This is a genomic window from Fulvivirga sp. AWR4_260 (assembly GCF_056158185.1).
On the sequence record NZ_JBSWSU010000015.1, the window covers coordinates 3,806,314 to 3,921,656 of the forward strand.

The 115,343-nt window shown below is 37.4% G+C and carries 105 protein-coding genes, 2 tRNA genes and 2 riboswitches (2 of these 109 only partly in view); of the genes, 58 read left to right on the top strand and 49 right to left on the bottom strand.

From position 1 onward, the window contains the following. From ACXACQ_RS21870 to ACXACQ_RS21880, 3 genes are all read left to right on the top strand, one after another. A protein-coding gene (locus ACXACQ_RS21870) for a family 43 glycosylhydrolase (protein WP_474978136.1) crosses the window boundary here: on the top strand, positions 1 to 1,789 show its 3' portion. Its footprint begins 311 nt before the window's first position; the window shows 1,789 of its 2,100 coding nt (coding positions 312-2,100); the start codon falls outside the window, past its left edge; its stop codon occupies positions 1,787 to 1,789. A gap of 132 nt (positions 1,790 to 1,921) precedes the next feature. Continuing rightward, positions 1,922 to 2,779, top strand: coding sequence for an AraC family transcriptional regulator (locus ACXACQ_RS21875; protein WP_474978137.1), 858 nt, complete (start codon positions 1,922 to 1,924; stop codon positions 2,777 to 2,779). 85 nt (positions 2,780 to 2,864) lie between these two features. Next, positions 2,865 to 3,629 carry a phosphatase PAP2 family protein gene (locus ACXACQ_RS21880; protein ID WP_474978138.1) on the top strand — a complete coding sequence of 255 codons (765 nt, stop codon included), beginning with the start codon at positions 2,865 to 2,867 and terminating at the stop codon, positions 3,627 to 3,629. An 18-nt stretch (positions 3,630 to 3,647) separates the two neighbouring features. Here ACXACQ_RS21880 and ACXACQ_RS21885 read toward each other — a convergent pair whose 3' ends face one another. Further along, positions 3,648 to 4,700, bottom strand: coding sequence for a phosphatase domain-containing protein (locus tag ACXACQ_RS21885; RefSeq protein WP_474978139.1), 1,053 nt, complete (start codon positions 4,698 to 4,700; stop codon positions 3,648 to 3,650). 117 nt (positions 4,701 to 4,817) lie between these two features. Here ACXACQ_RS21885 and ACXACQ_RS21890 point away from each other — a divergent pair, with 117 nt between their 5' ends. The 7 genes from ACXACQ_RS21890 to ACXACQ_RS21920 all read left to right on the top strand — a co-directional run bounded on the left by ACXACQ_RS21890 (position 4,818) and on the right by ACXACQ_RS21920 (position 10,467). Next, entirely contained in the window at positions 4,818 to 5,408 is a 591-nt protein-coding gene (locus ACXACQ_RS21890; protein WP_474978140.1) for a hypothetical protein, read from the top strand. Positions 5,409 to 5,869: 461 nt separating this feature from the next. Continuing rightward, positions 5,870 to 6,367 carry a hypothetical protein gene (locus ACXACQ_RS21895; RefSeq protein ID WP_474978141.1) on the top strand — a complete coding sequence of 166 codons (498 nt, stop codon included), beginning with the start codon at positions 5,870 to 5,872 and terminating at the stop codon, positions 6,365 to 6,367. A gap of 123 nt (positions 6,368 to 6,490) precedes the next feature. Next, complete coding sequence (locus ACXACQ_RS21900; RefSeq protein WP_474978142.1) at positions 6,491 to 6,898, top strand: VOC family protein; 408 nt, start codon at positions 6,491 to 6,493, stop codon at positions 6,896 to 6,898. 156 nt (positions 6,899 to 7,054) lie between these two features. Then, on the top strand, positions 7,055 to 7,735 hold the full coding sequence (locus ACXACQ_RS21905) for a GNAT family N-acetyltransferase (RefSeq protein ID WP_474978143.1): 681 nt from the start codon (positions 7,055 to 7,057) through the stop codon (positions 7,733 to 7,735). A gap of 371 nt (positions 7,736 to 8,106) precedes the next feature. Then, positions 8,107 to 8,955: an alpha/beta fold hydrolase gene (locus ACXACQ_RS21910; RefSeq protein ID WP_474978144.1), complete on the top strand. Its 849-nt coding sequence runs from the start codon at positions 8,107 to 8,109 to the stop codon at positions 8,953 to 8,955. Between the two features lie 303 nt (positions 8,956 to 9,258). Next, positions 9,259 to 9,714, top strand: a complete 456-nt coding sequence (locus tag ACXACQ_RS21915) for a hypothetical protein (protein ID WP_474978145.1) — start codon at positions 9,259 to 9,261, stop codon at positions 9,712 to 9,714. Positions 9,715 to 9,858: 144 nt separating this feature from the next. Then, positions 9,859 to 10,467, top strand: coding sequence for a hypothetical protein (locus ACXACQ_RS21920; protein ID WP_474978146.1), 609 nt, complete (start codon positions 9,859 to 9,861; stop codon positions 10,465 to 10,467). Between the two features lie 1,762 nt (positions 10,468 to 12,229). On the opposite strand, the gene ACXACQ_RS21925 is transcribed toward ACXACQ_RS21920, so the two are convergent. The 3 genes from ACXACQ_RS21925 to ACXACQ_RS21935 all read right to left on the bottom strand — a co-directional run bounded on the left by ACXACQ_RS21925 (position 12,230) and on the right by ACXACQ_RS21935 (position 14,654). Further along, complete coding sequence (locus tag ACXACQ_RS21925; RefSeq protein WP_474978147.1) at positions 12,230 to 13,027, bottom strand: SDR family oxidoreductase; 798 nt, start codon at positions 13,025 to 13,027, stop codon at positions 12,230 to 12,232. A gap of 102 nt (positions 13,028 to 13,129) precedes the next feature. Then, complete coding sequence (locus ACXACQ_RS21930) at positions 13,130 to 14,008, bottom strand: helix-turn-helix domain-containing protein (RefSeq protein WP_474978148.1); 879 nt, start codon at positions 14,006 to 14,008, stop codon at positions 13,130 to 13,132. Between the two features lie 46 nt (positions 14,009 to 14,054). Further along, positions 14,055 to 14,654, bottom strand: a complete 600-nt coding sequence (locus tag ACXACQ_RS21935) for a GNAT family N-acetyltransferase (RefSeq protein WP_474978149.1) — start codon at positions 14,652 to 14,654, stop codon at positions 14,055 to 14,057. Between the two features lie 144 nt (positions 14,655 to 14,798). Here ACXACQ_RS21935 and ACXACQ_RS21940 point away from each other — a divergent pair, with 144 nt between their 5' ends. The 7 genes from ACXACQ_RS21940 to ACXACQ_RS21970 all read left to right on the top strand — a co-directional run bounded on the left by ACXACQ_RS21940 (position 14,799) and on the right by ACXACQ_RS21970 (position 21,452). Then, entirely contained in the window at positions 14,799 to 15,377 is a 579-nt protein-coding gene (locus ACXACQ_RS21940; RefSeq protein WP_474978150.1) for a Crp/Fnr family transcriptional regulator, read from the top strand. A 67-nt stretch (positions 15,378 to 15,444) separates the two neighbouring features. Continuing rightward, positions 15,445 to 16,188, top strand: a complete 744-nt coding sequence (locus ACXACQ_RS21945; RefSeq protein ID WP_474978151.1) for a type 1 glutamine amidotransferase domain-containing protein — start codon at positions 15,445 to 15,447, stop codon at positions 16,186 to 16,188. A 367-nt stretch (positions 16,189 to 16,555) separates the two neighbouring features. After that, positions 16,556 to 17,527, top strand: a complete 972-nt coding sequence (locus tag ACXACQ_RS21950) for an NADP-dependent oxidoreductase (RefSeq protein WP_474978152.1) — start codon at positions 16,556 to 16,558, stop codon at positions 17,525 to 17,527. After that, positions 17,527 to 18,432 (top strand): helix-turn-helix domain-containing protein, encoded by a 906-nt coding sequence (locus ACXACQ_RS21955; RefSeq protein WP_474978153.1) that lies wholly within the window; start codon positions 17,527 to 17,529, stop codon positions 18,430 to 18,432. Before ACXACQ_RS21950 ends, ACXACQ_RS21955 begins: the two co-directional genes overlap by 1 nt. Before the next feature lie 67 nt (positions 18,433 to 18,499). After that, positions 18,500 to 19,366: a helix-turn-helix domain-containing protein gene (locus ACXACQ_RS21960; RefSeq protein WP_474978154.1), complete on the top strand. Its 867-nt coding sequence runs from the start codon at positions 18,500 to 18,502 to the stop codon at positions 19,364 to 19,366. Between the two features lie 69 nt (positions 19,367 to 19,435). Beyond that, complete coding sequence (locus ACXACQ_RS21965; protein ID WP_474978155.1) at positions 19,436 to 20,665, top strand: MFS transporter; 1,230 nt, start codon at positions 19,436 to 19,438, stop codon at positions 20,663 to 20,665. Then, positions 20,649 to 21,452 (top strand): siderophore-interacting protein, encoded by an 804-nt coding sequence (locus tag ACXACQ_RS21970; protein ID WP_474978156.1) that lies wholly within the window; start codon positions 20,649 to 20,651, stop codon positions 21,450 to 21,452. The genes ACXACQ_RS21965 and ACXACQ_RS21970 overlap by 17 nt, the downstream gene beginning before the upstream one ends. 41 nt (positions 21,453 to 21,493) lie before the next feature. Here ACXACQ_RS21970 and ACXACQ_RS21975 read toward each other — a convergent pair whose 3' ends face one another. Continuing rightward, positions 21,494 to 21,958 carry a pyridoxamine 5'-phosphate oxidase family protein gene (locus ACXACQ_RS21975; RefSeq protein ID WP_474978157.1) on the bottom strand — a complete coding sequence of 155 codons (465 nt, stop codon included), beginning with the start codon at positions 21,956 to 21,958 and terminating at the stop codon, positions 21,494 to 21,496. 114 nt (positions 21,959 to 22,072) lie between these two features. Here ACXACQ_RS21975 and ACXACQ_RS21980 point away from each other — a divergent pair, with 114 nt between their 5' ends. Next, entirely contained in the window at positions 22,073 to 22,675 is a 603-nt protein-coding gene (locus ACXACQ_RS21980) for a TetR/AcrR family transcriptional regulator (RefSeq protein WP_474978158.1), read from the top strand. Positions 22,676 to 22,964: 289 nt separating this feature from the next. Further along, positions 22,965 to 24,713 carry a serine hydrolase gene (locus tag ACXACQ_RS21985; protein ID WP_474978159.1) on the top strand — a complete coding sequence of 583 codons (1,749 nt, stop codon included), beginning with the start codon at positions 22,965 to 22,967 and terminating at the stop codon, positions 24,711 to 24,713. A gap of 106 nt (positions 24,714 to 24,819) precedes the next feature. Here the strand turns inward: ACXACQ_RS21985 and ACXACQ_RS21990 are convergent, their stop codons facing one another. Together ACXACQ_RS21990 and ACXACQ_RS21995 are read right to left on the bottom strand one after the other, a co-directional pair. Next, positions 24,820 to 25,587, bottom strand: coding sequence for a LytR/AlgR family response regulator transcription factor (locus tag ACXACQ_RS21990; RefSeq protein ID WP_474978160.1), 768 nt, complete (start codon positions 25,585 to 25,587; stop codon positions 24,820 to 24,822). Between the two features lie 4 nt (positions 25,588 to 25,591). Continuing rightward, positions 25,592 to 28,087 carry a tetratricopeptide repeat-containing sensor histidine kinase gene (locus tag ACXACQ_RS21995; RefSeq protein ID WP_474978161.1) on the bottom strand — a complete coding sequence of 832 codons (2,496 nt, stop codon included), beginning with the start codon at positions 28,085 to 28,087 and terminating at the stop codon, positions 25,592 to 25,594. Positions 28,088 to 28,325: 238 nt separating this feature from the next. Between ACXACQ_RS21995 and ACXACQ_RS22000 the strand changes: the two genes are divergently transcribed. The 3 genes from ACXACQ_RS22000 to ACXACQ_RS22010 all read left to right on the top strand — a co-directional run bounded on the left by ACXACQ_RS22000 (position 28,326) and on the right by ACXACQ_RS22010 (position 31,021). Beyond that, positions 28,326 to 29,180, top strand: coding sequence for a helix-turn-helix domain-containing protein (locus ACXACQ_RS22000; RefSeq protein WP_474978162.1), 855 nt, complete (start codon positions 28,326 to 28,328; stop codon positions 29,178 to 29,180). Positions 29,181 to 29,338: 158 nt separating this feature from the next. Next, positions 29,339 to 30,217 carry a helix-turn-helix domain-containing protein gene (locus ACXACQ_RS22005; protein WP_474978163.1) on the top strand — a complete coding sequence of 293 codons (879 nt, stop codon included), beginning with the start codon at positions 29,339 to 29,341 and terminating at the stop codon, positions 30,215 to 30,217. 66 nt (positions 30,218 to 30,283) lie between these two features. Beyond that, positions 30,284 to 31,021, top strand: a complete 738-nt coding sequence (locus ACXACQ_RS22010) for an SDR family oxidoreductase (RefSeq protein WP_474978164.1) — start codon at positions 30,284 to 30,286, stop codon at positions 31,019 to 31,021. Between the two features lie 72 nt (positions 31,022 to 31,093). Here the strand turns inward: ACXACQ_RS22010 and ACXACQ_RS22015 are convergent, their stop codons facing one another. Next, positions 31,094 to 31,681, bottom strand: coding sequence for a Crp/Fnr family transcriptional regulator (locus tag ACXACQ_RS22015; RefSeq protein ID WP_474978165.1), 588 nt, complete (start codon positions 31,679 to 31,681; stop codon positions 31,094 to 31,096). 217 nt (positions 31,682 to 31,898) lie between these two features. On the opposite strand from ACXACQ_RS22015, the gene ACXACQ_RS22020 reads away from it, so the two are divergent. The 5 genes from ACXACQ_RS22020 to ACXACQ_RS22040 all read left to right on the top strand — a co-directional run bounded on the left by ACXACQ_RS22020 (position 31,899) and on the right by ACXACQ_RS22040 (position 34,713). Next, positions 31,899 to 32,468, top strand: a complete 570-nt coding sequence (locus ACXACQ_RS22020; RefSeq protein WP_474978166.1) for a Crp/Fnr family transcriptional regulator — start codon at positions 31,899 to 31,901, stop codon at positions 32,466 to 32,468. Positions 32,469 to 32,545: 77 nt separating this feature from the next. Continuing rightward, complete coding sequence (gene yiaA, locus ACXACQ_RS22025) at positions 32,546 to 33,028, top strand: inner membrane protein YiaA (RefSeq protein ID WP_474978167.1); 483 nt, start codon at positions 32,546 to 32,548, stop codon at positions 33,026 to 33,028. Positions 33,029 to 33,190: 162 nt separating this feature from the next. Beyond that, on the top strand, positions 33,191 to 33,772 hold the full coding sequence (locus ACXACQ_RS22030) for a Crp/Fnr family transcriptional regulator (protein WP_474978168.1): 582 nt from the start codon (positions 33,191 to 33,193) through the stop codon (positions 33,770 to 33,772). A 70-nt stretch (positions 33,773 to 33,842) separates the two neighbouring features. Next, positions 33,843 to 34,196, top strand: coding sequence for a DUF4260 domain-containing protein (locus tag ACXACQ_RS22035; protein WP_474978169.1), 354 nt, complete (start codon positions 33,843 to 33,845; stop codon positions 34,194 to 34,196). A gap of 25 nt (positions 34,197 to 34,221) precedes the next feature. Beyond that, positions 34,222 to 34,713: a MepB family protein gene (locus tag ACXACQ_RS22040; protein WP_474978170.1), complete on the top strand. Its 492-nt coding sequence runs from the start codon at positions 34,222 to 34,224 to the stop codon at positions 34,711 to 34,713. On the opposite strand, the gene ACXACQ_RS22045 is transcribed toward ACXACQ_RS22040, so the two are convergent. Together ACXACQ_RS22045 and ACXACQ_RS22050 are read right to left on the bottom strand one after the other, a co-directional pair. Continuing rightward, positions 34,710 to 35,627, bottom strand: a complete 918-nt coding sequence (locus ACXACQ_RS22045) for a helix-turn-helix domain-containing protein (RefSeq protein ID WP_474978171.1) — start codon at positions 35,625 to 35,627, stop codon at positions 34,710 to 34,712. The two genes, ACXACQ_RS22040 and ACXACQ_RS22045, sit on opposite strands and share 4 nt — an antisense overlap. Before the next feature lie 16 nt (positions 35,628 to 35,643). Further along, positions 35,644 to 36,408: an alpha/beta hydrolase gene (locus ACXACQ_RS22050; protein WP_474978172.1), complete on the bottom strand. Its 765-nt coding sequence runs from the start codon at positions 36,406 to 36,408 to the stop codon at positions 35,644 to 35,646. A gap of 198 nt (positions 36,409 to 36,606) precedes the next feature. On the opposite strand from ACXACQ_RS22050, the gene ACXACQ_RS22055 reads away from it, so the two are divergent. Further along, entirely contained in the window at positions 36,607 to 37,569 is a 963-nt protein-coding gene (locus ACXACQ_RS22055) for a GlxA family transcriptional regulator (RefSeq protein ID WP_474978173.1), read from the top strand. A 74-nt stretch (positions 37,570 to 37,643) separates the two neighbouring features. Beyond that, the gene (locus ACXACQ_RS22060; protein WP_474978174.1) at positions 37,644 to 38,216 is read left to right on the top strand and encodes a cysteine hydrolase family protein; all 573 of its coding nucleotides are present in this window, start codon (positions 37,644 to 37,646) and stop codon (positions 38,214 to 38,216) included. A 43-nt stretch (positions 38,217 to 38,259) separates the two neighbouring features. On the opposite strand, the gene ACXACQ_RS22065 is transcribed toward ACXACQ_RS22060, so the two are convergent. The 4 genes from ACXACQ_RS22065 to ACXACQ_RS22080 all read right to left on the bottom strand — a co-directional run bounded on the left by ACXACQ_RS22065 (position 38,260) and on the right by ACXACQ_RS22080 (position 41,429). Next, positions 38,260 to 39,165, bottom strand: coding sequence for an NmrA family NAD(P)-binding protein (locus ACXACQ_RS22065; protein WP_474978175.1), 906 nt, complete (start codon positions 39,163 to 39,165; stop codon positions 38,260 to 38,262). 252 nt (positions 39,166 to 39,417) lie between these two features. After that, the gene (locus ACXACQ_RS22070; RefSeq protein WP_474978176.1) at positions 39,418 to 39,639 is read right to left on the bottom strand and encodes a hypothetical protein; all 222 of its coding nucleotides are present in this window, start codon (positions 39,637 to 39,639) and stop codon (positions 39,418 to 39,420) included. A 282-nt stretch (positions 39,640 to 39,921) separates the two neighbouring features. Beyond that, the gene (locus ACXACQ_RS22075; RefSeq protein ID WP_474978177.1) at positions 39,922 to 40,614 is read right to left on the bottom strand and encodes a LytR/AlgR family response regulator transcription factor; all 693 of its coding nucleotides are present in this window, start codon (positions 40,612 to 40,614) and stop codon (positions 39,922 to 39,924) included. Next, positions 40,611 to 41,429: a sensor histidine kinase gene (locus ACXACQ_RS22080; RefSeq protein ID WP_474978178.1), complete on the bottom strand. Its 819-nt coding sequence runs from the start codon at positions 41,427 to 41,429 to the stop codon at positions 40,611 to 40,613. The genes ACXACQ_RS22075 and ACXACQ_RS22080 overlap by 4 nt, the downstream gene beginning before the upstream one ends. Positions 41,430 to 41,648: 219 nt before the next feature. Here ACXACQ_RS22080 and ACXACQ_RS22085 point away from each other — a divergent pair, with 219 nt between their 5' ends. Continuing rightward, complete coding sequence (locus ACXACQ_RS22085) at positions 41,649 to 42,821, top strand: metallophosphoesterase (RefSeq protein ID WP_474978179.1); 1,173 nt, start codon at positions 41,649 to 41,651, stop codon at positions 42,819 to 42,821. A gap of 51 nt (positions 42,822 to 42,872) precedes the next feature. On the opposite strand, the gene ACXACQ_RS22090 is transcribed toward ACXACQ_RS22085, so the two are convergent. The 5 genes from ACXACQ_RS22090 to ACXACQ_RS22110 form a co-directional block, all read right to left on the bottom strand. Next, positions 42,873 to 43,532: an SDR family NAD(P)-dependent oxidoreductase gene (locus ACXACQ_RS22090; RefSeq protein WP_474978180.1), complete on the bottom strand. Its 660-nt coding sequence runs from the start codon at positions 43,530 to 43,532 to the stop codon at positions 42,873 to 42,875. Between the two features lie 119 nt (positions 43,533 to 43,651). Next, positions 43,652 to 44,539 carry a helix-turn-helix domain-containing protein gene (locus tag ACXACQ_RS22095; protein WP_474978181.1) on the bottom strand — a complete coding sequence of 296 codons (888 nt, stop codon included), beginning with the start codon at positions 44,537 to 44,539 and terminating at the stop codon, positions 43,652 to 43,654. A gap of 69 nt (positions 44,540 to 44,608) precedes the next feature. Further along, a complete protein-coding gene (locus ACXACQ_RS22100; RefSeq protein ID WP_474978182.1) occupies positions 44,609 to 46,105 on the bottom strand; it encodes an efflux transporter outer membrane subunit in 1,497 nt (498 codons plus the stop codon). Beyond that, the gene (locus ACXACQ_RS22105) at positions 46,105 to 49,260 is read right to left on the bottom strand and encodes an efflux RND transporter permease subunit (RefSeq protein ID WP_474978183.1); all 3,156 of its coding nucleotides are present in this window, start codon (positions 49,258 to 49,260) and stop codon (positions 46,105 to 46,107) included. The genes ACXACQ_RS22100 and ACXACQ_RS22105 overlap by 1 nt, the downstream gene beginning before the upstream one ends. 159 nt (positions 49,261 to 49,419) lie before the next feature. Next, positions 49,420 to 50,595 (bottom strand): efflux RND transporter periplasmic adaptor subunit, encoded by a 1,176-nt coding sequence (locus ACXACQ_RS22110; protein WP_474978184.1) that lies wholly within the window; start codon positions 50,593 to 50,595, stop codon positions 49,420 to 49,422. Positions 50,596 to 51,080: 485 nt separating this feature from the next. Between ACXACQ_RS22110 and ACXACQ_RS22115 the strand changes: the two genes are divergently transcribed. The 6 genes from ACXACQ_RS22115 to ACXACQ_RS22140 all read left to right on the top strand — a co-directional run bounded on the left by ACXACQ_RS22115 (position 51,081) and on the right by ACXACQ_RS22140 (position 60,024). Further along, positions 51,081 to 51,674: an RNA polymerase sigma factor gene (locus tag ACXACQ_RS22115; protein ID WP_474978185.1), complete on the top strand. Its 594-nt coding sequence runs from the start codon at positions 51,081 to 51,083 to the stop codon at positions 51,672 to 51,674. A 97-nt stretch (positions 51,675 to 51,771) separates the two neighbouring features. Then, positions 51,772 to 52,596: a FecR family protein gene (locus ACXACQ_RS22120; protein ID WP_474978186.1), complete on the top strand. Its 825-nt coding sequence runs from the start codon at positions 51,772 to 51,774 to the stop codon at positions 52,594 to 52,596. Between the two features lie 3 nt (positions 52,597 to 52,599). Next, positions 52,600 to 55,917: a SusC/RagA family TonB-linked outer membrane protein gene (locus tag ACXACQ_RS22125; RefSeq protein ID WP_474978187.1), complete on the top strand. Its 3,318-nt coding sequence runs from the start codon at positions 52,600 to 52,602 to the stop codon at positions 55,915 to 55,917. Positions 55,918 to 55,919: 2 nt separating this feature from the next. Further along, positions 55,920 to 57,332 (top strand): RagB/SusD family nutrient uptake outer membrane protein, encoded by a 1,413-nt coding sequence (locus tag ACXACQ_RS22130; RefSeq protein WP_474978188.1) that lies wholly within the window; start codon positions 55,920 to 55,922, stop codon positions 57,330 to 57,332. A 63-nt stretch (positions 57,333 to 57,395) separates the two neighbouring features. Beyond that, positions 57,396 to 58,805: a Calx-beta domain-containing protein gene (locus tag ACXACQ_RS22135; protein ID WP_474978189.1), complete on the top strand. Its 1,410-nt coding sequence runs from the start codon at positions 57,396 to 57,398 to the stop codon at positions 58,803 to 58,805. Positions 58,806 to 58,944: 139 nt separating this feature from the next. Further along, positions 58,945 to 60,024: a cytochrome-c peroxidase gene (locus ACXACQ_RS22140; RefSeq protein ID WP_474978190.1), complete on the top strand. Its 1,080-nt coding sequence runs from the start codon at positions 58,945 to 58,947 to the stop codon at positions 60,022 to 60,024. Positions 60,025 to 60,199: 175 nt separating this feature from the next. On the opposite strand, the gene ACXACQ_RS22145 is transcribed toward ACXACQ_RS22140, so the two are convergent. The 3 genes from ACXACQ_RS22145 to ACXACQ_RS22155 all read right to left on the bottom strand — a co-directional run bounded on the left by ACXACQ_RS22145 (position 60,200) and on the right by ACXACQ_RS22155 (position 62,976). Continuing rightward, a complete protein-coding gene (locus ACXACQ_RS22145; protein WP_474978191.1) occupies positions 60,200 to 61,063 on the bottom strand; it encodes an SDR family oxidoreductase in 864 nt (287 codons plus the stop codon). A 79-nt stretch (positions 61,064 to 61,142) separates the two neighbouring features. Next, positions 61,143 to 61,712 carry a Crp/Fnr family transcriptional regulator gene (locus tag ACXACQ_RS22150; RefSeq protein WP_474978192.1) on the bottom strand — a complete coding sequence of 190 codons (570 nt, stop codon included), beginning with the start codon at positions 61,710 to 61,712 and terminating at the stop codon, positions 61,143 to 61,145. A 511-nt stretch (positions 61,713 to 62,223) separates the two neighbouring features. Next, a complete protein-coding gene (locus tag ACXACQ_RS22155) occupies positions 62,224 to 62,976 on the bottom strand; it encodes an SDR family NAD(P)-dependent oxidoreductase (RefSeq protein ID WP_474978193.1) in 753 nt (250 codons plus the stop codon). 254 nt (positions 62,977 to 63,230) lie between these two features. Here ACXACQ_RS22155 and ACXACQ_RS22160 point away from each other — a divergent pair, with 254 nt between their 5' ends. Together ACXACQ_RS22160 and ACXACQ_RS22165 are read left to right on the top strand one after the other, a co-directional pair. Beyond that, positions 63,231 to 64,043, top strand: a complete 813-nt coding sequence (locus ACXACQ_RS22160; RefSeq protein WP_474978194.1) for an SDR family oxidoreductase — start codon at positions 63,231 to 63,233, stop codon at positions 64,041 to 64,043. Positions 64,044 to 64,066: 23 nt separating this feature from the next. Beyond that, on the top strand, positions 64,067 to 64,972 hold the full coding sequence (locus ACXACQ_RS22165; RefSeq protein ID WP_474978195.1) for a helix-turn-helix domain-containing protein: 906 nt from the start codon (positions 64,067 to 64,069) through the stop codon (positions 64,970 to 64,972). A 216-nt stretch (positions 64,973 to 65,188) separates the two neighbouring features. Here ACXACQ_RS22165 and ACXACQ_RS22170 read toward each other — a convergent pair whose 3' ends face one another. Together ACXACQ_RS22170 and ACXACQ_RS22175 are read right to left on the bottom strand one after the other, a co-directional pair. Then, positions 65,189 to 66,124, bottom strand: coding sequence for a tetratricopeptide repeat protein (locus ACXACQ_RS22170; RefSeq protein ID WP_474978196.1), 936 nt, complete (start codon positions 66,122 to 66,124; stop codon positions 65,189 to 65,191). 50 nt (positions 66,125 to 66,174) lie between these two features. Next, positions 66,175 to 66,969, bottom strand: a complete 795-nt coding sequence (locus ACXACQ_RS22175; protein WP_474978197.1) for a vWA domain-containing protein — start codon at positions 66,967 to 66,969, stop codon at positions 66,175 to 66,177. Positions 66,970 to 67,390: 421 nt separating this feature from the next. Here ACXACQ_RS22175 and ACXACQ_RS22180 point away from each other — a divergent pair. From ACXACQ_RS22180 to ACXACQ_RS22220, 9 genes are all read left to right on the top strand, one after another. Then, a tRNA-Ser gene (locus ACXACQ_RS22180) sits at positions 67,391 to 67,477 on the top strand. A 27-nt stretch (positions 67,478 to 67,504) separates the two neighbouring features. Next, a tRNA-Pro gene (locus ACXACQ_RS22185) sits at positions 67,505 to 67,579 on the top strand. Positions 67,580 to 67,943: 364 nt separating this feature from the next. Beyond that, positions 67,944 to 68,477, top strand: coding sequence for a hypothetical protein (locus tag ACXACQ_RS22190; RefSeq protein ID WP_474978198.1), 534 nt, complete (start codon positions 67,944 to 67,946; stop codon positions 68,475 to 68,477). Between the two features lie 668 nt (positions 68,478 to 69,145). After that, positions 69,146 to 69,307 carry a hypothetical protein gene (locus ACXACQ_RS22195; protein WP_474978199.1) on the top strand — a complete coding sequence of 54 codons (162 nt, stop codon included), beginning with the start codon at positions 69,146 to 69,148 and terminating at the stop codon, positions 69,305 to 69,307. A gap of 332 nt (positions 69,308 to 69,639) precedes the next feature. Beyond that, the gene (locus ACXACQ_RS22200; RefSeq protein WP_474978200.1) at positions 69,640 to 70,215 is read left to right on the top strand and encodes a Crp/Fnr family transcriptional regulator; all 576 of its coding nucleotides are present in this window, start codon (positions 69,640 to 69,642) and stop codon (positions 70,213 to 70,215) included. 72 nt (positions 70,216 to 70,287) lie between these two features. Further along, positions 70,288 to 70,701, top strand: coding sequence for a RidA family protein (locus tag ACXACQ_RS22205; RefSeq protein WP_474978201.1), 414 nt, complete (start codon positions 70,288 to 70,290; stop codon positions 70,699 to 70,701). Positions 70,702 to 71,039: 338 nt separating this feature from the next. Beyond that, positions 71,040 to 71,549, top strand: coding sequence for a hypothetical protein (locus ACXACQ_RS22210; RefSeq protein WP_474978202.1), 510 nt, complete (start codon positions 71,040 to 71,042; stop codon positions 71,547 to 71,549). 166 nt (positions 71,550 to 71,715) lie between these two features. Further along, positions 71,716 to 71,868, top strand: a complete 153-nt coding sequence (locus ACXACQ_RS22215; protein WP_474978203.1) for a hypothetical protein — start codon at positions 71,716 to 71,718, stop codon at positions 71,866 to 71,868. A 111-nt stretch (positions 71,869 to 71,979) separates the two neighbouring features. Further along, positions 71,980 to 73,464 (top strand): tetratricopeptide repeat protein, encoded by a 1,485-nt coding sequence (locus ACXACQ_RS22220; protein ID WP_474978204.1) that lies wholly within the window; start codon positions 71,980 to 71,982, stop codon positions 73,462 to 73,464. Positions 73,465 to 73,512: 48 nt separating this feature from the next. On the opposite strand, the gene ACXACQ_RS22225 is transcribed toward ACXACQ_RS22220, so the two are convergent. After that, positions 73,513 to 73,977: a helix-turn-helix domain-containing protein gene (locus ACXACQ_RS22225; RefSeq protein ID WP_474978205.1), complete on the bottom strand. Its 465-nt coding sequence runs from the start codon at positions 73,975 to 73,977 to the stop codon at positions 73,513 to 73,515. 305 nt (positions 73,978 to 74,282) lie between these two features. Here ACXACQ_RS22225 and ACXACQ_RS22230 point away from each other — a divergent pair, with 305 nt between their 5' ends. The 7 genes from ACXACQ_RS22230 to ACXACQ_RS22260 all read left to right on the top strand — a co-directional run bounded on the left by ACXACQ_RS22230 (position 74,283) and on the right by ACXACQ_RS22260 (position 80,085). Next, the gene (locus ACXACQ_RS22230) at positions 74,283 to 75,461 is read left to right on the top strand and encodes an acetyl-CoA C-acyltransferase (RefSeq protein WP_474978206.1); all 1,179 of its coding nucleotides are present in this window, start codon (positions 74,283 to 74,285) and stop codon (positions 75,459 to 75,461) included. An 82-nt stretch (positions 75,462 to 75,543) separates the two neighbouring features. Then, positions 75,544 to 75,810 (top strand): hypothetical protein, encoded by a 267-nt coding sequence (locus ACXACQ_RS22235; protein ID WP_474978207.1) that lies wholly within the window; start codon positions 75,544 to 75,546, stop codon positions 75,808 to 75,810. A 131-nt stretch (positions 75,811 to 75,941) separates the two neighbouring features. Then, entirely contained in the window at positions 75,942 to 76,874 is a 933-nt protein-coding gene (locus ACXACQ_RS22240; RefSeq protein ID WP_474978496.1) for a toxin-antitoxin system YwqK family antitoxin, read from the top strand. 76 nt (positions 76,875 to 76,950) lie between these two features. After that, positions 76,951 to 77,889: a phosphoribosylaminoimidazolesuccinocarboxamide synthase gene (locus ACXACQ_RS22245; RefSeq protein WP_474978208.1), complete on the top strand. Its 939-nt coding sequence runs from the start codon at positions 76,951 to 76,953 to the stop codon at positions 77,887 to 77,889. Between the two features lie 74 nt (positions 77,890 to 77,963). Continuing rightward, positions 77,964 to 78,350 (top strand): STAS domain-containing protein, encoded by a 387-nt coding sequence (locus tag ACXACQ_RS22250; RefSeq protein ID WP_474978209.1) that lies wholly within the window; start codon positions 77,964 to 77,966, stop codon positions 78,348 to 78,350. A gap of 14 nt (positions 78,351 to 78,364) precedes the next feature. Further along, entirely contained in the window at positions 78,365 to 79,285 is a 921-nt protein-coding gene (locus ACXACQ_RS22255) for a ribonuclease Z (RefSeq protein ID WP_474978210.1), read from the top strand. Continuing rightward, positions 79,282 to 80,085: a queuosine precursor transporter gene (locus tag ACXACQ_RS22260; protein ID WP_474978211.1), complete on the top strand. Its 804-nt coding sequence runs from the start codon at positions 79,282 to 79,284 to the stop codon at positions 80,083 to 80,085. Before ACXACQ_RS22255 ends, ACXACQ_RS22260 begins: the two co-directional genes overlap by 4 nt. Positions 80,086 to 80,090: 5 nt before the next feature. On the opposite strand, the gene ACXACQ_RS22265 is transcribed toward ACXACQ_RS22260, so the two are convergent. Further along, positions 80,091 to 81,545, bottom strand: coding sequence for a TonB-dependent receptor (locus ACXACQ_RS22265; protein ID WP_474978212.1), 1,455 nt, complete (start codon positions 81,543 to 81,545; stop codon positions 80,091 to 80,093). 351 nt (positions 81,546 to 81,896) lie between these two features. Here ACXACQ_RS22265 and ACXACQ_RS22270 point away from each other — a divergent pair, with 351 nt between their 5' ends. Continuing rightward, the gene (locus ACXACQ_RS22270) at positions 81,897 to 83,276 is read left to right on the top strand and encodes a sodium-dependent transporter (RefSeq protein ID WP_474978213.1); all 1,380 of its coding nucleotides are present in this window, start codon (positions 81,897 to 81,899) and stop codon (positions 83,274 to 83,276) included. 79 nt (positions 83,277 to 83,355) lie between these two features. On the opposite strand, the gene ACXACQ_RS22275 is transcribed toward ACXACQ_RS22270, so the two are convergent. The 17 genes from ACXACQ_RS22275 to ACXACQ_RS22355 all read right to left on the bottom strand — a co-directional run bounded on the left by ACXACQ_RS22275 (position 83,356) and on the right by ACXACQ_RS22355 (position 105,648). Continuing rightward, complete coding sequence (locus tag ACXACQ_RS22275) at positions 83,356 to 84,954, bottom strand: ArnT family glycosyltransferase (RefSeq protein WP_474978214.1); 1,599 nt, start codon at positions 84,952 to 84,954, stop codon at positions 83,356 to 83,358. Between the two features lie 125 nt (positions 84,955 to 85,079). Next, positions 85,080 to 86,759: an AMP-binding protein gene (locus tag ACXACQ_RS22280; protein WP_474978497.1), complete on the bottom strand. Its 1,680-nt coding sequence runs from the start codon at positions 86,757 to 86,759 to the stop codon at positions 85,080 to 85,082. A gap of 768 nt (positions 86,760 to 87,527) precedes the next feature. Beyond that, positions 87,528 to 88,058, bottom strand: a complete 531-nt coding sequence (cobC, locus tag ACXACQ_RS22285) for an alpha-ribazole phosphatase (RefSeq protein WP_474978215.1) — start codon at positions 88,056 to 88,058, stop codon at positions 87,528 to 87,530. Then, entirely contained in the window at positions 88,043 to 88,828 is a 786-nt protein-coding gene (locus tag ACXACQ_RS22290) for an adenosylcobinamide-GDP ribazoletransferase (protein WP_474978216.1), read from the bottom strand. The genes cobC and ACXACQ_RS22290 overlap by 16 nt, the downstream gene beginning before the upstream one ends. Then, positions 88,828 to 89,859, bottom strand: coding sequence for a nicotinate-nucleotide--dimethylbenzimidazole phosphoribosyltransferase (gene cobT, locus ACXACQ_RS22295; protein ID WP_474978217.1), 1,032 nt, complete (start codon positions 89,857 to 89,859; stop codon positions 88,828 to 88,830). The genes ACXACQ_RS22290 and cobT overlap by 1 nt, the downstream gene beginning before the upstream one ends. 21 nt (positions 89,860 to 89,880) lie before the next feature. Beyond that, complete coding sequence (gene cobN, locus ACXACQ_RS22300; protein ID WP_474978218.1) at positions 89,881 to 93,618, bottom strand: cobaltochelatase subunit CobN; 3,738 nt, start codon at positions 93,616 to 93,618, stop codon at positions 89,881 to 89,883. 84 nt (positions 93,619 to 93,702) lie between these two features. Further along, entirely contained in the window at positions 93,703 to 94,737 is a 1,035-nt protein-coding gene (gene cobW / locus ACXACQ_RS22305) for a cobalamin biosynthesis protein CobW (protein ID WP_474978219.1), read from the bottom strand. Between the two features lie 162 nt (positions 94,738 to 94,899). Further along, entirely contained in the window at positions 94,900 to 95,493 is a 594-nt protein-coding gene (locus tag ACXACQ_RS22310) for a cob(I)yrinic acid a,c-diamide adenosyltransferase (protein ID WP_474978220.1), read from the bottom strand. A gap of 50 nt (positions 95,494 to 95,543) precedes the next feature. Continuing rightward, positions 95,544 to 96,857, bottom strand: a complete 1,314-nt coding sequence (locus ACXACQ_RS22315; protein ID WP_474978221.1) for a cobyrinate a,c-diamide synthase — start codon at positions 96,855 to 96,857, stop codon at positions 95,544 to 95,546. A 5-nt stretch (positions 96,858 to 96,862) separates the two neighbouring features. After that, positions 96,863 to 97,366: a bifunctional adenosylcobinamide kinase/adenosylcobinamide-phosphate guanylyltransferase gene (locus tag ACXACQ_RS22320; RefSeq protein WP_474978222.1), complete on the bottom strand. Its 504-nt coding sequence runs from the start codon at positions 97,364 to 97,366 to the stop codon at positions 96,863 to 96,865. An 11-nt stretch (positions 97,367 to 97,377) separates the two neighbouring features. Further along, a complete protein-coding gene (locus ACXACQ_RS22325; RefSeq protein ID WP_474978223.1) occupies positions 97,378 to 98,055 on the bottom strand; it encodes a vWA domain-containing protein in 678 nt (225 codons plus the stop codon). A gap of 71 nt (positions 98,056 to 98,126) precedes the next feature. Continuing rightward, entirely contained in the window at positions 98,127 to 99,056 is a 930-nt protein-coding gene (locus ACXACQ_RS22330) for a magnesium chelatase ATPase subunit I (protein ID WP_474978224.1), read from the bottom strand. Positions 99,057 to 99,067: 11 nt separating this feature from the next. Beyond that, positions 99,068 to 101,248 (bottom strand): TonB-dependent receptor, encoded by a 2,181-nt coding sequence (locus ACXACQ_RS22335; protein WP_474978225.1) that lies wholly within the window; start codon positions 101,246 to 101,248, stop codon positions 99,068 to 99,070. A 124-nt stretch (positions 101,249 to 101,372) separates the two neighbouring features. Continuing rightward, positions 101,373 to 101,579, bottom strand: a riboswitch (cobalamin riboswitch). Positions 101,580 to 101,670: 91 nt separating this feature from the next. Next, complete coding sequence (locus ACXACQ_RS22340; RefSeq protein ID WP_474978226.1) at positions 101,671 to 102,483, bottom strand: (2Fe-2S) ferredoxin domain-containing protein; 813 nt, start codon at positions 102,481 to 102,483, stop codon at positions 101,671 to 101,673. Next, entirely contained in the window at positions 102,464 to 103,462 is a 999-nt protein-coding gene (locus tag ACXACQ_RS22345; RefSeq protein WP_474978227.1) for an ABC transporter ATP-binding protein, read from the bottom strand. Before ACXACQ_RS22345 ends, ACXACQ_RS22340 begins: the two co-directional genes overlap by 20 nt. A 2-nt stretch (positions 103,463 to 103,464) precedes the next feature. Beyond that, complete coding sequence (locus tag ACXACQ_RS22350; protein ID WP_474978228.1) at positions 103,465 to 104,496, bottom strand: FecCD family ABC transporter permease; 1,032 nt, start codon at positions 104,494 to 104,496, stop codon at positions 103,465 to 103,467. A 3-nt stretch (positions 104,497 to 104,499) separates the two neighbouring features. Next, complete coding sequence (locus ACXACQ_RS22355) at positions 104,500 to 105,648, bottom strand: ABC transporter substrate-binding protein (RefSeq protein WP_474978229.1); 1,149 nt, start codon at positions 105,646 to 105,648, stop codon at positions 104,500 to 104,502. Positions 105,649 to 105,725: 77 nt separating this feature from the next. Further along, positions 105,726 to 105,929: riboswitch (cobalamin riboswitch) on the bottom strand. A 156-nt stretch (positions 105,930 to 106,085) separates the two neighbouring features. Here ACXACQ_RS22355 and ACXACQ_RS22360 point away from each other — a divergent pair. The 3 genes from ACXACQ_RS22360 to ACXACQ_RS22370 are packed head-to-tail and all read left to right on the top strand — an operon-like array spanning position 106,086 to position 109,425. Beyond that, a complete protein-coding gene (locus ACXACQ_RS22360) occupies positions 106,086 to 108,179 on the top strand; it encodes a M48 family metallopeptidase (RefSeq protein WP_474978230.1) in 2,094 nt (697 codons plus the stop codon). After that, the gene (locus tag ACXACQ_RS22365) at positions 108,176 to 108,904 is read left to right on the top strand and encodes a hypothetical protein (protein ID WP_474978231.1); all 729 of its coding nucleotides are present in this window, start codon (positions 108,176 to 108,178) and stop codon (positions 108,902 to 108,904) included. Before ACXACQ_RS22360 ends, ACXACQ_RS22365 begins: the two co-directional genes overlap by 4 nt. Before the next feature lie 59 nt (positions 108,905 to 108,963). Further along, positions 108,964 to 109,425 carry a hypothetical protein gene (locus tag ACXACQ_RS22370; RefSeq protein WP_474978232.1) on the top strand — a complete coding sequence of 154 codons (462 nt, stop codon included), beginning with the start codon at positions 108,964 to 108,966 and terminating at the stop codon, positions 109,423 to 109,425. A 46-nt stretch (positions 109,426 to 109,471) separates the two neighbouring features. On the opposite strand, the gene ACXACQ_RS22375 is transcribed toward ACXACQ_RS22370, so the two are convergent. The 6 genes from ACXACQ_RS22375 to ACXACQ_RS22400 all read right to left on the bottom strand — a co-directional run. Next, the gene (locus ACXACQ_RS22375; RefSeq protein WP_474978233.1) at positions 109,472 to 110,587 is read right to left on the bottom strand and encodes an ABC transporter substrate-binding protein; all 1,116 of its coding nucleotides are present in this window, start codon (positions 110,585 to 110,587) and stop codon (positions 109,472 to 109,474) included. 126 nt (positions 110,588 to 110,713) lie between these two features. Then, the gene (locus ACXACQ_RS22380; protein ID WP_474978234.1) at positions 110,714 to 111,778 is read right to left on the bottom strand and encodes a hypothetical protein; all 1,065 of its coding nucleotides are present in this window, start codon (positions 111,776 to 111,778) and stop codon (positions 110,714 to 110,716) included. Between the two features lie 72 nt (positions 111,779 to 111,850). Then, positions 111,851 to 112,387 (bottom strand): AAA family ATPase, encoded by a 537-nt coding sequence (locus ACXACQ_RS22385; protein ID WP_474978235.1) that lies wholly within the window; start codon positions 112,385 to 112,387, stop codon positions 111,851 to 111,853. A 7-nt stretch (positions 112,388 to 112,394) separates the two neighbouring features. Beyond that, entirely contained in the window at positions 112,395 to 113,333 is a 939-nt protein-coding gene (gene cbiB, locus ACXACQ_RS22390) for an adenosylcobinamide-phosphate synthase CbiB (protein ID WP_474978236.1), read from the bottom strand. Further along, on the bottom strand, positions 113,312 to 114,340 hold the full coding sequence (locus tag ACXACQ_RS22395; RefSeq protein ID WP_474978237.1) for a pyridoxal phosphate-dependent aminotransferase: 1,029 nt from the start codon (positions 114,338 to 114,340) through the stop codon (positions 113,312 to 113,314). Before ACXACQ_RS22395 ends, cbiB begins: the two co-directional genes overlap by 22 nt. Then, a protein-coding gene (locus tag ACXACQ_RS22400) for a cobyric acid synthase (RefSeq protein ID WP_474978238.1) crosses the window boundary here: on the bottom strand, positions 114,340 to 115,343 show its 3' portion. 478 nt of this gene lie beyond the right edge of the window; 1,004 of the gene's 1,482 nt are visible here — the last part of the coding sequence; the start codon falls outside the window, past its right edge — the gene reads right to left on this strand; the stop codon is at positions 114,340 to 114,342. Before ACXACQ_RS22400 ends, ACXACQ_RS22395 begins: the two co-directional genes overlap by 1 nt.

Here is a 115,343-nt window from a genome sequence, read left to right on the forward strand (position 1 = left end):
TATCTATACTACAGGAAAAGTACCTGGCAGCGATGAAATGCGCGTAATTGTACTAGAAGGAGATAGTCCACAGAGCCAATTTAGGTATGTAGCCAACCTTGCAGGAGGTATTGACGCTACCATACTTAACCAAAATGGTAATTTGTACATGATCTGGATGCGTAATGATGGCGGTTCTTTAACCAACATCACCATCGCCCCTATGACTAGCCCCACTTCTTTAGGTCAAGGATGGACTCAAATTTCTGAGCCTAATATAAACCTATGGTACGACTGGGAAAAAAGTCACCAAAACTGTAATGAAGGGCCCCAACTCATTCACCGTAATGGTAGGTTCTTCCTTACTTATTCGGCTAATGCCAGCTGGACAGAGTTCTATTGCTTGGGTATGTTCACATGTGATGAAAATGCCAATGTAATGGATCGTAACAACTGGAGAAAGTCTCCCGTACCCATCTTCGAAAAATCTTATGAAAATGGAGTTGTAGGAGTTGGGCATGCATCTTTCACGACTTCTCCTGATGGAAAAGAAGATTGGATTCTATACCATGGTATGGATGACTCCAATGGAGATGGAATCATAGAGACAGGCTGGGAAAACCGTCATCCTTTTATCCAGCGTATCAGCTGGCATAATGATGGAACTCCTAATGTAGGTATTCCTGCGCCTAGAGGTATCCAAATGACTTGCGCTGGTGGCCCTGGAGAATTTGTAAAACTACAGTCTATCAACTTCCCTGATAGGTATATTCGTCACGCAGAATCTAGAGGTAGAATAGATGGAGGTGTTAATCCTCTGGGAGATTGCCAATTTAAAATGGTTCCTGGTTTAGCCGATCCTAATGCTGTGTCTTTAGAGTCCGTTAACTTCCCTGGCTATTTTTTACGCCATAGAAACGGTGAAATTTGGTTAGACCCTAATTTCGGTGATGGTTTATACAAAGCTGATGCTACTTGGTGGGCAAGACCAGGTCTGTCTGATGCTTCAGGCATTTCTTTTGAATCTTTCAACTTCCCTGGCAACTTCATTCGCCATAAACAATCTCAGTTATTCAGTGAAAACCCTGGTGATATGAGAGCGGATGCTACTTTCAAGAAAATAGCTACTTCTGTTAATGGCGGTTCTGTTATAGGTGACTCTAGGTTAATAGAAGCTGAAAGTTTCAGCTCTATGTCTGGTGTACAAGTAGAAGACTGCTCAGAAGGAGGACGTAACGTTGGCTACATCGAATCTGGTGACTGGATGGCTTACACCAACGTAAACTTCCCTAAAACCGGAGCTTACAACATCGAATACAGAGTAGCTAGCCCTAATAGCAGTGGTGTACTTTCTACCGATCTTAACGCAGGATCTACTGTATTAGGATCAATAAATATACCCTCTACCGGTGGATGGCAAAACTGGGCCACTGTCTCACAAACTGTACAGGTTAATGCAGGAACTTACGCTCTAGGCATATTTGCCTCTACAGGAGGATTTAACATCAATTGGATTAAAATTTCTCCTGCAGCTCAAGGGGCAGTTGTAGCTAAAAAGGCTATTGAAACTGAAGTAAGCATTGATGACGAAATAGCGTTATACCCTAACCCGGGACAAAATACGATTTTCGTAAACGCTAAAGAAGCTGCAACTGTATCTATTAAAGACATGCAAGGTAAAACTGTAGTACAACCTGCAGTATACAATGCTAATGGCTTAGATTTATCTCACTTAGCTAATGGTTTATATGTAGTAACTGTGAAAACAGCAACCACCACTACAGCTAAAAAGTTGGTTATTAAAAAATAACCAGTTTATAAATCAATAATATTAAAAACCCCAGCAGAGCTGAGCTCTGCCGGGGTTTTTAATTACATATTGTGTCCAAATATGCTCTTTATTGGGCTGTCATTCATAACTTTACATGACTTACCATCTATTATGCCTCTAAAATCTAACACTATACCAGTAATCCCCCTTTCTGAAGACGATCATGACATTGTTATTGCTAAATCTAATGAAATGGATTACGACATAGAGGAAATTGAAAAAGGAGAACTAGCTCACCGCCATAACCTTTATATTTTTGGACTTCAGGTATCTGGCACTGCTACATTTGAATTAGATTTTCAACAACACTCTTTCACGGGTAAGGCTGTCATGTTTGTGCATCCCAACCAGATTCACAGGCTGGTTGATTATGGCAAAAACACTTTTTACATGATAGCTATAGGCCCAGAAAACATTTATCACGATAACCTAAAGCTCTTAGAAGAACTCCACCCTGTCAGTCCTATTCCTATAAATGAAGAGGAGTTTAAGGTTATTTACGATATATCTGAACTGGCTTTAAAAATATCTGAACGTAAGAATGGCCCGAATCATAAAGTATTGGTCAAAAATATTGCGAATACTTTTATTTCAGAAATAATAGCTCTGTACGCAGGCAAATGTAAAATGATTAGTAAGCCTAGCAGGTTTGACATTACTACCAGACTGTTTAACAAAGTGCTAGAGCTACATTATAAAGACACCAAAAGGCCTGCAGCCTACGCTAAGTTATTGAATATATCACCTGCATACCTCAATGAGTGCGTAAGAAAAAGCACTGGCTCGCCTGTTTCGTTTCATATTCAGCAACGTATCATTTTGGAAGCTAAAAGGCTCCTTTACCACTCCAACATCAGTGTAAAAGAAATAGCCACAGAACTAGGGTATGATGATTACGCCTATTTTTCTAAGCTTTTCACTAAGGTTGCAGGCATATCTGCCATCAACTTTAGAAAACAAACCAAATAACAAATAGAAAATAATTTACGCCTGAGCATTTAATTCCCACTTTTCTACAAAATCGACAAATACTTTGTATCTAAAATTTAAGATTATGAAGTATTATTTTTTCACCTTATTGAGTATATTTTTTTATAGCTCTACCAGTGCTCAGGCTCCATTTAAACATCCTCGTACTGTTTTAAATGACAGCATCTATAACATTAAACCGCCTTTAACGACTCAACTGACAATACCGTTAATATTTATCAGTGCGGGAGTGCTTTCCATGCACAGTCATAGTATTATCAGCAGCGCTGAAATTGCCGAAGAGCGCAATGAGAACATACCTAATTTTCGGGTACATGTAGATGATTACTTACAATATGCTCCTATTTTGGCTGCATATGGATTTGACCTGATCAGCCATCAGGGCAAAAATGATCTATTAAATAAATCTCTTATTCTTTTAAAATCAGAACTTATGGTGGCAGCCATAGTACTACCTTCTAAAAACATTACGCACCGACTCAGACCCGATGGCAGTAGCTATAATTCGTTCCCCTCCGGGCACACTGCACAGGCTTTTGCTGCCGCTACTTTTCTACATAAAGAATTAGGACATAAAAGTATATGGTATAGCATTGGTGGCTACGCAGCAGCCTCCTCTGTAGGTGCCTTAAGAATACTCAACAACAGGCATTATTTATCTGATGTTTTAGCAGGTGCAGGGGTAGGTATATTAGCCACTAACTTGGCATACTACACCCACAGCTATAGGTGGGGCCACAAAAGAATGAACAATACAAAAAAGCCTCTTACTATTGCCCCAACATATCAAAACAATACTCTTGGCATTTATTTACAGTTGAAATTATAACAGAAAGCTGCCACTTGGTTACATCCAACCTTGGCCAATTGCATGCTCAATAGCTTCTGAAGAATCGTTCATCAATAGAAAAGGTATGTCTAAAACTTCTACTGCCTTTTCTATTTCTTGTTTCCTCATATCAGAATGTACGTGCCTAATATAAATAGCCATGACCCGACCAGGATACCTCTGATGAATATCTAGGTATATTTCAGGATCTTTCTCTCCACTATCACCTATAAATATAAAGTTGAGATGAGGGAAGACAGTCAATATCAACTCAATACTCTCCTTTTTATATTCAAGAGAATTTTGCTTGAGCCATTGTGTAGGTCCAAAGCCCAAATCTCGCATAATGAATGGCGCTTTAGGCACATTATGATGCTCACAAAAATCTGTAAGCATATCAAATAAATTATAAGAACTGCCAGTAACAAAGAGTAAAGGATTTTTGAAATTTTTAGATAGCCCTGCATATAATTCTTGCACTCCCTCAAACGGAACTCTATCTTTTGCATCTTTAAACAAAACATTAGATACCATTTTTAATGGTTTCAAAACATCACTTTGAATTATGGTATCGTCAATATCTGATATGATGCCGAAACTAGTATTTTGAGTTGATATCAATACCTCCCCTACAGCACTCTTCTCATACTCTATATCAAATGGCATATTTAAAATTTCAAGCGCCACTTGATGCCACTCATCAACGAGTAACGATGAGTCTATATTTTCAAATTTCAAGGTAAAATACCCTTCATCATCACTCTCAGCTTCAACCACAACATTATGAAGAGTGCCCCTTACTACAACTCCGGGTACCTCATCACTTTCATACCTTTTCCATACTTTTTTAAGGTTAGTCCACGTAGAATCTGGCAAGTGATCACTGGGGGCATGAATTATGTCTTCTTTCTCAAGTATTCTACCATGCAAATGCACCCATTTAGGAGTTCCAAATCCACGATATGGATATATAAATACAGGACTATTTAAATTGAGCTTATGCTTAATTTTAAACTTCAATATATCTAAACCTTCCTCTGTTTTGATGAAGATTTTCTTGAGATGATTCACTTTAAAACTTTTTAGTTAACCACTCAAATAAAAAGATTTATCCTTAAGTTGTACAACTTAATTGCACAAAAAGATAACACATCAACCAAAAGCCTAGTACAAAACCGGATCATAAACATGAAAAACATTTATTTAATAGCCTTTTTAATGATGCTAGTGACATGTAAAACCAAGCATAAACCTGAAGAAAAACCCTCTAAAGAAATCACTACCATAGAGAAAAGTAAAAAAATGGAAGTAGAAAATCATGTTGTAAGCAGTGAGAATCAACCGATAGAAAAAACTATAAGAGAAGAAACTCCTGAAAGCACTCCCATCATCGAAGAATCGAAAAAGTATATCGTTAATACTCCTACAGATACTTCCATGATCTTTTTTAACGACACTATTCAGGCTGTATTCATCATGCCCGACTCTACTGAAATAGCTGCTCTTTTAGAAAAGTACGATGAAGAAAGCTTCATAACCGTAGCTGACGATGAAAGTTACTATACTTATGAAGCTCGCGAATTTCTACGCGAAAAAAATATAAAAACGACTAACACCTTTAAAAGATATGTTCAGTTTGTGAGTACCAATGGCGACACTTTATATGTAGATACAAACAAATATGACACAGTGTGGGCATTAGTAGTATTTGATGGCACCAATGTAATGCTGACCGCCCCCATCGACATCGCAGTGCAATGGCATGAACTCGATTTTTGAATAATTTTTAATTTTAATAAGGAATCACATCTGCTCCGAGTTCATTATCATCACTATAACATCGGCACGAAGGTCCATTTCAGCAGCACAACATCTTGTACCACTCACGCAGCAGCATCAGAAATAGTACCTACCCACTGTGATTGTTAAAATCAGTAGCCGTGCAACATCAATAGCTTTATAAAAATTAGTTCTAACTCCTTTCCAATACCCGTACTGGTAGTGTGCATAGCATTTTGAGTCATTCCCCATGATATGCTGGCATTATTGATTAATAACGCCCTGCGCACCTATCTTTTTAGCTAAAATCTTATAAAAACAAAATATTGACTACCAGATACTTAATTTAAACATTGAATATAAATACTATTTTTTAACGCAATAATTATTTAATAACAATATATTAGCATCCTTTTTAAATTTTAAAAACAAAAAACACACATTACATCATCATCTGAATTATGAAATTAAAATTTACTCCTATTTTATTAGCTATTGCTTTTTTACTTACTACAAGCTGCGCTAGTATAGTCAGTAAAGCTCACTATCCTTTAATGATAAACAGCACACCTTCAACAGCTCAAATTTCTGTAGTTAATAAAAAAGGAAAAGAAGTTTATCGAGGGCATACTCCTGCAACCGTAGACCTCCCGGCAGGAAACGGTTTCTTTTCTAAAGCTCAATATACAGTAGAGTTCACTAAAGATGGGTACTCGCCTAAAATGGTTCCTGTATATTTTAAAGTTGACGGCTGGTATTTCGGAAACATAGTCTTGGGAGGCCTTATCGGAATGCTCATAGTTGATCCTGCCACAGGAGCCATGTATAAATTAAAAACAGAATTCTTACACGAACATTTGACGCACTTAAGGGCAGACGCAAGTAATAATCAACTTAATATTTATTCAATAAATGAAATCCCTAATGAATGGAAAGACCATTTATTGGTAATAGAATAATCTTAATTATGTGCAGGCCTAATTTGCCTGCACATTTATTCCAAAATTATTTCATCCCCCCTGACACACTGCTGTCACCCTCGCTTTTCATATTTGAGTTATTAAAAGCAATAACATTTAAATATGAATTTAGTATCGATTAGAGTGATTACAAAAAACGTAGACATTATGGTAAAATTCTACGAGCAATTAACTCAAACTAACGCCATTAGATATACTGAGGATTTCGCAGAAGTAAAATTCGCAAGCACCACTCTTGCTATTGGCAGTGTAAAAACACTAGCATTTTTTGGTGGAGATTCTGTAGCGGAAGCACAAAGTAATAAATCAGTAATTATAGAGTTTATAGTACCTGACTTAGAAGCAGAATTTGAAAGATTAAATCAATCATTAGAGTTAAACGTGGTGCAAAAGCCAACATTAATGCCTTGGGGCAATAAATCTCTCTTGCTTAGAGACCCTGATGGTAACTTAGTGAACCTTTTCACTCCTTCTTCAGCTGAAGCATTAGACCGATTCTCTAAAGACTAATTTACTAGGTGCCTTTTTACTAAGGCACTTAACCTTTTGTTTTTCAAGCACCCGACAGTTGGGTATATTTACCGCCAAGACCAATTATATAGATTGTTTGTGCAACATTATTACACATAAACGTATATCTATGTATATTTTAGACTGTAAAAATTCATGTCCCAACATATTCTTGACAACCCAATTTGGAATGCTCTAACCTCCGGAAATAAAAACTTGGCAAAAGGTAATGAAGAGGTTAAACACTATGACCATGAAGTAGCCATTTTTGCGGCCATACCTGCTATGGAAAATAAATACTTCATAAAGCTAAGCGAAGTGTATGAATCTGACCAAGGGCCTATATTATTCTCCACTGAAGATTTACCTGACATTACCCCTTGGAAACTTTCAAAACACACGCCTGGGCACCAAATGGTATACAAAGGAGACACTTTACCTAAAAAACCGGAGTCTACTATAGTACCCCTTGATAAACAGCACGTGCCTCAAATGCTAGCTTTAACAGAAAAAACAGCACCCGGTCCTTTTTTCAAAAACACCATAGCATTCGGTAATTATATAGGAATATTTGACAAAGAACAGCTGGTAGCCATGGCAGGCTTTCGTTTTCATACCGGAGATTATATTGAAATCAGTGCAGTTTGTACTGACCCTGACTACAGAGGAAAAGGATACGGAGCTCAGCTGATGAACCAATTGATAATAGACATCAAAGCCATGCAAAAAACACCTTACTTACATGTAGTAGACACTAATATAAATGCCATTGAACTTTATAAAAAGTTAGGTTTTTATATTAGGTCTCACATGAATTTTTACTCCATCAACCAATAATCATTTAAGCTTGGCATGTAACCGAATAGTATTAGCAAATCATTTCGATGAAGCCTAAAGGCAACGGTACATCACACACACCCCTAATGTAAATGTAGTGTATAAGGAAGTGGAATAACCTCAAATAATTACAGGCTCAAGCAGCACCACTGAGAAGTGAATATTATACACATAATATCCGTATAATATACCGCTAAATTAAATCACTCATTTAGAGCAAAATATGGTTTAATCAATTTAAAGTTGATTACTCTGCGTTATAAAATAATATTTTTACTTAACTTAATTTTATTATAGATGTATAAGGGACATAAATGTTCCCTTACACGCATGTTGTATGCCATTAAAAAACTAATATTTAGAATAAAATCTTGAAAAAAACAAATAAAATAAAATACAGGAAAAATCTAATTGATAAAATTGAAGGAATAGTCGAACAAAAAGAAATAACTATAGAATCCATTAAAACTGCTTATTTATCAGCAGGAAACGGTTATCCTGTAATTTTTCTTCACGGAGCCGGAGCCGGAGCGGTCACTTGGTATCCATCAATTGGTATTGTATCTAAAAAATTTCAAGTAATTGCACCAGATATTATTGGATATGGAGAATCTGACAAACCCAATGCTCATTATGACCGCCCATATTTTTCAAAGTGGTTAAAAAGTTTCTTGAAAGAATTGAAAATATCAAAAGCTCATATAGTTGGATTATCTCAAGGGGGAGCTATTGCTTTACAATTTACTATAGATAATCCAGAGATGGTAGAGAAGCTTATTTTAGTTGACTCCGCTGGCTTGGGAGCAAAGGTTTCTTTTTGGGCTTTAATAAGTACAATATGGATGAATAATTTTCCTTCATTACAAGCAAATCGTTTCAATTCTCCATTTATACTGCATAAACCTATAAAAAGAGACCCAAACCACAGTCTTTATTCTGTTGCTGTACTTAAAGGAAAAGGAGGCAAAAACGCCTTCAGACAAGGTAGAGGTTCTGCTGTATCTAAAATACCAACAGAATTATTAGAACAAGTAAAAAATGAAACGCTTATTATTTGGGGTAAAAATGATAAATTGTTTCCTGTTGAATATGGTGAAATGGCAAATAAAATTATTCCTAATTCAAAATTTCTTCCCATTCTAAATGCAGGACATTTACCTCTTATGGACCAACCTGAAATTTTTAATGAAGTTTTGATGGAATTTTTGAAAAATGATTAAAAAAAACGGCATACAATCGTGTAGACGGCCGTGAGCTTTAAGCCCACGGTGCGCCTCACACACCACGTAGCCTCAGTATCCAGTTCCTGTTCGTTGGAACCGGGATTTGCAGTCTCGCTTCCTTCAGTGCATACCTCTCGACAAACCACCTTGCGACTTGCTAATGCTTCGGAACAAGACTCCCGCGCATAAGGGACTTTCACCCTCTGGAATAATTTGGTATCTTAGATACCATATGCCCATGCTGGGCACACACAACACCTATACGCAACGCCCTGCGGGACACTGCGCATAGCCAGAGCGTTGGCGGTAATTTATAAAATGATAAGACTTCGGATATTTATATTGTTACTTGGTTTGACAGGTTGTGGACATAATAATCAGGCGTCCAACATTCCAGATGAAACCAATAATTCAGAGGTTCTTGAAAAGCGAATCCAAGATTCAACTTTGTGCACTAGAACAAAAGTTCTTTCTGAGAAAATTGACTTCAATAAAGTAAAGAATGTGAAGTTATCGAATATAAATGGACCTCATTATTTAGCAAATGAAAACTGGGAGAAACTAAAACCTAGACTTGAAAATGCAGAATGCGTAAATGGACTGATTTGTAAACCAAAATCTTTATCAATTATGTTTGAATTAGAGAACGGGAAAATAATTGATGGATACTTCTGTGGTCGCTTTTTGAACTTTGACAGAAAGGACATCACAGGGTCATTTGAGATCAAGGAAAAGATAAACCTGAACAATTATTAATAAAAAACTACCGCCAACAAAACCTAAGCTTCAGGCGGGTTGACTTGCAAACCGTTGCTTCCTTAGCCTTAGTTTGCTGGAGTGTCTACCTTAGATGGTACTAAAAAAGAGAGTTCGTAAATGATTATAAAAATGAATTCTCGAATGGTTATTGGAATAGGAATTATAATAGCAATATTCGCTTTGATATATTTCACAAAGTCGAATACAAAAACTGAACATTCGGAATTGACAAAAAAGGAATACAGAGCAACAGGAACAATATTTTATCACGAAGACGATTTCTGTCAAATAGAGATTGTACCAAAAGAAAATTTATCTGACTTGCTAAAACAAGCGGATAATATAGCTGACTTTTCTGCCGAAAACGGATATTCGGACATATATGTTAGGGAAGAAAATAAAGTCAGTTTAAAAAGTCGAGAAATAGATAAAACCGAATTGGAAAAACTATTGACTGAACTTGGAACAGAAAAACACACAGAAGTAATAACTGGATACGGAAGTGAATATCGAGTGAAAAGTGAAAATACTATTGGATTTGGAAAAGAATATTCAGCAGTTTATTTTGATTTTGAGAATGATAAAGTCAAGAATATTTGGATTACGAATCTATTCGGCCTGAATCACGAAAAAGTAGTTGAAGTGCTTTCCAAAATTGGAGAAAAATGGAATTTAGTTTTGATGGACTGGAATAGTTCGGAACTGATAGACTTGTCGAATAAAGAGATGATTAATAAGTATTTAAAATAACTGGCTGCAAACGTGTAGACAGCCGTGAGCTGTAAGCCCACGGTGCGCCTCACACACCACGTAGCGTACGGGTCTCGTACTACGCGGTTCATTGAATCTCAGGTTGGTTTTCCTTCCGTCTGCATAAGAAAAGGCTATAAAGGCTCAAAGAGCTGTATTCCTCATCGAATTACGACACAATTCAATGTTCAGTCCTTCATTATTTAGTGAGGCCTCCTTGTTTTTCAAGGCTCGTCACCAATAACTACTATGACCTCGGCAGATGTGCTACCTCATCCGACCTCATAGCCTCTGTATGCAATTCTTGTTCATCAGTACAGACACCGCAGTCTGGCTTACTTCAGCGCATGGGTCACCCCAAGCCACCTTGCCACTTGCTTGGCTTCCGGGCACGACCCCGGTGCTTACGGGACTTTCACCCTCTGGAATAATTTGGTATCTTAGATACCATATGCCCATGCTGGGCTCACACATCAGCTATGCGTCATAGTTAGGCAAGCGGACGGACAAGTCTGTCCTTTTTACTACATTTGCTCACGGACGTTCAGGTCTGCCCTTCGGTCGACCACCAAGTCCGCATAGCAAGAGCGTTAGAGCACATTGGGCGAATCGCATAAATACATGAACATACAGAAGCTCGTCTTAACTAACTTTCTACTTAGCCTTGCATTACTTGCAACTGCTCAAGAACCCATCTCAGTTTTTGACCTACGAACCAACTATCCATTCAAGGATTCCTTATCAACAATTGAACTAACTACCGATCAAATTTCAAAATTCAACACACTGGCGGAAGTTTACATTAAGCAGTTCAACAATCAACAAACTATAAGCTTCGGGTCAATAACTTCCCAAAAAGACGAAATGACTTTGAACGGACTCTTAATAAAACCGCTGAACGAATATCACCTTCAATATCTACCAAGGTTGAACCAAACTGTACAACTCGAAATTGAACTCCATTTTATACACAAATCGATTTCCGCAGATCCTCCAAATCGTGTAGTTGTAATTGCGGACGGACTGAGTTTCCAATACTTCAGGTTTACAGTAATTCCCAACGAACTATTAACGGATAATTAACTTGCTCTAATCGTGTAGACGGCCGTGAGCTTTAAGCCCACGGTGCGCCTCACGCACCACGTAGCGTACGGGTCTCGTACTACGCGGTTCATTGAATCTCGGGTTGAAGTTTGAGGTAATAATCCAGCATGCTTTTATAACCTTTCTTTCTTAGTCGTGATACGGTAATGGTAGTTCTAAGAATAGGACTTTGGGCTACTTGCCAAGTTTTTTGAAATAAGATACTTTCTCGATATTTACATATCTCCAGCCTACGGATTTTAGGTTTTCAAATTATATTTCTGACTTACTGGATATTTAGAGCATTCAAAAGACCTAAAACCGGAAAACATGTATCACTATTCCTGACTTTGGCTTTCTATATTGTTATTTATGTAACCATGGATTAGTGATTGAACTTTTAGCAAAAATGACGCTAGAACTTTATTATCAGAACATAATATCGTACTCCAAGACGACTTTAAGATATTGAAAAACGAAAGTGGTGGTTTTATGGACTACGCACATACTCTAAAAATTAAAATTTCGAATTCGGATAGAGTAAGGATTGTAAAGGAAATTAGGGGATAAAAAGGATTTTTGGAGTTTAAAGATTACCAAAAAGATTTGCAATCAGCGCACTATGAGACTTTAGAAAAATTGAAGCCACCAGTATAAATCACTGGTGCCCCCTGTGCTTTTAATGTGTAGTTGCCAATACTGCCAACCTTTCTTTAAGCGCATTACGCACATTTTCACTAGCCACTCTACCAATTGCTAACCTCAACGGAGGAGCATCACTATAAGCCGCTTCTATAATGGCATTAGCTACATCTGCAACATCATCAAGCTCACCAAAACCATCACTAATATATTTCCTCACATCATTTACAGGTGATTGCGCATATACTTCCAAAGCATCAGCCATTACTAAGCTGGCTGCAAAGTTAGTTCCTGTAGGTCCGGGCTGAGCTATTGTAAATTTAATATTAAAGTCAGCCAGGTCTTTCGCCATACTTTCTATAAAACCCTCTACGCCCCATTTTGAGGCATGATATAATCCAAAGCCCGGATAAGTATTCTGCCCTCCCTCTGATGATACCTGAATAATATGCCCGCTTTGCTGTTTTCTTAAGTAAGGCACCACAGCTTTCACTAGTCTTATGGAACCCAATAAATTCACATCTAGCTGCCGGGTTATTTCATTGTCAGACAACTCCTCCACAGCTCCAAAAACACCATAACCAGCATTGCTGACCACTACATCAACGCCCCCAAAATGACCGAATGCCTTTGCTATTACCTCTATAATTTCATCATTATCAGTAAGCTCTAGATGCGATATGGTCAATTGTTCAGGATATTGATCTTTTAACCTCTGAAGCGCATCCAACTTTCTCAACGTTGCAAAAACATGGTCACCTTTAGCCAATATGGATTGAACCATTTCGAGTCCTATGCCGCTTGAAGCACCAGTAATTAACCAATTCTTATTCATAATATTCGCCTTTAGTTATACTCGCAAAGTACCCTAAGAAATAGCGAGGCATTATGACTAAATTCAAACTAGAATAGGCAAAATTCAAACCTTTACGAATAATTACTGACTACGGTAGGCTGTAGGTGTTACCCCTTCCCTCTTTTTAAAAAAATTAGAAAAGTGAGTTACTTCTTTAAAATTTAATAGATAAGCTATTTCTGATATGCTTAAGGTAGAATGATGAAGCATTATTTTGGCCTCTCGCAATAATCGCTCTTGAATGATTTTTGAAGTTGAACTGCCTAGCGTTTGCTTCAACACTCTATTCAAATAGTTGACATGCAGTGATAACTCATCGGCATAATCAGCGGGTGAGGTCAACTTAATTTGCTCATCAGTATGCTCCATCTGAAACTGTTTTTCTAACAGTTCCATAAAATCATCTACAACCCTCTTAGCTGATGATTTATGCCATTTTATATCTGTAATTTCTGGAGTTACCCTTGTTCCAAAATGTACTAATTCAAAAACGATATTCCTTAAAAGATCGGACTTATGCTGATAGTTAGACTTCGACTCGTCCAGCATTCTATCAAACAGCATTTGCACTTCGGCACATTGTTCTTCATTAAGTTCAAAAACATGTGTTCCTTCTGGCTGAAAAACAGAATAGCTGTTGATATTTCCAAACTTATGAAAGAATTCAGGCGTAAAAATGCAATATACTCCACTATGCTCAGCTCCTGAAGGCAACCAGCTATAGGGTATTGAAGGGTTTGCAAACAATAAACCTTGCTTCTTAATGGAATAAGTCTTATCTGCATAATGCACCTTAAACTCGCCTCTAAGCAAATTTATCTTGTAAAATTTCCTTCTAATGTAAGGTATCGGCCTCAGTTTGGTAGACTTAAGATTCGTTATTGGAACTACATTAAAGTCTCCAATATCTTTTATCCACCCTATTTCACAACTCTGATTTTGCAAATTATCTGTTTCCATATTGCTTATCAGTTTAAACTGATTTGAAGCTTAAAGGTTAAGACGATTATTTACGAAGCATAATACTATAAGGTGCACCCGTAATAGGCTCATCATATGTAGCGATGGTTTCGTACCCTAGGCGCTCATAAAATTTCATATTTCTAGGAGTATAAGTTTCTAGGTAAGTTGGTATGGATAACTTATCGGTTTGCTCTAAAACAGGTAAAATCAAACTACCTCCAAGCCCTTTGCCCTGAAATGCAGGCTTTACCGCCACTATTGATAAATACCAAGCTTCAGCACTAATCAATTGCTCGGCCTTTTTATTCATAAAATCAGTGATAGATAAGTAAATATTAAGAGAATCCTCCCCTAGTTGATCTAATAAAAACTGTTTTTTGGCCTTTTTCTTTTCAATTGCTAACCGACTCTCAACAGGCTTAGTCCATATAGAAATACCATAACCGTCCGATTCTGGCATGTAGATTTCACCATACCTATGCTCCTCCACCATAGAATAATCAAAATACTTCATCATAGCCAATTTTTTCATAGCTTCATCACCATGAACACCATTCTTTAACGCTACATAAAATGGGTCAGGGACAAATGCCTCGTATAGGGTTTCGGCCAATTCAGGATATTGAAAGTGATAATCTTGCATGAAATAATATTTGTATCGCTAAATATCAAATCTAACAATTATCAATGCACTTAAACCATTACATTGAAACTTTTCGAGGTGCAAATGGCAACGACAAAAGTCTATAAATATCTAACTTTAAACTTTAGAAATTAGTGCATTGAAATGGCAACAACACCTACTAAAGAAATATACCCTAACCTATCATTTACTGAGCAAGAAGCCAGTCTAATAGATAATACTTTTGAGTTTTTAAATATAAAAAAAGGACAAACCGTATTAAGAAATGGAACTACTGTAAATGATCAATATTTCATTTATAAAGGGTGCTTACGGGCATATTTCATTGATAACTCAGGAAAAGAACACACACTACAATTTGCCATTAAAGACTGGTGGATCAGCGACTACACGGCCTATTTCAGTCATTCGAAAGCGCTAATGAATATTGAGTGCGTGCAAGAAGCTGAAGTTTTTAAAATATCGAGAGAAAATATGGAAATGCTTTTTAAATCGATACCTGCACTTGAAACCTTTTCTAGAAAAAAGATGGAAGGAGCATTCGCCAGTTTTCAAAAAAGAATATTGGGTAATTTATCTCAATCTGCCACCGAACGTTATACCGCTTTTTTACAGACCTACCCTGAAATAGAACAAAGTGTAAAAAACTATCACATAGCTTCATTTTTAGGCATTACCACCGAAAGCCTCAGCCGAATAAGAAAAGAAATGCTCAGCCATTAGTTTATTATCATAGATCAATTTTTAGGCAAATGGCAGCTCCTAGCTTTGAGGTATCAAACAATAAAACATGAAAATATTAATCATGCTAAGCCTTTGCTTAGCCATTGTACAACCTCAAAAAAAGGAGAAAAAAATGAAAATACTATTTGTACTTACCAGCCATGATGAACTAGGAAACACCGGTAAAAAAACAGGATTCTGGATAGAAGAATTCGCAGCACCTTACTACTACCTTACTGATAAAGGAGTAGAAGTAACTATTGCTTCACCTCAAGGTGGTCAGCCACCAATAGACCCTAAAAGTGCGCTTCCTGATTTCGAAACACCCGCAACAGTGCGTTTTAACGAAGATGAAGCCACACAGCAATTACTTGCTAAAACAATAAAACTCGCTGATGTAGACGAAAGCGATTATGATGCTGTATTTTACCCAGGCGGGCACGGTCCTTTGTGGGATTTGGCCGAAGACAAAAACTCTATACAACTGATAGAGGACTTTTATAATAACGGCAAACCAGTAGCAGTGGTATGTCATGCTCCTGGTGTATTAAAACATGTGCAAACTAAAGATGGCCAGCCATTAGTAAAAGGCAAAAAAGTAACTGGTTTTGCTAACACTGAAGAAGAGGCCGTAGAACTAACAAAAGTGGTTCCTTTTCTAGTAGAAGATATGCTGAAGGAAAAAGGAGGCATTTATTCTAAATCTGACGATTGGGCTCCATATGCACAGGTTGATGGGCTTTTAATTACGGGACAAAACCCTGCATCTTCCGAAACAGTAGCAGAATTGCTTTATGAAAAACTAAATTAATAATTAGTGAATGGCTTTAACATAAAAGGCAGAGTATTAAGCACTCTGCCTTTTATAGTTTATAAATACAAACAACTTACAAGCAAATCATTACCCCATTAAAACAGCCCCAAACCATCACTAATTCGGTGAAATAATCTGTTATAGTTAAAAGCATCAAATAAAGACCACGCCATTAGTTTAAAGTGGCTAGAAAACACATCTATTAGTCCTAATTCATGCTTCTCGGAAATTTATTGAAAATGTAGATTAGTATTTCAGCCCAAGATAAAAGTTTATAAAACTACCATTTGGATAAACCAAAGTGTATTTAGGCTAAAGCCCCCGAAAGTACATTACTGAACTTTGCTTCATAAATATTAAAATTATGAAAGCAATAAGAATAACTGAATTTGGTGGCCCTGAAGTTCTGAAGGTAGTAGAAACTGAAAAGCCAACTCCTAATGCCGATGAAATATTAATTAAGGTCTATGCCAGTGGAGTCAACCCCGCTGATTGGGCAATACGCGAAGGCGGAAATGAAATATTGAAGCCGCTATTGAACTTACCCTTAACCTTGGGTTGGGATGCAGCAGGCAAAGTGGTAGCAGTAGGCGATGAAGTTACAGATTTCAAAATTGGTGATGAAGTATACGGAGTACCCAACTTCCCTGGCGATGGCAGCTATGCGGAATACTGCGCAGCAAAGGCATCACAATTTGCGGCAAAGCCTAAAACACTATCTTTTAATGAAGCTTCGGGAGTACCTTTAACTGCGCTCACTGCCTGGACAGGCATATTTGAAAATGGAAACATAAAAGCAGGACAACGGCTACTTATCCATGGTGCTGCCGGAGCAGTGGGTAGCTTTGCCCTTCAATTTGCCAAATGGAAAGGAGCTTATGTAATAGCTACTGCATCGGCCAAAAATCTTGACTATTTAAAATCCATAGGAGCTGATGAAGTAATAGATTATAACGCTGAAGATTTCTCAAAAGTGGCTAGCAACGTAGATATCATTTTTGATGCTTCTCCACTTCGAGACAACCAACACAGATTAAAATCTGTTAATATATTAAACGAAGGAGGCACTTTTGTAAGTGTAAACGCAGATTTTCCTTTTAGCGATGAGATTAACGAGGCTCTCATTAACAAAAAAGCTGAAGGAAAAATAGTTTTTGCTCAATCTCGTAAAGAGTGGTTGGAAGAAACTGCTAGTCTCATAGATGCAGGCAAGGTGAAGCTACGTATACAAAAGATATATCCTTTGAGCCAAGCTGCTGCCGCACACGAAGCAAGCCAAACTTGGCATGCCGCAGGCAAACTTATACTTGAAATAGTAAAAGAAGAAATAAGGTAATGAAACACTTTAAAACCATTGGAGAATTTCATCAATTCAGAGGTATTGCTCAGCCCTTGCATCCTCTGTTTAGCGTGATAGATGTGAGCCAAACTATGCATCTGCACCCCGATGAACCAATGAATCTATCTTTTAACTTTTATAGTATAGCCATCAAAAGGGTAAATAACCTAAAGGCAAAATATGGTCAATTACCATTCGACCATAACAATGGCTTAATGTCCTTTATGGCTCCCAACCAAGTCATTAGCATTTCTAGGCAGCATGAAGGTGATATCGTTCTATCAGGCTGGGTGATTTACATCCACCCTGATTTTTTATGGAATACTGCCCTAGGCAGCCATATCCAGCAATACGATTTTTGGGACTATTCATTTAATGAAGCATTGTTTCTTTCAGAAAAAGAAGAAGAGATTATCAATAACATGATATCAAACATCTTACTCGAATATGAAAACAACATTGACAAATTCAGTAAGAAAATTATTTTATCACATATCGAAAGTTTGCTTAATTATTCTGAAAGATATTACAACAGACAGTTTATCACCCGTGAAAAGAACAACCATCAGGTATTGCAACGGCTAGAAGCTTTATTACAAAACTACTTTGATAGCGATGACTTGGTTACAAGAGGGCTGCCAACAGTAAAATATATTTCAGACAGGCTTAACCTCTCTCCCAAATACTTAAGTAGCCTTTTGAAAGTCCTCACGGGCTTAAATACGCAACAGCATATTCATGAAAAACTTATAGCCAAGGCAAAAGAAAAGCTTTCCACCACTAACCTTACTATCAGCGAAATTGCCTATGACTTAGGCTTTGAACATCTTCAATCTTTCAGCAAGTTATTTAAAACCAAAACTGATATGACGCCTTCAGATTTTAGACAGTTATTTAATTAGATTAAACATGAACAAAACATACCTTTCATTAAATCAGGTTATGTTTGTATAGCAAATTATACAGAGTTTGGGCAATAAGGATCACATAGAAGTACACAAGCAAAACCCTAAAGGCATAGGGGTAATGGTGAAGTATGTAGATTCCAAGGTCAATAACATCACCAAAAAAATCAAAAAGGCTCATAGGGACAATCACTATAGCTTTTTCATTCAGGAAAAGGGAGAAACCGACCTGATGATTGATTTCAAAACGCTACATGTACATGGACGATCTTTAATATTCATTGGCCCCGGACAAGTACACTATTACCTAAAACATGCAAATTCCATTGGCTACTTAGCTTTTATAGCGTCATCATCTATCCCCACAGCCTACCGTAAAATCTTAGACTACCACCAAAATCTTAGTCAGGTAATACCTCAAACCCACCCTGGCATGTTCAATACATTGCAACTTTTGAAGCTACAACTTGAAGATACTAACAATGATATAAGTAAGGATATTGCACTCTCGCTAACCAAGAGCTTAATAGGCATGGTCATTTACGATCTGCAAAAAATTGATACGCACATTTTAGAAACCTCTGGCCGAAGAGCTGATATCACGTTTAACTTTCGAAGCTTGATCAAAAAGCAATTCTTAGACCTAAAAAGACCAAAAGATTACGCAGAATTACTCCACATTTCTGTTCCTTACCTTAATGAGATCATAAAAGAGCAAACGGGTTTTGCAGCTAGCTATTGGATTCAGGAAGAAATCATTTTAGAAGCGAAAAGGTTACTTCATTACACTCAGCTAAACTCGAAAGAAATTGCTTTTTCACTTGGGTACGAAGATTATGCGTATTTCAATCGCCTATTCAAAAAGAATACAGGACAAACACCATTAGAATTCAGAAGAAGCCACCTCGATTTGTCCAATCATCACTCCTAATCCTCCATTTAAAAACAGTTCTCTTAGCCCTTCTTTTGCAGTCATTATTTATGTAATAAAGACTATTTTATGGGCATTCAAAACAACCCAACCTTAGCACTAGAGGATGAAAGTACAATTGACAACCGAAAACCACTAGGCTTCTATCGGGCAACCATTCCAATCATTATATCGGTTTTTGCGGTATATCTTACCATAGGAATGACCTTGGGAGTACTACCTGAATTTATTCAGTTTAAATTACAATATCCAAGTTGGGTAGTAGGGTTAGTTATCGGTATACAGTCCTTGGCATCATTAGCTACAAGAGCCTACTCAGGAAGAATAACCGACACTATGGGGGCAAAAGTCAGTAAAACAAGAGGTATAATCTTGGTCATTAGCACAGGTGTAGTATATGTATTATCTGCGGCCTTTCCTACTCTACCAATTTTATCATTAACCTTTGTTATAGCAGCCCGCATAGTACATGGAGTAGCTGAAAGTTTACTGGTTACTGGAGCACTTACATGGGGAATAGGGCTTGCAGGGCACCAAAACTCAGGCAGAGTTATGACATGGAATGGCATAGCCATGTATGCAGGCATAGCCATAGGCGCTCCACTTAGTATTTTCATAGCCCAACATGAAGGTGTTAGCATTGCTTTTTCATCAATTTTAATTCTTCCATTAATAAGTTGGTTAACCACAAGTAAACTGCCTACATTAAAGGTAGATGCTTCCCATGTACGTACTCCCTTTTACAAAGTAATTGGCCTTATTGCCAAACAGGGGCTCGGATTAGCCTTCTCATCCATGGCATTTGCCTGCATTGCTTCCTTTATAGCGTTATTTTTTACTGAAAAAAACTGGGGAACGGCATCACTAGCATTTATTATTTTTGGTACTAGTTATGTCCTTACCAGGGTATTTTTCGCATCATTACCCGATAGATACGGTGGTTATAAAGTAGCACTTGCCTCACTAGGGTTAGAAGCTGCAGGACAACTTTTAATCTGGTTTTCCGTCTCAAAAAGTATGGCCATTGTAGGATGCGCCCTTACAGGCATAGGCTTTTCATTGGTTTTCCCCGCTTTAGGAGTATTGGCAATTAAAAAAATAAAACCTCAAATGCGAGGTACTGCTTTAGGAGCATATGCCGCTTTTTTTGACCTCTCTTTAGGGTTAGGCGGTCCGGTAGCAGGTTTGATAGCCGGATGGATCAACTACCAAGCCATTTATTTGTATGGAGCGGTAAGCTGCCTTATTGCTATCCTTATTTTATCATTTAAATCTAATCAGCATGAAAAAAATAGCTAAATCAGTATTTACAGTTAAAGACAAAACATACCTCACCCCTCATTATATTAGGGTAACCTTCCATATGACTGAAGAACAAGCAAAAGACTTTAAAAACGTGACAGTGGGCAATAACAACAAAATATTTATTCCGCCTGCTGACACCAAAGTTATTTACTTTCCCGATACTGCTAAGGGGATAGATCCAGCTTATTTACCCATAATGAGAACATACACCACACGGAGCATCGATTTCACAAAAGGAGAATTATGCATTGATTTCATTGCTCATGGAGATAATGGCCCTGCTTCTGCTTGGGCCGAGCAGGCATTTCCCGGAGATGTACTAGGCATAGCCATGAAAGAAAGCAGCCGTGCTCTTTTTCCTGAAGCCGATGAATATGTTTTAATCGCAGATGCAACGGGCATTCCTGTAACCGCTACTATTTTGGAAAGATTGCCTGCTGCAGCCAAGGCAAGTGTAATAGTTGAAGTACATGGAGATGCAGATGAAATTGAATTCAAATCTAATGCGGATGTTAATATTCAATATATACATAATGAGCACCCAGAAAATGGAAGCAAATTAGCACAAATAGTAAAGCAGCTAAAATTACCTAACAACGACATTAAAAGGTATGCTCACGTGGTGGCTGAATATGATACGGTGAAAGCATTGAGACAGCATTTCAAATTTGAAAATGAATGGGCTGTTAATGAGTTTTCCGCCTCTGCCTATTGGAGAGCCGGAAAATCAGAAAATCAATCTGCTGAAGAAAGAAGAGAAGAAAGACATAGCGCAGCTTAAAGTTATTAAATGGGGAGGTACACCAGCACCTCCCCTATTTTTTAAATATTTCCGAACGGTGCCTGATCCCATCTTTGACCTCTATCTACTATGGGCCTTACATTTCTTATTTCACAAATGATGCTAGCCAATAGTTCCTCTGCCTTATCATCACCATACTTCTCTCTTATCACATTTCTTATCACCTCCACTTCTTCTCCTTCAGTTAATATCTGCATTACTTCGGCATGTATTCTGGCTCCACTATAATCTCTCGCTCTGGCTCCTGGCATATAAGCCATAAAAGTCACCTGCTTATTTTCTCTGATATTGTTATACGATATGGAATTAGGGTCACTTATCTCAAACTGAATTAGTCCATTCTCTAACAACCTGGGCGTACCCATAAGTGCAATATTTGGTACACCAGAACTGCTGGCTGTGCAAAGCAACTTATCGTGATGATGATTAAAAAAGTTAACTAACGCCATTAACTCTTCTCCTGCTGGCTGAAATTTATTTTCCATATTAGTGATTTAAATTAAAATAAGATACACATTGTATCTTATAACAAATATAATTTTTTAATTGCCATTAGAAACATATTGCACCTTATTTTTACGTGAGTTATATTTCAACAAATGGCGAATAAAAAAAATAACAGAAGAAGAGGCGATGATCTATTCGAAGAGCTTTTCGAAGCTACAATGGATTTAATGCAAAATACAAAGCCTACAAACATAACTTTTAAGCAAATAGCTGATGCTGCCAACACCAGCCGTACAGTTTTATATAGGCGCTGGCCTACCACTTTTGATCTACTTCAAGACATATATACTTACAAAGCAAAGAAGCTTTTTGAAGGAGATTTTTTTGATCACCTGCAAGATGCTGGTAGCTTACGCAGTGATTTTATTCAACTACTAACGGTATACCAGAGTACATACACTGAAATAGGCGCAGACATTCTTAACAACTATTATTACCTGCGCATGCAGGATAAAGAAGACTGCAAAGAACCTGAGATTCATACGCTGGCAGTAAAAAAGCACCTCAATGCAGTGAAATCAATCCTAGAAAGGGCTGAAAAACGTGGAGAAAAGATAAAAAAAGTAAGTGAAGTAACGTTAATGCTACCCTTTGACCAAATCAGGCTGGAGAATTTAATTAGACCCAATACTTTTGATTCAAAAAGAATAATTACAATGGTTGATGAAGTATTGCTACCTGTTTTCACTCAATAACAAGGTAGGCATCGCTTTATTATTATTAATCAAAAACACAATCATCCACTCTTTACACTACCGCTTCAATAGCCTCTGAAACACCACTTTCTCTTAGGTAATAAGTGCGCGTAAAATACTTTGCATTCAGCTGGATATACGTAGCAATATCATTAACTTGAATTTAACAATACATCTAAAACCTACATTATCATGCTTTTACAGCTAATGACAGGTACATGACATCTAAATGTCGTAACAATGGTAGCGGGCAATGAGCACATTTGCTTCATCACAAAATGAAAAAATTATGAACACTCAATCACTGGCCGAAAGATTAAAATACTACAGAAAATTAAACGGCTTATCTCAAGAAGAGCTATCAAACAGAACCAATGTTACTGTAAGAACTATTCAACGCATAGAAAAAGCGGAAGTGAACCCCCACCTTAATACCGTTAAATTGTTAGCTACGGCATTGGAAATAGAAGTTGATGATTTAATACCGCTAAAAAACCCGAAAGAAGAAACCATAAAGAAGAAATGGCTCTTACTCTTACATGCCACTCCTTTACTAGGACTATGCCTACCCTTATTAAATATATTACTTCCGCTATTCATATGGATACACAAAAGAGAAGACAACCCTACATACTACCGCCACGGGGTCAAAGTCATCAACTTTCATATTACAGCTTTCATATTAGTCGTTTTGTCATTTATAAGCCTAATAACTATTGAAAAGTGGGGCTTTTTTGTTTTTATCTCAACTATTCCTATCTGCATTTGCATTATCATTTTTAACATCATTTATGTATTAAAAAAAGATAAATGCTTCTATCCGCTATCCATTCCTTTTCTTAAGCAGGAAGAACACAAACCTATGAAAACATTAGGCTGGGCAATATTGGCACTCTTTGCCTTCAATTGTAAAAGCCCCAACCATGAAGTTCTAAAGTTAGATGGCACACCAATAGATACTGATTCAATCTCAATCAAAATAGATGCCCTAGCCAAGGCAGCAAAAATAGAAGGGCTGGCTGTTACCATTTTCAATAACTACAAACCAGTTTATCAACACATAACAGGACTAAAAGACATTTCAAACTCAGCCCCGCTAACAGACTCCACCAACATGTATGGAGCCTCGCTAAGCAAAGCTGTATTTAGCATCATCACTATGAAACTGGTGGAAGATAAGGTCATTGCCCTCGATACTCCTTTGGAAAGCTACCTCCCCAAAAAAATATACGAATACGAGCCAAAAACTAGATGGCATGATGACTACTCAGACCTAAAAGGTGACAGTTTGTATCATAATATCACTGCCAGAATGTGCCTTGCTCACACCACAGGCTTCGCTAACTGGCGATTTTTTGAGGAAGATAAAGTTTTAAAAGTACACGGAAAGCCAGGAGAAAATTACCATTACAGTGGCGAAGGCTTTGTATACTTACAAGTGGTGATAGAGAAAATAACAGGCAAAGGACTAGAACAACTAGCGCAAGAAATAGTTTTTTGCCCCCTAGACATGAGACACACCGCGTATAAATGGAAAAATGCCTTTGAAAAGGACTATGCCCTAGGTCACAATTCTGCTGGTAAAATCTACCCGAAAGACAAAGACAATGAACCTCGCTCTGCCAGTACTCTGGAAACCACCATCGGTGATTACAATAAGTTCTTAACTGCCGTGCTCAACAAAAAAATATTAACCCAACAAAGCTATGATGAGCTATTTAGTCCACAAATACAGATACACTCATTAACTCAATTTAACGAAGGTGCTAAAATAACCACAAACAAATACGATGACATTAAACTAAGCTATGGATTAGGGTGGGGATACATTAAAACACCTTATGGCAAAGGAGTTTTCAAAGGAGGTCATGGGAGTGGATTTCAGCACTATTCTCTCCTTTTTCCTGAATCAGGGAAAGGCATTTTGTTCATGAGCAACTCTGACAATGCTGAAAGCGCATTTAAAGAATTACTAGATTACATCATCACGGACAAGTATATTCCTTGGGAATGGCTCAACTATACTCCATACCACTAAGACTAAAATAAACAACGCGTTAACTATCAACGCATCAAAAGCATAGAAATTAGAATATGATTTAACGTAAAAGAGGCCTGCTAAAAACAACTAACCTCTTTTACTTTTAGGAATCAGCCCAATTTTTAAAGGCCGCAACTCTCTTTTTACTTAAGATCACTTTTTCATCCAGCTTATCGCAGGTAATAATCAACCTACCATTGAAGTAGTTTTCAATTTCTTTAATGGCTGACCTCGACACCAAATACTGCCTATTTATTCTAAAAAATTTATTAGGATCTAGCTGCTCTTCTAATTGCTCCAGTGCATAGTCAACCAAATATTCTTGCCCGGAGAGGGTAACTAAAAAAGCCGCCTTTTCTTTTACATGAAAACATGCTACTTCATCTACATTTACTAGCACCATTTTGTGCTTATAATTGACCAAAAAGCTAGATTTAAATGATTTAGGAGCAAAAGACCTCACCAGCATTTCAATAGTTTCTAAATCGACCTTAACGGGTTCAGGCCTCATCTTCAGAAAATTATCAACAGCTTTACTCAAATCTTCTAATGCTATGGGCTTTAATAGGTAATCAACACCATTAGATTTTATAGCCTTCAATGCATAATGGTCGTAAGAAGAAACAAAAATTATTGGCGCTTCTAATTTTACTTGCTTCAATATTTCGAAACTTTCTCCATCAGTGAGTTGAATATCCATAAACAACAGATCGATACCATGAGCCTCTTTCAAAAACGCCACCCCTTCCTTAATGGAACTTAACTCTTTCATGATAGTAAACTCAACATCAGCTAGCTCACTGAGTAACTTTTTAAGATGCTCTAATTCCTCCGTTTTATCTTCTATTATTACCGTTTTGATTTTAATCATAAAATCAGCTATTCTCAAATTTATTAAACCTCTTAAACTCGGTAACTACCACTGTGCCCACGCCCTCTACACTTTCAAAATGAAGCTTACCTTCGTTTATTTTCACAAACTCTTTTATCAACCTTAAACCAAGTCCCACGCCTTGTTCATTGCCTGTTCCTTTGGCGGGCTTTACTGCATCTCCTTCCAATTCCTGTGCTCTAGCATCACTCATTCCCACTCCCTGATCAGCCACTTTTATTATTACATCGCTTGCTTTTGCCCCTGCGGTCACTTCTACTTTGCCACCAGCATCAGTAAACTTAATAGCATTGTTGATGAGGTTTCTAAAAATGGTTTTCAAGCCATTTTCCTCTCCCAAAACAAATAACTCAGGTTCCGTTTCTAAGGTCAATTTTATCCCTTTATTATCAGCCAAAGTCATATATAATTCTACCACCTCCACCAAAAGTTGATTAATGTTCACCTCTTTCTTTTCTGCCGACAATTCATTTCTGTTAATCAGCGACCAGTGCAATAAATTATCTAACAGGTTGAGCGTACTCACAGATGATCGTTGCATGGTATTACCTAAGTCCGACACTTTATCATATCTATTCATCTTCACATATTCGGTTAAAATGGATGATATGCTGATAAATTCTAGAACAAACCCACGAAGATCGTGTGAAATAATGGAGAAGAAACGATTATTTAGAGCTAATGACTTATCAAGATCTTCCTTCTGTTGATTTAAAAGTGCATTTTTCTTTAGTTTATCATATACCAGATATGCTAAGAATAACGCCAGCACCAGTAAGACGAGCCCAATAACCACCATCCAAGATTTAGTTTTCTTTTCATACACTATTTTAGCCTCATAAGCCAGCTCCTGCTTTCGGTGCTCTAGTGCTAAAGCATCTTTCTCCTTTTGAAAATGATATTGAGCCTCCACTCTACTTACTTTTCGCATCACTTCCTGATTTTTAATACTGTCAGATAATGTTAAATAAGCATGTAGAGCCGTATAGGCTGCTGATTCGTTGCCTAAATATTTATAGACCTCTGCCAAAGCCTTAAAACAACTACTTTCTAATTCTTTAAGGTTATTTTCCTTGGCATAACTTAAGCCAGCAGATAACATATCCAATGCCTTGACATAAGCGCCTGTGGTTATATAATACTCACCAAGAGCATATTGTAAATTTGCCTTTAACGAATTTGAAACCTCAGCAGCAGAGAGAGCAAGCCCCTTATGGAGGTAATAGTATGATGAATCCAACTTATTAGTGGCCAAAAAAAGCTTCCCAATATTTAAATAAGTCTCTATTAATTTGGCTTTATGATCTGTTTTAAGAATCAATTCCAAGGCATTATAAAAAGCAACTTCGGCCTGGTCAAACCGTCCATCTTTCATGTACATCTCTCCTATAGCGTTACCTGTAGAGGCTTGCCCATCTTTATCACCTATCTTAGTCCTTATGCTCAAGGCATCATTATAATAATAGAGAGCCACCGAGTCATCGCCCCATTCCTTAAACAGCAGCCCTAGGTTATGATAGCTATTGCTAAGCCCTGATGAGTCTTTAATTTCTTTCCTAATGTCAGCGGATTTTAAATAATACTCAAGAGCCGATGGGTAATTGGCTTTTTCCATAGCCACTATGCCCATATTAGCATAGCAAAAGGCCATAGTTGATTTATTATTCATTTCTTGCGCCAGCGCCAAAGATTCTTCATAAGCTTTCATGGCTTTAGGGTAATCGCCTATCCGCCAGGCGGCAATACCTACATTATTTAATGCTGCGGCATAGTATGATAAATTATTAATAGCTTTAGAGATAATAGAAGCACGATTAAAGCTACTTAGTGCTTCATCGTATGTACCTTTATTATAAAATACACCACCCAAATTCACCAAACACCGAGCGATACCTAGAGAATCTGCCGCCTTATTTTTTTGCTCCAAGGCTATTTGATAATAGTAAATGGCCGAATCTAACTCTCCGATCCGGTAAAAAGTTACACCTATGCTATTGCTCACATCTCCTTGAGAAGTGGTATCCTTATCTGACAAAGCATGGCCATAAGCTTTTTTTAGTGTTTTTAGAGCTTCACTAAAACTCCCCCTTTTATTATAAATATCTCCAATACGATTAAGCGCCTTAATAACTCCTTTTGCATAGTCTTTCTGCTGAGAAACTTTTAATATATGATTGGCAATGGCATATGCGCTATCATAATTTCCCAACTTTTGATGGTTTAAAGCTGATAATAAACGAGACTGAACATAACCAGGCAAATAACTTGGTGATGAAACCTCGATAGCCTCCTTATTATATTTTTCAAACAACTGGGGATCACTACCAATATAAGCCTCCGCCAATTCATTTAAGACATTAATTCTATCTTCTAATTTGAGTTCCTTACTATCAAGTTGCTTAATTAATGCTTCTTCGCGGTTTTGAGCTTGCAGTAAAAAGGGTAAGGACAATATCAAGTGTAACAATAAAATTCTCACATTCTTGGCTAGGTTTAGTAATAGGGTAAAGGTAGAAATAATTAATCCAATTTTATTTTATAGCAAAACCTTAGTAAAGTAATATATCTACCCTTTTTTGGGGTCACCACACCAAACACTTCAATTACGATACAGGTCACTTCAGGTTCTAATTAGCACACTTGAGTAACATATACATTGATAACGGGCTTTAAAACGGCTTTTTTTGAATCAAGCCAATTTACCAAAATCAACGCGCATGTTACCTTCAAATATATACCTAACTGACGGTAGTTCTAAGCAACCAACCAACGCCACATACCAAACACACAGCTCACTTCAGCTTTTTACCGTATTAACAGCCATTATTGAAAATGATCAGGATATAGAAGTCAATATTAAGCATATCTTGGAACAATATGTTAGAACACACCATGGCTCCATAATATTCTACCACAAAGATAGTTTTACATGCCTATTTAGGTCGCTATCTAAAGCAGTACAAAGCTGCCACCAAATAATGGCAATGCTCAATAACTATAGCATTAATATCACCACAGGTATTTTTCTGAAGGAAGCTTCCATCACCAATCCTGCGGAAGTTATTAAAGCCTCAGAGAAATTCCTACAAAAAGCAGATAAGACCAATCATGTGAATAAGATTTTGGTTAATAGCAGCATCCCTCCTCACTTAATCAATCAATCAGTGCAGCCGCATAAAGGAGCTAAAATTACTCCTTCTGTAATTAGTGTAGATCATTTACAAAAGCCTCAAGAATCTCCAAAAATTCGAAAAACATTTATCGATCATGTATTTTCATTCATAGACAAATACCTGAACCACGAACAGCTCAATGTAGAAATGATTAGTAGAGAAATGTGCATGAGCGAAAGGCAGCTCCAAAGAAAAATTAAAGAACTAACTAATAAATCTCCCAATCAATTAATACAAGAGGCTCGTCTTAATCAAGCAAAACACCTTTTAATAAAGGACAAAGAGAGTATTTCAGAAATAGCTTATAGAACAGGTTTTTCCACTCCTTCTTACTTTTCTAAATGCTTTAAAAAAGAATTTGGAAAAACGCCATCCGAAATGCTTTTAGCTATTGCCTAATCACTAATTGAAAGAATGGGAAGTTATAACCAAACTCCCATTCATAATTGTTCTTAACCTGAAACCCCAGCATAGAAGTCTATTTCATTTCATCTATATTAATATATTTACGTATTGTAAGTTATAGGTCAATGCACTAATTAAATACTTATGTTGATATGATAGTTGAAGAAGGACTTTTAGACAAAATAAAGCACCACGAAAAGCTGGCCATCACCCTAAATGAAAATTGTAAAATTTCATTGCCTGACTACATTCTAGAAAAGCTTCTTCAGCCTCATAAATTAGACTATTACTATTTTGTATTTATAGACGAAGGCGCTGAGACTTACACTATTGACTTGGAAGATATTCATGTTTATAATAGTCAGTTGGTTTTTGGCCTTCCTAATCAAATCTTCAAAAACCCTCTAAAGCAGCAGCACAACAAAAATTACAAAATCGGGTTCGATCAAAGCACATTAGCATTGCTACCTCACAGCTATCCATTTTTGGTTAACCCCTTTAATACTAACCTTATCACCTTTAGTCCAGACGCCAAACTAAGGGTGAAAAATGCTTTTGCCATATTATTTCAACTGCTGCACAGCGCTGGCAAGCAAAAAAAAGTAGACATAATACTGGCCTATATACACACGCTACTTACCGAGTTTAATAATGCTTATTTTGCAGGCACCAACTATGAAAGTAATGCCAGCCCCAAATTATCTAAATACATAGCCTTTAAACTAGCTGTAGAAGATAACCTTACCGAACAGCACGATGTGCACACCATAGCAGAAAAGCTAGACATGACCACCAGTAGCCTTTATGCCATTGTAAAAGATTTTTCTGGCATTTCTCCAAAAGAATGGATTACCAGCAGGCTTATTTTGGAGGCACAGCGCAAACTACAATACTCATCTCCATCTGTGAAAGAACTGGCCTATGATTTGGGCTTTAATGATCCTAATTACTTTTCAAGGCTGTTTAAAAAGAATACAGGCAAAAGTGTAAGCGAATTTTTAGCAGGTTTGCACGATTTGTCTAGTCAATAAGCAGATTTGTCCATCAAGGGCAGCTACCCCACCGCTAGCTTTGCTATATCATTAAAATTTACAAAAATGAAAACAGCATTAGTAACCGGAGCCAACAAAGGAATAGGATTTGACATAGTAAAAAGACTAAACAAGCAGGGCTTTTTTGTATACCTGGCCAGCAGAAATGTAGAAAAGGGGCTAGAAGCTGTAAATCGGCTTAAAGCAGAAGGCGCAAACAACATAGAGCACGTAATAATAGATGTTACGGACTTAACCAGCATTGAAAACGCAGCATCTTCTATCGCTAACAATATTGATCACCTTGATGTATTAATAAACAATGCGGGAATTTCAGGTGAAATACCACAGTCTGCCTTAACCTCAAGTGCTGAAGAATTTCAAAAAGTACTTAACACCAACTTACTGGGCGTTATGAGAGTGACACAGGTGTTTTTAAGCTTACTTAAAAAGTCGGCAGCACCAAGAATTGTGAATGTTACCTCGGCCATGGCCTCATTGTCTCTGGCCGGTGACCTCCAAAACGAAAACTATCCGCAGAGGTATGCGCTGTATCAAACCTCAAAAGCGGCTTTAAATATGTATACTATCAATGTTGCTTATGAATTATTAAATACACCTTTCAAAGTGAATGCAGTTTGCCCTGGTTATACTAGAACAGACTTCACTAACCACGAAGGTACAAGCTCAGTAGAAGAGGCCAGCGCACGCATAGTAAAATACGCCCTCATTGACGAAAATGGGCCTACGGGTAAATTTTTTAGTGAAGAGTATTATTCTGATCCGGCAAGTTGCCCTTGGTAATAAAATATTGCTTACTGCACATAATGCGGTAAGCAATATTCAATGGCGTTTAGGCTTTTTGTGTTTTACAACTTATTTCTTTGCCTCCAACCTCTTCCTAATCCTACTCAACGATGGATTTTTAATTCCCAAGAAAGAAGAGATATGGTAAAGTGGAATTCTATTCAAAATATCAGGGTACTCTTTTAATAAGTTTAAATACCTCTGTTCTGGGTTAAGAAAAAGCAATGATTCCATCCGAGATTGAGCATATTCATAATATTTCTCCGCCAGCTTACGTCCCAGCCTTTCCCATGCAGGATATAAGGCATACAACTCATGTATGTGCTCATATCTTATAGAGATATATTCTGCATCGCTTAAAGCTTCAATATGGTATGCACAAGGAAACTGACGAATAAAACTTTGAAACGAAATCATAAATTGACCTTCTGTAAAAAAGAACACATTTTGCTCTTCATGCGAAACATCGTTATAGTAATAAATACGAAAAATCCCCTTAGTAATAAAACCTATCTCTTTACAGACAACCCCACTCGTATTGAAAAGCTCGCCTTTTTTTAAGGTTTTTCTTACCCAAAACTTTTCCGCCTCTTCAAATTCGTATGCAGTAAGCCCTGAGAGCTGATTTAGTGCGTTGTACAACTCTGATTTACCCATGTATTATTGCTAATTAATATCTCCTGACTTCTTATTAGTTACCAAGCGTGTGAGTGCACCAAAAGTAAGCGGTTAAAAGGTCTATAAATTTAACTTAAGTTAAAAATCAAAAATTAATCTTATTTAAAGATGATTTTAAAGTCAAATTTTGGAGTAATGCCAATATTTAATATGAATTAATTATGTTTGAGCATATTTAGTGGCTTATTTAAACCTTATGCAAACTTTTGAATCTTACCTCCATGATTTCGTTCAACTGCCAAAGCCTGCCATGCAAGCCTTGCTAGATCTTTTCACTCCATTATCGATGAGTAAGAACGATCATTTTGCCAAAGAAGGAGAATATTGCAAAAAGCTATCTTTTATTGAAGAAGGCATAATGCGGGCCTACTATCGTAACCCAAAAGGTGAAGAATTTAATAAATTATTTTTTGTTAATCCATCCATAATTGGAGGTTATTCATCTCTAATCACTGGTAACAAAAACATGATTAACATTCAGTGCCTCACCGAATGCAACTTACTACAGGCCAATTTTAAAGATATTTTGAACCTCTATGAGGAGTTCCCTAAAGTAGAAAGGCTCAATAGAGTAATAGCTGAAGACTTTTTTGTAAAAAAAGAAAGGCGTGAAATGACGCTTGTTATGAATGATGCTTCTGAGCGCTATGAAATCTTTAGAGAAGAATATCCCAACCTAGAAAATCAGATTGCTCAATATCATGTAGCCTCATACTTAGGAGTAACTCCTACCCAGCTAAGCAGGATTAGAGCTAAAAAGGCCTGATCTGTTTTCTTTACATATGTAAATGTTTTCGATTCTAGGAACCCCCATCTTTGTTTCATAATCAAATAATTAAAGATATGAATCAAAGCACATTCGCAACTCCGACAGAAGAAAATAATACTTCAACAAAGAAAGACACAAGAGAGGTGAACAATGCAAACATAAGCAAGCCTTCAAATGCATTTGTGGCGGTGTCTTGGTCAACACTAATTGTCGGTATGACGGCCTACTTTATTGGTCTTTATAATGCTGAAATGCTATTGAATGAAAAAGGATACTATTTCTCTATCATAATGTTTGGATTATTTTCGGTAGTATCTGTTCAAAAAAGTGTAAGAGATAGGCTTGAAGGCATTCCTGTTACAGATATTTATTATGGTATCAGCTGGTTTTCAGCATTGCTATCCGTTACGTTATTGGTTGTAGGGCTTTGGAATGCCGAGCTTACCCTAAGTGAAAAAGGGTTTTATGGCATGAGTTTCCTATTGAGCATGTTCTCGGCCATTGCAGTACAAAAAAATACACGTGACTTACAGGGTTACTCCAAATCAGAAAAATAACGGCTGAATAAATAAACTATAGCTACTTTATTATGTGTAAGAATGAATTTTATGCATAGTAAAGTAGCTTTTTTTTTGGTTTAATATGTTTTAACACTTTGCTTGTTCAACTAGCGTAAGTTGGTTATTATTAAATAAACAATAATCATAGGCAAAGCTACATTGAAGAACTTCAATCAATTAATCCAAACCTATTTTGGTAAACTCAGCGAAGAGGAACTAACTACTATTAAATCATTCTTTAGAGAAGAGCATTTAGCTAAGAATGAATATTTCACACGTGCCGGCAAAGTTTGTAACAAATTAAGCATAGTAAAATCTGGCATTTTAAGAATTTATGCCATTTCCGATGAAGGAAAAGATATTACTCAATGGATTACCACCGAAAACTACCTGATAACAGAAGCCATTGGTTTCTTTTTTAACGAGCCCAACAGATGGAACATTCAGACTTATACCGACACCGAATTATTAACCTTAAGTAAAAGTAGCTACTTAAAACTATGCGATGCCTTACCCAAATGGCATGAAATTGAAAAGCGTTTTATCATCAAGTGCTTTGCCATGCTAGAAGACAGGGTATTTTCTCACCTATCGATGAGTGCAGAAGAAAGGTATGAGCGGTATTACCAGCAAAACAAAGAGCTATTTAACCAAGTACCTCTCCATCACATAGCCTCTGTACTGGGTATGTCAGCAGAAACTTTCAGCCGAATTAGAAAAAAGCAAACACTAAAACCTTGATTTTTATCAAGATTTCATAGTTGCTAGTTGTTCAACTTTGTAAAAGTTCACCAACAAAAAGAATAAGACTATGAAAAACTTAATAAAACTTGAAAATGTAGGTCAGTTTTTGCTCGCTTTATACTTCTTCAATCAGCTAAATTACCCTTGGTGGGTATTCCCCGCTTGCCTTCTATTGCCTGACGTATCTATGGCTGGGTATTTGTTCAACCTCAGCACTGGTGCAATGTTATACAATATATTTCATCACAAGTTTTTGGCTATAACTGTACTTATAATGGGATTTATATTCAACAGCCCTCTCATTATCTTATGTGGCAGCATTTTATTTGCTCATGCCGCTATGGATCGTATATTTGGGTTTGGCCTTAAATACAACGATAGTTTTAAGCATACTCATCTTAGTAATATGGCCAAAAATTAAAATTACTTCTACTTCCAAGTCTGAAATGCATTTACACTTAACGCACCTTCAAACCTATATTTTCAATAAGCTAGGTATTTCCGTATCTCATTTTGAAAATGATGCGGAAAGTAGCGAATATGAAGCATGCAGATTTAGACTCAATCATAACCGATTTATATGTAGAACAGCTAAGCTAACCCCAAAGAAAGCCGGACAATTTGTTACCTTTTGGAAGCGCAGCGAGCATGGTCCTATAGCTCCTTTTCATGAACTTGACAGCTTTGATTTTTTTATGGTCATCATTATCAATGAAGATAATTTTGGCATTTTTGTAATACCTAAATCAATTTTGACACAAAAAGGAATTGTCAGTACCAATAAAAAGGAAGGCAAAAGAGCATTTAGAGTATATGCCCCTTGGGATAAGGTAACGAGCAAACAAGCTGAAAAATCTCAAAAATGGCAATCGGACTATTTTCATGAGCTGAAAGAGGGCTATAGTCCGGATAAAATAGCTGAACTGCTATCTATTTAATAAAAGGCCTTTCTAAATTCTAAAGGCGATTGACTGGTTTTAGCTTTGAACAGGCGGCTGAAAGATTGAGGGTATTCAAACCCTAGCTCATAGGCAATTTCGCTTACGCTAAGTGTAGTGGTTGAAAGTTTTGTTTTAGCGTAATCAATAATCTTATTTTGGATAAATTGTTGTGCGTTTTGGCCCGTCAGCACCTTAAGCAAACTACTTAAATAATTAGGTGAAATATTTAAGGTAGCTGCCAATTGTATAACGGTAATCATGCCTTCTGTGGCCAGCTTACCGCTATTAATGTAGCCATCTAGTAATTTCTCAGCCTCTTGCAATATAGAATGACTATTTACCTTTCTGGTGATAAACTGGCGTTGGTAAAACCTGTTAGTATAAGTCAAAAGCAACTCTAACTGAGCCATAATTACTGAATCACTGAATTTATCGATATTCGTTTCTAGTTCATGAGTTATTTGCTTTAAAATTTCTTCTATCACTCGCTCTTCCCTATCAGATAGAAATAATGCTTCATTAACCGAATAATCAAAAAACTCATATTGTTTTATGTTTTTTGCCAAAGCCGTATTCCACAAAAAATCAGGATGAATGAGTAACACCCATCCCGATCTGTTAATTATATTGTGGTCATCAGTTTCTACTTTAAAAACCTGGCCCGGAGCCATAGTAAACAAAACTCCTTCATCAAAATCAGACTGCTGCTGCCCATACTTCATTTTACCCTGGAAATTTCTATCTAGCACAATGGAGTAGAAGTTAAAGGCAAAGCTCATTTGAGTCTTGCAAGGTAGTGAAGCTTCTTCATTGCTTACAATACTAATAGATGGGTGCAACGGCTTTGACAAGCCCATCACCTTATGGTATTCACTAATGGTGCTGATCTGATGAATCACTTTGCTTTTCATAGAGTTCAGAATATAACTATTTACCTTCTTTTTCAATTATCATCTCTAGCTTCTTTACTAGATTTCCCGGCTGCTCACGCATAGAATAATGTCCTCCTTCAAATTTGTACACTTTCCATCCTTTTTGCTTCGCTCTATCAATTCCCATCTTATCGGTGGCACCATTACCCTTGCCATTGTGCACCATCTGAATAAAAGATGCAGGAATTTTTTTAACTAAAGGATTACTTAAAGATAAAGGTTCTGTGAAAGTTTTTAAAGGTTGAGGCACATCTGTAGGAGGCGTACTTTTTGGCGTTCCAAACGGATAATTCATATAACCATCTTTTATATGAGGCTCCATAAGTTGCTCCCACAAGTCTCCACACACGTCTTTAGCACTCTCTCCATCATTAGGCACCATAGCATCGAGATAAACAAGGTGACTGATACGCTCAGGCATTACTTCAGCCACACCTGATATCACCATTCCGCCATAGCTATGGCCTACAAGTATTACATCATGAAGGTTTTCAAACCTGATAACATTAACTATATCATTTATATAAGTGGTTAAATTGATATCAGTACTAGATAAATGCACCCTTTCGCCCAATCCTGTTAATGTAGGCCTGTACACCACATCGCCATGAGCTCTAAAAATAGAGTCTACCTGTGCGTAATCCCAACCTCCATCCCAAGCACCAGGAACAAATAAATAAATATGAGGTTTTGGCTTTGCTACTGAGGCTACTGCTTTTATGGAAACCGCCAATAGTAAAATTAGAAACAATTTTTTCATAACATTCGATTATCTATGTCTATTAATTATGAAGCAAATTTCTCTCTATTTACTCACTGAATATAAACCGTATTCATCATAGATATAACATTATTCACTATGGCTCACATTCAATATATGGTTAGCCAAACGATGAACTTTCCATTTTAACTTTATTGAGTTTATCTGTACATTTAAGCTCATTAATAGCATTCTAAAATGACTAAATCATATGCTGACGTATACTTTTACCTGCCTCTAAAATTCACGCTTATTGATTTGGCAGGGGCAGTACAAGTATTTCAAGAAGCTATTGATTTAGGGCACCATTACCATTTGCATTATCTCAGTAATGAAAGAGCAATAAATGATGCCTCGGGACTTTCTATTGCAAACCTAATAGACTTTAAAAATGCTAGGCCCCAAAAAAAAGACATCATTATTATTTGTGGTGTAGGCATGAGTCAACTCGAGCTACTAAAAGAGGATCAAACCTTTTTTGATTGGCTACAGGAAGCTCATCAGAAAGAGACTACCATTTGTAGTATATGTACTGGGGCGTTTTTATTGGCGAAATCTGGTTTACTCAATAATAGAAAATGCACCACACATTGGAAAGCCATCTCAACACTGAAAGCAAACTACCCTTCTGCTTTAGTTGAAGAAAATGTACTTTTCACCAAAGATGAAAACGTATATACTAGCGCAGGAGTGGCCACGGGCATAGACCTTACGCTGTTTTTAATAGAAGAAAGGCATGGCGTTTCCACTGCAAATACCATTGCAAAAGAGCTAGTGATATACAGACGAAGAGCTGGAGCTGATGCGCAAGAGAGTATATATCTTCAAAACAGAAATCACCATAACACACAGGTTCATATCGTGCAAGATTGGATTGTATCTCACTTAGAAAAACCCTCTACCATTGATTTTCTAGCTTCATTAACTAGCTGCAGCCCCAGAAGCCTAACGCGCATTTTCAAAAAACAAACAGGCCTTACCATAGCGGAATACCGCAATAAATTAAGAGTAGAAAAAGCTAAAAGCTTAATTATGCATACAGACTACAAGATAGAACATATAGCAGAACTCTGCGGCTTCAATACCTCTAAACAGCTAAGGGTTTTACTAGAAAAAGAATTAAATACGCTCCCTTCAAAACTGAAACAAACACTGGCCTAAAATGTCCATTTTTTGTCCTTTTTTGTCGTAGAGTTGCCTTATACTTTTGTAATTCATTCAAAACAAGAATAGCCATGTCGTTAAAAGGAAAAAATACCGCTTTAATCATTATTGATGTACAAAAGGCCTTTGTAGATGAAGAATATTGGGGAGGCAATAGAAACAACCCTACTGCAGAAGAAAATATAGTTGAAATTTTAAAAGCTTTTCGAAGTTTGGATCAACCTATTTTCCACGTTTTACATGCTTCACAAAACCCAAACTCACCTCTTCATTCATCTGCTGAAGGTTTTCAAATGATAGAAATGATACAACCGTTAAAGCACGAGCCTGTAATCATTAAAAATGTCAATAGCGCTTTTATTGGCACTGATTTAAAACAACAACTAGAAACGCTAAATATAACACGCCTGGTAATAGTAGGCTTAACCACCAACCACTGTGTTTCTACCACCACTAGAATGGCTGGAAATTACGGATTTGAGACCTATTTGATCGCTGATGCTACTGCTACTTTTGACAGAAAAGGCATTAACGGGCAGCATTTTGATGCTGAGACCGTCCATCAGGTTACACTTGCCAGCTTAAACGATGAATTTGCTAATGTAATGAATACTAATGATCTCATAAAAGCTTTAAACGCATAAATTGAAGCTCATGAATGATATCCTATCATTCATGAGCTTTTTCTTAATCATTTTGATAGGCTTTGGCAAAATCAGCAGCGAAATCTACCAGCTTCACCTTTCCTAATTTTGGTTGATGTTTGTAGTAATCTTCATATAAAACACCACTACCCTGCTTTTCTTGCATCTCTACAAAACCTTCAGCTATCTGTTGATTAAAGCCTATACTTAACCAGCCTTGTAACAAATCTTCACTGGAGACAACTTTCCACTTAAGATCCGGCTTTCCAATGGCCTTGCCTAGTGCCTGAGCAATTTCATTAGGCGACACTTCATCACTGGCAATGTATCTAATCATACGCCCCTCGAAGGGCTTATTCATCTCCTCCACTATTACCTCAGCAATATCTAATGGTGCTACCCAAGGCTCCTTTTTATCACCTCCGTAATTAGAAATAATCATTCCCTTTGATTTGATGGTAGGTATGAATGAATACATATTAGTATAAAACCCAACAGGACGCATAAACTTAATAGCTACATCATCAGGCAATTCATTTAATATATTTTCTGAGTTGGTGTGAAATTTCAAAATACCATTACCCTCCTGCATATGCGCACCAATGCTGCTTAAATGCACTATTTTCTTTACTGCTGCAGCTATTACGGCTTGCTTATAATTTTTGGCTATAGATTTAATATTACCGATAAAATCAAGGCTCTTGTCAAACATATCACCTACTGCATCATGGGTTTCCATAAGGTAAACTATATCTGCATTTTGAAATGTCTCCGTTAAGAAATACTCATCGTACATAGAACCAATAGCTGCCTGCGCGCCCAATGCCTCAATATCGGCAATACGTTCTTTTCTACTACTTATTACTGTAACCTCATGCTCTAGGTCAATTAATTCTTTCGTTAAGGGCTTGCCTATTTGGCTAATAGAGCCTGTTAAAACAATCTTCATATTTTTATTTCTTTTGTTTCAACAAAACTCCGAGTTACCATACTCAATGAATTAATCAAATCATTGCATCTCTTAATGAAATCTTCTTTTAAGATCAAATAGGCCTAAAATCAAGAATTAGCCCTGAATAATTTAGAAAAATGCCAAAAGAAATGTACTTGCACACATTTTGATGAAATACTGCCACAAAAAAATAGCAAGTTGTATACTACAACCTGCTATTGCCTTGTATAAGAAAAACTATTTAACTACTCAAACGGTGGGTTCTGTTACGGCCTCTGCAACTTCCCCATTAACGGCACGTTCAAATTCCGCCATTGAAATATAGGCATACACCTTATTTCCATCTATAAGATTAATTAAAATCTGGTAGTTATCAGGTTGGGAACTGATCTCACGAACTCTAACTATATTTTGAGTGAAAATCAATTGTTCTTCACCATTGGCACTTTGTAACTTGATATAATCTTGCATAACAGTAGGGTTTAACAATTAATAATGGAATACAAGTTAAAGACCTAGACAACTGAATATAAGTAAAATAAGAACCTGAAAACAGGTATTTCGATACTTTATCCTATTAAGTGCATAACACCTGAAAGCTTTCAACTCATATATTAAAGCCGCTTAGGAAACATCATAAACTTACAAGTTTGTGGTCCCGCTAGCACTGAAGGTAGTCATTTCTAAAAATGACATTTGTTAGGAATGATTTATTAGACAAACCAATAATTGCAATCTATTCTTATCTCTAAGCTATGGTTTTACAAAGTTATTGACTTGGTTTTTATAGAGTTGGCCAATAGGAATTAATTGATTAGCAAGTAAAATACGGTTTCCTTCTACACTCTTTACCTTATCTTTAGCTATCAGAAAGGACTTATGAACTTGCATAAATTTACCTGCTGGCAATTTGGCTAGTAAGTCTGAAATTTTAATTCTTACCATAACACTTTCTCCTGTCAGCACTACCTTACAGTAATTTCCTGCAGCTTCTACATAGCAGATTTCATTTACCTTTACCTGTACATGCTTTTTGCCTTCATAAAGAAAAATATGCTGTTCAGAGTTATCCACACTGTTCACAATCTGCGTTTTTTCCTCCGCAACGGCCCTATTAACCGCTTTCAAAAACCTTTCAAAGCTAAATGGCTTCAGCAAATAATCAGATATTTCCAACTCATATCCTTCTAAGGCATACTCCTGATAGGCCGTGGTAACTATAATTTTAGGAGCCCTAGGCAATGTTCTTAAAAAATCAAAGCCCTTAAGCTTGGGCATATTCAAATCCAAAAATATTAAATCCACACTATGCTTTCGGAGGTACTCTAAAGCCTCCAGAGCATCATAACACTGATATGCCAGGCTAAGCCCAGGAAGCAGATCACAGTAATCTTTAATTATTTCATGAGCCATATGCTCATCATCTACGATCATGTACTTGCTCATATTCTTATCATTAAATTAGCCTTAAATACTGCATTTTCTTTACTCAAATGCAAAGTGTGCCTTTGAGGGTATACCAACTCTAACCTTCTTTTGAGGTTTTTTAAACCAATACCATTGCCATTTTCATCGGCTTGTTCATCATAATTATTAACAGCTTCTAATTTAATCATTTGACGATCAACTGCTAAAACCACTTTTATATATGCATTAGCTCTAAGGCTTTCCACTCCATGTTTAAAAGCATTTTCTATTAAAATAATAAATAGAAGGGGTATTACAGGCACATTTTCATCCTTCAGCTGTAGGTCTAACGTCACATCAAATTGTTTGTGATATCGCATTTTTTGAAGCGCAACATAATTTTGTAAATAAGCAATTTCCTCCTTTATGGGCACCTCTATTTTCTCTGCCTCATAAATACTATAGCGCATCAACTCAGATAACTTCAGTACCACCTGCTTTGCTCCATCTGCATCTTTGCCTATCATTCCATACAAATTATTGAGCATATTAAAGAAAAAGTGCGGGTTCACCTGATTTTGTAGGTACAGCACTTCATTTCTTATCTTTTCATTTTTCAAATTTATGATGGACTTTAACTGCAGAGCAAGCCATATTAAGGCTACAACTAAAAGTAAACTATAGTACACCATTACCGCAATGCCCACCACAGAAGGAAATCCTCCGAGAAACATTACCGATTCTTTACCTAAAAAAATGATTTCGTAAGTGGTAATTCCTATTGGCAAGGCAATAGAAAATGCTACCAACACTTTTACAATCAGCCATAGATTATTCTTCAACCTGTAGATCATGCTGCAAGGTAAGGAGATAAAACATTTTCTGAGATTAATAGTGATAAACACCTACTTATCAGGGCTCAACCTCATCGAGAATGTGATAAAACCATTTACTCACGGGATAAAAGCTTTATAAGCCTATAATCAACCGATACATCACTTTAATTTATCTAACTTAATAATGCACTACATCTTCGTCTAAAAGCAATGTTGAACATTAAAACATAGAAGAAGATGAAGAAAACAATTTTGCAATACCTAAAACATGCTGGTATCACTATAGTATTGCTGCTAGCTGTTACTATAATTATTGGATTGTCTATAGGCGCCAGAGCAACTTTTAATCACAACTCCAAACGTTTAAATTTTGATGGTGAAGGCCCTTATGTTTTTTATAAAAATGACAGCTTATTGCATGTAAAGTATATCAAAGGCAATAAAGACGATGGTTTCTATATCAAAAACTCTAAACACACTACAGACAGCCCCTTTCAAACAACGGTTCATTTCCCTTTAGATTCTACATTTTTTAATGTAGAGATTAACCCTGTGGTCACTTCAACTCCGGTGATTTACAATGACCACAACAATATTCTGGCAATTTCTGATATTGAAAGTGGCTTTAATACATTTCGTGATTTTCTCATTCACAATCAGGTTATTGATCATAACCTCCATTGGACATTTGGCCACAATCATTTGGTATTGTTAGGCGACTTTGTAGATAGAGGCTTCTCCACTACACAAGTGCTTTGGTTAATATATAAAATGGAGCAAGAAGCTAAAAAAGCTGGAGGCCAAGTTCATTTTATCCTCGGAAATCATGAACTCAAAAACATGTATGGCGATCATCAGGCAGCAGCACTAAAATATACTTTTGTGGCAGCTATGCTTGGCACAAGCCAATCCAAGCTATACAATAAAAACTCTCTTATGGGCCGGTGGCTGGCAAGCAAAAATTGTATAGAATATATCAATGGAAATGTTTTTGTCCATGGAGGTCTACATCCTGACGTAGCAAAATTAGATATGGACATTTCAGAAATAAATAATTACTTAAAATCAACCTATGGATATGCTCCATATCCTAAACCAAATGCAGATGAAAAAGAGCTGTTAATATCATCTAAAAAAGGAATATGTTGGTACAGAGGGTATTTCAAAGAGAACCTTTCGGAGGACGAAGTAAACGCACCGTTAGAAAAGTTTGGTGCAAAAGCCGTTATTGTAGGGCATACGTTACAATCCAGAGTATCTAAATACTATAGAGGAAAGGTATTTGCAATAGATGTATATCACCCCAAAGACTATCATAAAAACTGGCCTAGTGGTGACTCCGAAGGTTTGCTAATAAACGAAAATGGTTACTACAGGGCTTTAGCTGATGGTAGCATTGTTAAGCTTTGAATACTAAACCACTTGATACATCAAGTGGTTTTTTAATTTACATTTCAAGTATCAGCTTATGATCTTCTCAAAATCAGTTTTAATCTCATTGCAAAAGTTCACTGAATTGTGCGTACAATTATTCATTACAATAGGATCAAAACAAAGGATATCAATTTTGGAAGGGATAAATTCTTTACACTGCAAGTGAGTGTACATATTGAGGGCAGCTTTTGAGGTAGCATAGGCGGTGAGGCAGTAGTTGGAGTAGCAAAAGGCCTCATCTTTCATCTTATTAATATCTCCCATAGCGCTGGTGATATTAACTATCTTAGGGTGCTCACTTTTCTCTAGCAACGGCTTCAGTAATTGAATAATTCTTATTACTGCAAAAAAGTTAATCTCATATACAGTTTTGATATCCGTTAGGTCTAGCTGGTCTATCTTTTGCCCAAAGCCATTGACGACCTCTGCATTGTTAATCAGCAAATCTAACTTACCGAAAGAAGATTTTAGGCTTTCAGATAAATGAGACAGACTTTCTACTGAGGTGAAATCTGTGTCTATCAATTGGTATCCTCTAACGGCCTCTCCTTCTTCTGCCAGCGAATGAAAACACTCTCCACATGCCGCCAATATCACCTCGTAATTATTTTCTAATAAAATATTAGCAAAGGTCTTTCCTAATCCATTCCCTGCTTCTGTAACTAATGCAACCCTATTCTCATTCATAACATTCCTAGTCTAATTTCATATAATCTATCAAATGTTGCTCCTCAAAAGGACAATTTTAATGTGTTTATACAATATGAATATCAATCTATAGCTCTATTTTGTTCAGTTTCAATCAACTATGTTTTTCTATATTGGTTGGGCGTAACCCCACTCAACTTTTTAAAAAACCTTGTAAAATGAGTTGGTTCATGAAAATTTAGCCTAAAGGCAATTTCCGCAATATCCAACCCTGAGTATTTAAGTAAACTTTTACTTTCTACTAGTAACCTTTCATTTATAATATCTTTAGCACTCTTCCCAGTTATCTTTTTCACTGTGGTGGTCAGATAGTTGGCCGTAATGTTCAACTCCTCTGCGTAGTCACTCACATTTTTAGTATCTACATATCGCTTATTGACCAAAGACTCAAATTTATTAAAAATAATATGAGATCTTGACAAATGATTTTCTGTGGTTTTATTTCTTTCAAAAATAGCCTTACAGAAATAAAGTAAAGAGCCCAGCATCCCTTCCAACATTTTCTCTTGGTATGGATGCGGATTTTTAAATACAGAATGCATCCGCTGCATATCAAAAAGCATGGAATTGTGCTCTTCTGTTGTTAACAGAAAGGAATTGTGCTCAGAAATCTTGAAGAATGGAAAATCATTTACCATGTTCAGAAAAGAATTTCCAAGAAACTCCTTCCTGAACATGATAAAATAGCCAGTCATGTTCTTATCCCTTAACCACGAAAATACCTGGCCGGGTACCACAAAAAACAAAGTGTACCCATTCAAACTTAGCATGTTGGTGTTCACGTTCAGCTCAGTATCTCCCAAATAGCTTAACACACCTATTTGATAGAAACCTTGCCTATATGGCGCCATGCACCTTCTGGATGAGGGTTCCATATCTTCAACAGCAAAAATATCAAAGTCAGGTATGTGACTACGATGTGGAAAATCAATAGCACCATACAACTCATCAAATGTTTCAAATACGGGTATATCTGCCCTCTCCATTCAGTTTTTTTACGAAATTTATAATTGTGATAAATGCATCAGCAAATCTGATTTTGCCTAGCAAAATTTTTAATTCAGCTTTTCACGGCCATCTGCTTTCATTGCATCTAACTTTTGCTCCAATTCATCTTCTGTTACAATTTCCCAGCCACCACCTAGCGCTTTATATATGGCTATGAGTGATGTAGCGGAAGAAATTTCACTTAAAGCCAGTGAATTCTCCACTTGAAGTAAGGCATTGTCAGCACTGAGGTAATCTATAAAGTTATCAAGGCCGGCATTGTACCTATCTCGGGCAAACTGTGCAGCCTCTGAACTGGCCCTGGAAGACGTTTTTAATACCTCTCTTCTTCTAAGCTCTTGCGTATAGTTGCTCAATGAAGTTTTTATTTCACTTAATCCTTCTAGCACTGTTTTTTCATATTGATTTAGCGCTGCAAGTGTCAATGCATCATCTCTTTTAATCTGCTGTCTCACCCTTCCTAAATTAAACGCGGCCCAGCTAATGCTAGGAAACACACTCCAGGTGAAGGACTCATTGGTTCCGAAATGAGAAAAATCCACTGCTGAAAACCCAATAGATCCGCCAAACTGGATATTAGGATAAAGATCTGCTACAGAAATATTGTACTGCGCTATTCTTTGCTGTAACACCGCCTCTGCCCTACGTACATCAGGCCTTCTTCTTAATAACTCCTGAACATTGCCTAGTGCTACTGATGAAGGCAGACTAGGTAACGGTTGTTTAGTTACGATGGAAGCATCCAAATTACCCGGAACCTCACCTACCAATACACTCAAACTATTTTTCAACGCCTCTATTCTCGCTTCTAATGGAGGTATACTGGCACGGGTAGTTTCTAACTGTGCTAACGCACGAGAAACATCAAGGTTGTTGCTAGTACCGGCCTCAGACAGTTTAACTGTTAAATCATAAGTATCTTGCTGACCTTTTAAGTTTCGCTGTGCAATATCCAATAGATATTGTGTGCCTCTTAAGGATATATAATCATTAGCTACTTCAGCAAAAATGCGGGTATAAACAGCCTGCATATCTGCTAGTGCTTGCTGAGAATTAGCATAAGCACCTTTTACTCTATTAGATACCCTTCCAAATAAATTGGTCTCCCAAAAAGCATCGAAACTAGCACTGTAAGTACTGTAAGTAGGGTGTGCTCCTGGCACAAAAACACTCTCCCCGAGACGGGTTCTTGTATAGCCGCCATTAGCAGTAACCGTTGGGTAGCGATCAAACTTAGTAGACTTTAGCAGTGCTCTGGAAGCTTCAAAATTAGCTACAGCACTGTTAATATCGAGGTTGTGCCCTCTAGCCCTTTGAATTAGAGTATCCAGCACCGGATCATTAAACTCAGACCACCATGCTGCCGATGTAGCTGTGGTATTAAAGAGAGAGTCTGAAATACCGTTTTCCAGATAATCATCTTCAACCGAGACGGGCATTTTGGAGGCATAATCTTTCTTTTTTATACCACACGAAACCGCTAACAATGTAAGGGCTAAAAAGAAGGCTGTCTTTTTAGCTCCATTTATATTTTTACTATTCATTATATGCTGATATTTTTTTCTTTATTGGGGTTAGAAGTCCATTTTCTTCCCAAATAATAGAAGACTGGAGTTAAGAATATTCCAAATATGGTCACCCCTAGCATGCCGCTGAATACTGCCATCCCTAGAGAAACACGTAACTCAGCACCTGCACCTGTAGCCAATGCCAACGGCACCACTCCTAGTATAAATGCCATGGCTGTCATCAAAATAGGTCTTAACCTAAGCTTAGATGCCTCAATCACAGCCTCTTTTAAGGCCATACCTCTCTCTTCCAGCTGCTTAGCAAATTCTACAATCAAAATGGCGTTTTTACTGGCCAAACCTACCAGCACTACCAAACCGATCTGCACCATAATATTATTGTCTAAACCAGCAAGATCAACACCGATCATGGCTGATAATAGCACCATTGGCACAATAAAGATCACCGCCAGAGGCAACACCAAACTTTCAAACTGTGCAGCAAGCAGTAAAAACACAAATACTACCGCCAAAAGGAAAGCTATGCCTGCCGTATTACCCGCCATTTTTTCTTGATAGGCAATTTCTGTCCATTGGAATGAGATACCCGCAGGCAACACCTCTGCTGCTAATTCCTCCATTCTATCTAAGGCTTCACCAGAGCTATAGCCCGGAGAAATATTACCATTTAATGATGCTGAAGGGTAAAGGTTAAACCTCGGAACTCTCGATGGCCCAGCGATGTCTTCTTGCTTAGCAATAGACCCCAAAGGCACCATACCGCCTTGATTATTACGTACCCTTATTTTTGATATATCTTCAGGAGTAAGCCTGTTTGGCGCATCTGCTTGCGCTGTAACCTGATAAGTTCTACCCAAATAATTGAATTCATTAACAAAGGCAGACCCCATGTATATTTCTAATGATTGAAAGATATTCTGAACGTCTATCCCCAATTTTTCAGCCTTTTCACGGTCTATATCCAAATACAACTGAGGTGTTTGGTTATTAAAGAATGTAAATACATTACTCAAAACAGGATCTTGATTGGCAGCCATTGCCAGTGCATTAGTAGCTTCAAGAAGTTGTGCCGTTCCCAAGTTGGCCCTATCTTGCACCATCATTTTAAAACCCCCAGCATTACCAATACCTCTTACCGATGGCGGTGGAATAACGATAACAATAGCATCATCGATCTGAGCTAATTGACCTTGAATTGCACCTAATAATGCTCCATACTCAAGCCCCTTTTCTTCTCTTTTCTCAAACTCCTCCAGCACCAAGAAAACAGCCGCAACATTGGAAGAATTGGTAGATGATGCTCCATCCAACCCTGCAAATGATACCGCAGTTTCTACACCATCAATTTCCAAAGCATTGTTCAATACTTTTTGCACCACTTTATCGGTTCTTGAAAGTGAAGACCCTGGAGGCAACTGTATAAGAGTAATGAAATACTGCTGATCCATTCCTGGAATAAATCCTTTGGCCACTCTATTGAACTCTAAACCAGTAATAGCGATAAGACCAAAATAGATAAAAAGCACTACTACCGAAGTTCTAACTAACTTCTGCACACCTTTACCATAACTGGTAGAAAGCTTATCCATAAAGCTATTGAATGCATTACCAACATACACAAAAGGCTTTAATAGGAAGAATACATCTTTGCTGCTTTTCTTCTCTTCATGTCTCATTAAAAGAGCCGCCATAGCCGGGCTTAATGTCAATGATACAAACACCGAAATGGCTGTAGCCACCGCAATGGTCATCCCAAATTGCTTATAAAACTGACCTGATATGCCATCAAGAAAAGCTGTTGGAATAAATACGGCAATAAGCACAAGACCAATAGCCACCAAAGCTCCTCCCACTTCGTCCATGGTTTTGAAAGCTGCCTGTTTAGGGGTGTTACCTTCTTCAAGATAACGCTCCATATTCTCTACCACCACAATGGCATCATCCACCACAATACCAATAGCCAATACCAACCCAAATAATGTTAAAGTATTCAACGAGAAGCCTATTCCTTGCATAACGGCAAATGTTCCAATCAATGAAACAGGTATGGCCAATATGGGAATAATAGCTGCTCTCCAAGATTGTAAAAAGAGCAAAATCACCAAAACCACGAGAATTACCGCCTCAAATATGGTGTGATATACTTCATCTACCGATTTTTGAATAAACTCTGTAGGGTTATAAGCAATTTCATATTTAAGGTCTTCAGGGAAATTAGCACTCAATTCCTCCATTTTTTGCTGAATGGCTGCTGCTGTTTCTAACGCGTTACCACCTGGCTGCTGAAATATAGGCATGGCAATAGCTGGGTTTTTACCCAAATAACCTCGAGTAGCATAGTTTTGAGCTCCAAGCTCGGCACGACCGATATCTTTTAGCTTTACAATTCTCCCGTTTTTACCTGACTTGATAATTACATTTTCAAATTGCTCAGTCGTAACCAACTTTCCTTGTGTTTGTATATTTACCTCAAAAGCAGTTTGACTACCTGAAGGCAAAGTATTTAAAGTACCGCTGGCAATCTGAACGTTTTGCGCTCTTAATGCAGCTACTACTTCACCTGCAGTAATATCTAGATTGGCAATTTTATCAGGGTCTAACCAGATACGCATAGCATATTCGGCCGCTCCAAAAATTTGAATATCTCCAATTCCCTTTATACGAGCAAGCTCATCTTTAAGCTGCAATACAGCGTAGTTACCCATATAAGTTTGATCATATGTACCGTTAGGAGAATACATATTCACTACCATAAGCATATCAGGAGATACCTTTTTAGTAGTAATACCCAAGCGCCTTACTGATTCAGGTAATCGTGGCTCTGCAATGGCCACTCTGTTTTGCACCTGTACCTGTGCTCTATCCAAGTCAGTACCTAAGTCAAAAGCTACTTGTAATGTTACTCGTCCATCAGCTGAAGATTGTGAAGTCATATAAATCATATCTTCTACTCCATTGATTTCCTTTTCTAAAGGTGCCGCAACATTTTCAGAGAGTGTCTGAGCATTGGCTCCTGGGTAGGTAGCTACAACTTCTATGGTAGGCGGAGCTACATCAGGAAACTGAGATACCGGCAACGATACGTAGGCCAATCCTCCAACGATGAGCACGAGCACGCTCAGCACCCCCGCGAAGATTGGTCTTTTTATAAAAATGTGACTAAATTTCATATTTGATTTATTTTGAAAAATGGGCAATAAAATCCCAGGCTTCGTACTGTCAATCAAAAAACTGACAGTAGAAACTACTTTGCTAAAACTTAACTATGCAGTTATTTTTATTGACCGATAAATGTGTAGGTTTTGGTGTTTGCTACAGCTTATGCTTAATTATTTAGCAGCAAGGTCAGTCTTCACAGGATCAACAACCACCCCTGGTCTAATCTTTTGAATATTGTTGATAATGATCTGATCATTTTTATCTAATCCTTCTCTTACAATTCTTAACCCATTACTATGCAAAGGCCCCAAGGTGACATTTTTAGCAACAACCTCATTGTTTTTACCCAAAACATATACATAACGTAACGACTGGTTAGTACCGATAGCTTCATCAGGAATCATCACAGCATCATGCTTGGCGCTTCCTAATATTCTGGCCTTGCCAAACATTCCAGGCTCTAATAAATTATCACTATTATCGAGTACTGCACGACTTTCTATGGTACCTGAGTTATCATCAATTTCATTATCCACAAAATCTAATGTAGCCTCATGTTTAAAATCATCTTCATCTGACAATTTGATTTGCACTGGTATTTCGCCCGATCTGGCCGCACCACGCTCACCATTGCGCGCCAAGCGTACATATTTAAGGTAATCAGACTCACTACCTGTAAAATAGAAATGAATAGGATGAGTAGCCACAATGGTGGTTAACAATGTAGAATTAGCACTTCCTCCATCAATAAGGTTGCCTTCATTAACTCTATCACGACTTACTAATCCCGAGATAGGAGCTCTTACTACGGTAAATTCTAAATTTAATTTAGCATTGTCCACTTTAGCCTGAGCCAGCTGAATACTAGCCTCTGCGTGTACCAAGGCTTGCTGTCTTTGGTCAAATTCTTCTGTAGATACAGCGCCTGTTTTACCTAGTGACTCTACCCTGTTAAAATTATCTTTGGCAATTTTTAAGGTAGATATAGCCTGTGCATAATTAGCCTTTGCCTGATCTAGCTCTATTTTGAAAGGACGCTGATCTAATACAAATAGCACCTGTCCTTTCTTTACTTGCTGACCTGCCGTAAACTTCACTTGTTCTAAAAATCCGCTTACCCTGGCACGAACTTCAACACGATTACTAGCCTCAAAACGACCACTGTATTCGTCCCACTCAACAATTTCGTTAAAAACAGGAGCTGCAGTTTCCACCTTTAGCAATGGCATAGCTGCTGGCTGAGCTTCTTCTTCAGCGTCATCATTTACAGTGAAAGCTAAAACAATAGATATAATTATTCCTAAAAAGACAAATACGCCTATCTTTTTAATACCTAAATTCTTCATTTTGTTTCCGTTAAATAGTTTCATGATGCAAACCTATCTCAAGACCAAGGCTTAGCTATAACCATTATTTCTTATAAAATGACCAAAATCTCAGAAAAGGGATTTTGGGTGAATTCAGGCAGGTTGATTTTATTAAATTTTGATTAAAAGTTATAAAATTAAATTTGCCTTCTTGCCTTTGTATATTTTGAGTGTTATCCTCAATATTCTTTTCTTACAGAAGCTCTACGACTAAAACCAAGTATTTTTTTTGTACCTGAGCCCAACCTATGAAAAGGCTGTTCACTATTTCACAGGCTTTAACTTTGTGTTTTCTAACTCTTTTTTTTGCAATCCAATTATAAATTCATAATCACCGATTAAATCGATTTAACTGATATTCAAAGGGTTACAACATCACAAAAAGACCATTATGTAAACAACAAAATACAAGTTAACATCATGACAGTATTGTTATTTAGAATGATTTTAAATAACTATGCAGTATGAACTCTGCTGACAGCCAAATAATTTCACTCATCCTTAAAGATGATATCCGTGGGTACGAGCTTTTATTTAAAAAATATTATCTCACATTAAAGAAAGAAGCGGAAATTATTCTTAAAGATAAAACGGACGCAGAAGACATTACACAACAGCTTTTTCTTGAAATATGCAAAAAACAGCTGATTACTAAACAGGTAGAAAACTTATCGGCCTACCTGATAAGGGCTATAAAAAACAAATCATTTAATTTACAGAGGCGTAATAAAAAGGAAGTTCATTTTCAGGAGTTTCCTGAAACTATAGATGGCTCATCCAATCCGGTACAGCAGCTTACCGCCAAAGAAATACAAGAAGCCCTTCATATTAACCTGGTCTTTTTACCCCCAAAGTGTAGGCAGGTTTTTGAATGGAAATACCTTCAAGGTTTTTCTAATAAAGAAATAAGTGAAAAGGCTAACATTTCCATCAATACCGTTGATAATCACCTTGCCAAAGCTATCAAATTACTGCGCCCTAAACTGTCAGCTCACTTTAATGAGGTCGATTATATCCTCTATTTGATAGCTGGAATGCACATTTCTCTCCTTATTTAAAAAAATTCTAGATAAGAGTAGTAGATTTTTGACACTTATGTGTCTGTGAGTAAAGCAGGTAAAAAAATACCAATATTATACTTACAGAAATCAACCAATGACCCAACACGAAGACGAAGTCTCAAGAAAGTGGCAAGAAATAGAGCCTCAAATACAGGAAATAATTGCTCGCAGAAAAAAGACAGCCAAAACAGTATGGTTTAACAGGCCATTATCTTATGCTGCCATTATTAGCCTGATAATAATAGCATCTTCCGTATTATATATTTCTAATTTAACAGTAACCACTACAACCAAGGCTGACCAGAGCTTGGTAATAGTCTTGCCAGATGAAAGTGTGGTAACTCTTAATGAAGGCTCTAAACTTACCTATCCTAAATATAATTTCTGGTTTAAGAGCAATCGTGATGTGATACTTGAAGGTGAGGCCTTTTTTCAGGTTCATAAAGATTCTCTAAAACCATTTCAAATACATTCACCACATCTTACCACCAAAGTGTTGGGTACTAGTTTTAATCTGCTCGACTTTAAAAATACGTCTCCCAGTCTTTTAGTAGTAGAAGGTAAAGTTAGATTGACTCACAATAATGAAAACATGATTGTTACTGGTGGCGAAGAAGCTCATTTTGCAGATTCTCACTTACATAAAATAATATCAGAAAATCATAATGCTTTGGCTTGGAAAACCGGCCTACTGGTATTCAAAAAAGAAAAAATTCTTACTGTAGTTAACACCTTACAAAAATACTACAAGAGAAAATTCATCATTAAAGACAAATCCATTTTAACCAGCCAGTTTAGTGGCACCTTTAAAGAACCTACCTTATCTCAATTTCTTGAAGCTTTTGAATACACCATGGGTGTTCAAGCTACCTATCAGGGTCAAGATATAATACTTACCAAAAAAGAAGCTAGTAATTAAATAATGAAGTACCTAAAAAGAAAAATAATCCTGACACAGGTGATTTTATACCTGTGTGGCGTTAGCTCTGTGGTGTTGGGACAGGAATCTCTTCTTCAAAAACACATTTCAATACAGCAGGCTGGAAGCATTCAAGAGATACTAAACACCCTTACCAATGCACATGGCATTGCGTTTAGTTATAGCGATGATAAAATACCATTAAACAAGCAGGTAAGTATAAAAAAATCAAACACCGCGGTAAAAGAGGTGCTAAAAGAGTTGTTTAAAGGCACCAACGTACGTTTTAAAGCCTCTTCAGGTATGGTATTACTAAAGGTAGTAGACCAAAAATCAGGTCAACAACTTATCGGAGAAGTAGTAGACTATGAAGGTAATGCCCTTCCCGGAGCTAGTATTATAGTAAAAGGCACTCACTTAGGGACTATAGCTAGTGCAAGTGGCAAGTTTGGCCTTCGCATGCCCGGTAATGGCTATGACACTCTCATTGTTTCTTTTATAGGTATGAAAACACAACACGTATATGTGGGCTCCAAAACCAAAGTACGCATTACCATGGTGGAAGACCTAAAAGAGCTGAACGAACTTGTAATAACGGGTTATAACATTGAAAAGCCAAAATCAGAAATAGTAGGTAGTATCTCTCAGGTAAATGCAGATGAGCTAAATGCGGATCGCCCCATTGAAAGCTTCGAAAAACTTTTAGAAGGTAAAATAGCAGGTGTGCAGGTAGAATACACCGGAGGTGGCGAAGCCGGCTTGCCAGTTTCGGTTCGGGTGCGTGGTCAGGGTGCTTTGCTGCCCAGAAGCAATCTCCAAAGAGCTACATCCAGCGAGCCTTTATATATTCTGGACGGGGTACCGCTGTATGATATTACAGTATCTTCTACTTATAGTGAAGCTACAGCTAATGAACAAAGGCTAAACCCACTGGCCGCCATTAATCCTGACGAAATAGAAAGTATAACCGTACTCAAAGATGCCGCAGCATCTGCTATATACGGTGCCAATGCAGCAAATGGTGTTATTCTCATCACTACTAAAAAAGGAAAAAGTAATGAGCTAAAGGTAGATTTCAACTATTCTCGAGGCATTTCCAAACCTATAAACGCTATGAAGTGGCTGAATAGCGAAGAATATGTGATGCTAAGTAAAGAAACCTATATGAATAGTGGCTATACAGAAGAAGAAGCCGAAATAGAAGCGGGATCTGCTGATATTTATACCAACTGGAATGACCTCATTATGAGAGATGGCATAATGCAATCGGCCAGCCTAAGCATAAGTGGTGGAAGCGATAAAGTAAAGAGCAGGTCTTCTCTGTTTTACAAGAAACAAGAAAGCATTTCAAAAGGCAATGACTTCGAGAACTTCGGTGCTAAAACTGGGGTTCAGGTTAGCTTTTCTGATAAACTAAAAATGGATTATAATATGCTTTTTAGCCTGCATAGGAAAAATGCGCTTAACGTATTTAGTTATGCCCAGGCTCCTCCTAACTTATCTCCTTATAATGATGATGGCTCGTATAACAACTCAAATTACTTCGCCAATCTGCCCAACCCTGTAGCTGTACTGGCACAAAATGAAAATTATCACAAAGGTCTTAGCAGCAATAACAGTATCAGATTTTCTTATTCCCCTATTAATAACCTCACTATTAGCGCTCTGGGAGGGATAGACTATTACAAAAACAGGCATACCATCTATAAATCATCCGATAATATAACTGCCAGCCGTCTCGGAGGCTCTTTAAACATAGTAGATCGGGAAAATTTACAGTGGATAACCAATTTTCAGGCTCGTTGGTCAGGCTTCATAAACGAGACACACCACTTCACCGCTATGGGCGGTATGGAACTGAGAGAACAAACCACCGATGTTTTAAGGGGTTACGGCTCTGACTTTATGTATGAAGACTTACACACCCTCACCAGTGCCTCTAACAACACTTCTGCTTCGCTGCAGGAAATAAACAGTGCTGTATCCTACTTTGGAGAGCTGAGCTATGACTATAAAATGAAATATATCATAGCGCTAAATGCGAGAAACGATGCCTCTTCCGTTTTCGGGGGTGATGTTAGAAACGCCAACTTCGCTTCTGTAGGTGTTTCATGGAATGTGAGTAAAGAACCCTTTCTGGAAGGTAATAAGCTTTTGACTTTGCTAAAACTACGCTCCTCTTACGGCTCCACCGGTAATTCAAAAATTGGGGTCTACGCAGCTAAAGGCACCTACCGAATAGATGCAAACTATGCTTATGGTGGCCAGATAGGAATTATTCCGGCCACGGCAGAAAATCCGGACCTCACCTGGGAGAAAAACCTAAAATATAACCTTGGTCTGGATATGCAGTTTCTCAACAGACTGGATTTCACTGTAGAGTATTACCAAAATAATGTGATGGATGCCATTACAACTATAGATGCACCCTATGAAAACGGCTTTAGCTATGTAGATGTTAACTATGCTAACCTAAGAAATACCGGGTGGGAATTTACTCTGGGTACTTCTATAATCAATAAAAAGCAATTTGAATGGAATGCCAGTGCTAACCTATCCTTTAATAAAAACATTATCACCAAGCTTAAGCTAGATCAGGAGTTAATTACTTTCACCTCCGGCACAGGGTACATAGTGGGAGAAGATACCCGCACCATTTATGGACTAAAATATGGTGGTGTAAACCCCGAAACAGGAACGAGAAGGTGGTACACTAAAAAAGGAGAACTTCTTACCGAACAAATAAACAGCAACGGAACTAATACCTACTACGATGAAGATGGGAATTTGATAGAGAACTTTATGAGTACCGATAATATGGTGCCTATTGGTACCGGCAGCCCTAAGCTCTATGGTGGCATTACTCAAAACATTCGTTACCGAAATTTCACACTGAGCATTTTAACTTCTTACTCGTATGGATCAGACATTGTGCTTAGCAATAAAAACTGGGAAAGCAATGGAGAAGCAATGGGCACATATAATCAAAGCGTTAATCAGCTTGACCGATGGCAGCAGCCGGGTGACGTCACAGATGTACCTATGCTCAGTAAGAACCACAGGCAATATGGCCCCATTACTTCTAACAGCGTTTTTGATAATGATTATCTCAAGCTTCAAAATGTATCACTTAGCTATAGACTGCCCTCCGCTATTGCTTCCAAGCTGCACTTAAACTCTTGTCAGGTTTACTTACAAGGTACCAATATTGGCTATCTCTACTTCGGAAAAAACAATCCTGACAGGAACGGTATAGCAGAGTATAAATACCTTTTCCCCGAGAACAGAACTATCACCACAGGCATTAATCTCAGTTTTTAATAATGAAGAGCTTAACAAGAACAACCATCATCTGGGCAGCATTTTCACTGCTATTATTTTCCAGCTGCGAAGATTTTCTGTATCAGGACCCTAAAGAGGAGATATCTAAAAACGATGCTCTATCTACCATTGATAATGTAAAGCTGTCATTAAATGGCACTTATAATATGTTATCATCATCCAATTACTGGGGCAGGTTTTATCCTATCTATGCCGAACTGATGGGGGGTAATGCCAAGCCTACTTCTAAGAACGAAAGTTATTATGAAGACATCTATAACATGAATATCGCTACCAGTGAAGATGATGTCAAGTATACCTATCGGGATACGTACGAGGTAATTCTGGCTGCCAATAATATAATAGAAGCCATGCCAGAACTGACAGATGGTACGGAGGAAGAAAAAAATCAGGTTCTGGGTGAAGCCTTAGCTATTCGGGCTCTGGTGCATTTTGATCTACTCAGATTATATGCGCAACCTTTTAATTACACAGATGATGCCAGCCATAAAGGCATTGTACTCAGAGGCAGCTATGCCGCTATTGACACAGAAACAGCAAGAAGCTCCGTAGCTAAAGGTTATGAATTGGTCGTAAATGACTTGCTTCAAGCCATTAGCCTGCTAGATAACTTCTCTACTTCCATATATTTTTCCAGGCAGTCTGCTCAGGCTTTACTGGCTAGGGTATACTTATACCAAAATGAATGGGCCAAAGCTGCTTCTATGGCCTCAGAAGTGATCAATGCACAAGTTGTAAACCTGGCTTCTTATGATGATTACCTTAGTATATGGCAAAACGGATATCGTGAAAATGAACACCTGCTCCGGCTGGATAATTCCAATATTACAATCACCACATTATCTACCGTATGGGGGATTAATAGTACTTCAGAGAACTATCTGCAAGCCTCAGAAGACCTGCTCTCGCTCTATGAGCCTGAAGATATAAGAGGGCTCAACCATGCTATAACTATAAATGATGATGATGATTATGCCACTCAAAAATACCCCTCAGGAGATGCTGCTAATACCGCTAATGATGTAACCCTACTAAGACTTTCTGAGGTGTATTTAATACGTGCAGAGGCCTATGCAGAGCTAAAGCGCAGTGCACTGGCACAAAATGACCTTAACCTGATACGGCAGAGAGCAAACCCTGATGCAGCTAACATTACTTTAACTAATGAAGCACTGGTGGAAGAAATACTGCTTGAAAGAAGACGAGAACTAGCCTTTGAAGGTCATTTACTATTCGACCTTACCCGAAAGAAAAAAGGAATCTCTAGGCAAGACTGTAATTCTAATATTTATAACTGCACCGCTGACTATCCGCAATACAGATTTGTGATGCCCATACCTCAGGATGCCCTAAACATTAACTCAAAGCTGGAAAAAAATGAGGGCTATGACTAAGAAAAATGAGCAATTACCGCAAAATATTCACAAAGAAAACCTTACATCAATTAACATATAAAAATGAATAATTTCCAATATTTAAAAAAACTGCTTTCAGTATGCTTATTACTCAGCTTATTGTTCTCCTGTAAAGACGATGATGATGACGTGTTAAAAGCTACCATCACTCTGGAATCTTCTACTTACACACTATCAGAAGGTGCTACAGAAGCGCTAAGCATCCCTGTTTTACTTTCTCAGGCATGGCCGGAAGACGTTACTATTAACTATAGCCTCAGTGGTAGTGCTATTGAAGGTACCGATTTTGAAAGCATTAGTAATAAATCTGTAACCATTGCTGCCGGAAGCACGCAGGCCACTATAGATATAAAACCTATAGATAATTATGCAGTAGAAGAAAATGATAGAAATATAATCTTAAAGTTGACTTCTCCTGGTATAGACAATGTAACACTGGGCAATATTACAAGCACAGAAATCAACCTTCAGGATAATGATGTGGAAGGTGCTTTGGTAGCTACTTTTGAGGCAGCCACCTATACTACTAATGAATATTTAGAAGAAACCGTTTCCGTAAAAGTAATATTAAATACCATTGCCCCTGAAGATCTGGAGATAAGCTTTACGCTATCAGGTACAGCTAATGCTGGCACTAACTATATCGCTCCTGAAGCACAAACCGTGATGATACCCGCAGGAGCTAACTCCGGAACTATAAACGTTACCATCGCTGACTCTAAAAGCTATGGCGCCTCTTCAACCTTAAATTTAAAACTAGAAAAAGGTGAAAATACAAATCTAACGCTGGGTAGTGAAAGCTCTACTACTATACAAATTATTAACCCCACAGTGGATATGAGTGTTTGGATTGATCAATCTGATTCCTTCCATAGACTATATACTTATAACACCTTTGATGATGTAGCAGTGCCAGCTACAGGCAGAAAAAATAGCGACCCGGCTGCAGGCATCATAATGGACGAGAGTTTCGCCTTCACCTATTATGGTTATGCATCTGACAATAGTGCCGATCCAAATATGTTTGGCTTCAGGCATTCATCATGGACAGAAGAAAACTACACCGCTACTACCAATGCCTTTAACATGCCTGATTTCTACAAAGACAATGACTATCCTAATACCATTGATATGAATACGTCTAGCAAAGCGGGTCTATACATTTTAGAAGCGATTAGGTTTGTACCCACTTCTAGCAATGTTACATCGGGTGTGGTAATTGTACCAAAACAAGCCGTAAGACTATATAAAGTAGATGAAACAGATGATGGTATTGATAACCCTGAGTATTTCGAAGTAGAGATAGAAGGCGAAGGCACCTACTCTTATGATGAAACAGATAAGTCTGGGGTTATAAAAATCAGCGTTACTTTTGATGAAACCAGCATTGGTAACGGCATCCAAGTGAGGCACTTTGAAATACCCACCGAGAGAAGAGCTTCTGCAGGGTAAATAACATTCAAAAAAAAAAATTAGATTATAACATTTTAGCCCAAAATAAAGCATTTGTACTTAACATGTACAAATGCTTTTGGTATTTGAATACATGAACAGAAAAACAATATTACTCCTCTCCGTCTTAGCTTTTTCTATGCTGAATTTTCAATACTTATACCACGCCAATAACAGCATTAACAATTTAAGAGAACTGTACTCACAGCCCCGTGACCAATGGCCATCCCCCACTGTAGATAAAAGTGCCGTATTCTCAGAGCTTGCCCCCTTACCCAGTATGATTTACCCGAGCTCCAATCCATATAGCAAAAAAAAGGCTCAATTAGGAAAAATGCTTTTCTTTGACCCTCGTCTATCCAAATCAGGCTCTATTGCCTGCGCCTCTTGTCACGACCCGGAACTAGGCTGGGCTGATGGCAAACCCCGCTCTTTTGGGCATGAGCGCAGAAGAGGCAAAAGAAATGCCATGTCAATCATAAATACGGGCTATTTTACTTCTTTTTTCTGGGATGGTAGAGCTCACACCTTGGAAGAACAACTGCTTTTCCCTATTCAGGATCACTTGGAAATGAATATGCAGCTTGATACACTAGTGGCACACTTGAATAAAATTGCGGGCTACAAGAAATTAGTAAAAGAAACATTTGGTGATACCAGCATCACTATCACCCATGTGCAGCAGTCACTGGCCACCTTTGAGCGCAGCATAGTAAGCAGGAAAAGCGCATTTGACCAGTTTTTAGAAGGAAAAACTGCAGCACTATCTGATCAGCAAATATTAGGCTTACACCTATTCAGAACCAAAGCCCGGTGCATCAACTGCCACAACGGCCCTCTTTTTACCGATAATCAGTTTCATAACAACGGGCAATCACACCTAGGCAGACCATCTGAAGACTTAGGCCTCTTTCTCATCAGTGGTGATACCGCAGATGTGGGGAAGTTTCGTACCCCTTCCTTAAGAGATGTTACCTTTACCGGCCCTTGGCTACACAGTGGACTACTATTTCAACTTAAAGAGGTAATAGGCATGTACAATGACGGCATGCCACAGGTTATACCCAAAAGTCAAAACGACTCTCCACTATATCCCGAAAAATCACCATTACTAAAGCCTTTAGGGCTTAATAATGAAGAAAAGGAAGCAATATTAGCCTTTCTGGAAAGCATCTCTACCAGACCTTACAGGGTTTCTGTACCCGAATTACCACAGTAGCACTTCATCGGTTTACCCTTGAAATAATTGATGTACTAAATATGAAAACGCCACATCTTACCCAAGAGAACCACAAAGTACCATCATGCGATGGTATTAGATACATAAAAAAATAGCGGTTGACCTAACAGTTCAACCGCTCAATTACCCTTTAAAAGACAAAAGAGTAATAAACCTACGCCAATAGGTCTTTCATCCCAAATGCGCTAATACCTTTTGCATATTCAACTTTGACAGCATCATTGGCAGCTTCCACAAACTTGCCGGTTGCCCTATCCACCACGGTTCTAAGCGGTCTTTGTCCCTTCGGCAGCTTAATCAACTCCACTACCGCATCTGCCACTTCCTGAGGGTTTGGTTTTATGGTGCTAAATATCTCGCCAATAGCCTCTCCCATCTTATTAGGATATTCAGCAATTGAGGCATAGGCTTCCATCACTGAAACATCAGAGCCAAAGTTATTCTTCTGCGACATTTCAGTAGGAAATGGCCCTGGCTGAACGAGCGCTACATCTACTCCAAGTGGCCTTACTTCATAATGCAAGCCTTCGCTCAAGCCTTCTATCCCAAATTTGGAAGCACTATACATAGCTGAAAAGGGGGCAGAAAATCGCCCAAATCCACTCGAAATATTCACTATCAAACCCTCTGACTGCTTACGCATGGCTGGCAACACTAATTTCATAAAACTCCAAGGCGCAAATACATTGATGTCAAACAATTCTTTTACTTCTGCCTCAGTAAAACTTTCCGCCACTCCCACTCTCGTAAAACCTGCATTGTTCACCAACACATCTATCGCTTTTTCCTTTTCAAGAATACTATCAACAGCATTTTTCACACTAGAAGAATCTGTAAGCGTAACATCCAGAACGGTGATGTTTTCATGGTCAGAAAGCGCTTTTGCCTTGTCTGCATTTTTCCCTTGAGTATCTCTCATAGTCGCATATACTTGATGCCCTAGGGCTGCTATACTCTTGGCCGTAAGCCACCCAAATCCACTATTGGTACCGGTTATTAAAACGATCTTTTTGCTCATTTTTTATCTATTTAAAATAATGAAGCAAAGGTTCACAACTTAAAATTGAGAGTGTTTACCATATGGTAAAAAGCATTTTCTAAGGAAGATTTCTTCTTATTCTGCTTAATGATTGCTGAGTAATACCCAGATAAGAGGCCACATAAGAAAGGGGAACACGGTTGGCTAATGTTGGAAATTTCTCGATAAATGATAAATACCTTGTAGTAGCATCTTCTGATACCAAAGGACTCCTCCTATCTATGACATTCATCAGACACTTTTGAAACACTTTGGACACGATTTTATCCCAATCTACAATGGTATGACAGATTTCGTCCCAATCTTTTTTAGAGAAAACCAGCAACTTGCTATCGGTAATTGCCTGCACATATTCTGATGTAACCAGCTGTGCGTCAAACTTCTGATAATCAGTAATGAAATTATACTCGTCTACAAAATAGTTGGTAATTTCCTCTCCATTGTTGTTATAGTAGCACGAACGAAAAACTCCCTCCAGAATAAAACCAACGTACTTAGGAGCCTTACCAGCTTCAACAAAGTATTGGTCCTTTCGAAGATTAAACTCCTTTGCTCTGCTTCGAATAAAATCGAGCTGCCGTTCATTCAGGTTACCAAACTGCAAAAGATAATTTATCAATTCTTCCATACACAAAGGTTAGTGATTGGCAAGATAGTTCATTTACCATTTGGTAAAAAATGAAGAACTGCTCCATGCCCAATAGTTAAATAGCTGCATTACATGTTATAAGTATTCACTCATAAGTCAGTTAAACCATTAGCCAAACTCCATGGGTTCTATCTTTGAAAAGTTGCTAAAGGACTCAAGCTCTTCAAAAAACCTGTTCGTAAACTAGTTCATTGCTTGTAAGTAGTGTTCTAGAAAGTTTCTTCTTGGCGCTTTCGATCAGTTTTTCGTGAAGATGAACTGGAGTGCGTATTTAGAGAGAAATAAGGAAAAGAAAAGTATATTTTCATTCTAGCGAGGTAAGTGCTACTTTTTATCGATTTGTACCAATAACTATAAAAAATAGAGGTAGTTACTTCATCGCTGAAGTAGCAAAATTACCCTACAGCTAAAGCACCTACTCCTAAAAACAACAAAACCCCACCGGCATTAAAACCAGATGAGGCTCATCTATTTTTTGTATACAAGTAACTTAGATAGCAGTATATCCACCATCCGCAATGAAATAAGAACCATTACAGAAACCTGCTTTGTCAGAACTAAGAAACAATACAAGTTCAGCAATCTCTTCTGGAGTACCCAACCTATTAGCCGGTGCTTTTGCTGCAATAGCTTGCTTTGCGGCATCGTCAAGATTTTGCTCTAAAAGTGGTGTTAGAATATACCCAGGGCCTACGGCATTACAACGAATGTTTTTCTGCGCATATTCAGCGGCTATATTTTTGGTAAGACCTACTACTCCATGCTTGGCAGTGGTATAAGCCACACTATTAGGCGCTGCCACTGTACCATGTACTGAGGCAATATTAACAATGCTACCACCTCCATTTTTCTCCATTTGCTCTAGCTGATACCTACATCCATAAAAAACACCACTAAGGTTAACAGCTATTACTTTATCAAACCCTGCTATATCATATTCTCCTGTAGGCTGAGCCGGGCCACCAATACCTGCATTATTACATGCAATATCCAACTGCCCGTATTTTTCAACAGTTTTAGCTACCAGATTTTTGTTATCCTCAGGGCTAGACGTATCAGCCTTTATAAAAAATGCTTCGCCTCCTGCTTTGGTGATTTCTGCAACCGTGCCATTACCATGGTCTTCATTTATGTCAGAAACAATAACTTTTGCTCCCTCAGTGGCATAAGCTTTAGCTATGGCTTTTCCAATACCCGAACCTGCTCCTGTAACTATGGCTACTTTATCTTTTAATGTTGTCATTTTAATATATGAATGGTTACTGCTATAACGAATTGATAGTGAAGAGAGTTGAGAAAAAGTGCATTGTTTATAGGGCTGGCAATATCTATGTTTAAACACCGTAATCACTTTTACTAACGGCAATTCTCTTTTTCATAAATCATTCATCATCAGTAGTATATGAAAAACCCGAAAATGTATAAGTAATAACCGGAAATGATCAAAGGTAAGCCTTATGGTATGAGGATTTTTGCTGCGTATTTAAATTTAAAATCATGCAAAAAACAGTATTGATTACCGGAGCTTCATCCGGTTTTGGAAAAGAAAGCTCTAAGATATTTCATGAAAAAGGATGGAATGTAATAGCCACCATGCGAAACCCTGAAAAGGAAGAAGAGCTCAATAGGCTAGATAACGTATTAGTAGTGAGGCTAGATGTGCAGGACTACTCTTCCATACAAACGGCCATTGCTGCAGGAATTGAAAAATTTGGAACTATAGATGCTTTGGTTAACAATGCAGGGTATGCCGTAATGGGTATTTTTGAATCTGCCACCGAAGAACAATTACTTAATCAGTATGAGGTAAATGTTTTTGGCATGATGAAAACCACTCAGGCTGTATTGCCTTACATGCGAAAGCAAAAAGATGGTGTTATAGTCAACATTTCTTCTGTGGCAGGTCGCGTGGGCTTCCCATTTGCAAGTATATATGAAAGCTCTAAATATGCTATCGAAGGATTTTCGGAAGCATTGTCTTTTGAGTTATTTAAGTTGGGCATTAAAGTAAAATTAATTGAACCAGGATCTTCTGTCACTAATTTTGGCCATGCAAAAAGCAGCACACCTCAAACTATTGAAGATTACAATATCACCATGGAAAGATTCTTTCGAAACTATCAAAAGAACACATCTGGTTTCAGAACAATAACACCACAAGAAGTAGCGTCTGCCATTTACGGATCTGTCACAGATGACAGTTATAAATTAAGGTATGTGCTTGGTGAAGATTGCACGCATTTTACAAACTATAAAGCCCGACATTCAGAATCAGAATTTATAAATTACATACAGAATTTCATGAACTAACACGCTAAAACCGAACATTTAAATTGGAAAACAACATTGTTGACATAAAATCAATCTCTGACCTGCACAGAGTTTATGACTATGGTAAGCCTAAGCATCCATTGGTTACTATCATAGACTTTGCTAAAAATCAGCCTTCAGAAAATAGAAGTGCAAGGCACTATCGCACACATTTGTATATAATTTTATGTAAACAAGCCAAGGGTGATATGAAATATGGTGCCGGCCATTACGATTTTGAAGAAGGCTCACTGTTATTCATGTCGCCCAATCAGGTTTTTAAAAATGAAACAGAAATTAAAGTAGCCGAAGGCTGGGGCGTATTCGTCCATCCAGATCTACTTTATGGCTCTTACTTGGGAGAAAAAATACACGACTATTCCTATTTCAATTACGATGTAAACGAGGCTTTACATGTATCTGTAGAGGAAAAAATGATTTTGCAAGACTGCAGAGACAAAATCATAAAGGAATACGAGCAAAATATAGATCAACATACACAAACACTAATTATCGATAATCTCCATTTATTGCTGAACTATTGCAAGCGCTTTTATGATAGGCAGTTTCACACCAGAGCAAAAATTAATAGTGATGTAGTGCAGAAGTTTGAACGGTATTTGCAAGATTACTTTAACCAAAACCAGTTAATAGAAACAGGACTGCCAAGTGTAAAACATTTTGCTGAAGCACTGCACCTGTCCCCTGACTATTTATCTGATTTATTAAAAAAATCGACAGGAAAAACAACAATGGAGCACATCCATTTACAAATAGTAGACAAAGCTAAAGGTGTACTCCTTGCAACAGAAAAGCCCATTAGTTCAATAGCCTTTGACCTTGGTTTTGAGCACCCCTCTCATTTCACAAAACTTTTTAAGTCTAAGACCAACTTATCTCCAAAAGAATACAGGCAAAACTATCGTTAACGCATAAAATGCTGTATAAAATCAATATTCAAGCCTGTTATCTTATCTCGCTCTTTTAATTTCAAAAAACACTTTAAAGCATAAAAACCAAAAGGGAGAAATAGAGTGCATTTTATGCTATTCTATTTCTCCCTTTTAAAATTAAAGTCTCATATACCTATTCGATTAGGGTTTTACTGGCCACTGCCGCGCCCTAATGAAACCGACAATCAATTTTTACCAATCAGGCTTGCTACTAGAGCTTTGCTTGGTGGCTTTATGCTTATTCTGCTGATAGTATTGTATTTCCTTATTCTTCAAGGCTTCAAGAATCATCTGCGCCTTTTCTTCAGAAATATTCATTTTCTCGAGCTTATCACTCACATTTTGCTGCTGTGCATCATTCTTTTCAGATTTTTCATTTTTATCAGTCTTATCTCCGGCCTTAGGTTGTTCTTCTTCTTTCTTTTCATCTCCCTTCTCTCCTTTTTTCTGCTGATCTTCAGACTTTTTATCTTGTTCTTTATCCGGATCTTGCTTGCCTTCTTCTCCGTCCTTGTTTTGCTTATCTTGCTCCCCTTTTTGTTCCTCCTCCTTCTTGTCTTTATCTCCGTCTTTCTTACCGTCCTTATTTTGCTGATCCTTATTTTGCTGATCCTGCTTCTTATCGTCCTTATTCTGTTGATCCTTATCCTGCTGATCTTGGTTATTCTGGTCTTGATCTTGATTGTTCTTTTGACGATCTAGAGCTTTTTTGACCATTTCATAATTATATCGGGCATCCGTATTTTTTGGGTTTGCCTTTAGTGCTTCTTTAAAATGATGTAATGCCTCTTCATATTTTTTAGTTCTATTGGCCATAATACCCAACTGCTGCTGAGCCACCGACCTAACCTCATTAAAACTACTGCTGGTTAACGAGGTGTAATTATTTAGTGCCTGCGCAGTATCTTTTTTATGAAAATATGCATTGGCAAGATTAAGCTGCACATAGTCATCTTCTACATTCATACTATCGAGCAAATAATTATACTTTTTTATTGCTGAGTCAAAGTTACCCTTAGTATAAGCCTCTTTCGCCTCCTTTTTCAAGGAGTTGATCTTAGCAATCCTGTCCAGATCACCAAATGAGGAACTAATGCTAAGTAATATAAATACAAATAGATACTTCATGGCTTGTATTCTAGTTCAACTTTAAAATTATCTATAAAATTGATATTTAATTAAATTTTAATAGTTCTAACACTAATTAAAACGTCAATAAGCAGTAAAATTATTGCAAGCCCAAGGAAATAATAATATCTATTGGCCGTAACATCCATTTGACGCGAATCCCTGAGTTCACCTTCAATGCCATTGATAGTGTTAATTAATCTAGAAACATCATTTTTAGAGGCATTGATTTCAAAATACTTCCCATCCGTTTCTTTAGCTAACCTACGAAGTGTTTTACTATCCAGCCTGGTGACCACATCATTGCCACTATTGTCTTTCTTAAAACCTCTTCCTGTGGGTATTTTACTCCCCTTGTTAGTGCCCACTCCTAAAGTAAAGAGTTTAATTCCCTGCTCTGAAATATCGTCAGCTATAGATTGCGTCTCCTCTCCAAAGTCTTCCCCATCACTAATCAGCACTATTACCTTTGATTTTTGTTGAGTAATTGGTGAGTCATCACTATTAAGCTTATCTAACGCCAAGCGTAGTGGTGGAGCAAAATCAGTTCCTGCATTTGGCACTAATGAAGTGTTTAACGTCTCTATAAATAGATTGAGGGCATTCTGGTCGTAAGTAAGAGGTGCCTGCATAAAAGCTTCTGAAGAGAAAATGATCACCCCTATTCTGTCTGAGCTGAATGCTTCTACAATATTTTTCAATTCAAATTTTATCTTCTCCAACCTTGAAGGTTGCACATCCATTGCATTCATAGATTGAGAAAGATCCACCAAAACGAAAATATCTTTACCTACTGACTTGACCTCTTTTTTAGATTCGCCAAAAGATGGTCCTAATAAGGCCATTATAAAAAGAGCAAAATAAATTGATCTTAAAATTATTTTAATAAAAACCTGTTGATATGGGGTATTGAGTCTGCGAGCAATTCTTATCACTCTAAATAAATAAAGAAAGTAGAATATTATAAACAGAAAAATAAAAGCTATTTCCAGTGTGCTAAACGAATAGAGCCAAGTCATAAATTCTTTTTGTTAATGTTAGCAAGTGGCAAATATAAAGAAGCACCCTTTGCACTCAAATTTTTTAAAAATTTTTAAAAATAAAAATCTGCATTTAGAACGCCTCAGAGGCATTAAATGTTGTTTTTATAAAAAAAATAAAAAAACTTTTAAGAACCGTTTGGAGAAGAGATAATTGTTCCATTATATTTGCACTCGCTTTTACAGAAACGGTTGACACAAAAAGTCAACTACTCGTAAAAGGCCCGGAGAGGTGGGTGAGTGGCTGAAACCAGCAGTTTGCTAAACTGCCGTACCTGTAAAGGTACCGGGGGTTCGAATCCCCCTCTCTCCGCTACTATAAGTAGTAAGGGCATAAGTTCGGGGCATAGCGCAGCCCGGTTAGCGCACCTGGTTTGGGACCAGGGGGTCGCAGGTTCGAATCCTGCTGCCCCGACATAAAAAACCGCTTAATCTTTCAGATTGAGCGGTTTTTTTATTTCCGGTGTAGTTTGTCGGTGTAGTATTCATTGTTTTATCCCTCCTTATTTACTCACTATAAAAGACAAGCCATTGAAACACCTTGAAAAAGAGGTATACAAAGCCCACTCTTACTCACATACTGCGACATAGTTTTACCACACATTTCTTCGTCAAATTCAAGTGCTTTCAGTACATCATTCTAGTAAAACGACAGAGATCTATACTCATGTAGCCAACACCTCTATGAAATTAATTAAAAATCCTTTAGCTTGATTACACAATAGAAATAAGGGAATGTTTGTGTCTCTTATATAATTGGTTGTGCTTAATCAGACCCTATGACAAGAATAATTTACATACTGATTTTTGGAATTCTATTTGGTTGTTCTGACAAACAGGAAAAATTAAATATTGACCGAATAAAAATTGAGATAGAGATGTATCTGGAATTTGAACCTGGTGGATATTTTATTTCTTGGAACGACACATTGTGCTCTGAATTTAAATCTGATTGGAATTATTTACAGAAAAGACCTTACGAACTTTACTGTCATATTTTTAACAAAGAAAGAGATACACTCGGATATTATAGAGGATTAAGTAGTCCAAGACAATTTACTTATTTTCAAACCAAACCAAATACGGACTCAATCATTGACTTGGAATTTTCAGTTGGAATTAATCACTTTTCGGAATTTCTCGCTGAACAATCAGAAGATTATATAAACAGTTTTAATGAAAATTTTGAGGAAAGAATCGAATTTAAGCCTGTAAGAATGGACTTGAAAACTGACTTGAAAAAGAAAATGGAAATTGAATTAATAAATAAAAAAACTAGAGACAATAGTGTAGACGGCTCTGACTCAAATTGAGCCAGAGTGAGCCTCACCCACCACGTAGCGTACGGGTCTGGTACTACACGATTCTTTGAATCTCCGTTTGCTTACTTCAGTGCATGCCTCACGACAAACCACCTCGCGCCTTACTAAGGGATCCTCAGAATTCCCACGCACAAGGGAATTGCACTCTCTGGAATATTTTTGATATATTCATCATTAAATGCCCATATGCAGACAGACTACAAATGAAATCATAGCGCTATAGCGGATGCTATACTTCATGCACTCAACGTTATCAGCAATCTACGCACCGAAAATCATGAAAATTAACAAACCTTTTAACTCTTTAACACGGAACGAATATCTACGATATATTTCGGAGTACAAGAAATATACTGACTTCAACACCCTTGGACTTTATCGATCCCTTCTTGAGAACGATAAGCTTTCGATTGAACATAAAATTGAGATAAGAGAAATTGCGCATCAGAACTTCCTCAAAACTTTTGAATTCCATCAATTAAAGGATCCAAAACATACCTGGAGGTCTCTACTCTCGGACAAGAATTGACTATTGCGGATGAACGCCAAGCGTGGGAGAATATCAGAAAAAATCAGGAGAGTTAATCAAGGATAAGAAATTGAATCATCGGAACTTTGGACAATACTCCAAGCACAATTGCGGGTATGAATCCTGCCCAATGAATGGAATAATGATCAAAGAAGGCTCATGGATGGCCGAATGGCACATGAGGTTTGATTCAGACAGCAACAAATACAACAAACAAGAAAAGTCTGAACAAAGAAAGAAAGATCGTAAAAACAAACAACAAATTGTCAAACAGAATCTCGAGCTAGATTAAAACCGATAAAAGGTGATATAACCAATAGTCAAACTATCAATTTGAAACTTCCGAGCAAACCTTCCATGAAGCAAGCCATTCTACCTCCTTCATACTTCTGCCGCTTTCCTTTTTTTACGAACTTTAAACTTGCAGCATACCGTGATTCTCCACAGGTACTTGTGCAAAGTTTCTTGTTATGTTTACAGGTGACAGCCTCAAGCTGGCGCCTCCTATCACATGCATTCCCAAAATAATGATTGTGACGTTCATCTAATTTCACTACTTTTCCTCACAGAAATTTACAATAGTCATCCCAAGCGTAACTGCTGCATGCAAGACAGAAAACAACTTTGAAAGATTTACATGAATATTTCAACTCCATCTCCCCCCTCCACAATACTACTTGGGATATAATTCAAAAGATTTTTAGCGAATTGTCTATAGAAAAAGGAGCATACTTCACAGAAGAAGGTAAAACATCAAAAAAGATAGGCTTTCTTAAAGAAGGAATCATGCGGGCGTTTTATCGTAACAGTGATGGCATTGAATACAATAAACACTTTTTCATAGAGCATAGCATGGTTGGAGGCTTCTCTTCCTTGGTTTCTCAATCACCCAACCTTATCAATCAACAAGCACTAACAGATTGTAAATTATTAGTAGCTGATTATCAAAAAATAACAAATCTATTCAACCAACACCAAGATTTAGAGCGATTTGCGAGAATTGTGGCTGAAAAATATTTTATTGAAAAGGAAAAGAGAGAAGTTGAATTAGTTGTATTAAATGCAGATAAAAGATATGATATTTTTCTAAAAGAATACCCCGGATTAGAACAACTTATCCCTCAATATCATATAGCATCATACTTGGGAATAACCCCAACCCAACTAAGCCGAATTAGGCGTAAAAACAGAAAATCATAAATTCATTTACATATGTAAATGTCTAACGAAATACATATCCATTCCTTTATGATTCATTAAAACGATAAAACCATGAATCATCAAAAGAATGAATTTATTAACCCAAAAGAATTATTTAACCCCACTAGAAATGGCTTTTCTCACATAGCCAAAGTTTGCTCAGCAAAGGAGCTCTTTTACTTTTCTGGGCAATGGGCTTCTGACACAAATGGAAAATTAGTCTCAGAAGATTTCGAAGAGCAGGTTACCCAGACGGTCTTAAATATTAAAACAGCACTAGAGTCCGTAGCACTTTCTATTGATAACGTAGTAAAACAAACCATTTTCATTGTGGATTTCACACCAGAAAAAAAACAAATACTAATTGACATCGCCTCTAAGGTTTGGAAGAGCCAAAACCTGCCTGCTAGCACCATAGTACCTCTACCACTCTTAGCCACTGCACCAAATTGCCTTATAGAAATTGAAATTATAGCTTCAAAATAAGAGTTATCTGCACAGAAATTTAAGCACAAAAAATAAAGTTTCTATACAAAACAAAACCGAATCCTTATATACTGATATTCAAAGCACTATAATTAAAGCTAATATCAATACCATAATTACTTCGTTTATATAATCTTTTTAGTTAAATTAATATAAAACCAGAGACAACAAAGAGCCCATTACTTTTACTACAACATCAAATTTGACAATAAACTTAAAACTTAGAGGAACATTTACAACTAGCCTTCTACAAAACGAAAGTCAACCTAACCTCAGAAATAACGCTTTTACAATCATCAACTTGAAATAAAATTTTGAGTTTGGAAATAAAGTAATGAATGAAAATAGTAAGCAATTACTCAGAAAACAAAGAAGGGCTCAGGCTACTTTTCAATAATGAAATTAAAATGTACAGCAGATTCCAAGTACAAACTAACATCTTGGAAGTTGAAGTTTTTTATGAAGATGCATTCGCCTATGCCTTTAAAGAAATTCACATTTTATTGAGCCATAAGCATTTACACAACAGACTGACTCACAAAGATATATTGCTGTTAAAAAAATTATACAACTCAAAAAACTCAGGGACCATTAAATTTGAAAATGAGCTTAACGCGTGTTGGTTAACCATATTACAACACCTTAATAAGCACTACAAAAACGTAAAAAATTGTGGAGATCATATTCTTTTAAATAGTTCGGATTACACTGCGATCAAAATATATCTTTGCAACTGGTATTTCAACATCACTTCTATACTAATGAATTTTGACGAGGCTTATAGAGGAGTGCAACGTTATAATGCTATTACAAAATCACGATCAGAAGTGATTTACCCACAGTACTAATGTTTTAACTGCCCCATGCATTAAAGCTAAAAACCACAACATTTCCCAGATTTAATACATGTAAAGCCTGGCCTTAATCTAATCATAATCGGTGTAAGGTTGAAGCACTAATAAGCTAGATAATCCGTTTATTAATGATTATTATTGTACATAAAACATTATCATTATGAATATCAGAAAAACAACACTATTCTTTGTTCTTAGCTTATTTATATTAAGTTTCACTTCATGTATGGACAATTCGGATGAAATACAACCGAAGAGAGATAATGAAGATTTGACAGTTGGGGGCAATGGAGAAGACGCTGGCGACAGATAATAATCTCATGAAATTTTATATTGCCATGTAAGGTTTTTGCAGTTATTAGTTTGGTCTATTTAAAGATAATTAGAGAATTTAGCAAATTCCTAATTAACCTAACTAAGTACTATGCCTAAATCAAACCTACTTTCCTATCTTAACAGAGTAGGAGCGCTTCTTTTTATCTCATTGGCTCTCTTTTCATGTAACCAATATGAAGAGGAAGCTGTAGAGTTATCTCAGTCAACTCCTGAGTTAATGTCCACATTAAAAAGCGACATAAGTGATAAATCAAAATTAGAGGTATATCACCAACTCTATAAAATCAATAAATATTCTAACCCCGAGGCTGCATATGCATTTTTGGAAGATGAATTGAAGTTGTCTGAAAAAACCTCCAACAAGCTACACTTAGCATTATCATTGCATGGATTAGGATATTTTCATAATGCTAACGGAGAATACGAAAAAGCTGTTAACAATTATTTAAATGCCTTTGACCTTTTCAATGATTTAGGTGATGAAGCTAGAGGTGCAGACGAGCTTTTAAATATTGGTTTTGTCTTTTTAAGAGCCGATGACTATAAAGATGCGCTTGCCTATTTTAAAAAGGCATCTTCTGTATACGAAAAAAACAATGACTTTGAATATCTAATAAAAAGTCAGTTAAATATAGCAACATGCCTCTCAAGCGAACAGTTACATGCGTTCAGTGAGGCCGAATCGCACTTTTCGAAAGCCATTTCGATCCAGAAAAGCTTTAACCCCTCAGATTACAACAGACTTGCCTACATAACCAATGAACTAGGACGAGTTATTTTTCTACAAGAAAAGTATGATGAGGCCATTAACACTTATAGCGAGGCCATCAAGTTTGCAGAAGACAACAATGTATTCAAAAGCAACATTTATTATAATATAGCCGAAGCCTATTTATATAATCAACAATATGATGAAGCATTGAATTGGGTTGAATTAGCGGAAGAATTACCAAATGCATCTACCAACAACAAAGTTGTAGCCATAGAAAGAGCCAACATAGCCATAGAAGTGCATCAGGCCCTAGGCAATTATAATGAAGCGGCTAAGCATATTACCTATATCATAAATAAATACAATGACAATACTATTAGCACAGCCTTTTCAAAAACACTAGACTTAGCCATAGATAATCACAAAGCACTAATTGCATCAAACCGTAATTTAAGCTACGACAAAATCTTCCATGTTTATGACCTGAAAGAGCATCAAGAAAAATTAATGGAAGAGTTTAATAAATTAGACAAAGAGCCATTATTAATAGCCCTAACCAAGGAAGTTAAAAACCACGAAATAGAAGTAAAGCAGGCTAGCCTATCTAATGAGAGGTGGTTAATCGCAAAATCTGTAGGGACGCTAGTACTTATTTTATTAGCAGCATTTACTATGGCCTACAGAGCTTACATTAAGAATAAAACTATTAGAGAAGATTTTCAACACAGAATGAAAGTCGGCATGGAAAATCTTAACAAACCCACAGAAGAGCTCTTAAAACTCATAACCCCGACAGATGATTTATTAACCATGAAAACTCAAATTGATGAGCTCGAATCTTATCAACAAAACAAGAGCTAAATCAATAAAACTTATAACAAAAAAGCCTGATTCTATCAGGCTTTTTTGTTATTCAGAAGGCTTCAAAAAACCAGTGACATAATTAAGCTTAATATTCATATCGTAAACTTCTTTAATCTTCGCCTCAAGCAGCATAGCCATATGTTCACTATATTCTAAAACCTGATTTAGATCTTCATCATCGGTTTCTTTATACCTATCTTGCACCTCTGACAATAGGGTTCTATAAGTCATAATTTCATCTGTAGTAAATATAAGGCTTTGTTTTGCTCCCTCCTCCCCTGCATGATTTTTAAGAGAAGACACCTTATCCTCCACTAACTCATTTATAGATACATTGAGAAATGCGGCTATCTTTTTTAGCATAAAAGCTCGCGGAGACCTTTTGCCTGTTTCAAAAAATGATAACGTAGATTTAGAAATACTCAGCGCATCGGCCATCTCGCTTTGCTTAATCCCCTTACGCTTTCTCAATTTGGAAATATTTTCGGCTAAAGTATTCGGATTATCCAAAATAAAATTAATAAAATTTACAATAAGAAATATCAAAACTACTCAAAGTAAAATTAATTACAATTAATAAATTTTTACTCTCCTGCCATCAAAAATCATTGGTTCTCTAGCTCAGCTATGCTCAGCAGCATACCCTTAAAACACACATACATCTAAGCCGGAATCAACGCTAAAAAAACCTTACTAATGAATGAGAAGACTCACCTCAGCCTCATTGAATAATATCCGCTTTGCGCCAACATTGTGCTGTCTATTAGTTATTTTTGTTTAACTGCAAAACAGTTTAACCCTCAAATTAAACTACTATGAAAGATGTATATATTGTAGCTGCCGTAAGAACTCCAATCGGAAGTTTCGGTGGTAGTTTATCTGGCTTTACAGCCACTCAATTAGGAAGTATAGCCATAAAAGGCGCTTTCAGCAAAATAAGCTTATCTCCCGATGAGGTAAACGAAGTATACCTAGGTAACGTAATATCTGCTGGCCTTGGCCAAGCCCCCGCAAGGCAAACAGCCCTTAGTGCAGGCATTGGACATAATGTACCGTGTACTACTGTAAACAAGGTATGTGCTTCAGGCATGAAGGCTGTAGCCTTAGGCGCACAGAGCATTATGCTAGGCATTAACGATGTAGTGGTTACTGGTGGCTTCGAAAGCATGTCTAATGTACCTTACTACGTCCCCAAGGCTCGCTACGGATACAAATATGGGCACGGCCAACTATTAGATGGATTAATGCATGATGGCTTATGGGAGGCATACAACAATTTCCCTATGGGCAACTGCGCAGACAATACTGCAAAGGAGATGAACATTACCAGAGAAATGCAAGACGAATACGCTATCAATTCTTATAAAAGATCTGCTGCCGCTTGGGAATCTGGCAAGTTTAAAAATGAAATAGTGCCTGTAGAAATTCCACAGCGCAAAGGTGACCCTAAAATATTTGACGAAGATGAAGAGTACAAAAATGTGTTTTTTGACAAAATACCGTCACTAAGACCTGTATTCGACAAAGAAGGAACGGTAACAGCGGCCAATGCATCTACAATTAATGACGGTGCATCCGCCATTATTCTTGTTAGCGAAGAGAAGCTGAAGGCCTTAGGTCTAACACCATTAGCAAAAATAAGAGGTTTTGCCGATGCAGCACAAGACCCTTTATGGTTCACTACCGCTCCTTCATTGGCTATACCCAAAGCTCTTAAACACGCAAACATCAGCCCTGAAGAGGTTGATTTTTACGAAATCAATGAAGCATTTTCTGCAGTGGCCATCGCCAACAATATGCAACTAAAATTAGACCCCGAAAAGGTAAATATAAACGGTGGTGCCGTAGCCTTAGGTCACCCTCTGGGTTGCAGCGGAGCCAGAATACTGACAACCCTGACCAACGTTTTACATCAAAATAATGCCAAAATAGGCGTTGCAGGTATTTGCAATGGTGGTGGCGGAGCTTCCGCATTAGTGATAGAAAAGCTGTAATACCACACACAATAATATTATATTAAGCCTTGCGTTATCTACGTAAGGCTTTCTATTTCAAATAAATAGACATTATCTGTATATGAATAAGTTAACCACTATTTTATTGGTATTTGCTCCGCTGGCACTCAACGCTCAGCATGAAGTTCACACTTACTATGATGATAATAATGAAAAAATCAAGGAAATATACGCCACCAACGATAATGATTCTACCATAAAAAATGGCAAATACACCAAGTACTATCACACTCCAAACACGGCAATAGAAGTAAACGGTATTTTCAAAGAAGGAAAAAAAGAAGGTCCGTTTGTTGAATATTACACCACAGGAACAAAAAAAGAGTAGTCAACTACCTAGGAGATAAGAAAGAAGGAGAAGTAATTGTTTATGCGCCTAATGGAGATATAGTACAAAAAGCTTACTACACTAACAATGAGCTTAGCGACAGCCTGAAGATATACCACAACAATGGACAGCTGAAAACGGAAAGCTCTTTTTACAACGGAAAACCTAATGGCTTACTGAAAGAGTACTACCCTACTGGCATTTTAAAGCAAGAAATAAATTATAAAAATGGCGAACAAACGGGAGTAACCAAACTCTATTACCCGGAAGGTAATTTAATGACAGAAGCCAATTATTTAAAAGGAATCCCTAACGGATACTACAATACTTACTTCCCTTCAGGCAAACTGCAGACTGAATCTTTCATGGAAGATGGCAAGAAAACAGGAACATTTAAAACATACAACGAAGCAGGCCAACTTTTGACCATAGGCCATTATAAAAATGGTGAATTGCACGGAGAAAACTTGGGCTACTACCCTAATGGCAATATAGAACACAAACTTCAGTATGCCAATGGCAAACTCACCGGCACTAATGAGTCTTATTACCTTAATGGTCAGGTAAAAACTAAAACTACCATTACCAAAAGCCAAGAAGAAAAGAAAATATCAGAGTATGATAGCATGGGGCAAATCACATTATACCACGAGTATTTTAAAGGAGAACCCCATGGCACATGGAAATATTTTTACCCCGATAAAACACTAAAAAAAGTGGAGCCATACACCAACGGCAAGCTCAATGGCACTGTGTACAGCTATCATAGTAATGGAAAAATGGCCAGCGAAGGAGAATACAAATTTGATGCAAGATTTGGAGTGTTTAAAACCTATTATGCCAATGGGCAACTGAAAAGCAACACTCCATATCATGCCAATAAGCAGCATGGAAACTATGAAGAATACCACGAAAATGGAGTACAAAAGGTAAAAGGAAAATATGCAGGAGGTAAAAAGGTGGAGTCATGGAAATACTTCAACGAAGATGGAGACCTCACAAAAACAGAGAATTATAAAAATGGGATGCTCACCAAAGTGAAAGAGCATAACAAGGAAAAATAATTACATTGCCTAACCAAAAGAATATTAAACATTTGCTTTTAAACTCTATACTAGGTAGCTAAATTTGTACGCTTCTATGAAAGCACTTAAAGAAACTCATTTCGCCTTTAGAAATCAGACGAATTTTTACAGAGGTAAAGTTCGTGATATCTATTATTTCGCAGATAAGATGGTAATGATTGCCACCGACCGCATTTCTGCTTTTGATGTTGTTTTACCTGAGCCTATTCCTTTTAAAGGGCAGGTCTTAAACGAAATAGCAAAAAAGAATCTTGAAGCTACCAGAGACATTTGCCCTAACTGGCTGGAAAGCAATCCGGACCCCAACATTTCCATTGGTGTTAAATGCGAACCATTCCCAGTTGAAATGGTTATTAGGGGCTATCTGGCAGGTCATGCGTGGAGAGAATACAGAGATGGTAAAAGAACACTCTGCGGAGTATCATTACCAGAAGGACTTAAGGAAAACGATAAGCTTCCTACGCCCATCATCACTCCTACCACAAAAGCACACGAAGGCCATGATGAAGACATTTCTAGAGAAGAGATACTGAAACAAGGCTTAGTATCAGAAGAAGATTACACAGTACTAGAAAACTACACTAAAAAACTATTTGCCAGAGGCACTGAACTTGCAGCCAAGCAAGGTCTTATATTGGTAGACACCAAGTATGAGTTTGGCAAACAGGGAGAGGAGATTTTCTTAATTGACGAAATACATACACCTGATTCATCACGTTATTTTTATGCTGAAGGCTACCAAGACAGACAAAATAAAGGAGAGGCTCAAAAACAGCTCTCGAAGGAATTTGTAAGGCAGTGGTTAATATCAGAAGGTTTTCAAGGTAAAGATGGCCAGCAAATACCAGAAATGACAACAGAAGTAGTGAACTCTATATCAGAAAGATACCTTGAACTTTACGAAAAAGTAACCGGAGAAAAGCTTAACCAGCAAGACTATAGCAACGTAGAAGAAAGAATAGAAGGAGTTATTAAGGCATATGCTGAACAATAATTTCTGAACATTACCGCATTATTAGAGTTTAAATGTATTAATGCTTTTAACAAAGCAGTAAAAGCAAACGAGACATGAAGTATACAATTGACAAACAAGATAAATACAGCTTATTAAAGCTACACGAAGAAAAATTAGATTCGAGCATTGCTCCTAATTTAAAATCGGAGTTAATTACCACGCACGCTGAAGGGGTTAAAAACATTATTCTTGACCTTTCGGATGTAAAATACACAGACTCTTCTGGCCTCAGCGCCTTATTAGTAGGCAACAGAGTGATAGAAGAAGATGGGGGTATATTTGTACTTGCTGGCTTATCTGAGCACACTGAAAAGCTAATTAAAATATCACAATTAGACAGTGTATTCAACATCTTGCCAACTGTAGACGAGGCTATTGATGCAGTTTTTATGAATGAACTGGAAAATGACCTCAGAAGTGGTGATGACGATGATAACTAAGAACTAGCACTAATTTGACATTTCAATTAAAAATACTTGGATCAAATTCAGCTACGCCTGCCTATGGCAGGCACCACACTGCTCAACTTTTACAGATAAGGAACCACCACTTCCTTATCGATTGTGGTGAGGCAACTCAAATTCAACTTACACGATACAAATGTAAGACACTTAGAATCAACCACATTTTTATAAGCCACCTCCATGGCGATCATTATTTAGGCTTAATGGGCCTTATATTCACCATGCACTTGCTTCAGCGCTCTGCTGATTTATATATTTATGGCCAAAAAGGGCTTAGAGAAATCATCACTACACAATTAAAGTACTCTGACACATCTCTAAACTATAAAATTGTATTTCATGAGTTGGACCACACCGCTTCAGAAGTACTTTTTGAAGATAAGTACGTTACGGTAAGAAGCTTCCCTCTCAACCATAGAATTCCTTGCACAGGCTTTACTTTTGAAGAAAAGCCTAAACCAATCCGCATCAATAAAGACAAACTACCTATTAATTTTTCGCTAGCAAACATTGGCGAATTAAAGAAAGGCAATGACATATTCGATGAAGAGGGACAATTATTATTTAAAAATGAAGAGCTAACGTTGCCTCCAAAAAAATCAAGGAAATACGCATACTGTTCCGATACAAAATACGAACCAAGTGTTATTCCTCATATAGAAAATGCTGACCTGCTATATCATGAAGCCACCTTCTTAAATGAGAAGGCTTTTTGGGCAGAGCAAACATTCCATTCTACTACTGCTCAGGCTGCTCAAATAGCCATAGCTGCAAAGGTAAAACAGTTGGCCATAGGGCATTACTCAGCCAGATACAAAGACCTGACCCCATTCCTAGAAGAAACACAAGCCGTTTTTCCTCACACAGTATTAGCTACAGAAGGTGAAACTATCCTTGTTCCTGACTTATGACAAAAACACTTGACAAAAGAACCAACCTATTTATAGTATTAAGTGGCATATTTCTAACCAATGCATTACTGGCAGAGTTAGTAGGCACAAAAATCTTTTCACTAGAGTCTACTTTTGGTTTTGAACCAGCCCAAATCCCCATGTTTGGAGACTGGGTACTAGACTTTAACTTAACTGCTGGCGTAGTACTTTGGCCAGTGGTGTTCATTTCTACTGATATTATCAATGAGTATTTTGGTAAATCGGGCGTAAAAAAAATAAGTTACTTAACCGTAATTCTTATTGCTTATTCGTTCATTATAATTTCAGTAGTAAGCCATTTAGACCCAGCTTCATTTTGGCTAGATGTAAATAGCACAGATGCTGATGGCAACAGCTTCAATATCAGCTACGCCTTTAACAAGGTTTTTCTCCAAGGTTCAAGAATAATTATAGGCTCGTTGGCTGCATTTTTAATTGGCCAACTGCTCGATGTATACGTTTTTCACCAGCTTAGACATGTTACAGGCAGTAAGCATCTATGGATCAGAGCTACAGGCTCTACGCTAGTATCTCAGCTAGTAGATAGCTTTGTAGTACTTTTTGTAGCCTTTTACCTTCTGGCTCCGGAAAACTCCAAGTGGCCATTATTACAAGTAGCCTCTGTAGGCATCATTAATTACATATACAAGTTTGTGATAGCCATAATAATGACACCACTCCTTTATGTAACTCACTACCTAATAGACAATTACTTAGGAAAAGATAAAGCAGAAGAAATGATAGAAAATGCCGCATCAAAGAGCGGCAAATTCTTCTAAATATATTAAGTCTTGGCTGCCTTTTCGGCTTCCTCTAACTTTTTCAATTGATCTACATCACAAGGGTAGTCGAACAGGCACTTTTCTTTTACAGCACTTACCACCTTACGGGGTACCAGAGCCTCCCATCCATCTTGCCCCGTTTTGATTAGAGACAAGACATTATCTGAGATAATATGAAGGTTTTCCACATTAGCACCTTTAATATTCTCAAGTTTATTATTATCCATCAAATAGCTGTAAAGGCCTTTAAGGTTATCAGGTAACTCAAAGTTATTTAAGGTATAGAGCATATCCTCCTCCCCTATTTTCTTCGCAGGGTATACATAGAACTTAACATTATTACCAAACAAAGTTCCAAATGCCTCTAATACACCACCCCTCAGATCCATATAGTACTTTTCTTCAAATACACGCTGCAAATTATAAATACCAAGTATGATACCTATTTTACGGCCTTTAGTAATTTCAGACAGATAACTTACCAACTTATAGTATTCGGGGTAATTAGAGATCATCACATTTTGACCCAAAGAGCAGATGATATCAACCCTATTTAAGAAATCCTTCTCATCGATTTCACCTTCCATTCGCAAGTCACTAAGCGTTAACTCAGTAAGCACTACTATTTTCTCCTTATCTACATCAGGTTCTTTCTTAAAATGCCTTCGGGCAGTAAGTAGCATATCTACATTCACATGAGTAACAGGCCTGAACCGCCCCCTCAGCACTAATACATTTTTCTTATACAATGCTTCAGAAGGCTGCATAGTATTTCCATCAGGCCCAAACATAGCTGCATGAGTATAACCATTTTTCACAAGCCTCAAGCTCATCAATCTGTTGTCTACATGCTTATAGTCTGGTCCATTTATTCTGAACATATCTATCTCCAACCGCTCTCTGGTTAAACCATCCATTAAGGAGTCTACCAGTTCCTCTGGGTCATGAATATTGAAACATCCGAAAATAAGATTTACACCAATTATACCTAAGGCTTGCTGCTGTAATAATGCATCATTATCTTTCATTTTCACATGAAGCACACATTCATTATACTCGCCACCAGGCTCAAACTGAAACCTTAACCCTATCCACCCATGTGGTTGATTACTCCTTTTATAGTTAAGCGCTTCTACTGTATTAGCAAAAGCAAAAAACTTGGTATTACTAGCTCTATGAGGCAGACGTTCTATCAATAAGTCATATTCATGCTCAAGCATCTTCATAAGCCTAGGCTCACAAACATATCGCTCGCACAATCCGTATATTGCATCACTAAAAGACATATCATACGCTGACATGGTTTTAGCTATAGTACCCGATGCTCCCCCAGCTTTAAAAAAGTTGGCTGCCACCTCTTGCCCTGCACCTATCTCTGCAAATGAGCCATAAACATCTTTATTTAAATTTACCTGAAGTGCCTTTTCCTTGGTTGTAAGTTTTCTTAAAGAATCCATGTGTTTTCTTATCCTGCCCAGAAATATAAATATTCAATTATAAAAGATAATTCAATGCCTTTTATATAGTCACAAAAGTAATACTATTGTCTTAACTATTGGGCATGTTCTTTTACTAAAAATCTTAACTCTTAATATTTGTTTTTCGTTCATATTTCACTCTGATTTCTAGCGGTTGACGAAGCCCTCATATCTACTTATTTATAACAAAATAGAGCATTTGGTTACCACCTAAAGAAGAATAAATATAATTTTCATCATGAAAGAGGTCTTATTAGACGGTAGACTGAAGTTTTCTTTTGATAAATCATAAAATGTCCATATTTTCGGCGCTTTAAAACAATTTGAAATATGGCTAATAGAGGTGGATTCAGCAGTAAGTTAGGTTTTATTTTCGCTGCTGCTGGTTCAGCAGTAGGTTTAGGGAATATATGGAAATTTCCTTATGAAGCGGGCCTTAACGGGGGCGCAGTTTTTTTAGTAATTTATTTAGTCCTCACAGTAGTAGTATGTTATCCTATTATGATAGGAGAAATAGCTATTGGTAGAAGAGCTCAATCTGATGCTTATGGCTCCTACAAAAAATTAGGAGGTTCTAAATGGGGATTAATTGGACTATTTGGTATTATCTGTGGTATAATGATATTATCATTTTACAATGTAGTAGCTGGATGGGCCTTTGGTTATTTCTTGGAAATTTCATTCGGCAGCTTACTTAAAAACGGTAATTACGCCTCGTTCTTTTCAGAATACACTGCTGACATTTCTGACAATTTCATATTCTCTCTATGCTTTATGATCATTACTGCCTTTATAGTAGTAAAAGGTGTACAAGGAGGTATTGAGAAAGCTTCTAAAATTTTAATGCCTGTATTATTCGTTATTTTGATAGGCTTAATTATATATTCTTTAACGCTACCTAATGCCATGGAAGGTGTTAAATATTATTTACTTCCTGACTTTTCTCAGTTCAAAGCAGAAGCTCTTTATTCTGCCTTAGGACAAGCGTTCTTTTCACTGTCTTTAGGTATGGGGGCTCTCATCACCTACGGATCGTACATCAGTAAAGACGACAACATCATTTCTTCAGCCACTTTGATTACGATAATGGATGCGTCTGTAGCGTTTTTAGCAGGTTTATTAATATTTCCTTTGATATTCTCTCAAAATCAAGAGCCTACAGCTGGCCCTGGATTAGTATTTGTGGTATTACCTGGAGTATTTGAAGCCATGGGCCCATTAGTAGGGCGAATAATAGGAGGTGGATTTTTCCTTCTGCTATGTTTTGCCGCTCTTACTTCTACAATTAGTTTATTAGAAGTACCTGTAGCTTATTTAGTAGACGAGAAAAAATGGCCAAGAAAAAGGGTTGTATGGATATTGGCCGCTTTAGTATTTTTAGTAGGTATCCCAAGTATGCTATCTCAAGGAGCTGTTGAGCTGTTCTCAAAACTACCTTTCTATAGTGATAAAGACACTCTTACCTTCGTATCTGAATTATTTAGTGATGTAAGTTTACCTCTTGGGGGCTGTTTAATGTCAATATTTATTGCTGTTAAATGGAAAAAGGAAAACTTTAGTGAAGAAATTAGCCATGGTAACCCAGGTTATAAAGGTTCATTCTTTGAGAAGTTTATCAATTTCATGATCACTATTATATCTCCAGTGGTACTTGCATTTTTATTCTTAACCACAGTTTTAGATAAGTTTTTCCACATCTCTTTAATATAAAAGTTAAAACAGAGAAAAATATTCAATAAAAAAGGAGCTAAATTAGCTCCTTTTTTATTGAATATTTTAAAGTCACACCCTATTCTACTTTATAAATTCTGGCTACGTTGTTCCTATGTATTTTAGGATTTAAAAAGTGTAGCAACTTATCAAAGTTAGATGGCGTAATTTCCTTATCGAAAGCAAGCGATTTACCTGGAAATAGATTCTTTGCTCTAGCCAGTCTGGTTTCAAAATCTTTATCTCCTTTAAACACTATATAATTAGGGTGTTTCTTCAGCTTCTCAAATCGTGATTTCACTACTTCCACCGATTCGGCTGCTCCTAGTGTATAAACAATTACGTACGAAGAGTCTAAATAAGCCTTAGATTTATATACTGTTTCTACTAAGCCTGATGTAGTACTAAATAGCTGGCCATAATCAATGCATTTGGTACCATAATAGTATGCAGGCACTTGCTTTACGGAATTCCTCTCGCTTTCTACCACAATTGATGTTACATCTCCTTTTGTAGAAAGATAATGCAAAGGAGCCACTCTATCCTTCTTAGTAAAAGTCAAGGCCATAGCAAATGCAACCACCACGTTGATACCCCAGAAGAACTTCCAAAACCCATGTAGTAATTTTGTATGCTTTGCCCAATATTGCGATTGCTCAACAAAAGCATTCCATCCCATTATACCTAAAATAATGAGCATAGGGTACATTGGCAATACAAACCTCTCTTGCTTATTAGGAAAAGCTGAGTGAACAAGAAAAAAGATAACCACTCCAACGAACATCATTGGTTCTACCTTTTTAGCTTTCCATGCTCCAAAAACCAGAAATAGACTTATTGGTGGCACTAAAAAGCCTATGGTAGTAAAAACGAATTTAAATGGAGACCCTGTAATATAGTTATATGCATTTTCAGAATTATAGGCGAAATAATTTACTACAGACTCGAAAGGATATTTAAAAAAGATTATATCCGGAATACCGATGATAATAAAAGCAACTATCAAAAACATAACAGAGAACAAAACACTCTCTAACCATTGCTTTCTAAATAACATCACTATCCCCATACCTCCAGCAAATAAAACGGTATGCAGCCTTATAGAAAATGCAACTGCAAACAAAGCACCTGATATTACCCAAACACTCCATTTTTTACTTGCATGATTTTCACTTTTTATAATCAAATAATAGGCCGCAAGCATAGGAGGCACACACACTAACTCAGCCAAAAACTTTACGCTTAGGTATGGCATAAACCATAAAAAGGCAAGCATCCACCCTACATAAACAGCATTTTTTCGATTTGAAAGCAGCTCTGTGATTTTATATGCAAAGTATATGGTGAGTAAACTATAAAATGAATGAATTATACGCAAAATATCTGTTTTTACGTACGAGTCGGTTATACCAACACCATCAATCAACCATATAAATACGGCATTAACACCTGCATAAAGCATGCTATGCTTGGGCGGCAAAGTATCGTTTATCCAATAAGGAATGCCATGAGCCCAGCTTTCGGCTATTCTTATAACATCGAAATGATCATCATGAAAGGCATACCCCTCAGAAAAAAATGAGGCAAGCAACCTAATAAATAAAGCAACTAATAAGATAATATTGAGAGGATTTTTCTCCCAATGATTGGAAAGGTTTTCTTTGTAAGTCTGTGCCAATTCTTTAAAATTTAATGCACAAAACTAATCTATTAATACAGGCCAATCAAGCTATATTTTTATTATGCTCAATTGACAAGCCTCATAAAAAAGGCTCCGTTTTTAAAGGAGCCTCTATATATTAGTTAAACTGACTTTTTCTCTTCTTCCTCTCTTAACTCTCGCCTCAATATCTTACCAACATTAGATTTTGGCAATTCTTTTCTAAATTCTATTACTTTAGGGCGTTTATAGCCTGTTAGATTCTCTTTACAATAAGCCTTCAACTCTTCTTCAGTAAGCGAATCATCTTCTTTTACGATAAAGACTTTCACTATCTCAGTAGACTTCTCATCAGGCACACCCACTGCTGCTACTTCTGCTACCTTCGGGTGGCTGGCTATAACATTTTCCACTTCATTAGGATACACATTAAAGCCTGAAACATTAATCATATCCTTTTTCCTATCTACAATTTTGAAAAAGCCATCATTATCCATCATCCCCATGTCGCCCGTTTTAAACCAGCCTCCTTCAAAAAAGACTCCTTTATTGTCTTTATTAAGATAACCTGACATAACCTGAGGTCCACGTGCACAAATTTCTCCAACCTCTCCTAAAGACAACTGATTGCCGTTTTCATCGAATATAGCCATCTCTGTACTTGGGGTAGGTATGCCTATGCAGCCCACACGATGCTTACCATCTAATGGGTTTACAGCCAATACTGGCGATGTTTCACTTAGTCCATAACCTTCTATGAGATCACATCCAGTTACTTCTTTCCACTTTTGAGCTACGTAATCCTGCACCGCCATTCCTCCTCCAATACTTACTTTCAATTTACTGAAGTCAACATTTTTAAATTCGGATTGGTGCAACAAACCATTAAACAAGGTATTTACACCTGTCATTATAGTGAATTTATATTTTTTCAGGTCTTTTATAAATGCCTTCATGTCACGAGGATTAGTAATGAGCACATTCTTGGCTCCAATTCTAATCATAAACATTCCGTTTACTGACAATGCAAAGATGTGATACAGCGGAATTGCAGTAATTGCAGTCTCTGTTTTACCAATATCCAATAGCGGTGAAAACCAATGGTTGACTTGCTGAGTGTGAGCTACAATATTACCATGAGAGAGTTTGGCTCCTTTAGATACCCCGGTAGTACCTCCCGTATATTGTAAAAAGGCTAAATCATCTTTGGTCAAATCTGGCCTATCGTACTTTAAGGAAGCCCCTTCTTTCAAAACCTGTTTAAATGGCACTGCATCTGGAAGGTGATAAGCAGGAACCATCTTCTTCACATTTTTGATAACGAAGTTAACCAGACCTCCTTTTAAAGTACCTAGTAAATCTCCTATCTGTGTAACTATAACCGTTTTAATTGAGGTATTAGCCAAAACCTTTTCAAGGTTATGAGCAAAATTAGCCACTACAACTACAGCCTGAACTTCAGAGTCTTTAAACTGATGTTCCATTTCACGTGGTGTGTACAGTGGGTTGGTATTTACCACTACTAGTCCGGCACGTAATGCTCCAAGTAAAGCAATAGGGTATTGAAGAGTATTTGGCATTTGAATAGCAATGCGATCACCTTTCACCAATCCACATTTTTTTTGCAAATAAGCCGCAAAATGTGATGAATACTCATCCAACTCTTTATAAGTAATGGATTTACCAAAATTTACAAAAGATACCTGACTACTATATTTGAGAAATGACTCTTCGAACATCTCCAGCAAAGAATTATATTCTAAGTCCCCGATTGTAGCTGGTATACCTTTGGGGTAGTTTTTTACCCATGGAAAATCACTCATATTGGTATTTACATTAAATTCAAACGATTCCGAACTATTCAAAGATTAAAAAAAAATCTGAAGAATATTAGAAATTAGCAATTTAAAATAAAAGAAGATGCTAAACATTAATTTCAGTGAAATAATATAGATAAGATTTTAGGAGGAAAGTGACTTTAAACCAAATCAATAGAGAAAAGGTACATGGAGTTAGAAATGAAAAGTAATTATTATAAATTCTACTAAACAAACAAAACAACCATGAAAAAACCTATTTTCTTATTTCCATTAACTTTAGTTTTGGTTCTAACAGCTTTTTTGTTCTTATCAAGTAGCAAAAAACAGCACGCAGAAATAAAAGTGGAAGAAGCAACGGCTAGCTTACCTTGTCAAGAGTCATGTGCAACTGAAAGAACTACCTGTTTGGCTGGTTGCACAGACATGCAATGTAGAGATTATTGTAAATTTCAATATCTTGACTGTTTACAAACTTGCAATTAAGCATAAAAAAGGTGTTGTTGAGGATCAACAGCACCTTTTTTATGTTTTATTAAATCTTTAAAAAAGATTTTAAATTGCTTACAAAATATAATTCGAAGCCTGAAATACCCCTATTTCACTAACACTATGATTGTCTTGCATCAGCAACTTGGCTCCATATTTCTAGTAGAATAAAATAGATAATAAGCTCAGCATACTAAGACTAAAGAAGTATAGCAGATGCAGAAAACACACGAAATTATGACCAAGAATAGCATTAGGCCTACACAATAGAATTGTTTCAATTAGTTATTGAACGCATATTCTTTCCACCCCACCCCAGGGCACATTTTTTATTCTAGCGAAGGATTGAGATAAAGGAATATTTTTTAGGTGGGCGAGTAAGCACCTGATCACGCCTCCGTGAGTAACAACTGCAATGCTTCTATAAGGCTGTATTTTAAGCTCATGATAAAACTCCACTACTCTAGTATAAAGCTCCTGATATGACTCTCCATTCAAACAGGGAGTGTTAACATAATCATCGTACCATGGCTGTATATCTTGCGGAGGTATGTCATTCCATTTTTGCATTTCCCATTCACCAAAATCTAATTCTTTGAGTCGAGAATCAATGATATAATCCTTATTGACATGAGAGGCAAGCGTGGAGCAGCGTTGTAATGGACTTGAATAAACTTTATCTATAGCTGAAGGGAGCTGAGATAAAACATCCTGAATTTCCAATTTATAGTTTGCCACTAGAGGTATATCAGTATGACCATAGCAAATACCTTTTTCTATGTCGGGAGTGGTATGACGGATCAAGTAAATTTCCATATCAGTAAAATTGATAAACCTAAAAACACTTCGGTAATTTGCTGAGTGGCTCCAAGGCTGTCTCCTGTATATCCACCTATTTTATAATTAAAATATTTCCCTAAAAGAAGTTTTAATCCCACACAAGGCAAAATCATTAATAACAACCAATAGTTGGAGGTTAAATACATTAATCCACAGAGAGGAATTAATGCAAATAGTGCTCCTGTGATGAGAATTTTAAAACCTATTTTCTGTGCTACTGGCTTTGACTTACTATCGTCCGTTGCACGTGCATAAGTATGAGAATAAATAAACGTACTGGCTGTAAATCGGCTAATCGAATGAATAGCAATAGTATTTAATAGAATAATTACCAAGCTTTTGCTTTGATAAAGATCTTGAAAAAGAGCTACTTTCAACAACATCAACATTACCAAGCCAAGGACTCCATACGTACCTAGCCTGCTGTCCTTCATGATTTTCAAAACCTGATCTTTATCCCAGCCTCCACCAAAAGCATCACAGCTGTCAGCAAAACCATCTTCATGAAAAGCTCCTGTTAACAAAATGGATACTATTAATGCAATAATTACAGACAACACAGGTGAAAACATTTGTACTGCTCCATGATAAGCTAGTGCCATGATTGCGCCCACGAGCCAACCGATTAAAGGCAAGTATTTAGTACTGATATTTAAATATGCCTCATCGTACTTCAGCCACTTGTATGCAGGCAGCCGAGTGTAGAACATTACAGCCGTTAAAAATATATGCCACTCTCTCTTCACTATTCTTTATTGCTTACTCCGGCAGTTTCAAAGCTGGCCATATCGTTTAAAAATGTAACTGCAGATTGTATAATGGGGTAAGCCAATGCACATCCAGTTCCTTCCCCCAAACGTAAATTCATTTTCAAAATTGGATCAGCTCCTAAGTATGCTAATAATTTCTTATGTCCCTGCTCTTCTGACTGGTGACAGAATATTGCGTAATCTTTAATATGATTATCCATTGCAGAAGCAATAGCAAATGCCGCGGTCGCGATAAATCCATCAACCATTACTAACATTCCCAATGACGCGGCTTTCAACATCGCTCCCACCATTTGAGCCACTTCAAACCCACCATATGTCATCAGAATATCCTTTGGATCGCTAAGCGTTCCATGATGTACCAGAGCCTGCTCTAAAACAGTCAACTTCTTCTGAAGTGCTTCTCCAGCTACACCTGTTCCACTACCCACACATTCTGAAAGTGAATAGCTCGTTAAAGCCTGCATAATCATGGCTGCACTACTAGTATTAGCAATACCCATCTCTCCAAATCCAATAATATTACACCCTTTATTGTGAATATCATTCACCACTGAAGCACCACTTTCCAAAGCTTGCTCCAGCTGCTCCGCAGTCATGGCTTTGGCATTTAAAAAACTCTTAGTACCATATCCCACTTTTGCACTAATCAAATCAGTATCTGCAGGAAAATCATAATTAACACCGGCATCTACAATACTTAACCCGATGGCATTTTGCTTACAAAACACATTAATAGCAGCTCCTCCACCCAAGAAATTCATCACCATCTGAAAAGTCACCTCTTGCGGGTAAGCACTAACACCTTCATTAGCGATGCCATGGTCACCAGCAAAAACCACAATATGCGGGTTTTTAAGTGAAGGTGTAAGGCTTTGCTGTACTTGACCGATTTGGAGTGCTAACTTCTCCAATTGCCCTAAAGCTCCAGTAGGCTTAGTCTTAAGGTCTATTTTATGCTGTAAATCGGCATTTATATTTTGATCTATTGCTGGTATTGTATTCACCTTGTAATTATTTAAATACTATTATTCTAATTCACCTTCTGCCTCCAAATATAAAGACTTTAGCGCTTCAATTAACTCGTTATCAGGGTTCTTCCACATTTTACGTTGGATAGCCTCAAGCATTCTCTCCGACATATCTTTCAAAGCCCACGGGTTATGTTTTTCGAGAAAAGCCTTATTCGTTTCATCCATGAGATAAGCCTCCGTAATGCCTTCATACATAAAATCTTCTACCATATCAGTAGTAGCATCATATGCAAAAAGGTAATCCATAGTAGCGGCCATTTCAAATGCCCCTTTATAGCCATGGTCTTGCATGCCTTTGATCCATTTAGGGTTCACCACCCGCGACCTGTACACTTTATGCAGCTCTTGTTTCAATGTCTTCACCCTCGGGTTTTCAGGTCTGGAATGGTCTCCAAAATAAACTTCAGAAGACTCCCCTTTCTCTGTTTTAACCGCCACAGCCATTCCTCCTTGGAATTGATAATAATCATCAGAGTCCAAAATATCATGTTCTCTATTGTCTTGGTTTTGCATCACCACATCAATAGTTGAAAGCCTTTGCTTAAACACCTCGTGCGCTGATCTACCACTATTTTGCTTTCCATAATAAGCATAACCGCTCCAGTTGATATATACCTTCGCCAGGTCCTCAGCAGTAGTCCAATTTTGACCATCAATTACTCCTTGCAGACCTGCCCCGTATGCTCCCGGCTTAGAGCCAAACACACGATATAAAGAACGCTCTTCTGCCATTAGTGGATCAAGACCTTTCTCTAAATGCTTCTCCTTTTCTTCCAAAACACGCCTTCTGACTGGGTTTTGATCTAATGGCTCGTCTTGCTCTGCCACACGCTTTACCGCTGCGTTAAATAGAGAAATAATATCAGGAAATGCATCTCTAAAAAAGCCGGAAATCCTGAGCATAACATCTACTCTAGGTCTTTTCAACTGCATCAAAGGTATGACCTTAAAATCTTTAACTCTTCTATTTTTTCCTTCCCAAATGGGCTCTACACCTAAAAGCGCAAGTGCTTGTGCGATATCATCACCTCCAGTACGCATTGTGGATGTACCCCAAACAGAAAGCCCTACGGTATGAGGATATTCTCCATTTTCTTGCAAATACCGCTGAATGATTAAATCAGCACTTTTCTTGCCCAGTTCATATGCCGCTTGTGTAGGCACCGTACGCACGTCTACAGAATAGAAGTTTCTGCCTGTAGGCAAAATATCTAAACGACCTCGCGTTGGAGCACCCGATCCTCCGGAAGGTACATATCTACCATTGAGTCCATGAATCAAATTTCCTATTTCATTTTCAGTGCCCTGAAGCTTTGCAAGGGTGTGAGATTGTATATACTGAAGCACCTGATGTATGGCAGTTCCCTCTGTGGCTACATTTTCGTTTGAATCTAAAAGGTGCTCTACGTAATGCTTAGCTTTCTGCTCTAGCAGTTCGATCACTTTACCTTTTGTTCTATAAGTAGCTCCTTCTATTTCTCCTTCAAATGGAGTTTCATAATCTACCGCCAAAGGATCAAACCCGAGTTCATAATCCTGAGCTAGCGCCTGAGTAATTCCTTGCACTCCGGCATATGGCAACCTGTGTAGCGCCACAATTAAATCAGGTAATTTCTCTGACACAGGTAAATTGCCAAATATGTGCAATCCTCCTCTAATCTGTGCTTCTTTAAGCTCACATAAATAACCATCGATGGCTTCCAACAGTAGTTCGATGTCATTGGTATCAGTGCCTAAATCAGACTTTAATTGAGTAGATTCTACTAACTCGGATATTTTTTTCTTTAATAGTGCAGAACGCTTGGCATCTACCAAAGCAGCTTCGTAATATTCATCTATCAACTGTTCGAGCTGAATAAGGTCTCCATAACTTTCCGCACGGGTAAGTGGTGGCACCAAGTGATCTAAAATTACCGCCTGATTTCTTCTTTTGGCTTGTGTCCCTTCACCAGGATCATTAATAATGAAAGGATAAAAATGAGGTATTGGCCCCAATACTGCAGCAGGAAAACATGATTCCCGGCTTAATGCAACACTCTTCCCCGGCAGCCATTCTAAATTACCATGTTTGCCTACATGAATTAGTGCATCTGCATTAAACTCATATTGTAACCAAAAATAAAAAGCTAAGTACTCATAAGTAGGAGGTAAATCAGGGCTATGGTAAGAAGCTTGTACATCTACATTGTAGCCTCGGCTAGGCTGTATACTTACAAACACATTGCCCAATGTAAATCCTGGCACCATAAATTGGCCATTACGGTGCATCGGAGAGTTTAATGGATGCCCCCATTGTTCTTCTATTTTACTTCTGAGCTCTTCCGAAATGGCATTGTAATACTTAAAGAAGTCAGCCGCACCAATGCTTATAGCGGCATCTTTCAACACTAAACTATCTAAGTCATTGGTTACATAACTGGTAATTTGGGCAATCAGCGCTTCACTATCCTCAGGTATGTCCGATCCTAAATCATAACCTTGACCTTTAAGTGCAGCTATGATTTTCACTGTACTTGCCGGTGTATCTAACCCTACTCCATTTGCCAAGCGACTGTCCTTATTAGGATAATTAGGCATAATCAAAGCCACTCTTTTATCTTCGTTATGCTTTTGCTGCAGACTACACCAATTGGCCGCAAACTGCGTTACGAAATCAATTCCTTCCTGATGGGGCACATATTCGATCACCTCAGCATCAGTAAGTTCATCTTTACCCTGAGATTCTTTAAATGATATTACAGATGCTATTATTTTGCCATCTACCTCGGGCAGCGCTACATTCATTGCTATATTAGTAGGCGGCAGTCCGAACGTATTTGCTTGCCACACCTCTTTATTAGAACTGGCAAAAATGGCTTGGATGACAGGCGCATTGATTCTATCAAATATACCCGTTTCATTATCGCCCAATGTTTTGAGAGCAAACCCCGTAGTATTGATAATAACTGATGGTGCTTGTAGCAATTGACCTATCAACTCCTCCACTTCTTGCTCGCTACCAGCATCTCTAAAACTCAGCGCCATAAGCACTACAGGATACATACCTTTGGCTTCCAAACTAGCACAAATGGCATCTATTGGTTTTAGATTACTCGCCAGATAGTGTGCTCTATAAGTAAATATTAAGGCAACAGGTTTATCTTGTGGCTCTACCCCGTTAAGTATACCATCAGTGGCATTATAAAAAAATAAATGAGGGATATGCTCAATTGGTGCTAATTCATACCTTTTACTAAAATTTTGATTCAGTAAAAGCTGAATGGCTGTTTTTGTATTTTGAACTCCCCCTGCCACTAAATATTTCCATAGCTTATCTACCACACCAAAAGGAGCTGTACTCATCTGCATCAGCTCAAGATCAGGCTGGTCGTACCCCGGCAAAAATATAATGGGGATGTCGTTATCCTCAGCTATTTCTAATATTGCCTCACAGAGATAACTATAATAAGCCTTTCCTCCAAGTAACCGCAGCACAATGAGTTTAGCCTGAGAAGCTACCTCATCCAAGTAGGTGTCAATGGTAAGCTCCTGCTTCATATATACCAAGTTCGTGGTTCTCAGACTTGGTATTTTCGGCTCAGTAGAATGTAAGTTGGAGTAAGCCTCTTTTACAGTATTGAGTTCTGTATCACTCGCAGAGAGAAATAAAATATCTCCGGGCTTTTGGTCAATGTAGAAAACCCCTTCTTCATTTGGGTTCCAACCTCCGGGAATAGTAGCTATTAAATGCAAAACAGTTGGGAATTAGGTACTATCAATAAATTGAATTAAAAAAAGTCTGCCTTTCTCTTAATGCAGAAAAAGGCAGACTTTTGTTTAGTTAGACACAGCTTCAGAAAGCTTCACATCTATATCTTTTATATTTCTTCCTATGATTACAAGTCTGGTTCTACGCTCTTCACTTTCACTCCAAGGCCTGTCAAAATAAGTATCAAACCTATCACCCACACCTTGTAAAATCATACGCATAGGCTTGTCTGGAACGTTCACAAATCCTTTGATACGATAAATTTCATTAGACTTCACTAATGCTGTAAGATCTTTAGTCAATTGCTTAACATCTGTTATAGCTTCTAATTCTACGATCTTAGTATCGATATCATCGTCATGTTCATGATCATGCCCGTGCTCATGGTGATGCTCATGTAAAGATGGTCTGCTCTCCAAATCATCTTCTGCACTAGCCCCAATACCAAGCAATACATCATTATCGATTTCTCCTTTAGAGATAGGAATAATCTTGGTATTAGGTCGAGCCTTTTTCTCTATAACGGCTTTAATCTCTTCATACTTTTCCTCATCTACCAAGTCTCTCTTGCTCATTAAAATAAGGTCTGCGCAAGTCAGCTGATCTAAGAAAAGCTCTTCAATAGGGGTTTCGTGGTCTAGTGAATCATCCGCCAAACGCTGTGCCTGCACCCTTTCTCTATCACAAATTTCACCTGTAGCCATACCTACCGCATCTACCACGGTTACTACCGCATTAATGGTAATGTGTGGCTTTAACTCCGGCCAGTTTACAGCTCTTACCAAAGGCTTAGGCATAGCCAAACCTGATGTTTCTATTACAATATGATCGATATTGTCTTTATTTTCTATAAGCTTGGTCATAGCTGGCAAAAACTCCTCTTGCACAGTACAACAGATACAACCATTGGCTAACTCAACCAAGTCACATTCTGGATCTCCGCAGCTTTCTTTAATGATTTCTCCATCTACGCCTACTTCTCCAAATTCATTTACTAAAACAGCTATTTTTTTGCCATTGGCATTGCGAAGCATATTATGTAATAAGGTAGTTTTTCCTACCCCTAAAAATCCTGTAATAACGGTAATAGGTATTTTTCTCATGGTGTTGCTATTAATTTGTTTGATATAGGTTTCTTTAAAATCTAAATTCTCGCTTTTATATAAAATTGATGCTCCATCTTCTTCACAATGTTTTACCGAATGCGGAGCGAGACCTCGTGATCCAATATTTTACATGGAGCATCAAAGAACCTTAAAAGTGTATTACTTTTCTGGCTGCGCTGGCTTTTTCCTTTTATAAAGAAAAAGATTCCACTTTTCTTCTTCCATACCGCTGGTGTCCATCTCTGCGCGAGCAAGCGTAAAAAACAGATCTGACAATCGGTTAATATAGGCTGCAATATACTCCTCCACACATTCAGGATCTTCTTGCATCAAAGTAACAAGTCTACGCTCTCCTCTTCTGATTTGGGTACGAATAACATGGCACAAAGCAGATATTTCCGTTCCGCCTGGCAATAAGAAGTAATCTGAAGGTGAAGACATAGCCGCTTCAAGCTCATCAATCCACTGCTCACAGAATTCGGCTCCATCCGTTGGCTTTGGGTTAGGATTTGCCTTAGTAGAAGCTGATGGCCTGGCCAAATGTGACATCATATCCATCAAATCTTTTTGAATGCGATGTAAATTAGGCTGCCAAGCATGGTCTTTTCCCAACTTAGACCTCATTAAACCAATGGTACTATTGGCCTCATCTAATACGCCATTACATTCAATTCTCGGTGAATCTTTATATTCTCTTTTCCCTCCGAAAACGCCTGTTTTTCCGGCATCTCCCTTTCTGGTATATATTTTCATGTGTATAGTATTTATCTTCAATCGTCACATGGAATTTTCAATTTCATGTGCTATTCTATTTCTATTATTTTCAATAAGTTTTCAAACGATACTTCATCACCAAAATAAAGGTGTGTATAGGTAGCAAAGGTGTTTTTATAGCGAAACATTTTAGTATTGGCCTTACTTTCCCGTGCAGTAGCGAAACTGCCAAAATCAGCAACATCACCTTCTTTTATAATATTAGAATAATGAAACTCATGACCTTTCAAGCTCAAATCGCCATGAGTAAAAGTACGATACCCTAGCGTCAACTTCATCTGCTGCATTGAAGTAGTAAAATCAAGCAACGAGGCTGTACTTTGCTCTACTCCTTCTTTATTAGCAATTGAGTTTCCTAAATACATCATTCCACCACATTCCGCGAGAATATGCCCCCCTTGCTCTCCGTAATTTTTTAACGCATCACACATCTCCTTATTCTCTGCAAGCTGATCAACAAAACATTCAGGATAACCGCCAGGGAGATACACCAAGTCCGCATCAGGCAGCTTTGTGTCTTTCAAAGGACTGAAAAAAGTCACTTCCCCCCAATGGGAAAGTGTTTCTATATTTTGAGGATAGCAGAAATTAAACGCCTCATCTCTAGCAATCGCAACTTTTCTATTTGTTATACTCCTTTTAGGCTGCGCTTCATAAACTTCAGGCGCTGCACAATTGCAAACCTTCAACAGTTGATCAATATCTACCGTTTCTTCCAACTGCTTAGCAATTCTTTCTATTCCATCATCATATTGCTCTATCGCAGCCAAGGAAAGTCCCAAGTGCCTAGAAGGAACTTCAGCTTCTTTTACTACCGGCAGGTACCCGAAAGCATACAACCCCACATCATCACATGCTTCTTTCAAAAACTGATAATGGCTTGCCGTATTCACTCTATTGAATATTACTCCTACTATATTTACATTCTCATCAAAATGCTTGAATCCATACATTAAAGGCGCTACAGAATAGGCTACAGACTTAGCATCTATCACCAGCACTACCGGCAAGGCCAGCTTTTTAGCCAATTCGGCCGTACTTCCTGCATCCTTCTTCATGCCATCAAAAAGCCCCATCACTCCTTCTACACATGCTGAACCTGCCTCTTGAAGGTATTGAGCATACAAATTCTTTATATGTGGTTCTGGCATCATAAATAAATCCAGATTAATGCCATGTCTGCCACATGCTACCTCATGAAACTTCGGATCGATATAATCTGGCCCTGATTTGAAAGCTTGAGGTAATAAGCCGCGTTTCTGCATTACTCGAAGTAAACCCGTTGTCAACGTAGTTTTGCCCGAGTTGCTGGTAGGTGCGGCAATTACAAACTGTGGCTTCATATCCATTATTTTACTTTTAAAGGAATACCCGACACCATCATAGTCACATGATCTGCGGTACTTGCTATGTATTGATTTGTCCAACCTTGTAAATCAACAAATCTCCTACTGGCTACATTATCAGGTATTACACCCATGCCAATTTCGTTACTCACTACTATCCAATCACAAGCACTCAAAATAGCTTTATCCCACTCCTGCTTAGCCAATGCTAAGGCTTTATCTACATCATACTCTGCCACATCGAACCAATTGGTAAGCCAGAGCGTAACACAATCTAACAATACCACTTTACCCTTAAAATCGTGGTTGGACAAGTACAATTCCTCTTCCACCGTTTCGAAAGCTTCTGACCTGTCCTTTTTATGCCGGTTGATCCTTTGCTTATGCTCTTCATCCCATATTTTGGAAGTGGCCAAGTAAACCGGGTTATCCGCCAAGGACAACGCCAATTGCTCCGCATGCCTGCTCTTTCCTGACCTTTGCCCTCCTGTTATGAAATGTATCATCAGTTTTTAGTTCAAAATTCTATTATTGATCTTACTGGCACTTGTGCTCTATTGGCCCACTGTTTCGCTTTACCCAACTTCACTATTCCTTTTTCTGTATCAATAACCTGGGCATTTACTTTACCAGCCAAAAGCTGGCGGTAAACTTGAATAGACTCATCAAAAGGGTGTTCTCCACTTCCTTTATTCACTCGTCCATCAGTAAGTATATATAAATTCACCATTTCTGAAGCACCATCGGCATTGAGCAATCCGTACACTTTTTGCAACGCAGCAGAAAGATTGGTTTTACCTCCTGTTTTCATCTGCACAATGGAGTTAATTACAACTTCAGCATTATCTACCCAAGGGCAAATCACTTGTGCATCGCTTTCAAGCAGCCCCACTACAGCATATTTCACTTTTTGCTTTCGATTGCCTTCAATTGTTTTTTGAAGCAACCCTTTTACTTCAGCTATAATTTGATTTCGTGCCATTGAAGCACTGCTATCAATTAAAAAGATGGTTTTCAACTCTGCTTTGGCAGTCACCTGCTTATGCTTTAGCTCAAACCTGCCAGAAGCCAAATAATGTTTTACACTACCGAAAACATCGCGTTGGGGAAGATGTCCTTTCTGTAAAGTTCTTCCAGCACTAATTCCTTTTGGTAATTCTACTCCCTTTGATTCACTTTTAGTTATGGCCTGCATTTTCATGCCTTTTTGCTTATCTACAGGCTGAAACCATTGATCTATATCCTGCCCACTGCCCTCTTCACCATTTAAATCGCCTTGAACTTTTTTTCTTGCTCACCCTCCTGCGGTGAGCTATCGTTCTTTTGATGGTTATTATCAGGATTTTTACTTCTATGCCTCAGTACAAGCATAGCCACCTCATCAACATGAGACGGCTCTACTTCTTTATCTCCTAAGAAAGCTGCATATGCGCGTGCTGCCTTTATTATTAAAATATCGGCCCGCATCCCTTCTACCTGATGAGCCACGGTTAATGCGGCTACTGTTTCAAGAATACTTTCAGCAACATGCACATCTTTAAATGAGCTTCTTGCCTTAGTCAAACGTTGTCTCAATTTCGCTTCATCAGCAGCACATTTATCGATAAAACCTTCAGCATCGGTATCAAACGCTAAGCGTTTAGCCGTAATATTGGCCCTTATTTTAATATCAACAGGAGTAGTAATATCTACGCTAAGCCCAAAACGGTCTTTAAGCTGCGGCCTAAGATCACCTTCTTCAGGGTTCATAGTACCAATGAGGCAAAACCTGCTGTCTAGATTCAGTGAAATGCCCTCCCTCTCTAAATGATAGCTACCCGTAGCTGCTGCATCTAGCAATACATCCATCAGGTAGTCATTGAGCAAATTCACTTCATCGATATACAAAATTCCTTGATGAGCCTGAGCCAAAAGCCCTGCTTGTACTACTTGCCGTTTATTATTGATCAATTGTTCTATATCTACACTTCCTAGCAGCCTATCTTCAGCCACACCAATGGGTAAATTCACAAAAGGGAAACTATGTGCTTCATCTTTCATCAGGTGCGCTAAAGACCGCACAAGTGTAGTTTTACCTGTCCCTTTATCGCCCATGGCTAAAACTCCGCCCAAAGTTGGGTCTATTATACAAAGCTGCAGTGCAAGTTTGAACTCATCATGCCCAACAATAGCTGTAAAAGGAAACTGGTGCACCATTAGTTATAATCTTAAAAATTAAGAGTGAGTTTCATATGCATATTTCTACCCGCCAAGGTGTAGCCACGCTTTTCATAGTAGTTCTCATCGGTCAGGTTTTTAACAATAAACATTAAAGCTACCTGCTCAGATAGTTTAAAACCTGTAGTAAGATCAACCACCATAAAAGGAGCATATTCTATTTCAGGGCGTTTAGCATAATCTGTCCAGTCAGTATCAAACCTATGCCCTACATACCTACCTGCGAGCCTCAAGTTGAAAGTCTCACCAGAGTAATCAATACCATAATTATAAGATAAATCAGCCACGTTTTGAATATTAGACTTATAGCTATCTTCACCCTCAAACCTATCTTCAGTGGTAAAGTATTTAGTAGCATTTGCAAAAAGCTTTAATGAATAAGCATAATTAGCGTAAGCGCCCAAATCCCAAGAAGCAGCTAGCTCAATCCCACTCATCCTTGCTTTGTCAGCGTTAACATAAGTGGTTCTAGAAACAATGGTATCGCCTTCGCTGGTAAACTCCAGCCCATTAACTTCTACATTTTTTGTAGTAATTCTATCCCTTACAAAAGTGGTGAAATATGTAGCATCCAGTGCTAATCCATTTTTTACATTGTTATAACCAATACCTCCGTCAATAGTAATTCCTGATTCTGGATCAAGATCAGGATTACCTTCAGATACGTTAACAGCACCGGTTCCACTTACAGAGTACCCTGCAACATAGTAAGCCACTGGTGTTACAAAAGCTCTACCAGCACTTCCGTGAATGTTAAAATGATCATCTATATCATATTTCAGGCCTGCACTAGGATTAAATACGTTATAAGATTCTTTTCCTTTTGTATAACTATCTAAAAATTCAGTGTCCTTCACATCAAATGTAATATGATCTAGTCTCACTCCTAAGGTGGCATGCAAACGATCTTCTAAGAAAGAAAAATTACCCTGACCAAATAATGCAGTAGAATAAATACCATAATTGGGGTTATAAGGCGCTGTTTCATCACCTGTAGTCGCAGAGAAGCTCTGACTTTCTGAATTAGCTCTGCTATAATCTACTCCAAAAGCAATCACGTGATTTCCCCAGTTGAAATTATCCTGCAACTGAAAGCCTTTCCAGCTGTTGGTGTATTTACTGGTGACGAAATCAGCCAATTCTCCATTGCTCACGCTTCGGTAGTCATAATACTCCAAACTTGAATACGCCTTAGCTTTTAAGGTATGATTTTCGGTGAGCGCTCCGGTTACCGTCACATCAGCACCATAGCGATATGGGTTTTTAATGCTCTGGCTTGAATTTCCATAGGCAAAATCACCAGGAGACTGTACATCATGAGCCGAAAACATTGAACCTGAAACATCAGCTCTCCAATCGTCATTAATATCTACTCCAAACCTGATATCTCCAGAGAAATATTTGTATTTAGTAAAATCACGCTCTTCTCCATCGGCAAAAGCATCATTACCTGTTAAAACAGAATCAACACCGTGCTCAGCGTTATAGTAGGTACGTTCTACTTCATTCCAACCATACCTCTCTCTAAAGAAATTATCGCTACCGTATGTATAGTTATCAACTTGGTTAAAGTAATTCAAGTTAACATCAAAGTCTGTTTTATCATCAATAGAACCGCCAGCATTGAAACCTACTTCTATGGTATTGTAGCTGCCGTAAGATCCTGTAATTGTCTTTTTAATTTCGCCTTGAGATTTTTTAGTGATAAGGTTAACCACACCTCCCATGGCTTGCGAACCATAAAGTGACGAAGCTGCACCCTTTATCACTTCTATTCTTTCAATATTATCTAAGTTAATAGTAGCCAAGTTAGAGGCTCCTGCCGGGCGGCCATCTATCAACACCAAAGACCTTTGGTTAAGCCCTGAAAACTGTGGTCTATAACCTCTAATTCCAATGCCTGATGATAAGCCAGGGTACTCTATTACATCAACACCCGCCATTTTCTTTAAGGCATCGGTAAGGTCTTTTGGGTCTGCTTGTTTTATATCTTCTTGAGATATGACTACTATTTTTTGCGGTAAATCTTCAACCTTAGCATTCACTCTGGATGAAGAAATAGTTATTTCCTGCAGTAATGTATCTTTTAATGCAGGTATTTGCTGAGCGGAAGCAGTATAACTTCTTCCTAAAAAAACAGCTCCGACAAAAAGTAAATATTTAATTTTCAATACTATAGATTTATTAATTACACATAATAAAGCATAGCAATAGGAAGGAAAAAATGAGATAACGTACGCCATCAAATAGAATATATCAATGGAGTACTCCCCCATTAGCCTTTTCATCCGAAAGCTATGGACTACACTTAAGGCAGGTCTTCTGACTCATCCCAGCTAAAATCACCTTCCCATTCAACAGAACAGTGGCTTTAAAGACCTTAGCTCTCAAACTCTCGTTTCAGGATATACAGCTACGGAGATAGTTCCGGACTCACACCGGATTCCCTTTTAATTTCAGTAGCAATTACTACCACTGAAAACCTAAAGATATGCAAGTATAAGCATTAGTATTGAGTAATTTACCATTGTATACCAATACCTTTATTTGCTCAAATCAATGTATTATGAGAGGCTGCTAATTTTATCACACCCTATTTAATCGCCTCTATTTGCGGTCGTTCTAAATATATGTTAACAAAGTGATTCCACACCTTATGATCAGTGGTTTTATCTTTCGCTATTAACTTTACCGTACCATCCTGACTCTTCAGGCGCAGCACATGACACCGTCCATCTAATGTTTTAAAAATCTCAACGTGCCTTATTCGTGCATCTTTATAGGCTTTAGGAGCATCTTTAGAAGGCACACCAATAGCAAATTCTGCATTAAACTTATATTTTGATATAGACACCCATTTATCTTCATAATTGAAATCAACAGGTATGTTAAATTCAAAATATTCTGCCCCTAATTCAGGAATCCTTATTTTTAAATCAAGTAGGAATTTCTGAAATACATCCTTCAATAAAGGGTAAAGATTTTGCTCCTTAGGGTTGGCCTTGGCCATTATTACTTCTCCAAATTCTTCGTCAAAAACTTCACTAAACTCATCAGGAGCTGTAGGCTTTAAAGGATTATCAGAGGCAACATAATCCATCCCTTCTTCATACAAAGTATATTTCTTAACTGGCTTCCCTTGTTTGATATGTTTACCTACGATCTCAATGGCCTTAGCTACCGTCAAATTTTTATACCATGTATTTTCTGGCATTACTATCATGGTAGGTGCATCTTCACACCTACCATTGCACATGGTTTTAACGGTATGCACAGAAGAATACAGTCCTTCTGATTTCATATAAGCACGAATTTCGTCCGTAATATGCTCCGCTCCCTTGCGCTTACATGAACCTCCATTACAAAACAACATGCAATGAGATACTTTACTTAGGTCTTTCCCCATATTTTAAGGCTTTTTTTAAAGCTTCAATACTGTTTATATGATTTATTTTATGGTTTGCTTTTATCATCCATCTACCTTCCTCTTCATCACTAATCACTACTTCTAAATCTGCATTACTCACTATTTCATATCCCTCTTTCTCCATGGCATGGCAAGTCCATTTATACAAGAAGCCTTCACCTTTCACCGCAATTTTCTGCTGGTAATTATGGTTAATTTTGAAAGCACCTGTTTGTCTATCGAACTTCACATAATCGTCTTTAAAAGCAGAACTAAATTTATTTTCTATAATAAGGTCTTCCGGTGTACCCGTAAAGAGTTGCCCATCTTGTCCTATTAGCCAAACCATATCCGCTAGTTGTATAGCAACTTCCAACTCATGAGTAGATAATAAAATGGCCTTATTAGTTTCAATAGCAAGTTTTCTTAAAAGTGAAAGCAATGCCACTCTATTGCTTACATCTAGGTGTGCCGTGGGCTCATCTAAAATTAATAGAGGAGTATCCTGAGCCAAAGCCTTAGCAATCATTACACGCTGCTTTTCCCCATCACTCAACTCATGAATATGTACATCTGCAAAGCCATCAACCTGCACCAGCTCCATAGACCTCTGAATAATATCCTTGTCTTCCTTAGTAAGTTTACCTAACCAATTAGTATAAGGCGTGCGTCCTACTGACACCACATCAAATACGGTAAGGTTCACTGGAGTTACTTTTTCTGATAGCACTACACTAATCAACCTTGATAAATCGTATCGGGGTAATGTCAAAACATCTTTACCATCGATATATACCTTACCCTTAAGCGGAATGTGCAGCCCTGTAATGGTGTGAAGTAAAGTAGACTTACCTACTCCATTAGATCCTAATAAGCAGGTTAAGCCTCCCGTTTCAATAGAAAGATTCAAATTTTGAAGCAATGGCTTATTTCTATACCCTACCGCAAGGCTTTCAGTATGTAAAATCAAATTATCCATGGCTATATCGAAGATTTCATTTTACGTGAGCGAATTACCACCCATATCACCACCGGAGATCCAATAATAGCTGTAACAGCATTGATCGGTAACGTATTATTATTACCTGGCAGCTGGGCTATTAGGTCGCAACCTAACAACAAAGACGCTCCAATAAGTATAACTGCAGGTATTAGATAAATATGATTGGATGTTTGCAACACGGCTCTGGCAATGTGCGGCACTGCAAGACCAATAAATGCAATAGGCCCGCAAAATGCAGTAACACTACCTGAAAGCAAACAAGTAGCAACGATAATCACTATTCTATATTTCTTAATAGACACGCCTAATGCTCTGGCGTATGATTCTCCTAAAAGAAATGCATTGAGTTGTTTCTGAGCTATTATGCTAAGTAAAATACCTAATAAAACCAATGGAATTAGGATATAGAGTTGGGTCCAAGTGGTACCGGCCAGACTACCAAAGGTCCATATTAAGTAAGCTTGTATTACTTCTGCGTCATTAAAGAATTGTAAGATACTTACTACTGCTCCTGTTACGCTGCCCACCATCATACCAATAATTAGCAATGAAACATTATCTCGCAACCGGAATGATATTACTAATACAATAGCCAATACACTAGAAGAACCAATTACAGCAGCCATTACAGTTGCCCAATTTCCCAGTGCATGCAAACCTCCAAAAATGGCACCTCCACTCATCACAAGTAGTGCTACGCCTAAGCTGGCTCCATTACTAATCCCCAGCACAAATGGACCTGCCAAAGGATTACGAAATAGTGTTTGCATCAATAAACCAGAAATAGCCAAGCCTGCTCCTGCCGTTACTGCCGTAATGGCCTTTGGCATTCGGAACTCATGAATAATAAAGTCCCAACTTTCCTTTTCTATTGGCTTACCTATAATACTTTTTAATATTTCTCTTAGAGGAATACTTACTGTACCATAACGTATATCTAGCATGAATAGTAAAGCCAAAACCCCCAGCAAAATGGTATAAAAAGTGATATATTTAGTTCCCTTCCCCATGCATCAATGAAGTTTCGTATAGAAATAAAGAGAGTATTGAGGGTAAATATCAGGGTGAAAAATTTTCACTAAGTCATGAAGTATAATATCTGGCCTTACAACACCTTGCTCCCAATAATCGTTGACTCCTTCTTTATTAACTCTGGCAGTGTAATTATATATCTCCCCGGTTTTGTAAGGTTTAAACTGTGCATAACGCTCATCAGAATCTAACACCTCTTCTCGAGTATTTACATATCCGGGGTTAATCCAAAATTCACTATTCATTTGATTTTCAAGTACCGCTTCAAAGCTTAAAGCAAGACTTCCTTTGGTACTATCGCCCGCCCAATAATAATCCGCACCTGCATCTTTTAAAAACTTTGCCATATAGCTATCCCCGCCTGGCATGTACCATGTACCCTTATATACAGAGCCCACCATTACTGTTGGTCGCATTTTCAGTTTACTGGCCTCTTTTACTATACTGAGATAGTTATGTTCTACTACATTAAATATGCTATCAGCTTTGGCTTCTTCTCCTAAAAACAACCCTACAAATTTCAACCACTCGGCTCGTGCCAATGGCGAAGCTTCCATCCATTCTAAGTTGAAAGCCACAGGTACACCTGACTTTTTTACCAATGTGAGGTTTTCATGATCGGGCTGGTAACCAGAAGTCATTAGCAAACCGGGCGATAAACTCACTAGCTTCTCTACTCCCAAATTCTGAACTTCGCCTATTTCCGTTACGCCTCCTTCATTTATCCGTTTCCGCAACTCAGGGTTATAAACATAATCAAACTGCCCATGGGCAATAATCTTATCTGTGGCCTCTAATGCCGACAACATGCCTATATGAGTGGCCGATAAAGTAGCAATGTTTTTTATGGGCACTGTAATCGCCCCTGACATAGCATCTTCTCCATTTGACGTTTTCAGAAGATAAGTAGCCATAATTTTTAGGGTATCCTGAGGGGATTTCACTACTACTTTTGTCAGTGCAGCTGATTTATATACCTCAAATAATTTGGCGTATTTTAACTTTTTAGGAATAAAAACTATTGAATCAGAAGCATTTTGCTCCTGTTGCTCAGGTTGTTGGTTTCCACAGCCACAAAGTGACAAAATGCTCACTACCCACAACGCCACCTTCAACAATAAGTGTTTCATAAAATGAGAATCTCTTCTAGATATCAAGTGCATAAAACTTTAGACACTTGGAATTTTCACCTTTCTCCCGAAAGCAAAAATCCAGCTTTACCATGGCAGGTCTTCTGGCTCATCCCGACAAGTAAAAACCTTCCCGCTCATGAGCAGTGGTGTGAGATTTTACCTGCACTGACTGGTTGGATCACCAGCCGGAACTTACAGCTGCGGGGACAGCCCTCGAATTTCACAAGGTTCCCTTTTAATTTCGGCAATAACCGAAAACCACAGATAGCAAATATAGACATATAATGCAAGAAACAATACATGGATTACACCCTGCATTAAGCTATTATAGAAATACACTTAAGACTAAAAATCAATCATTTTCCGATAAAAAAAATAAATTTTATTAAACCAAGCATATTTTACTATATTGCGCGCCCATTTTAACCAAGCATATGAAAAAAACTTTACCAATTCTACTATTTCTACTTTATCATCAACTGTCTCTGGCTCAGGACAATTTCAGCACCTTACTGCCGCAGGATAGAGTACCCTCTGACTTCACAGAAAGCAGTTCTTTTAAATACAAAATGGATGTTGCCTCTATATCATCGTCCGACAAAAGGTATCAAAAGAAAGGCAAAAAGAAGTTTTATTTAAACAGCAACTACAATATAGATGACTTTTTGCGCAGTGGAAAAGTGTTATTTAACGATCCTATTTCCAGCTACCTCAATGAAGTTCTCTATAATGTGTTACAAAATGATAAAGAAACACTAAATAAGCTTAGAGTATACGCTGTAAAATCTCCGGTTCCGAATGCGTTCACCACCAATAATGGTATCATATTCGTAAATATTGGACTCCTTAGTAAGCTCGAAAATGAAGCTCAATTAGCATTTATATTATCTCACGAGGTTACACATTACAAAAAGCAGCATATCATCAATAGCTATATTCAAAATATAGATATAAAAAAAGGAAAAGGTGACTTCAAAGGTTTCTCTCGAGATCAGCAGCAAATAGCTAAAACCAGTTATTCGCACGAACTAGAAATGGAAGCAGATTCTGAAGGTCTGAAGACTTACCTTAATTCAAGCTACAGCAAAGACTCACTTGCAAGAGTTTTTGATATTCTTCAGGTTTCTGACCAGCTTTTGCTGGACCAAGAATTTGAATACGCATTTTTAGAGCATGATAAGTATATTATACCTGCAGAGCTTCAAATTGAAGAATTTCAGATATACACCACTGATGAAAATTATGATGACAAAAATAGCACCCACCCTAATATAGGCAAGAGAAAGGCTAATGTGATTAAACTTGCCAGACATTCAGGTGAGGGCGGTAAAAAATATATAGCATCAGAAGAAAAATTTCAGCGCACCGTATCGCTATCTTCCTTAGAAATGTGTAGACAATACTTGCTTGTTCATGACCATTTGAAAGCATTTTATTTGGCTTACGATCTATTAAAAGGAGGCAACAACAACCAAACTTATTTACAAAAAACAATAGCCAAAGCCATATATGGACTTACTTATTGGGAAAGTGAGAATTTCTCTGGGCATGAATTGATTGTTTCTAAAGAGTTTCAAAAAATCAAATTTCTATTTGAGAAAATGTCATACAGTGAAAGGTTAATCTTGGCTATACAATACCTACAACCACTGTCAGAACAGCTACCAAATGATGAAGAGCTTAACCTTATGCTTGAAGACTGTGTGGCCAGATTAATGGAAGTAGATCAGGACACCAAGGATTACCTCTTTGAAGAAAATGAAAAATCGGATTTACCTTATTACTACCATGCTTTCGAAGGACTAAAAAACAGAGAAGGGCTTCATAACAGGTTCATTAAATACATTAAAAAAGAAGCTCCCGTACTTAGCAAAAAGGAATTAAGAAAAAGAAAGAAACTACAAAAGAAGGCTGCAAAACATAAAAAGGGTGTAAAAGTAGACCATACCATAATTGCTGACCCGATTTATGTAAGAATAGATGAGCGTAAAAAAAGCTCCATGAGGTTTATTGAAAGTGAAGATGCTCTAAAAAACATTCAGCCTAAAGTAAACAAGGCCGCTTCTAGCCTCTCTATGGATGTGGATTTCCTGGATATGCATAACCTGAATTATAATAGCGTAGAGACATTCAGAAACCATGCAATAGTGAATGAATGGTTGGGTGAAAAATTCGCTCAGAATGACACCTCCATGATCAGTCCCATACACAACGAAATGATAGAGGTATCTGAGAGCTATGGCAGTAATCATGTTACATGGATGGGAAACCTTTCGGTATCCGAAACTAAACCAGGTAAAGGATATTACATCTTCTACAGTTTGGTTTATCCTCCATTATTACCGATAGCTATAATCTATGCTTTATCGCCCAATCACGGTACTTTTTATTTTGCCATTACATTTGATGTAAGGAGTGAACAACCTATTTCCAACGATCTTAGGTTGATGAAAAACAAAGACAACAACAGTTTACTCACCTCAAACATCTACTACACACTTTTTAAACTTAAAAATGGCAAACTATGAAACGTTTATACAAAATAATATTATTACTATTAATAACATCGATAGGATACGCTCAGGTACCAGGTTATTTAGGAAAAAGAGCTTTTGTCTACTTTTCACCCAATTTAACTCCTGCTATTTTTAATCAAAACATTAACAATAGCGCTACTTTCAACTTGTCGGATAATGAAGACACTCCTAAATCAAGCATAACTGCATTTAATTACAAACCACAGTTCAGCTTTGAATACCTTCTCGGACAAAAGTTTGGAGTTGGAGTAGATTATAGCTTGCTAAGAACAGGAACTAGCCATGTTTACCAAGTAAAAGAAGAACGGTCAGTCGATTTTGATGTACTCAAGGGCCACTCAATAGGAATGCACATGAAGTTTTATAGGTTTAAAAAATCAAACTCTATCGCCCCTATTGGGAAGTATATTAACCTAAAAGCAGAGTATGTTACATACAATACTTATGATGATAAAAATTCATCCGAAAGCATTTTCGAAAATGACTTCAACTACTTTGTAATAACTTATGAAGCAGGAAAACAGGCTATTATAGGAGATTTTATGGTTGTACATTATGGTGTTGAATTTGGCTTAGCATTAGTACCTGATAAGCATTTTGAAGATAATGACATTAACTGGACAGTTCAACAAGACTCCGCTTACCGCTCACATGGTAGTTTATTTAATTACTCCATCTTTAACCTAAAACTCGGCATAGGTTCATTACTTTTTTAAACCTGATTACAATGAAAATAAAGAATATTATATATCTCACAGCATTCCTAACTTTCTTCATGGCGTGTGATGAAGAGGGTGAAGAATACCCAATGAAGACCAAGTATACTACAGCTCCAAAAAGTGAATCTCCTTGCTCATTAAATTATGATGACAACGAAGTCAACATAATACCTAACAATGAACTTTTAGATATAAATTACTGCAAATCAAATATAAGATACACGGACGATCTAGAAATAGAAACAGTAGGGTTTGATGATTACGACCACTTAAATATTGTGTTATTTGACTATGAAGAAGACACTTATGATAGTGCTCTTTTATCATTCCAAACCTATTCTTCTGATGTCAATTTAAGCTTAACTAGAGATTATTACACCTATTACGCAGAGAAGGGCAACCTTTTCACTTACATCGAAAATGACACATTATACATGGAAATGTGTGGAGTAATAGTCAATCTCCATGAAGAAGAATACGAACTGGAGGGGAGGCTGAAAGTGTATGTTGAAAAATAACAAAAAAGGGCTGTGTAAATACAGCCCTTTTTTGTTATTAATATTACTATTTAATTCTGTGATAGTAAGTTAAATCACTGGTATCTTTACCCATAAGGTGAATAAGGTCTTGCAAAACAAGCTCTGGATTTATAAACCCAGAAGACCAAAAGTCATTTTTTTTAAATTCATTTATTCTTTTGTTGTTATTATAAACTTGCAGCCCATTATCAAAATAGCTTGCAGGTATTTTCAAATCATCAAGATCCTTATCGTTAAAAACCTGATACCCTGGATGCAGCCATATATCTGATTCCTGAAGTAACTCTATCACTTTCTCATGTCCTACTTGCGCACTGCCTGCTGTGGTATCACTAGCTAAAATATATTCCCCTCCTGCATCTTCAATAAACTTAATAAAATAGTTTTTACCGCCCAGCATATACCAGTTGTCTCGCCATTTATAGCCTACAAATACTTTTGGCTTATGTTCTTTTGGCTCCACTCCATTTTTCAACTGATTGTAAACCTTCTTCTTCGCCTCAAAAATTTCAGCCGCATGAGCTGTATCATCCACAAATAGAGAGATATATTTCATCCACTCTAGTCTTCCTAAAGGATGATTTTCCATATGCGCTGAGAAAAGAGCCGCAGGTAAATGGTACTCTTCCAAAAGCTTAATAGCATCAGCCCCTGCCCCACTGGCCGATTCTATGATCAAATTGGGTTGAAGCTCTATTAATGACTCATAGTTTAATCCCTTGCCTTTACCTACTTCTAGTACATTTCTTGATTGAAAATATGCTCTTAAGGAATCATCATATACATCTTCATAATCAGAAACACCAACAATCTTATTTTGCTGCCCCAAAAGCTTCAGCATTTCTATATGCGTAGGAGATAAACAAACAATACTTTGTGCTGGAGTGTGAATAGCATACTCAATGCCTGCATCAGAAAGTAGCATAGCAAAATTCTCATCACTACCAGACCAGGGTTGGTTAATATTAATTCTAGTAAGGTCCTCAGGAAGATAATCCACAGAAAATCTATTGGCATACTCCATTGGCCAATGCTTGATCTCTACAACAGCATTTTCTGATTCATTCTTTTCAGTTTTGTTGCCACAAGCTTGCAATACCATTGCGAACAACAACACCAGGGTTAGGTTTCTTAAGGTCATTTTAATTAGCTTATAAATACAGTTACTTCATCAGCCCTTCTTTCAACAGGGCGTAAAGATAACTCATGAAGCTTAAATCCCAATTTTGTAGAAGTGCATTGAAAAAAGAAGCTCAATAGATAAACCTTAAAAAGAGGTGTATTTACTGCCATCAAAATAGTAAAACTGACGAAAGCCTCCATCTAATCCAGAATCTGAAAGTAAAAAGCTTAATATTGGTTTTCCATTGACGAATATGCTTGTAGCTGATAGCTCTCTTATTTCATAGTTATTATCCAAGCTCATAACAGTAATGGTAGTATCCATTGATGTTTCAATTAAAAATCCTTCTATGTCGTAGTCATTAATATTTCTATACCCAGTAGTGAAAATTTTATCATAACCCTCTATATACCAGCTTTGAATGAAATAACTATCTTTCTCATCCCTCGTATAAAATCCATTTTTACCAAGAAGAATATCTATATTTTTATAACTGAGTTGAAGTTGATTAGTAGATATCTCCGAATTATTAAACCAATCTCCTACCACTCCATAATAATGTGCAAAATTGGGTTCCTTTTGGGGTAAATGATAAGCAATTCCACTTGAAGAGTACCCTGCTGCATTTTCATATGACCTGTCTATATATTCTATATGATCTGAGGTTAAAGCTCCTTTAAATACATTAGATCCTTCTACAAAAACCTTAATGGTATCTTTTAACTCTTCAGCATAGTATTTCTGCACAAAATCATCTGAAAGACTGTACCTCTTTAAATATTGAGAATTTTTAATAACTCCATTCTTGGCATTTTCCAAATCCTGAAAAAACTCTTTGTATTCATTTTTAGAATCTAACATCCTCAAAACCGTTTGATGATCATTAAGCATCTCTAGGCTATATATACCTAATATATTATCAATTCGGCTATTTATTATGTTAACGTGAGCAACTCGATTGGGAATTTCTTCGAAAATGGAATTGACTTGAATAGAGTCGTAATACTGACGAGCTTTAGCCAGTTCTTCTTCTTTCGATAAACGTGGCGGAGCTACTTTTTCTTCAGGTTTAGCCACCACTTTCTCCACTTTTTCAATTACAGTATCTTCAACTGCCTTCGAATCACTTTCTTCCAAATCTGTTTTAGCATTATTACATGAAGAAAAACCGATGATTACAGCAAGACTTAGAGTTAAAATAAATTTCATACAATGATTTTTAAATCATCAATATATAATAAATTCATGAAATTTTTAAATAAAAAAACAACACTCATTTGATTATTGATTCAAAAACAAATCTATTTCATCTGCCCTTTTTTCAACAGGCTGTAATGCCAACTCATATAGTTTGAACCCAAGTTCTATGTAGGTAATCTGAAGGTATTCGAATAGATAACAAGCTAATTCATAAGACTCTTGTCGCTCATTATCGTTTTTAAAAATAGCAGCAGATGGAGGTAAAATAAATGCGACATGATCATAATTAACCTCATCCAAGCTATTATACCACGATGCCTCGATGGGCAGTTTAAAGGCTTTTCTGTAGGCAATAACATCAGGGATAGCACGATCAAAAAACACCACCGAACTCAATTCTTTGTGTAACTCCAAATGAACAGACAACATATGCTGATAGGTTAAAACGGTAAACCTATCCATATTGCTCCAAGGCATACCATCAGAACCTGAGAATAGTTCATGCTTTATAACCTCTCGAGCAGATTCTTCGCACCCGCGATACCCCCTATTGATTAACTCATGAAGTAAGGTTGTTTTTCCTGCACCTGCAGCTCCGGTTATAATGTATCTACTCAAAAAATAATTATAGTGTAAATAAATATTGGATCACCAAAATCAAAAAAACAACTACTAACGTAACAATATGATTAGTATAAATAGTAACATTCATATCACTATTATCAATTTCTCGTTCCACATTTCCAATATATGGCTTGTCTACCAATACCCCCTTATAAAGGTTAGGCCCTCCAAACCTACAGTTTAAAACACCTGCTAATGCAGCTTCCGGATAACCAGAATTAGGACTGGCATGCTTATGACCATATTGAAATATAAATACAATAGCCCTCCAACTTACATTCACTAGCGCGATCAATACCGCTGTTAGTCGGGCAGGAATGAAATTTACCAAGTCATCTAACTTGGCCGCGGCCCAACCAAATTCTTTATACTTCTCTGATTTATACCCCACCATAGAATCCAAAGTATTGATCATTTTGTAGGCCATCATACCTGGTACACCTAATATTGCATAATAAAATAGAGGCGCTATTACACCATCGCTCAAATTCTCTGATAGTGTTTCTAATACAGCTATTCTCACCTGACTGTCAGTCAGTGATGCAGTATCACGCCCCACTATCCAGCTCAACCTTTTTCGGCCTGCCTCTAACCCATCCGAATTTAAACATGATATTACCGCTTGCCCTTCCTGAATTAAGGACTTATTGGCCAAACCATAAAAGACTAATATGCTAACTAAGGTGTAATAAACAATGGATATTTGCTGACTAAAAGACACCAAAAAATATAGCAAAATATAGACTCCTAAAACCAGCACTATTACAAATAAAAGCCCCTTAAGCCTTCTTAAGACTCCATTATTAAGCTTAGGTTCTAATTTATAGATAAGCCATCCGTACCACCTTATAGGATGCGGAAATTTTCTAGGATCACCAAAGATCAAGTCTAATAAATAACCAATAACTAAAGGTAATGCTATATAGAAATATGACGCCATTGACTTAGTGCAGTAATTAATAATTTGTTTTCTTGTGGCGATTGACAAGCAACACGAATAAACTCACCTCCGATTCCTTTAAAATTGGAAGCATCTCTTACCAATATGCCATGTTTCTCAATGAGAAAGTGCTTAAGTTTAGCAGCTGTACCTGCGCCTAATTGTATGAGAAAATAATTAGTAGCTGTAGGCAACGGAAATAAATCAGTTATGTCATTTACTCTCTCCCAAAGCTGCTTGGTTGCTTTTAGTAATTCCTCTCTTTCAAATAAAAGCTCGTTATAATGAGCCATTATATGCTCCCCTACCTTAATAGCCACTGCATTTACAGACCAAGGCATTTTATATTGAAGTATCTTTTTAACCAAACCAGCCTCACCGTACACATAGCCCAACCTCAGCCCCGGAATTGCAAAATTCTTAGTCAGCGATTTTACAATTAAAAGATTCTTATATTTTTTCCCCAGCTGAATGGCCGAAACTCCCTGATGGGCAAACTCTATATAGGCTTCATCAAGTACTAAAACTGACTCTGGGTTATTGACCAAAACAGCCTCTAAAACATCTAAATCAAGTAATTGACCTGTAGGATTATTAGGATTACAAATAAATAGCAGAGCTGTATCACAAATAAATGGAGCATCAAACTCACTCCACAAAATAGTTTTACAACGCATATTATTTTGCTCACAAGCATCGTGATACTCAGCAAAAGTAGGTTGAATAATAGTAGCTGACTGTCCTTCAAAAGCTTTTGCTATCAGATAAAAAGCTTCTGTAGCACCATTGGTAACCATCACTTGTGATACATCACATCTATGATGTTCCGCTATTTTTTGCTGCAATGATTCCGCATTAGGGTCTGGGTAGCGGTATACGGCCTGCAACCAGTCAATTTTAGACAGTGGTAATGTAGACCTATAACACTCAGGGACTATATTAGAACTAAAATCAGCTTTTATGGGTACATTATACTTGTACCTATCATCTCCATGCCCATGAAGCATCAGTTATCTCCCCTCTTTTTTCGCATGGCCTTGTAAATAGAATCCATATCTAAGGCATCTCGCAGAACATCCGCCAACTTATCATATTGCTGCTCTTTAAACGCAGCATGGTCATAATCTTGATTGTTAATCTCCACATTAATTAAATGATTTACCACCGTAGCATTATCAAAAATGCCATGCATATAACTACCCCAACATCGGTCATTTAAAAAATGCCCATCAGTACTACCATCTTTCAATACATTTACTGGAGTATTTATATCTTCCAACACAGTGGTTTCGCCCATATGTATCTCATAACCATGACATAGGCTCTTTGTTTCCAAAAAATCAAAGCTACACTGTACCGTTTTCTTTTCTCTACTCAACACAGTTTTTACTGGTAATAGCCCAAGCCCGGGCACAGCATTAAATTCACCTTCCACATGGTAAGGATCATGTATCTCTTGTCCCATCATCTGATACCCCCCACAGATTCCAATAACCTTACCTCCTTTTGTATATACATTGTGAATAGCTGAAGCAAGCCCTTTCTTCCTCAATTCTAATAAATCTTCAATAGTGTTTTTAGTACCAGGAAGTATGACTACATCAGCATTTTCTATCTCTGATGGCTGATCAGTATAATATAAATGCACCCTAGGGTCACGTTCTAACGCATTAAAATCTGTGAAATTAGACATCCGGGAAAGCAATACTACAGCAATGTTAACTTTACCAGCCACACTTCCTCTCTGCTTAAGTGAAAGCGCCACCGCGTCCTCCTCCTCAATATGTATGTCTCTAAAATAAGGCACTACACCAACTACAGGTACGCCTGTTATTTCTTCAAGCAGTTTTCGACCATCTTCAAACAGTCTAATATCTCCCCTAAATTTATTAATGATAATACCTTCAATTTGAGCCAGTTCTTCTTCAGAAAGCAATTTTATGGTACCATATACACTACCAAAAACACCTCCTCTATCGATATCTGCCACCAAATATGTAGCTGCATCAG

Coding starts and splice junctions, on each gene's coding strand:
- ACXACQ_RS21875 (WP_474978137.1), top strand. CDS start 1,922: ATGCCTCTAAAATCTAACACTATACCAGTAATCCCCCTTTCTGAAGAC.
- ACXACQ_RS21880 (WP_474978138.1), top strand. CDS start 2,865: ATGAAGTATTATTTTTTCACCTTATTGAGTATATTTTTTTATAGCTCT.
- ACXACQ_RS21890 (WP_474978140.1), top strand. CDS start 4,818: ATGAAAAACATTTATTTAATAGCCTTTTTAATGATGCTAGTGACATGT.
- ACXACQ_RS21895 (WP_474978141.1), top strand. CDS start 5,870: ATGAAATTAAAATTTACTCCTATTTTATTAGCTATTGCTTTTTTACTT.
- ACXACQ_RS21900 (WP_474978142.1), top strand. CDS start 6,491: ATGAATTTAGTATCGATTAGAGTGATTACAAAAAACGTAGACATTATG.
- ACXACQ_RS21905 (WP_474978143.1), top strand. CDS start 7,055: ATGTCCCAACATATTCTTGACAACCCAATTTGGAATGCTCTAACCTCC.
- ACXACQ_RS21920 (WP_474978146.1), top strand. CDS start 9,859: ATGGTTATTGGAATAGGAATTATAATAGCAATATTCGCTTTGATATAT.
- ACXACQ_RS21925 (WP_474978147.1), bottom strand. CDS start 13,027: ATGAATAAGAATTGGTTAATTACTGGTGCTTCAAGCGGCATAGGACTC.
- ACXACQ_RS21930 (WP_474978148.1), bottom strand. CDS start 14,008: ATGGAAACAGATAATTTGCAAAATCAGAGTTGTGAAATAGGGTGGATA.
- ACXACQ_RS21935 (WP_474978149.1), bottom strand. CDS start 14,654: ATGCAAGATTATCACTTTCAATATCCTGAATTGGCCGAAACCCTATAC.
- ACXACQ_RS21940 (WP_474978150.1), top strand. CDS start 14,799: ATGGCAACAACACCTACTAAAGAAATATACCCTAACCTATCATTTACT.
- ACXACQ_RS21945 (WP_474978151.1), top strand. CDS start 15,445: ATGAAAATATTAATCATGCTAAGCCTTTGCTTAGCCATTGTACAACCT.
- ACXACQ_RS21950 (WP_474978152.1), top strand. CDS start 16,556: ATGAAAGCAATAAGAATAACTGAATTTGGTGGCCCTGAAGTTCTGAAG.
- ACXACQ_RS21955 (WP_474978153.1), top strand. CDS start 17,527: ATGAAACACTTTAAAACCATTGGAGAATTTCATCAATTCAGAGGTATT.
- ACXACQ_RS21965 (WP_474978155.1), top strand. CDS start 19,436: ATGGGCATTCAAAACAACCCAACCTTAGCACTAGAGGATGAAAGTACA.
- ACXACQ_RS21970 (WP_474978156.1), top strand. CDS start 20,649: ATGAAAAAAATAGCTAAATCAGTATTTACAGTTAAAGACAAAACATAC.
- ACXACQ_RS21975 (WP_474978157.1), bottom strand. CDS start 21,958: ATGGAAAATAAATTTCAGCCAGCAGGAGAAGAGTTAATGGCGTTAGTT.
- ACXACQ_RS21980 (WP_474978158.1), top strand. CDS start 22,073: ATGGCGAATAAAAAAAATAACAGAAGAAGAGGCGATGATCTATTCGAA.
- ACXACQ_RS21985 (WP_474978159.1), top strand. CDS start 22,965: ATGAACACTCAATCACTGGCCGAAAGATTAAAATACTACAGAAAATTA.
- ACXACQ_RS21990 (WP_474978160.1), bottom strand. CDS start 25,587: ATGATTAAAATCAAAACGGTAATAATAGAAGATAAAACGGAGGAATTA.
- ACXACQ_RS22000 (WP_474978162.1), top strand. CDS start 28,326: ATGTTACCTTCAAATATATACCTAACTGACGGTAGTTCTAAGCAACCA.
- ACXACQ_RS22005 (WP_474978163.1), top strand. CDS start 29,339: ATGATAGTTGAAGAAGGACTTTTAGACAAAATAAAGCACCACGAAAAG.
- ACXACQ_RS22010 (WP_474978164.1), top strand. CDS start 30,284: ATGAAAACAGCATTAGTAACCGGAGCCAACAAAGGAATAGGATTTGAC.
- ACXACQ_RS22015 (WP_474978165.1), bottom strand. CDS start 31,681: ATGGGTAAATCAGAGTTGTACAACGCACTAAATCAGCTCTCAGGGCTT.
- ACXACQ_RS22020 (WP_474978166.1), top strand. CDS start 31,899: ATGCAAACTTTTGAATCTTACCTCCATGATTTCGTTCAACTGCCAAAG.
- yiaA (WP_474978167.1), top strand. CDS start 32,546: ATGAATCAAAGCACATTCGCAACTCCGACAGAAGAAAATAATACTTCA.
- ACXACQ_RS22035 (WP_474978169.1), top strand. CDS start 33,843: ATGAAAAACTTAATAAAACTTGAAAATGTAGGTCAGTTTTTGCTCGCT.
- ACXACQ_RS22040 (WP_474978170.1), top strand. CDS start 34,222: ATGCATTTACACTTAACGCACCTTCAAACCTATATTTTCAATAAGCTA.
- ACXACQ_RS22045 (WP_474978171.1), bottom strand. CDS start 35,627: ATGAAAAGCAAAGTGATTCATCAGATCAGCACCATTAGTGAATACCAT.
- ACXACQ_RS22050 (WP_474978172.1), bottom strand. CDS start 36,408: ATGAAAAAATTGTTTCTAATTTTACTATTGGCGGTTTCCATAAAAGCA.
- ACXACQ_RS22055 (WP_474978173.1), top strand. CDS start 36,607: ATGACTAAATCATATGCTGACGTATACTTTTACCTGCCTCTAAAATTC.
- ACXACQ_RS22060 (WP_474978174.1), top strand. CDS start 37,644: ATGTCGTTAAAAGGAAAAAATACCGCTTTAATCATTATTGATGTACAA.
- ACXACQ_RS22065 (WP_474978175.1), bottom strand. CDS start 39,165: ATGAAGATTGTTTTAACAGGCTCTATTAGCCAAATAGGCAAGCCCTTA.
- ACXACQ_RS22070 (WP_474978176.1), bottom strand. CDS start 39,639: ATGCAAGATTATATCAAGTTACAAAGTGCCAATGGTGAAGAACAATTG.
- ACXACQ_RS22075 (WP_474978177.1), bottom strand. CDS start 40,614: ATGAGCAAGTACATGATCGTAGATGATGAGCATATGGCTCATGAAATA.
- ACXACQ_RS22080 (WP_474978178.1), bottom strand. CDS start 41,429: ATGATCTACAGGTTGAAGAATAATCTATGGCTGATTGTAAAAGTGTTG.
- ACXACQ_RS22085 (WP_474978179.1), top strand. CDS start 41,649: ATGAAGAAAACAATTTTGCAATACCTAAAACATGCTGGTATCACTATA.
- ACXACQ_RS22090 (WP_474978180.1), bottom strand. CDS start 43,532: ATGAATGAGAATAGGGTTGCATTAGTTACAGAAGCAGGGAATGGATTA.
- ACXACQ_RS22095 (WP_474978181.1), bottom strand. CDS start 44,539: ATGGAGAGGGCAGATATACCCGTATTTGAAACATTTGATGAGTTGTAT.
- ACXACQ_RS22100 (WP_474978182.1), bottom strand. CDS start 46,105: ATGAATAGTAAAAATATAAATGGAGCTAAAAAGACAGCCTTCTTTTTA.
- ACXACQ_RS22105 (WP_474978183.1), bottom strand. CDS start 49,260: ATGAAATTTAGTCACATTTTTATAAAAAGACCAATCTTCGCGGGGGTG.
- ACXACQ_RS22110 (WP_474978184.1), bottom strand. CDS start 50,595: ATGAAGAATTTAGGTATTAAAAAGATAGGCGTATTTGTCTTTTTAGGA.
- ACXACQ_RS22115 (WP_474978185.1), top strand. CDS start 51,081: ATGAACTCTGCTGACAGCCAAATAATTTCACTCATCCTTAAAGATGAT.
- ACXACQ_RS22120 (WP_474978186.1), top strand. CDS start 51,772: ATGACCCAACACGAAGACGAAGTCTCAAGAAAGTGGCAAGAAATAGAG.
- ACXACQ_RS22125 (WP_474978187.1), top strand. CDS start 52,600: ATGAAGTACCTAAAAAGAAAAATAATCCTGACACAGGTGATTTTATAC.
- ACXACQ_RS22130 (WP_474978188.1), top strand. CDS start 55,920: ATGAAGAGCTTAACAAGAACAACCATCATCTGGGCAGCATTTTCACTG.
- ACXACQ_RS22135 (WP_474978189.1), top strand. CDS start 57,396: ATGAATAATTTCCAATATTTAAAAAAACTGCTTTCAGTATGCTTATTA.
- ACXACQ_RS22140 (WP_474978190.1), top strand. CDS start 58,945: ATGCTGAATTTTCAATACTTATACCACGCCAATAACAGCATTAACAAT.
- ACXACQ_RS22145 (WP_474978191.1), bottom strand. CDS start 61,063: ATGAGCAAAAAGATCGTTTTAATAACCGGTACCAATAGTGGATTTGGG.
- ACXACQ_RS22150 (WP_474978192.1), bottom strand. CDS start 61,712: ATGGAAGAATTGATAAATTATCTTTTGCAGTTTGGTAACCTGAATGAA.
- ACXACQ_RS22155 (WP_474978193.1), bottom strand. CDS start 62,976: ATGACAACATTAAAAGATAAAGTAGCCATAGTTACAGGAGCAGGTTCG.
- ACXACQ_RS22160 (WP_474978194.1), top strand. CDS start 63,231: ATGCAAAAAACAGTATTGATTACCGGAGCTTCATCCGGTTTTGGAAAA.
- ACXACQ_RS22170 (WP_474978196.1), bottom strand. CDS start 66,124: ATGAAGTATCTATTTGTATTTATATTACTTAGCATTAGTTCCTCATTT.
- ACXACQ_RS22175 (WP_474978197.1), bottom strand. CDS start 66,969: ATGGCCTTATTAGGACCATCTTTTGGCGAATCTAAAAAAGAGGTCAAG.
- ACXACQ_RS22190 (WP_474978198.1), top strand. CDS start 67,944: ATGACAAGAATAATTTACATACTGATTTTTGGAATTCTATTTGGTTGT.
- ACXACQ_RS22195 (WP_474978199.1), top strand. CDS start 69,146: ATGAATGGAATAATGATCAAAGAAGGCTCATGGATGGCCGAATGGCAC.
- ACXACQ_RS22205 (WP_474978201.1), top strand. CDS start 70,288: ATGAATCATCAAAAGAATGAATTTATTAACCCAAAAGAATTATTTAAC.
- ACXACQ_RS22210 (WP_474978202.1), top strand. CDS start 71,040: ATGAAAATAGTAAGCAATTACTCAGAAAACAAAGAAGGGCTCAGGCTA.
- ACXACQ_RS22215 (WP_474978203.1), top strand. CDS start 71,716: ATGAATATCAGAAAAACAACACTATTCTTTGTTCTTAGCTTATTTATA.
- ACXACQ_RS22220 (WP_474978204.1), top strand. CDS start 71,980: ATGCCTAAATCAAACCTACTTTCCTATCTTAACAGAGTAGGAGCGCTT.
- ACXACQ_RS22230 (WP_474978206.1), top strand. CDS start 74,283: ATGAAAGATGTATATATTGTAGCTGCCGTAAGAACTCCAATCGGAAGT.
- ACXACQ_RS22235 (WP_474978207.1), top strand. CDS start 75,544: ATGAATAAGTTAACCACTATTTTATTGGTATTTGCTCCGCTGGCACTC.
- ACXACQ_RS22245 (WP_474978208.1), top strand. CDS start 76,951: ATGAAAGCACTTAAAGAAACTCATTTCGCCTTTAGAAATCAGACGAAT.
- ACXACQ_RS22250 (WP_474978209.1), top strand. CDS start 77,964: ATGAAGTATACAATTGACAAACAAGATAAATACAGCTTATTAAAGCTA.
- ACXACQ_RS22260 (WP_474978211.1), top strand. CDS start 79,282: ATGACAAAAACACTTGACAAAAGAACCAACCTATTTATAGTATTAAGT.
- ACXACQ_RS22265 (WP_474978212.1), bottom strand. CDS start 81,545: ATGGATTCTTTAAGAAAACTTACAACCAAGGAAAAGGCACTTCAGGTA.
- ACXACQ_RS22270 (WP_474978213.1), top strand. CDS start 81,897: ATGGCTAATAGAGGTGGATTCAGCAGTAAGTTAGGTTTTATTTTCGCT.
- ACXACQ_RS22280 (WP_474978497.1), bottom strand. CDS start 86,759: ATGAGTGATTTTCCATGGGTAAAAAACTACCCCAAAGGTATACCAGCT.
- cobC (WP_474978215.1), bottom strand. CDS start 88,058: ATGGAAATTTACTTGATCCGTCATACCACTCCCGACATAGAAAAAGGT.
- cobW (WP_474978219.1), bottom strand. CDS start 94,737: ATGAGAAAAATACCTATTACCGTTATTACAGGATTTTTAGGGGTAGGA.
- ACXACQ_RS22310 (WP_474978220.1), bottom strand. CDS start 95,493: ATGAAAATATATACCAGAAAGGGAGATGCCGGAAAAACAGGCGTTTTC.
- ACXACQ_RS22315 (WP_474978221.1), bottom strand. CDS start 96,857: ATGAAGCCACAGTTTGTAATTGCCGCACCTACCAGCAACTCGGGCAAA.
- ACXACQ_RS22320 (WP_474978222.1), bottom strand. CDS start 97,366: ATGATACATTTCATAACAGGAGGGCAAAGGTCAGGAAAGAGCAGGCAT.
- ACXACQ_RS22325 (WP_474978223.1), bottom strand. CDS start 98,055: ATGCAGGCCATAACTAAAAGTGAATCAAAGGGAGTAGAATTACCAAAA.
- ACXACQ_RS22330 (WP_474978224.1), bottom strand. CDS start 99,056: ATGGTGCACCAGTTTCCTTTTACAGCTATTGTTGGGCATGATGAGTTC.
- ACXACQ_RS22340 (WP_474978226.1), bottom strand. CDS start 102,483: ATGGGGAAAGACCTAAGTAAAGTATCTCATTGCATGTTGTTTTGTAAT.
- ACXACQ_RS22345 (WP_474978227.1), bottom strand. CDS start 103,462: ATGGATAATTTGATTTTACATACTGAAAGCCTTGCGGTAGGGTATAGA.
- ACXACQ_RS22350 (WP_474978228.1), bottom strand. CDS start 104,496: ATGGGGAAGGGAACTAAATATATCACTTTTTATACCATTTTGCTGGGG.
- ACXACQ_RS22355 (WP_474978229.1), bottom strand. CDS start 105,648: ATGAAACACTTATTGTTGAAGGTGGCGTTGTGGGTAGTGAGCATTTTG.
- ACXACQ_RS22360 (WP_474978230.1), top strand. CDS start 106,086: ATGAAAAAAACTTTACCAATTCTACTATTTCTACTTTATCATCAACTG.
- ACXACQ_RS22365 (WP_474978231.1), top strand. CDS start 108,176: ATGAAACGTTTATACAAAATAATATTATTACTATTAATAACATCGATA.
- ACXACQ_RS22370 (WP_474978232.1), top strand. CDS start 108,964: ATGGCGTGTGATGAAGAGGGTGAAGAATACCCAATGAAGACCAAGTAT.
- ACXACQ_RS22375 (WP_474978233.1), bottom strand. CDS start 110,587: ATGACCTTAAGAAACCTAACCCTGGTGTTGTTGTTCGCAATGGTATTG.
- ACXACQ_RS22380 (WP_474978234.1), bottom strand. CDS start 111,778: ATGAAATTTATTTTAACTCTAAGTCTTGCTGTAATCATCGGTTTTTCT.
- cbiB (WP_474978236.1), bottom strand. CDS start 113,333: ATGGCGTCATATTTCTATATAGCATTACCTTTAGTTATTGGTTATTTA.
- ACXACQ_RS22395 (WP_474978237.1), bottom strand. CDS start 114,340: ATGCTTCATGGGCATGGAGATGATAGGTACAAGTATAATGTACCCATA.